Annotated in this window: 96 protein-coding genes and 1 pseudogene (1 of these 97 running past the window's edge); 50 read left to right on the top strand and 47 right to left on the bottom strand. The window is 71.5% G+C overall.

Annotation, left to right across the window (positions count from 1 at the left end; all coding sequences use genetic code 11):
* Together U8525_RS10670 and U8525_RS10665 are read left to right on the top strand one after the other, a co-directional pair.
* Positions 1-1,322: the 3' end of a hypothetical protein gene (locus tag U8525_RS10670; RefSeq protein WP_374264413.1), read on the top strand. 1,327 nt of this gene lie to the left of the window's left edge; the window shows 1,322 of its 2,649 coding nt (coding positions 1,328-2,649); its start codon lies beyond the left edge, outside the window; the stop codon is at positions 1,320-1,322.
* A complete protein-coding gene (locus tag U8525_RS10665; RefSeq protein ID WP_374264411.1) occupies positions 1,319-4,105 on the top strand; it encodes a hypothetical protein in 2,787 nt (928 codons plus the stop codon). Before U8525_RS10670 ends, U8525_RS10665 begins: the two co-directional genes overlap by 4 nt.
* A 3-nt stretch (positions 4,106-4,108) precedes the next feature.
* Here the strand turns inward: U8525_RS10665 and U8525_RS10660 are convergent, their stop codons facing one another.
* Complete coding sequence (locus U8525_RS10660) at positions 4,109-5,257, bottom strand: hypothetical protein (protein WP_374264409.1); 1,149 nt, start codon at positions 5,255-5,257, stop codon at positions 4,109-4,111.
* Between the two features lie 158 nt (positions 5,258-5,415).
* On the opposite strand from U8525_RS10660, the gene U8525_RS10655 reads away from it, so the two are divergent.
* On the top strand, positions 5,416-7,452 hold the full coding sequence (locus U8525_RS10655; RefSeq protein ID WP_374264407.1) for a membrane dipeptidase: 2,037 nt from the start codon (positions 5,416-5,418) through the stop codon (positions 7,450-7,452).
* A 92-nt stretch (positions 7,453-7,544) separates the two neighbouring features.
* Here the strand turns inward: U8525_RS10655 and U8525_RS10650 are convergent, their stop codons facing one another.
* From U8525_RS10650 to mxcK, 14 genes are all read right to left on the bottom strand, one after another.
* Positions 7,545-8,243, bottom strand: a complete 699-nt coding sequence (locus U8525_RS10650) for a carbonic anhydrase (protein ID WP_374264404.1) — start codon at positions 8,241-8,243, stop codon at positions 7,545-7,547.
* The gene (locus U8525_RS10645) at positions 8,240-9,811 is read right to left on the bottom strand and encodes a SulP family inorganic anion transporter (protein WP_374264402.1); all 1,572 of its coding nucleotides are present in this window, start codon (positions 9,809-9,811) and stop codon (positions 8,240-8,242) included. The genes U8525_RS10650 and U8525_RS10645 overlap by 4 nt, the downstream gene beginning before the upstream one ends.
* 183 nt (positions 9,812-9,994) lie before the next feature.
* Positions 9,995-11,347 (bottom strand): sigma-54-dependent transcriptional regulator, encoded by a 1,353-nt coding sequence (locus tag U8525_RS10640; RefSeq protein WP_374264400.1) that lies wholly within the window; start codon positions 11,345-11,347, stop codon positions 9,995-9,997.
* Complete coding sequence (locus tag U8525_RS10635; RefSeq protein ID WP_374264398.1) at positions 11,344-13,011, bottom strand: ATP-binding protein; 1,668 nt, start codon at positions 13,009-13,011, stop codon at positions 11,344-11,346. Before U8525_RS10635 ends, U8525_RS10640 begins: the two co-directional genes overlap by 4 nt.
* Before the next feature lie 118 nt (positions 13,012-13,129).
* A complete protein-coding gene (locus U8525_RS10630) occupies positions 13,130-14,437 on the bottom strand; it encodes a hypothetical protein (protein WP_374264396.1) in 1,308 nt (435 codons plus the stop codon).
* 53 nt (positions 14,438-14,490) lie between these two features.
* Positions 14,491-16,959: a TonB-dependent siderophore myxochelin receptor MxcH gene (gene mxcH, locus U8525_RS10625; protein WP_374264394.1), complete on the bottom strand. Its 2,469-nt coding sequence runs from the start codon at positions 16,957-16,959 to the stop codon at positions 14,491-14,493.
* A gap of 187 nt (positions 16,960-17,146) precedes the next feature.
* Positions 17,147-18,427, bottom strand: coding sequence for a 3-deoxy-7-phosphoheptulonate synthase class II (locus U8525_RS10620; protein ID WP_374264392.1), 1,281 nt, complete (start codon positions 18,425-18,427; stop codon positions 17,147-17,149).
* Entirely contained in the window at positions 18,424-22,815 is a 4,392-nt protein-coding gene (gene mxcG / locus U8525_RS10615) for a myxochelin non-ribosomal peptide synthetase MxcG (RefSeq protein WP_374264390.1), read from the bottom strand. Before mxcG ends, U8525_RS10620 begins: the two co-directional genes overlap by 4 nt.
* 45 nt (positions 22,816-22,860) lie before the next feature.
* Entirely contained in the window at positions 22,861-23,766 is a 906-nt protein-coding gene (locus U8525_RS10610) for an isochorismatase family protein (RefSeq protein WP_374264388.1), read from the bottom strand.
* 14 nt (positions 23,767-23,780) lie between these two features.
* The gene (locus tag U8525_RS10605; protein WP_374264386.1) at positions 23,781-25,415 is read right to left on the bottom strand and encodes a (2,3-dihydroxybenzoyl)adenylate synthase; all 1,635 of its coding nucleotides are present in this window, start codon (positions 25,413-25,415) and stop codon (positions 23,781-23,783) included.
* On the bottom strand, positions 25,412-26,641 hold the full coding sequence (gene dhbC / locus U8525_RS10600) for an isochorismate synthase DhbC (RefSeq protein WP_374264659.1): 1,230 nt from the start codon (positions 26,639-26,641) through the stop codon (positions 25,412-25,414). Before dhbC ends, U8525_RS10605 begins: the two co-directional genes overlap by 4 nt.
* Positions 26,642-26,785: 144 nt before the next feature.
* Positions 26,786-27,559, bottom strand: coding sequence for a 2,3-dihydro-2,3-dihydroxybenzoate dehydrogenase (locus tag U8525_RS10595; protein WP_374264384.1), 774 nt, complete (start codon positions 27,557-27,559; stop codon positions 26,786-26,788).
* A gap of 152 nt (positions 27,560-27,711) precedes the next feature.
* Positions 27,712-28,995: a myxochelin B biosynthesis transaminase MxcL gene (mxcL, locus tag U8525_RS10590; RefSeq protein WP_374264382.1), complete on the bottom strand. Its 1,284-nt coding sequence runs from the start codon at positions 28,993-28,995 to the stop codon at positions 27,712-27,714.
* A 29-nt stretch (positions 28,996-29,024) separates the two neighbouring features.
* A complete protein-coding gene (gene mxcK / locus U8525_RS10585; protein WP_374264380.1) occupies positions 29,025-30,251 on the bottom strand; it encodes a myxochelin export MFS transporter MxcK in 1,227 nt (408 codons plus the stop codon).
* Positions 30,252-30,539: 288 nt separating this feature from the next.
* On the opposite strand from mxcK, the gene dhaL reads away from it, so the two are divergent.
* Positions 30,540-32,237 carry a dihydroxyacetone kinase subunit DhaL gene (gene dhaL, locus U8525_RS10580; RefSeq protein WP_374264378.1) on the top strand — a complete coding sequence of 566 codons (1,698 nt, stop codon included), beginning with the start codon at positions 30,540-30,542 and terminating at the stop codon, positions 32,235-32,237.
* On the opposite strand, the gene U8525_RS10575 is transcribed toward dhaL, so the two are convergent.
* The 10 genes from U8525_RS10575 to U8525_RS10530 form a co-directional block, all read right to left on the bottom strand.
* Positions 32,200-32,460: a hypothetical protein gene (locus tag U8525_RS10575; RefSeq protein WP_374264376.1), complete on the bottom strand. Its 261-nt coding sequence runs from the start codon at positions 32,458-32,460 to the stop codon at positions 32,200-32,202. The two genes, dhaL and U8525_RS10575, sit on opposite strands and share 38 nt — an antisense overlap.
* Before the next feature lie 129 nt (positions 32,461-32,589).
* Positions 32,590-33,975, bottom strand: coding sequence for a multicopper oxidase family protein (locus U8525_RS10570; protein WP_374264374.1), 1,386 nt, complete (start codon positions 33,973-33,975; stop codon positions 32,590-32,592).
* A complete protein-coding gene (locus U8525_RS10565; protein ID WP_374264657.1) occupies positions 33,965-35,287 on the bottom strand; it encodes a TolC family protein in 1,323 nt (440 codons plus the stop codon). Before U8525_RS10565 ends, U8525_RS10570 begins: the two co-directional genes overlap by 11 nt.
* Positions 35,238-35,903: an RNA polymerase sigma factor gene (locus U8525_RS10560; protein WP_374264372.1), complete on the bottom strand. Its 666-nt coding sequence runs from the start codon at positions 35,901-35,903 to the stop codon at positions 35,238-35,240. The genes U8525_RS10565 and U8525_RS10560 overlap by 50 nt, the downstream gene beginning before the upstream one ends.
* Positions 35,900-39,028, bottom strand: a complete 3,129-nt coding sequence (locus tag U8525_RS10555) for an efflux RND transporter permease subunit (protein ID WP_374264370.1) — start codon at positions 39,026-39,028, stop codon at positions 35,900-35,902. The genes U8525_RS10560 and U8525_RS10555 overlap by 4 nt, the downstream gene beginning before the upstream one ends.
* On the bottom strand, positions 39,018-40,208 hold the full coding sequence (locus U8525_RS10550) for an efflux RND transporter periplasmic adaptor subunit (RefSeq protein WP_374264368.1): 1,191 nt from the start codon (positions 40,206-40,208) through the stop codon (positions 39,018-39,020). Before U8525_RS10550 ends, U8525_RS10555 begins: the two co-directional genes overlap by 11 nt.
* A complete protein-coding gene (locus U8525_RS10545; protein WP_374264366.1) occupies positions 40,205-41,434 on the bottom strand; it encodes a TolC family protein in 1,230 nt (409 codons plus the stop codon). Before U8525_RS10545 ends, U8525_RS10550 begins: the two co-directional genes overlap by 4 nt.
* A 105-nt stretch (positions 41,435-41,539) precedes the next feature.
* Positions 41,540-41,854 carry a hypothetical protein gene (locus tag U8525_RS10540; protein ID WP_374264364.1) on the bottom strand — a complete coding sequence of 105 codons (315 nt, stop codon included), beginning with the start codon at positions 41,852-41,854 and terminating at the stop codon, positions 41,540-41,542.
* A gap of 75 nt (positions 41,855-41,929) precedes the next feature.
* The gene (locus U8525_RS10535) at positions 41,930-42,805 is read right to left on the bottom strand and encodes an N-acetylmuramoyl-L-alanine amidase (RefSeq protein ID WP_374264362.1); all 876 of its coding nucleotides are present in this window, start codon (positions 42,803-42,805) and stop codon (positions 41,930-41,932) included.
* Between the two features lie 159 nt (positions 42,806-42,964).
* The gene (locus tag U8525_RS10530; RefSeq protein WP_374264360.1) at positions 42,965-44,068 is read right to left on the bottom strand and encodes an ornithine cyclodeaminase family protein; all 1,104 of its coding nucleotides are present in this window, start codon (positions 44,066-44,068) and stop codon (positions 42,965-42,967) included.
* Between the two features lie 214 nt (positions 44,069-44,282).
* Here U8525_RS10530 and U8525_RS10525 point away from each other — a divergent pair, with 214 nt between their 5' ends.
* From U8525_RS10525 to U8525_RS10515, 3 genes are all read left to right on the top strand, one after another.
* Entirely contained in the window at positions 44,283-45,554 is a 1,272-nt protein-coding gene (locus U8525_RS10525) for an ATP-binding protein (protein ID WP_374264358.1), read from the top strand.
* Between the two features lie 201 nt (positions 45,555-45,755).
* The gene (locus tag U8525_RS10520) at positions 45,756-46,940 is read left to right on the top strand and encodes an alpha/beta fold hydrolase (protein ID WP_374264356.1); all 1,185 of its coding nucleotides are present in this window, start codon (positions 45,756-45,758) and stop codon (positions 46,938-46,940) included.
* A 184-nt stretch (positions 46,941-47,124) separates the two neighbouring features.
* The gene (locus tag U8525_RS10515; RefSeq protein WP_374264354.1) at positions 47,125-48,657 is read left to right on the top strand and encodes a methyl-accepting chemotaxis protein; all 1,533 of its coding nucleotides are present in this window, start codon (positions 47,125-47,127) and stop codon (positions 48,655-48,657) included.
* On the opposite strand, the gene U8525_RS10510 is transcribed toward U8525_RS10515, so the two are convergent.
* Entirely contained in the window at positions 48,605-50,137 is a 1,533-nt protein-coding gene (locus tag U8525_RS10510) for an MFS transporter (RefSeq protein ID WP_374264352.1), read from the bottom strand. The genes U8525_RS10515 and U8525_RS10510 overlap by 53 nt on opposite strands.
* A gap of 178 nt (positions 50,138-50,315) precedes the next feature.
* On the opposite strand from U8525_RS10510, the gene U8525_RS10505 reads away from it, so the two are divergent.
* Genes U8525_RS10505 through U8525_RS10495 form a run of 3 tightly spaced genes read left to right on the top strand, consistent with a single transcriptional unit; the run spans position 50,316 to position 52,456 of the window.
* Positions 50,316-51,314, top strand: coding sequence for a polyprenyl synthetase family protein (locus U8525_RS10505; protein WP_374264350.1), 999 nt, complete (start codon positions 50,316-50,318; stop codon positions 51,312-51,314).
* Positions 51,311-51,907 carry a GbsR/MarR family transcriptional regulator gene (locus tag U8525_RS10500; protein ID WP_374264348.1) on the top strand — a complete coding sequence of 199 codons (597 nt, stop codon included), beginning with the start codon at positions 51,311-51,313 and terminating at the stop codon, positions 51,905-51,907. Before U8525_RS10505 ends, U8525_RS10500 begins: the two co-directional genes overlap by 4 nt.
* A 21-nt stretch (positions 51,908-51,928) precedes the next feature.
* Complete coding sequence (locus U8525_RS10495; protein WP_374264346.1) at positions 51,929-52,456, top strand: gamma-glutamylcyclotransferase; 528 nt, start codon at positions 51,929-51,931, stop codon at positions 52,454-52,456.
* 12 nt (positions 52,457-52,468) lie between these two features.
* Here U8525_RS10495 and U8525_RS10490 read toward each other — a convergent pair whose 3' ends face one another.
* Positions 52,469-53,833: a sorbosone dehydrogenase family protein gene (locus U8525_RS10490; protein WP_374264344.1), complete on the bottom strand. Its 1,365-nt coding sequence runs from the start codon at positions 53,831-53,833 to the stop codon at positions 52,469-52,471.
* Between the two features lie 422 nt (positions 53,834-54,255).
* Here U8525_RS10490 and U8525_RS10485 point away from each other — a divergent pair, with 422 nt between their 5' ends.
* From U8525_RS10485 to U8525_RS10475, 3 genes are all read left to right on the top strand, one after another.
* Complete coding sequence (locus U8525_RS10485; RefSeq protein WP_374264342.1) at positions 54,256-54,519, top strand: hypothetical protein; 264 nt, start codon at positions 54,256-54,258, stop codon at positions 54,517-54,519.
* Complete coding sequence (locus tag U8525_RS10480) at positions 54,516-55,304, top strand: heme oxygenase (biliverdin-producing) (protein WP_374264340.1); 789 nt, start codon at positions 54,516-54,518, stop codon at positions 55,302-55,304. Before U8525_RS10485 ends, U8525_RS10480 begins: the two co-directional genes overlap by 4 nt.
* Positions 55,305-55,409: 105 nt before the next feature.
* Positions 55,410-55,760, top strand: a complete 351-nt coding sequence (locus U8525_RS10475; protein WP_374264338.1) for a PilZ domain-containing protein — start codon at positions 55,410-55,412, stop codon at positions 55,758-55,760.
* Between the two features lie 16 nt (positions 55,761-55,776).
* On the opposite strand, the gene U8525_RS10470 is transcribed toward U8525_RS10475, so the two are convergent.
* Genes U8525_RS10470 through U8525_RS10450 form a run of 5 tightly spaced genes read right to left on the bottom strand, consistent with a single transcriptional unit; the run spans position 55,777 to position 63,975 of the window.
* Positions 55,777-56,727 carry an aldo/keto reductase gene (locus U8525_RS10470; RefSeq protein ID WP_374264336.1) on the bottom strand — a complete coding sequence of 317 codons (951 nt, stop codon included), beginning with the start codon at positions 56,725-56,727 and terminating at the stop codon, positions 55,777-55,779.
* 44 nt (positions 56,728-56,771) lie between these two features.
* Complete coding sequence (glgB, locus tag U8525_RS10465; RefSeq protein ID WP_374264334.1) at positions 56,772-58,976, bottom strand: 1,4-alpha-glucan branching protein GlgB; 2,205 nt, start codon at positions 58,974-58,976, stop codon at positions 56,772-56,774.
* Positions 58,973-60,307 carry a phosphotransferase gene (locus U8525_RS10460; protein WP_374264332.1) on the bottom strand — a complete coding sequence of 445 codons (1,335 nt, stop codon included), beginning with the start codon at positions 60,305-60,307 and terminating at the stop codon, positions 58,973-58,975. Before U8525_RS10460 ends, glgB begins: the two co-directional genes overlap by 4 nt.
* A 6-nt stretch (positions 60,308-60,313) precedes the next feature.
* Positions 60,314-61,963 (bottom strand): maltose alpha-D-glucosyltransferase, encoded by a 1,650-nt coding sequence (treS, locus tag U8525_RS10455; RefSeq protein WP_374264330.1) that lies wholly within the window; start codon positions 61,961-61,963, stop codon positions 60,314-60,316.
* 17 nt (positions 61,964-61,980) lie between these two features.
* Entirely contained in the window at positions 61,981-63,975 is a 1,995-nt protein-coding gene (locus U8525_RS10450; RefSeq protein ID WP_374264328.1) for an alpha-1,4-glucan--maltose-1-phosphate maltosyltransferase, read from the bottom strand.
* 210 nt (positions 63,976-64,185) lie between these two features.
* Here U8525_RS10450 and U8525_RS10445 point away from each other — a divergent pair, with 210 nt between their 5' ends.
* Together U8525_RS10445 and U8525_RS10440 are read left to right on the top strand one after the other, a co-directional pair.
* Positions 64,186-64,791 carry a sigma-70 family RNA polymerase sigma factor gene (locus U8525_RS10445; RefSeq protein ID WP_374264326.1) on the top strand — a complete coding sequence of 202 codons (606 nt, stop codon included), beginning with the start codon at positions 64,186-64,188 and terminating at the stop codon, positions 64,789-64,791.
* A gap of 128 nt (positions 64,792-64,919) precedes the next feature.
* On the top strand, positions 64,920-65,474 hold the full coding sequence (locus tag U8525_RS10440; protein WP_374264324.1) for a hypothetical protein: 555 nt from the start codon (positions 64,920-64,922) through the stop codon (positions 65,472-65,474).
* Between the two features lie 127 nt (positions 65,475-65,601).
* On the opposite strand, the gene U8525_RS10435 is transcribed toward U8525_RS10440, so the two are convergent.
* From U8525_RS10435 to U8525_RS10420, 4 genes are all read right to left on the bottom strand, one after another.
* Positions 65,602-67,152 (bottom strand): sensor histidine kinase, encoded by a 1,551-nt coding sequence (locus U8525_RS10435; RefSeq protein ID WP_374264322.1) that lies wholly within the window; start codon positions 67,150-67,152, stop codon positions 65,602-65,604.
* Positions 67,149-67,823 (bottom strand): response regulator transcription factor, encoded by a 675-nt coding sequence (locus U8525_RS10430; RefSeq protein WP_374264320.1) that lies wholly within the window; start codon positions 67,821-67,823, stop codon positions 67,149-67,151. Before U8525_RS10430 ends, U8525_RS10435 begins: the two co-directional genes overlap by 4 nt.
* A 65-nt stretch (positions 67,824-67,888) precedes the next feature.
* A complete protein-coding gene (locus U8525_RS10425; protein WP_374264318.1) occupies positions 67,889-68,803 on the bottom strand; it encodes a protocatechuate 3,4-dioxygenase in 915 nt (304 codons plus the stop codon).
* A gap of 226 nt (positions 68,804-69,029) precedes the next feature.
* On the bottom strand, positions 69,030-69,377 hold the full coding sequence (locus U8525_RS10420; protein WP_374264316.1) for a hypothetical protein: 348 nt from the start codon (positions 69,375-69,377) through the stop codon (positions 69,030-69,032).
* A 168-nt stretch (positions 69,378-69,545) separates the two neighbouring features.
* Between U8525_RS10420 and U8525_RS10415 the strand changes: the two genes are divergently transcribed.
* The 8 genes from U8525_RS10415 to U8525_RS10380 all read left to right on the top strand — a co-directional run bounded on the left by U8525_RS10415 (position 69,546) and on the right by U8525_RS10380 (position 78,955).
* On the top strand, positions 69,546-70,607 hold the full coding sequence (locus U8525_RS10415) for an alpha/beta fold hydrolase (protein WP_374264314.1): 1,062 nt from the start codon (positions 69,546-69,548) through the stop codon (positions 70,605-70,607).
* A gap of 14 nt (positions 70,608-70,621) precedes the next feature.
* Positions 70,622-71,563: an acetoacetate decarboxylase family protein gene (locus U8525_RS10410; protein WP_374264312.1), complete on the top strand. Its 942-nt coding sequence runs from the start codon at positions 70,622-70,624 to the stop codon at positions 71,561-71,563.
* Positions 71,564-71,744: 181 nt separating this feature from the next.
* Complete coding sequence (locus U8525_RS10405; protein ID WP_374264310.1) at positions 71,745-72,947, top strand: patatin-like phospholipase family protein; 1,203 nt, start codon at positions 71,745-71,747, stop codon at positions 72,945-72,947.
* Positions 72,944-73,588: a hypothetical protein gene (locus U8525_RS10400; RefSeq protein ID WP_374264655.1), complete on the top strand. Its 645-nt coding sequence runs from the start codon at positions 72,944-72,946 to the stop codon at positions 73,586-73,588. Before U8525_RS10405 ends, U8525_RS10400 begins: the two co-directional genes overlap by 4 nt.
* Positions 73,572-75,347, top strand: coding sequence for a GMC oxidoreductase (locus U8525_RS10395; protein WP_374264308.1), 1,776 nt, complete (start codon positions 73,572-73,574; stop codon positions 75,345-75,347). The genes U8525_RS10400 and U8525_RS10395 overlap by 17 nt, the downstream gene beginning before the upstream one ends.
* Complete coding sequence (locus U8525_RS10390; RefSeq protein WP_374264306.1) at positions 75,323-77,140, top strand: hypothetical protein; 1,818 nt, start codon at positions 75,323-75,325, stop codon at positions 77,138-77,140. Before U8525_RS10395 ends, U8525_RS10390 begins: the two co-directional genes overlap by 25 nt.
* A 34-nt stretch (positions 77,141-77,174) precedes the next feature.
* Positions 77,175-77,864: a hypothetical protein gene (locus U8525_RS10385; RefSeq protein ID WP_374264303.1), complete on the top strand. Its 690-nt coding sequence runs from the start codon at positions 77,175-77,177 to the stop codon at positions 77,862-77,864.
* A 125-nt stretch (positions 77,865-77,989) separates the two neighbouring features.
* A complete protein-coding gene (locus tag U8525_RS10380; RefSeq protein ID WP_374264301.1) occupies positions 77,990-78,955 on the top strand; it encodes a hypothetical protein in 966 nt (321 codons plus the stop codon).
* A gap of 16 nt (positions 78,956-78,971) precedes the next feature.
* Here the strand turns inward: U8525_RS10380 and U8525_RS10375 are convergent, their stop codons facing one another.
* The 3 genes from U8525_RS10375 to U8525_RS10365 form a co-directional block, all read right to left on the bottom strand.
* Positions 78,972-79,448, bottom strand: a complete 477-nt coding sequence (locus U8525_RS10375; protein WP_374264299.1) for a hypothetical protein — start codon at positions 79,446-79,448, stop codon at positions 78,972-78,974.
* Positions 79,449-79,586: 138 nt separating this feature from the next.
* Positions 79,587-80,981 carry a sigma 54-interacting transcriptional regulator gene (locus tag U8525_RS10370; RefSeq protein ID WP_374264297.1) on the bottom strand — a complete coding sequence of 465 codons (1,395 nt, stop codon included), beginning with the start codon at positions 80,979-80,981 and terminating at the stop codon, positions 79,587-79,589.
* A 103-nt stretch (positions 80,982-81,084) separates the two neighbouring features.
* Entirely contained in the window at positions 81,085-81,279 is a 195-nt protein-coding gene (locus tag U8525_RS10365) for a hypothetical protein (RefSeq protein ID WP_143904436.1), read from the bottom strand.
* 253 nt (positions 81,280-81,532) lie between these two features.
* Here U8525_RS10365 and U8525_RS10360 point away from each other — a divergent pair, with 253 nt between their 5' ends.
* Together U8525_RS10360 and U8525_RS10355 are read left to right on the top strand one after the other, a co-directional pair.
* On the top strand, positions 81,533-81,808 hold the full coding sequence (locus tag U8525_RS10360; protein WP_043321624.1) for a hypothetical protein: 276 nt from the start codon (positions 81,533-81,535) through the stop codon (positions 81,806-81,808).
* A gap of 57 nt (positions 81,809-81,865) precedes the next feature.
* Positions 81,866-82,591 (top strand): PHP-associated domain-containing protein, encoded by a 726-nt coding sequence (locus tag U8525_RS10355; RefSeq protein WP_374264293.1) that lies wholly within the window; start codon positions 81,866-81,868, stop codon positions 82,589-82,591.
* A 4-nt stretch (positions 82,592-82,595) separates the two neighbouring features.
* Here the strand turns inward: U8525_RS10355 and U8525_RS10350 are convergent, their stop codons facing one another.
* The 4 genes from U8525_RS10350 to U8525_RS10335 form a co-directional block, all read right to left on the bottom strand.
* Entirely contained in the window at positions 82,596-83,348 is a 753-nt protein-coding gene (locus U8525_RS10350; RefSeq protein ID WP_374264291.1) for a hypothetical protein, read from the bottom strand.
* A gap of 55 nt (positions 83,349-83,403) precedes the next feature.
* The gene (locus U8525_RS10345) at positions 83,404-83,607 is read right to left on the bottom strand and encodes a hypothetical protein (RefSeq protein WP_014397115.1); all 204 of its coding nucleotides are present in this window, start codon (positions 83,605-83,607) and stop codon (positions 83,404-83,406) included.
* Positions 83,608-83,673: 66 nt separating this feature from the next.
* Positions 83,674-83,994, bottom strand: a complete 321-nt coding sequence (locus tag U8525_RS10340; RefSeq protein ID WP_374264289.1) for an FmdB family zinc ribbon protein — start codon at positions 83,992-83,994, stop codon at positions 83,674-83,676.
* A gap of 25 nt (positions 83,995-84,019) precedes the next feature.
* Entirely contained in the window at positions 84,020-85,255 is a 1,236-nt protein-coding gene (locus U8525_RS10335; protein WP_374264287.1) for a hypothetical protein, read from the bottom strand.
* Between the two features lie 238 nt (positions 85,256-85,493).
* Here U8525_RS10335 and U8525_RS10330 point away from each other — a divergent pair, with 238 nt between their 5' ends.
* The 5 genes from U8525_RS10330 to U8525_RS10310 all read left to right on the top strand — a co-directional run bounded on the left by U8525_RS10330 (position 85,494) and on the right by U8525_RS10310 (position 89,845).
* The gene (locus tag U8525_RS10330) at positions 85,494-85,994 is read left to right on the top strand and encodes a Fur family transcriptional regulator (protein WP_374264285.1); all 501 of its coding nucleotides are present in this window, start codon (positions 85,494-85,496) and stop codon (positions 85,992-85,994) included.
* 4 nt (positions 85,995-85,998) lie between these two features.
* On the top strand, positions 85,999-86,526 hold the full coding sequence (locus U8525_RS10325; RefSeq protein WP_374264283.1) for a TlpA family protein disulfide reductase: 528 nt from the start codon (positions 85,999-86,001) through the stop codon (positions 86,524-86,526).
* 82 nt (positions 86,527-86,608) lie between these two features.
* Entirely contained in the window at positions 86,609-86,890 is a 282-nt protein-coding gene (locus U8525_RS10320) for a septum formation initiator family protein (protein WP_374264281.1), read from the top strand.
* On the top strand, positions 86,887-89,049 hold the full coding sequence (locus U8525_RS10315) for a diguanylate cyclase (protein WP_374264279.1): 2,163 nt from the start codon (positions 86,887-86,889) through the stop codon (positions 89,047-89,049). The genes U8525_RS10320 and U8525_RS10315 overlap by 4 nt, the downstream gene beginning before the upstream one ends.
* A gap of 13 nt (positions 89,050-89,062) precedes the next feature.
* Positions 89,063-89,845 carry a class I SAM-dependent methyltransferase gene (locus tag U8525_RS10310; protein WP_374264277.1) on the top strand — a complete coding sequence of 261 codons (783 nt, stop codon included), beginning with the start codon at positions 89,063-89,065 and terminating at the stop codon, positions 89,843-89,845.
* Position 89,846: 1 nt separating this feature from the next.
* Here U8525_RS10310 and U8525_RS10305 read toward each other — a convergent pair whose 3' ends face one another.
* Entirely contained in the window at positions 89,847-91,556 is a 1,710-nt protein-coding gene (locus U8525_RS10305) for an HAD-IG family 5'-nucleotidase (protein ID WP_374264275.1), read from the bottom strand.
* A gap of 390 nt (positions 91,557-91,946) precedes the next feature.
* On the opposite strand from U8525_RS10305, the gene U8525_RS10300 reads away from it, so the two are divergent.
* From U8525_RS10300 to U8525_RS10280, 5 genes are read left to right on the top strand one after another with little or no spacing between them, the layout of a single operon-like run.
* A complete protein-coding gene (locus U8525_RS10300; protein ID WP_374264273.1) occupies positions 91,947-94,280 on the top strand; it encodes a protein kinase in 2,334 nt (777 codons plus the stop codon).
* Positions 94,281-94,285: 5 nt separating this feature from the next.
* A complete protein-coding gene (locus U8525_RS10295; protein WP_374264271.1) occupies positions 94,286-94,945 on the top strand; it encodes a response regulator in 660 nt (219 codons plus the stop codon).
* Between the two features lie 27 nt (positions 94,946-94,972).
* Positions 94,973-96,313: a M16 family metallopeptidase gene (locus U8525_RS10290; RefSeq protein ID WP_374264269.1), complete on the top strand. Its 1,341-nt coding sequence runs from the start codon at positions 94,973-94,975 to the stop codon at positions 96,311-96,313.
* Positions 96,314-96,316: 3 nt separating this feature from the next.
* A complete protein-coding gene (locus tag U8525_RS10285; protein WP_374264267.1) occupies positions 96,317-97,807 on the top strand; it encodes a M16 family metallopeptidase in 1,491 nt (496 codons plus the stop codon).
* The gene (locus U8525_RS10280) at positions 97,804-98,505 is read left to right on the top strand and encodes an RluA family pseudouridine synthase (RefSeq protein ID WP_374264265.1); all 702 of its coding nucleotides are present in this window, start codon (positions 97,804-97,806) and stop codon (positions 98,503-98,505) included. The genes U8525_RS10285 and U8525_RS10280 overlap by 4 nt, the downstream gene beginning before the upstream one ends.
* A gap of 8 nt (positions 98,506-98,513) precedes the next feature.
* Here the strand turns inward: U8525_RS10280 and U8525_RS10275 are convergent, their stop codons facing one another.
* The 3 genes from U8525_RS10275 to U8525_RS10265 are packed head-to-tail and all read right to left on the bottom strand — an operon-like array spanning position 98,514 to position 101,399.
* Positions 98,514-99,356 (bottom strand): hypothetical protein, encoded by an 843-nt coding sequence (locus U8525_RS10275; RefSeq protein ID WP_374264263.1) that lies wholly within the window; start codon positions 99,354-99,356, stop codon positions 98,514-98,516.
* On the bottom strand, positions 99,353-100,792 hold the full coding sequence (locus U8525_RS10270; RefSeq protein WP_374264261.1) for a hypothetical protein: 1,440 nt from the start codon (positions 100,790-100,792) through the stop codon (positions 99,353-99,355). Before U8525_RS10270 ends, U8525_RS10275 begins: the two co-directional genes overlap by 4 nt.
* Before the next feature lie 46 nt (positions 100,793-100,838).
* Positions 100,839-101,399 carry a hypothetical protein gene (locus U8525_RS10265; protein ID WP_374264259.1) on the bottom strand — a complete coding sequence of 187 codons (561 nt, stop codon included), beginning with the start codon at positions 101,397-101,399 and terminating at the stop codon, positions 100,839-100,841.
* A gap of 236 nt (positions 101,400-101,635) precedes the next feature.
* Here U8525_RS10265 and U8525_RS10260 point away from each other — a divergent pair, with 236 nt between their 5' ends.
* From U8525_RS10260 to U8525_RS10190, 15 genes and pseudogenes are all read left to right on the top strand, one after another.
* The gene (locus U8525_RS10260; protein ID WP_374264257.1) at positions 101,636-102,451 is read left to right on the top strand and encodes an MlaE family ABC transporter permease; all 816 of its coding nucleotides are present in this window, start codon (positions 101,636-101,638) and stop codon (positions 102,449-102,451) included.
* 50 nt (positions 102,452-102,501) lie between these two features.
* Positions 102,502-103,239, top strand: coding sequence for an ABC transporter ATP-binding protein (locus U8525_RS10255; protein ID WP_374264653.1), 738 nt, complete (start codon positions 102,502-102,504; stop codon positions 103,237-103,239).
* Positions 103,240-103,357: 118 nt separating this feature from the next.
* The gene (locus U8525_RS10250) at positions 103,358-104,887 is read left to right on the top strand and encodes an MlaD family protein (protein WP_374264255.1); all 1,530 of its coding nucleotides are present in this window, start codon (positions 103,358-103,360) and stop codon (positions 104,885-104,887) included.
* A 124-nt stretch (positions 104,888-105,011) separates the two neighbouring features.
* The gene (locus U8525_RS10245; protein ID WP_374264253.1) at positions 105,012-105,941 is read left to right on the top strand and encodes a PfkB family carbohydrate kinase; all 930 of its coding nucleotides are present in this window, start codon (positions 105,012-105,014) and stop codon (positions 105,939-105,941) included.
* A gap of 158 nt (positions 105,942-106,099) precedes the next feature.
* Positions 106,100-106,438, top strand: a complete 339-nt coding sequence (locus U8525_RS10240) for a TIGR02266 family protein (protein WP_374264251.1) — start codon at positions 106,100-106,102, stop codon at positions 106,436-106,438.
* A 7-nt stretch (positions 106,439-106,445) separates the two neighbouring features.
* A complete protein-coding gene (locus tag U8525_RS10235; protein WP_014397091.1) occupies positions 106,446-107,177 on the top strand; it encodes a metallophosphoesterase in 732 nt (243 codons plus the stop codon).
* 101 nt (positions 107,178-107,278) lie between these two features.
* The gene (locus tag U8525_RS10230; RefSeq protein ID WP_374264249.1) at positions 107,279-107,953 is read left to right on the top strand and encodes a hypothetical protein; all 675 of its coding nucleotides are present in this window, start codon (positions 107,279-107,281) and stop codon (positions 107,951-107,953) included.
* A gap of 29 nt (positions 107,954-107,982) precedes the next feature.
* Positions 107,983-108,825, top strand: a complete 843-nt coding sequence (gene asd, locus U8525_RS10225; RefSeq protein ID WP_374264247.1) for an archaetidylserine decarboxylase — start codon at positions 107,983-107,985, stop codon at positions 108,823-108,825.
* A gap of 26 nt (positions 108,826-108,851) precedes the next feature.
* The gene (gene hisS, locus U8525_RS10220) at positions 108,852-110,108 is read left to right on the top strand and encodes a histidine--tRNA ligase (protein WP_374264651.1); all 1,257 of its coding nucleotides are present in this window, start codon (positions 108,852-108,854) and stop codon (positions 110,106-110,108) included.
* A 172-nt stretch (positions 110,109-110,280) separates the two neighbouring features.
* Positions 110,281-110,691, top strand: a complete 411-nt coding sequence (locus tag U8525_RS10215) for a S24/S26 family peptidase (RefSeq protein WP_374264245.1) — start codon at positions 110,281-110,283, stop codon at positions 110,689-110,691.
* Positions 110,688-111,002, top strand: coding sequence for a PqqD family protein (locus U8525_RS10210; RefSeq protein ID WP_374264243.1), 315 nt, complete (start codon positions 110,688-110,690; stop codon positions 111,000-111,002). Before U8525_RS10215 ends, U8525_RS10210 begins: the two co-directional genes overlap by 4 nt.
* Positions 110,999-111,589, top strand: a complete 591-nt coding sequence (locus U8525_RS10205) for a hypothetical protein (RefSeq protein WP_374264241.1) — start codon at positions 110,999-111,001, stop codon at positions 111,587-111,589. The genes U8525_RS10210 and U8525_RS10205 overlap by 4 nt, the downstream gene beginning before the upstream one ends.
* A 13-nt stretch (positions 111,590-111,602) precedes the next feature.
* Positions 111,603-114,632 carry a dehydrogenase gene (locus U8525_RS10200; protein WP_374264239.1) on the top strand — a complete coding sequence of 1,010 codons (3,030 nt, stop codon included), beginning with the start codon at positions 111,603-111,605 and terminating at the stop codon, positions 114,630-114,632.
* Between the two features lie 12 nt (positions 114,633-114,644).
* Positions 114,645-114,809, top strand: a complete 165-nt coding sequence (locus U8525_RS10195; RefSeq protein WP_374264237.1) for a hypothetical protein — start codon at positions 114,645-114,647, stop codon at positions 114,807-114,809.
* A gap of 35 nt (positions 114,810-114,844) precedes the next feature.
* Positions 114,845-115,343: pseudogene (locus U8525_RS10190) on the top strand (hypothetical protein); the annotation flags it as partial.

The following is a 115,343-nucleotide window of genomic DNA, read 5'->3' as shown; positions in this document are numbered from 1 at the left end:
CCGTCCGGCGCGAGGTCCTGTGCTCCTCGGTGGGCACGGGCCCGAGCGCCGCTCCGGAGCAGGGCGAGGCGGTGGTCCGCATCGCCACGGAGATGCTCCGCAACGCCATCGACGAGAGCGACCTGCCGGCCTGGGCCAGCGAGCAGCTCCACCACCGCATCCTCCGGCTGGATGACCAGGGCCGCGTCTGCCTGGATCTGACCGGCAAGCCCATCCGCCGCTCCAAGCGCACCAGCCTCCATGGCGTGTTGCAGGGGCCTCCGCGCGATCCCGGTGGGAACGGGACGGGCGCGCAGGCGCGGGTGCTGGGCTCGGAGGTGCACCTGCGCCGCTTCCACGAGGTGGTGCTGGTGCTGGAGGAGCTGGAAGCGCCGGGCCGCGAAGCCTCGCTGCCCTCGAACGTCGCCGGCTGGTTCATGATCCTCCATGACGTGCTCATGCTCTTCGAGCGGCCCCGCGTGCTGAGCGCGGACGTGACGGCGCTCGAGATGAGCCCGGAGATGCTCGCCACCGTGCACGAGCTCTGGGCTGGCCGTGCTCGCGGAGAGCCCTTCGTCCAGGCCGGGTTCTGGTGGACGCCTCCCGCGTGGAACACCTTCATCGAGTTCGCCGTCCTCATCGCGCAGTGGCGCGCGTTCCTCGTGCGCCTCTCCAAGGGGGGCCTCACCGTCGGTGACGGACAGGAGGCCGCGGCGCGCGCCCGCTTCATCCAGGCCGCGTGGGTGGAGAACATCTGCTCCGTCTCCGGAATGGCGCTGGGGCGGTGGGACTGGGGCGGTGAGCACCATGGCGTCGCGTCCGTGCTGCGGGCCCGCCGGCTGGACGCCGCGCTGGAGGCCTATGATCAGCAGGTGCGCGACACCGTGGCGGAGCTCGTCGCGCGGATCCGTGAGCACAGCGCCGGATATGATCGGCTCTGGACGGCGCAGGTCTGGCTTCGCGACGTGCTGCCCCTCCAGGTCCTGCCGGAGCTCGCGCTCACCTCCGATGCGCGGAGCCTGCTGCGCCAGCCGACCGGAGTCGGCAGCCCGTCTGGCGGTTGGGACACCCTGGTGAAGGCGTGGCGCGTCCAGGCGCCACGGCTGGCGGCGTCCCGGCAGCAGCGGGTGCGCGACGCGGTGAACCGCTCCTGCGCGGCGGAGGCGTTGCGCCAGGCGCTCGGCTCGGGCGGCGGGCGCGCGTCGGAGGCGTACTATGGCTGGCTCGACGCCATGGTGGACGCCTGGTTCGCCGTGGTGGACCACGACGGTGATCCGCTGGCGGGAGTGGTGCTGGGCATGGCGCCCCGCCTGGCTCCGCCGCCCCCGGACGAGCACCCGTGAGCCGCGGAGGCGCGAGCCCGCCGCAGGGCAACCTGGCCCCACGCCGCGTCCCGGAGGCCTATGTGCGCGCGGAGGTGGCCAGCTTTCCGCTGACGAGCATCGGGGCGTTCCGCTCGGCGGTGACGGAGCTGGTGCCGTCGCTGGCTGGTGCGGCCGGCGAGCCCACGCGGGCGCTCTGGCGCGAGTGCGAGAAGAGCCTGTCCGAGCACGCCAGCGGCTGGTCGTTGGATCGGCTCATCGCCGTGCGCGACGCGTTCTGGTTCCCCTCGCGAGGACACGCAAGCCTCCGACGGGCGCCGCGCCAGGGCGTGTCGATGTTCCACTACCTCCGGCACCTCGCGGACACCCACCTGGAGCGCCGGCCCGGTGTCACCGTCATCTTCCAGGGGACGGGCGCGGAGGCGGTGGAGGCGCTGACGCACTATCGCTGGCTCACCTTCGCGATGCCGGAGGACCTGCTGCTGGCGGCCGTGCCGGTGGAGCCGCCTCCCACGCGCGTGGACATCGAACCGCCGCTGCTGGTGCGCCACCTGCTGGACCGCGGCGTGGCGGAGGTCCATCACCACGTCGGCGCGGGCATGGACTTCCCGCTGCTGTGGGCCTCGCTCCTGTCGGCCGTGGGGGATCCGGGCCTGGAGCCCCGCGCGTTGATGGGGCCAGGGCTCCCCTTCGAGGATGCGGAGGTGATGCTGCGCTGGCTGCTGGCGACGGCCGTGACCCGCTGTGTCCTCGCGGAGGTCCTGCTGCGCGCACAGCCGCCTCCGCTGCTGGAGTTCGTGCGGGGCCTCTCGGAGTCCCAGGCGTGGCTGCCGCAGCGGCGCCGCGTGCTCGCGCGGACGCTGGGGGCGCTCTCGCGGGGACGGCGGGAGGTCCTTCCCGCGCTGGATGAGCTGCGCGGCCTCTACGAGGACCTCCATCCGCTGGCGGCCCGCAACGTGTCCGATCCACCCGAGACGCTCGACGAGGTGTGGCGGCGGTGTGACCCCATCGCGATGCGGCTGCGCCTGAGCGCTCCCAACGCGGGCGAGCGCTGGCTGGTGCGATCGGGCCTGAAGCACCTGGGAGCCCTGGAGCATGCGGGCACCCATGACGTGCACTTCGACCGCCTCTTCTGGCAGGTCCAGCGCGTGCGGTGCCTCACCTACCGCGCCTATGTGCAGCGACCGCTGACTGCGGGCCTCCAGTGGTTCATCCGCTTCTATGGCCGCCCCGGAGCGATGAAGCGCCCCCTGCGCGCCGTGCGCGCGGAGGTGTCCTACGCGGTGGCGGGCGGGAATCAGCCCATCGCCGCGCTAGAGGTCCGCACGAGCCTCGCGAACGATCCCATCCGCATCGCCGAGGAGCTGGCCTCCCTCACGCGCTCGTGGCGGGGCGTGCTGGGCCGCACGGGGGCGCGCGCCGTCGGCGGACGTCCACCGGAGTTCGGCGTGGTCCTGCACCTGGTCAAGGCCCGGGACCCGGGCCGTCACTGGACGCAGGGCCTGCCCCCCGCGCATGGCATGGGCACGTACGCGGAGCCGGTGCCCGAAGGACGCGTGCGGCTGGGCGGACGGTTCTCGGACTACTTCGCCGCGCAGTCGGTGCAGGTGGAGGCGCTGGTGGATCTGCTGCGGGCGGTGCCGCTGTCGCTCTGGCTGGTGCGCGGCCTGGACGTGGCGTCGGACGAGCTGAGCGTGCCTACGTGGGTGCTGGCGCCGCTCTACCGATACGTGCGGTGGGGGGCCGCGCGCGCCGCGACCAGGCGCGAGGCACGAGGGCCTCCGCCGCTCCGCCTGACGTCGCACGTGGGCGAGGACTACCGGCACCTCATGGAGGGGCTGCGCCGCATCTACGAGAGCGTGCACTACCTGCTGGACCGCACGGGAGGGCGGCTGGGCCACGCCACCGCGCTCGGCGTGGAGCCCGGCACGTGGGCCGAGTCCGTGGGCGCGGTGATGATGCCGGCCGAGGATCGGCTGTGGGACCTGGTCTTCGAGTGGCGGTTGTATAGCGACTACCGGCTGCCACCGGCGCTGGCCGCGGACGCGCCACCCGGGCGCCCGCAGCGCGTGGAGAACCAGCTGCGCGAGCTGTCCGAGGCTGTCTTCGGCGACTGTGTCGCGCCGCACGTGCTGGCCGAAGCGCACCACGTGCTGCACAACCTCTGGTGCCCGCCGCTGGCGCGCGAGGAGGGCGGCGTGGGGCTGGACGCCTTCAGCCGCACCTTCCACCGGCTGGACTGGAGCCGGGTGCTCAACGCCGAGCAGGTCCGGAGCCTGCTCATCGCGTACCGGGAGGACGAGCGCGTGTTCCAGCGCGGGCAGCAGTTGGTGGACATCCCGCTGGATGCGTCGGAGGTGGCCGCGCTCCGGTCGGCGCAGGACGCGATGCTCCGGCACGTGGGCGCGCGCGGGACCGTCGTGGAGGTGAACCCGTCCAGCAACCTGCTCATCGGCAACCTGCTGGACCTGCGCAACCATCCCATCCTGCGGCTCTATCCGCCGGTCGCGGAGGAAGGCGCACCGCCGCCCGTGCCCATCGCGGTGGGCGCGGACGACCCTGTCACGTTCTCCACCTTCCTCCTGCGCGAATACTCGCTGCTGCACGAAGCGGCACGCAGCGCGGGCTACTCCGAGCGGGTCGTGTACGAATGGCTGTCCACCATCCGCCAGACGAGCATGGACGCGCGCTTCACCACGCCCTGGCGCCCCGACGCCCTGCGCATGGCGGACGCGCTGCTGGACGCGCTGGCCCGCTTCGCCCGTCGCGCCGTGCCCCGCCACGAAGCCTCCGCGCCTGTCTGAGCGTCACCGCGTCGCCGACGTCGGCGCACGCGGCGGCGTCGCGCCGGAGGGACTGGACGGAGGCAACACCTTCTCCGACTGGCCCAGGAGCCGGCTCAGCACCTTGTCCATGATGGAGCCGAGGAGCTTGTCCGCGGACCAGCCCGCGACGACCGCCAGCGCCACCAGCGTGAAGAACACGGCCTGATCATCGCTCACGACGATGTGGAGGACGGCGGAGCTGGCGTCGACGCGGGTGGCCCCGGCCCGCGTGTCCACCGACAGCAGCATGCGCGACTGCTCCAGGAAGAGGAGCATCAGCGCCGCGAACGCCCCGATGATGGGCTTCACCATCAGGTGGTAGGCGAAGAAGCGGCCCGTCGCCCCCGTGGCGACGACGAAGCGCTCCTTCGACAGCATGTTGGAGAGGATGGCCCCCGAGGCCCCCGCGAAAGCGATCAGCAGCAGGCCCCTGGGCACCAGGTCCCTCGGCCAGGTCTGAAGCAGCTCCCGGGAGAGGAGCAAGAAGGAGGCGACGAAGACCGCCAGCAACAGCAGCGTGCTGAAGACCTGCAACGACACGTTGATGGAGAGCTGCCAGAACGTCTTGTCCACCTGCTGGTTGACGGTGTCGAGCGCCCCGCGAAGCACGCTGCGGCAGTAACGACCCTGCTCCGCGTCGAGGGGAGGGGGCGCGGCGGCGCTTCCGGGCCCGTCCACCCGGGCGAGCCCGCGGACGCACCGGGGCAGGGGACCGCTCGCCTTGTCCGCGCCGAGCCAGAGCTGGGCTCGCGCCCCGTCCGTCACCCGGCGCTCGAACTGCTGTTGGATCTCCAGCGCCCGGGGCGCCAGCAGGTGCGGAGGCATCACGAGCAGCAGCAGCCCGTCCACCTCGTGGATGAGCTCCCAGAAGGAGAAGGACCAGCGCCCCATGGGCTTGTCCAGGCACCACCGGGCGGCCTCCAGCTTCTCCTGGCATTGCTCCAGGATGGCCGTGTCCTCGGCGGTGAGGTCCGTGCGGATCCGGCACAGCGCGAGGAGCGAGGCGTCGCTCTCCACCCTGTTCCAGAGCAGCTGGGTGGCCGAGCCAAACCCCCGCCGCCGCCGCTGGAAGCCCACGCGCTTCAGCAGCTCCGGCAGCGGAGAGTCTGGGTGCGTGTCGGCGGCCGCCATGGGGCACACATGGCCACGGCGCGCGCTCGTGACAAGTCACCAGCCCGGTGCGGCGCGTCAATGTCATGCGTTACCGCGCATACGCGGTGAGATTTGATTAGCTGGAATCGTAGCTGGTACTCCCAGCGCGCCTCCCCCCAACCGGAAAGGTGCACCGCATGTCGCGTCGCTCCCGAAGCGTCTCAAGAGAGCTGTTCACACCCCTGCTCGCGGCCACGTCGCTCGCGCTGGCCTGCGGGCCCGTCACCGAGGAGCCGCCCGCGCCGGTCGAGGCGACGCCCGCGGAGGTGGCCCAGCCGCTCGCGGTGGGCGGCTTCGCGGAGATGCACCACCACATGTTCGCCGAGGAGGCGTTCGGCGGTGGGTGGTTCCACGGCAGCCACACCGGCACGCTGGCGAGCTGTGACGGGGGCATGCCGGAGAGCGACCACGCGCGCGTCCGCATGGACCTGCGCGACATGCTCAACCTCTGTCCCAACTCCGGCAGCGTGAACCTGGGCGGCGTCCCCCTCCTGTCGGACATCTTCGGCGTGGGCGGCGCGGTGGCGTCAGAGATCATTGGCCAGGTCGAAGGCACCGAAGGCGACACGGGCCTGCACCTGGGCCGCATGGAGACGCCCACCCAGTGGCCGCGCTGGGACACCATCGCGCATCAGCAGGCGTGGGAGGGCTGGCTCAACAAGGCCCGCCAGGGCGGCATGTCCCTGGTCATGGTGTCGCTCGTCAGCAACGAGTTCCTCTGCAAGGCGCTGCCGTACCAGAACCTCAAGCGCCCCTGCGACGAGATGATGGACGTGGACGTCCAGCTCCAGATGGCCCGCGACTTCGACGCGCGCACGGACTGGGCGGAGATCGCCCTGTCGCCCGCGGATGCGCGGCGGATCATCTCGCAGGGCAAGCTGGCCATGGTGCTCTCCATCGAGTCCAGCAAGCTCTTCGGCACCAAGGACTGGCGCGCGGAGCTCAACCGCGTCTACTCGCTGGGCGTGCGCTCGTTGCAGCCCGTGCACCAGCTGGACAACCGCTTTGGCGGCGCGGCCCCGCACAACGCCATCTTCCACGTCGCCCAGTTCCTGGAGAACTGCCACATCGACACGGACTGCGGCATCACCGGCAACGGCTTCACGCTCGGCTTCGACGTGGACGCCAACTGCAAGAACACCAAGGGCCTCACCGCGGACGGCAAGGCGCTGGTCCAGGAAATGATGAACAAGGGGATGCTCATCGACATGGCCCACATGTCCGAGAAGAGCATCCAGGACGCGTATGCCCTGTCCCAGGCCCGCACCTACTACCCGCTGTTCATCTCCCACGGCCACTTCCGCGAGGTGATGAACCCGGACCTCGCCGCCAACGAGAAGACGACCCCGTCGTGGGTGGTCCGCTACGTGCGCCAGACGGGCGGCATGTTCGGCCTGCGCACCGCGCACGACGAGACGCGCGACTACACCCGCACGCCGGTGGCCAACACCTGCCAGGGCTCCACGCGCTCGCTGGCGCAGGCATATGAGTTCGGCCGCCAGGGCCTCAAGGTCAACATGGGCTTCGGCGCGGACCTGAACGGCTTCATCCAGCAGACGCGCCCGCGCTTCGGTGACTTTGGCGCGTGCTCCGCGGGCTTCCACGCGGAGGCGGACGCGCAGGAGGAGCAGCAGCGCGTCTCCGGCCCGCCGCCGCTGGGCACCGACTTCGACGTGTACGGCCTGGCCCACGTGGGCCTGTTGCCGGACGTGGTGAGGGACCTGAAGCAGCTGGGCGTCAACACCACGGGCCTGGAGGGCTCCGCGGAGAAGTTCATCCAGATGTGGGAGCGCGCCAACAGCACCCGCGCCGGCATGGCGGACGCGGCCAACGACATCGACACGGGCGGCGTGGCGGCCTACGTCCCCAAGGCCACCCGCGAGGCGGCGTATCCGAAGATCTGCGGCAAGGCCTACGCCCCCAGCACCAAGCTGGTGTCGGAGTCGTGCCGCTTCGACGCGGAGTGCAAGTCCAACGCGTGCAGCGCGCTGGATGACTGCGGCAACGTCCCGGGCGTCTGCACCTGCACCGCGGACACGCACTGCGCCGCGAACCAGTTCTGCGGCTGGGGCACCAACGACGGCAAGTGCGTGAACAAGCGGGCCAAGGGCTCGCTGTGCTCCTCCGGCCGGGAGTGCCAGTCCGGCAAGTGCTCGTGGCTGATGTGCACGTAAGCCGCCCGCGGTGAAGCGGCCCCCGGCGTCCGAAGGACGGTCATCGCCGCCTTGGGACGCCGGGGGCTGGAGGCCTCCGGGGGAGCGCCGCCCTACTGGACGGCGCGGAGCGCGGGCTGCTCGTCGGGGCTCAGCGCCGTCAGGAGCCGCTCCCCCTCGGGCTCGTCGATGGGCACGAAGCGGCCGAGGTCGGACCGGTACGCGTGAACCTGGGCCGCCCCGATGTCGAACCACCAGCCGTGCAGCCGCAGCGTTCCCGCCGCGAGCCGCTCCCGCACGATGGGGTAGGTCTTCAGGTGCTCGAGCTGTTCGAGGACGTTCAGCTGGGAGAGGCGATCCACGTCGGGCAGCCCCACGCCCACCTGGGAGTCCCGCTTGAACGCCTTGAGCGAGGGCGCTCCGTGCGCGAGCCACTGCTCGAGGTTCGGGGCCCCGGTGACGGTGCCGCCGGCCAGGAGCGCCTTCATCGCGCCGCAGCTCGAGTGTCCGCAGACGACGACGTCCGCGATGGGCAGGAAGCCCAGGGAGAACTCGATCGCCGCCGCCTCCGAGCGGTCCGCCGTGCTCTGTCCGTCGCGCGTGGCAGGCGGAACCAGGTTGCCCACGTTGCGCACGGTGAAGAGGTCCCCGGGGTCCGTGGAGACGAGCAGGTTGGGCACCACGCGGCTGTCCGAGCAGCTGATGAAGAGACAGTCCGGGGTTTGCCCCTTCGCGAGCCTCTCGAAGGTCGCCCGGTACGAGGGCAGGGTGTGGCGCTGGAAGTCGAGCAGACCTCGGATGAGCTTCTTCACTGCGCACCTCCGGAAGCGAGAGTCGAGACGTGAACGGGGGATGAAGGGGCTGAAGCCGCGGCGGCCCCCGCGAGGTGGGCCGCGCGCGCGCTCCGCCGGGTCCAGATGTCTTCGAGCGGCTCCATGGTCACGGTGCCGCCCGTCTTGCGATGCGTGTCCGCCCAGCTCTCCAGCGCCTCGAAGCCGGAGTGGTCGAGCGTGTTCACCGCCACGTCCACCTCCACCGTGGAGCCCGAGGGAATCCTCGCGAGCGCCGTGGACAGCTTCGGCACCCCGACGAACGTCAGCGCGCCGCTGATGCAGACCTGGTGAACGCCGTTGGCGGCGCGGGTCTCCACGCGCACCTGGCCGAGCTGCCACAGGAGCCGGAGGATGGCCGCGCCGAGTCCGAGCCCGATGCCCGCGAGCAGGTTGATGCCCACGACGCCGGCCACGGTGATGAGATAGACCGGCAGCTCGCCCCGGTGCCGCAGCTCCCGGATGTGGGCGAGGTTCACGAGCTTCAGGCCCACGTGCACGAGCAGGCCCGCCAGCACCGTCAGCGGCACGTAGGCCGCGAGTCCCCCCAGCAGGGTCACGAAGGCCACGATCCACACCGCGTGAAGCACCGCCGACCAGCGCGTCTTCGCGCCGGCGTTGATGTTCGCCGCGCTGCGCACGATGACGCCGGTGATGGGCAGCCCCCCGAGCAGACCGGAGACGGTGTTCGCCACGCCCTGCGCGAGCAGCTCGCGATCGAGGTTCGCCCGCGGGCCCGTGTGGAGCTTGTCGGTCGCCACCGCGCTCAAGAGCGACTCGGCGCTCGCCACGAGGGCGAGGGACAGCACGGCCATGAAGAAGGCGCCCCACATGGAGCCTTCAGGAAGGGACGGCAGCTTGATGGACGACAGCGCATCCGCGGCCAGCTCCACCCGCGCCACCTTCGCGTTCAACACCGCCGCGACCACGGACCCGACCACGACCGCCACCAGCGGGCCGGGGACCTTCTTCAGCCGCCCGTTCGGCAGGAGGTTCCACGCGATGAGGATCCCCAGCGTGAGGAGCCCCAGCAGCGTGGCCGGGCCATGAAGGTCGAGGATCTGCCCGGGCAGCTCCCGCAGGTTGTTCCAGGCGTTGCTCTGCGGAGAGCCGCCAAGGACGATGTGGACCTGGCCCAGCACGATGAGAATGCCGATGCCCGCGAGCATCCCGTGGATCACGGCCGGGGAGATGGCCAGCGCCGAACGCGCCACCTTCAGCCCGCCGAGCGCCACCTGCACGAGCCCCGCCGCGGCCACCGCCGCGCACGTCACGGCGAAGCCCAGCTCCTGGATGAAGCCAAAGACCATCACCGCGAGGCCCGCCGCGGGGCCGCTCACGAGGAGCGGCACGCCGCCCATGAGGCCCACCACCAGGCCGCCCACGATGCCGGCAATGAGCCCCGCCATGATGGGCGCTCCGGACGCGAGCGCGATGCCCATACAGAGGGGCAGGGCCACCAGGAACACCACCAGCGAAGCTGGCAAATCGGAGGCGAGGACCTCCTTCAACGAGGGCCTCGCCTCCGCCGCTTTTCCAACCGAAGTCATTGCTTGCGCTCCCCTTGTTGGCTGCCGAGCCGCACCTGGGCTCGACGTGACAAGAGGGGCTCTACGCAAGCGTTGTGCCGGCCCGTTCCGGGCCCGCTCCGGCGGGCGCGTGGCGCATCAGGGCCGGGCGATGAAAGAAACTTGAATCCGGCGGCTCAGGCGATGAACGAAACTTGAATCCGTTCACTCCGAGGAGGCGTTCTCCCCCAGGCGGCGGAGGAAGGTCGGATAGGACAGGCCCAGGGCGCGGGCCGCCTCCACGCGCCTGCCTCCAAGCTGCTCGAGCACGTGCCGGACATAGAGCCGCTCCACTTCATCGAGCGGCCGGGGAGGCCCTGGCACGGAGAAGGCGCTGGGGTCGCTCCAGGCCGGCGTGCCGCCCCCCCTGGCGAGGGACTGGAGCTCGAGCGCGGGCCCGCCTTCGAGCACGAGCGCCCGCTCGAGCACGTTGCGCAGCTCCCGCACGTTGCCGGGGAACGGATAGCTCAGCAGGCGCTCCTCCGCGCCGGGAGAGAAGGGGACGGGGCGTCGGCCGAGCTCCGAGCAGAGCTCCAGCACGAGCGTCCGTGCGAGCGGCAGCACGTCCTCGCGGCGCTCGCGCAAGGGCGGCACGTCCACGCGGAACACGCTGAGCCGGAAGAGGAGGTCCTCGCGAAAGCGCCCGGCGGTGACCTCCGCTTCGAGGTCCTTGTTGGTGGCCGCGACGATCCGGGCGGTGCTCGTGAGCTCCGTCGTTCCACCGAGCCGCCGGAAGGCCCCTCTGTCGAGGAACGTGAGCAGCTTGGCCTGGAGCGCGAGCGGCAGCTCCCCCACCTCGTCGAGGAAGAGCAGCCCATCGCTCGCGAGCTCCACGAGCCCGCGCCTCGCCGTCTTCGCATCCGTGAAGGCGCCGCGCTCGTGTCCGAAGAGCTCGCTCTCCACCATCGTGTCCGGGAGCGCGGCGCAGTTGATCTGCACGAAGGCCCCCTGCTTCTGGCGCAGGGCGTGGAGGTGGCGGGCGAGCACCGCCTTCCCGGTGCCGGTCTCCCCGAGCAGCAGGACGGGGCTTCGCGGCGTGGTGGCGATCCGCTCCAGCATCTGGAGGGTTCGCTGCATCGCCGGCGAGCGGGACTCCGCCAGCCGATGCCTTCCTTCGAGGACGCTCTCGGCCTGGCGCAGCCGCTCCTGGAGCTGGAGGTCGCTCGCCGCGCGGCGTGCGCGGATCACCAGGTCGTCGATCTCGACCGGCTTGCTCAGGTAGTCGCGAGCCCCCGCCCGGATGGCCTCGACGGCGCTCTCGATGTCGCCGTGCGCGGTCACCATCAGCACGATGGTCGCCGGAAGCTGGGCGCGCAGCTCGGGCAGGAAGACGAGCCCATCTCCATCCGGCAGCCTCCGGTCCAGCACCACGAGGTCCGGCGCCTCGGCGGCGAGCGCGGCGCGGGTCTCATGCAGCGAGCGCGCGACCCGGACGCGAAAGCCCTCCTGGCTCAGCATGGAGGCCGCGAGCGAGGAGAAGGTCCTGTCGTCATCGACGAGCAGCAGGGAGGTGCTCATGAAGCCATTTTCTCGAGCGGAAGCCGGACCGTGAAGCGGCTGCCTCCGGGGACGCGGGTGTAGGAGACGCTCCCTCCATCATGCGCACGGATGGCCGTGCGCACCATCGGGAGCCCGAGCCCGATCCCCTTCGACCGGCCCACCGCGAAGGGCTCCCAGAGCCGCGGCTCGAAGGCCAGGGGCACTCCTCCCGCGTTGTCCTCCACGACGAAGACCACCTCCGCGCCCTCGCGGAGGAGCCGGACCTCGACGCGAGGCGTGGGCTGCTGGCCCGTATCCCGGGCCACGGCGCCGGCCTCGACGGCGTTGCGCACGAGGTTGTCGATCGCGGAGACCAGCAGCGTCGGGTCGCCCATCACGAAGAGCCCCTCCTGCAGCGAGGTCTCGATGGCGACATCCGCGGCCTCCGGCAGGAGCTTCACGGCTTGAAGCGCGTCCTGGACCAGCAGGTGCATCTCGCAGCTGCGCCGCAGCGTGGACTGGGGGGACGCGAAGGTCAGCAAGGAGCGGGCGAGGTGGCCGAGCCGGTCCGCCTGGGAGCGCAGCGCCTGGACGGGCAGGGTCGTCTCGCCTCCCTTCGCGCGGATCATGCTGAGCGCGGCCTGCATGCTGTTGAGCGCGTTCTTCACCTCGTGGGCGATGAGCGAGGACGCCGTGCCGAGCGCCGCCATCGTCTCCTGGTGCCGCAAGCGCTCTTCGGCCGCCATCAGCGAACGGTAGGAGCGACGCAGGAGCACCGTGAAGAGGAGGAGCACGCCGCCGAGCAGCGCGGTGTGGAGGCCGAACTGGCCGAGGTAGCGGCGCTTGAGCAGCTCGCGGTCTCGCGCCTCGTCCTCGAGCACGGCGAGCAGCATGCCGGTGCCGGGGACGAGCGCCGCCGCGCCGAGGAACCGCGTGCCTCCGAGCGTGACGGCCCCGGGAGCGTCCACCAGCGGGCGAAGGTGGGCGGCGAGGTCCGGCTGGCGCAGGAGGGGCGGGGGCTTCGCCGGGAGGAGGAGCCGGCCGCGCTCGCCGAGCAGGGCGACCATGGACTCGTTCGTCCCGCGGGGGATGGGGAGCAGCTCGTTCGCCGTCGCCAGCTCGCCCAAGAGGAGGCCCACGACCCGCTCGCCGCGCACGATGGGGACCGCGACCGCGACGAGCCCTCCGCCTTCGTCGTCCAGCAGTCCGACCGAGGCGACCCGCTGGTCCACCATCCGCCGGAACCACGCGCGCGAGGCGAGCGGCGTGCGCCCGAGCGGCATGTTCGCCGGGTCGCTCCAGATGCGCTCGCCGTCCGCCGACACCAGCGCGACGCCCCCCGAGAAGAGAGACGTGTGGCTGAAGGCGTTCTCGAGGAGCGCGACCTCGGGTCCCGCGGCGCCATTCTCGGGCCTGAGCGAAGGGTGCTCCGCGAGCCGTTGCAGCTCCGAGCGCAGCAGCCCGAGGTGCGCGCCGATGGCCTGGGCCTGGACGCCCACGCGGTCCGACAGGTGCGCGAGGAGCTGGCCCTCCGCCATCTTCACGTCCTCCTGGTAGACCAGGAAGGGGCTGACGAAGGCGGCGCCCCAGAGGAGCATCAGCCCGACCACGGCGGACCGGCCCGCCTTCCGCTGCGTGCGGAGCAGGTCGCCCGCTGGGGGCACCAGGGAGGTCAGGGGGGGCTGGGCCGGGGGAGACGACATGCGCCCATCATCAACGCATTTCGGCCCGCGCGGCAGCCGCTCGTGACGGCCGCGCGAAAAATCGCGCCCGGGAGGGGCGGGGTGTCGCTCCCCGCCCCTCGGACGCTCACGGCACGTGCTAGCGCAGCTGGAGGAACGAGAACGACAGGCCCTGGTGCGTCGCCACCAGGTTGCCGGACAGGTCCGTCAGCTCGCGGTAGTTCGTGGTGCCGCTGTTGTTGGTGAACTCGCTGAACACCACGCGGCCGTTCATCTCATACAGGAAGGAGCTGCCCGTGCTGGCCGGCAGCGTGTCCACCAGCGTCGCGTTGGTGCCGGCGGCCGGGTCGATCTTCCACCACTTCCAGGCCACCGCGCTCGCCAGGACGCGCGCGTTGGTGTCCACCTGGACCGGGAACACGGTCTCGTCCAGCACGCGCAGGTAGCCGGTGCCGTTGGGGCCCGCGAGCAGCGAGCCCGTGGCGCCGCCGTTCGTCAGCGCGCTCAGCTCCTTGAAGAAGGCCGGGTCGTAGGTGTTCGTCGCCGGGTCGAACTTCAGGAGGCAGGGGGTGGGCACGGTGGGGTTGGTGCCGGACACGCGCTTCTCCGCGGCGCCGTACGCCTCCGTCGCCAGGTACACCTGGCCGTCGCTGCCCACGATGCCGTCGCGCACGTAGCCGCAGCGGTCATCCGTCACCACCACCGCGCTGTCGTTCGTGGTGTCCACCACGACGATGCCCGCCTGCTTGGTGACGGCGGTGCCCGCGCGCCAGCCCACCGGCATCAGCACCTTGGTGCCCACGCGGATCGGGTTGGAGGCGAAGGTCGTCGAGCTCCCTTCGAGGGTCAGGGCCGGCAGCGAGATGCTGTTGATCAGCGTCATGTCCTTCGGGTTCCAGATGATGACCTGCGAGTTGCGGCCGTCGAAGTAGTAGGCCTTGGTCTCGGAGACGAACTGGAACTGGTTCTGGTACTCGCCGATGGTGGTGACGCCCTTGCCCGCGAAGCTGACCTCGCCGGCCTTCTCCAGCGTGTTGCTGGTCGTCAGGTTGTAGCGGGTGACGGTGGCGCCGGCGCTGCTGGAGACGAAGATGGCGCCCGACTTCGGGATGCCGGAGCCCAGCGCGCGGCCGTTGATCTGCGTGGCGTTGTCCGTGGACAGCGGCGTGCTCGGATCCAGGGTCTCCGTCAGGATGACGTAGCTCTGGGAGTTGCCCTCGACGCTGACCTGCGCGACGAACGCGTACATCGGCGGCGTCGTCGTGCCACCGTCGGTGTCGGTGCCCGCGTCGGTGTCGGTGCCCGCGTCGGTGCCCGCGTCGACGGACGTGCCCGAGTCCGGGGTGTTGTTGTTGTCGTCATCGTCGTCGCCGCAGGCCGCTGTGAAGGCCAGGGAGAGCGCCAGCAGCAGACGCGCGGAGGTGCGGAAGAAGGGTGAAGGCTTCAAGGACTTCCCTTTCAGTGGGGGTTGGCTGTGCTGCGAAAACGGAAGCGCGTTGCTCAGCGCTCCAGCGTGAACTTGGCGGCGATGATCCGCCCGGGGCGCTGGACCCCGTAGAAGTCGTACGTCTGGGCGTTGGTGACGTTCTGGAAGTCCAGCGTCCAGCTCAGCCGCGTCGCCATGTCGCGCACCACGTAGGTGAAGGCGAGCGCATGCGTGAGCTGTGACTCGACGCGCAGCTTCGACTCGTCGCTGCCCAGCGCCTCCCAGGACAGGAGGAAGTCGTCCACGAAGCGCGTGCGCCAGGTGACGAGCAGCTCGTCCTGGAACCGGAGCAGGCCGGAGACCCGGACCTGCGCGCTGCCGTTGGCCGTCAGGTAGGGACGGTTGGGGATGCGCTGGTCCTTGAAGTCGGCGTAGTTGCCCTCGCTGGAGGTGTTGCGCAGGTCCTGGTACGTGGCGTTGCCGTCCAGGCTCAGGTAGCGGCCCGGCGACGTCCAGCCCACCGAGCCCATGGCGCCCAGCGAGCGGGACCCGTAGACGTTCTGGTAGGTGAAGTAGCTCCCCTGCCCGATGAGGACGATGAGCTGATCCGTCAACCGGGCGAAGCCGCCCACGTTGGCGCGGAAGCTGCCGGCGCGCGTGGGCTCGGACGCATAGCCCAGCCCCAGGTTGAAGTTGTGGCTGGTCTCCGGCTGGAGCTCCAGGTTGTCCTCGATGAGGTTGCCGTCGCCGAAGATCTCATCCGGGCGCGGCAGCCGCGTGGCCCACTCGTAGGAGGCCTTGGCGCTGAGCTCGGAGGTGATGCGGAAGCGCAGGCCGTCGCCCACGCCCACCTCGTGCGCGGTGCGGCCCAGGTCCAGGAACTCCGCGCTGGCCAGCAGCTTCTGCGCCCGCACGTCCTGGAGGTAGTCCTTCACGAAGGCGATGTTCTGCAGCCGCCCGTCGAGCGCATCGACCTGGTACTCCAGGCCCGTCACCAGCGACGTCACGCCCCGGGGCGCGGAGAGCGGATCCGGCCGGTTGTTCGCCTGGAGCCGGCGGTCCTCGCCCGTCCGCGCCACATAGGTGGGCGACACCGCGAGCCGCAGCGTGTGCGCGCCGCCGGGCACGGGCGTCCAGGCGGCGTTGAGCCGCGCGAACGCGGTGTGCTGGTTGACGTAGCGCTCCGTGCCGCCTTCGGAGATCTCCCCCGGCTGGGGCAGGGTGATGAAGCAGCGGCCATACCAGTCGTAGCCGCACGTGCCGATGTCCAGGAACCGGTTGCGGCGGAACGTGTACCCGCCGACCGCGTCCAGGCTCACGCCCGGGTCGTAGTTCCGAGAGTAGCGCAGGGTGCCGCCCGCGGAGCCCTCGGCGGTGGTCACCTCGCCGTAGGGGGCCTCCATGTTGACGTCGTTCTGGATGTCGCGGCCGGCCGCGTTGATGAAGCCGCGCAGGAGCAGGCGCCGGGCCCAGGGCTTGTCCACGAAGCCCGCCTCGACGCTGGCCCCACCCGCGCGGTAGCCGTCGTGGAAGCGCCGGAGCTCCACGGGCGCGAGCTTGCCCAGTTCGTTGGGCACCTCCACGTTGACGGGGTAGTTGTTGCGCGCGTCGTCGTAGAAGCCGTGCGCGCGCACCACCAGGCCGCTGGGCTCGTGGTAGTGGCGGGCGCTCGCGGTGAAGCGGTGCGTGTCGAAGGAGGCCAGCTCATAGGAGCCCGCCACGGCCGAGCCGCGCACGTCCTGGTCGGTGACGAGCTCCACCGCGCCGCCCAGCACGTCCGCGCCGAAGCGGATGGGCACCACGCCCGTGTAGACCTCCATCTGCTGCACCAGGTTCACCGGCACGTTCGCCAGGCCCGGCCCGTAGCCCGCGAACTCCAGCGGGATGCCGTCGATGAAGAAGCGCACCTGATCATCCGACAGGCCCGCGATGGAGATGCGCGCGGTGCTGCCCAGGCCGCCCGTGCGGCGCACGTCCACGCCCTCCGTGCGAGCCAGCGCGGTGCCCAGGTCGGCGGACTCCATGCTGGCCTGCTCCAGCTCGATGACCTGGACGGCCTCCGCGGACTTGCGGCGGCGCTCGGCGCGCGTCTCTCCCACGCCGGTGACCTCGACGTCCTCCTGGTACTCGGTCGGGGCCTCGTCCTGCGACGCCGTGCCCCTTGGCGCGCTGGACAGGGCGGGAGGCGGCGTGGAGGCCACGGCCCTGGAGCGGCCGGGGAGCTGGAAGACGTAGGTGTACGTGACGCGCGCGGGGGCCACGACGCCGTTGCGCTTCGCGGGCGTGAAGCGGAACTGGAGCGCGGCGGTGCGCGCGGCCTCGTCGAAGCCGTGGCCCACCGGCTCCAGCACCTCCGCCTCGGTGACCTGGCCCTGCGTGTCCACGCGCAATCGCAGACGGACGTTCGCCTCCAGCTGCGCGCGCTCCGCTTCCTCCGGGTAGGGCGCCTCCACGGTGTGGAGCAGCTTCGGCAGCTCAATGACAGGCTCCACCGGCGCGGGAGCCTGCGCCGGTGCTTCCTCGGGAGCGGGGGGCGGGGCCACCGGTTCCTCCGGCTGCGCCGCTCCCGCGTGCGCGAGACCACTGAAACAGAGAGCGGACAGCAGGGCCGCGCCCGCCCGGGACCGCCACCTGCGTCGCGCCGTACTCACGATTATGAAAATGGTTCTCATTTTCAACGGCGCGACGTTTAGCCGCACGTAGTCTGAGCTGTCAAGGCTCCATGACAAATCAGGCAGCTCGGTCCTGGGGAGCCTTTACCGTGGTGTGCAACCCATCCGCGACGCGGAACGCGAGCTGGAGGGATTGATCCGCGTTGAGGCGCGGATCGCAGTGCGTGTGGTAGCGGTCGGAGAGGTCGTCCTCGGACACGTCCAGCGGGCCGCCCAGGCACTCGGTGACGTCCTGGCCGGTCATCTCCAGGTGGAGGCCACCGGGGTGGACGCCCTCGGCGGCGGCGACCTGGAGGAAGCCCATGACCTCCGCGAGGATCCGCTCCAGCGAGCGCGTCTTGTAGCCGTTGCTGGCCTTGTGCGTGTTGCCGTGCATCGGGTCGATGGACCAGACGACGGGGCTGCCGTGGCGCCGGGTGGCGGCCATCAGCCGGGGCAGGCGCGCGGCGACCTGATCCGAGCCGAAGCGCCCGATGAGCGTGAGCCTGCCCGGGATGCCCTGGGGGTTGAGCGTGTCGATGAGGCGCACCAGCTCATCCGGCTCCAGCGTGGGACCGCACTTGAGCCCGATGGGGTTCTGGATGCCGCGCATGAACTCCACGTGGCCGCCTTCCAGCTGGCGGGTGCGCTCGCCAATCCAGAGCATGTGCGCGGACGTGTCGTACCAGCCGCCCGTGGCCTCATCGAGCCGCGTCGCCGCCTGCTCGACGTTGAGGAGCAGGGCTTCGTGGCTGGTGAAGAAGTCCACGGGGCGCACGGCGCCCTCGGACTCCGGCCGGTGGCCCAGGAGCCGGGTCAGGTCCGTGTAGCCCTCGCGCGCGAAGGCCCGCACCAGCTGCATCGTCTCCGCGGACTGGTGATAGGCGCGCAGGAGGCGCCGCGGATCCGGCGTGCGGTCGCTGGCGCTGAACTCCATGCCGTTGATGATGTCGCCGCGGTAGCTGGGCAGGGTGACGCCGTTGACGGTCTCGGTGGCGTTGGAGCGCGGCTTGGCGAACTGGCCCGCGATGCGGCCCACCTTCACCACCGGGCAGCCGCCCGCGAACGTGAGCACGCCCGCCATCTGGAGCAGCAGCTGGAAGGTGCTGCGCACGTTCTCCGCGGAGAACTCCTTGAAGCTCTCCGCGCAGTCGCCGCCCTGGAGCAGGAAGGCCTTGCCCTCGGCCACCTGGCCCAGGGCTTCGCGCAGGCGGCGGGTCTCTTCGGCGTGCACCAGCGGCGGCAGGCGCGCCAGCTCCGCCTCCACGCGCGCGAGCGCGGCGAGGTCGGGGTAGTCGTCGGGGATGTAGCGGACCGGCTTCGCCCGCCAGGAGGAGGGGGACCAGGAAGAATTCGTCACGGGAGCGCCGTCACTTTCGCGGGCAGGATTCCCTGCGCGACGCAGGAGTCGAGGTAGCGGTAGAGGAGATGCCGGTCGGTGGGAGGACAGCGGACGTCGGTGCCCTCCAGCGCGGCCAGCAGCCGTTCACAGCGGATGGGGCCCAGGCCGAAGGCCGGGGTGGAGTCCCCGCTGCGCAAATCAAAGAACGCGAGCGTGGCGTCGTGGCCGCCGGAGCCCTTCGCCACGCGGTCGCGCCACTCAGGGACGGGACACAGGTCCAGCGGATAGCCGTAGTCGCGCACCCAGCCGAACAGCTCGGACAGGCGCACCTCCGCGGCCGGCGTCACGTTGAACACCGCCCCCGGATGCGAGTCGCGCGCGAGCTGGACGATGGCGCGGGCCACGAAGTCCACCGGCGTCCACACCTCGCCCACGTCCAGGAGGGGCAGGGCGCGGACCGGCAGTCCGGCGAGCACGATGCGCCACACCAGGTCCTGGGTGTTGACGAGCGCGGTGTCCGGCGCGCCCACCACGCGGCCCAGCCGGTACACCGTCGCGGGAAGGCCGCGCTCGGAGGCCTGTTGCACCAGCCGCTCCGCGATCCACTTGCTCTGCTGGTAGCCGTCGCGCAGGCCGGGGTGCGCGGGGACGAAGGCCTCGGGCACGTCCGGGGACAGGTTCGCCTGCGGCGCCACCGCCAGCGTGGACACGTAGTGGAAGGGCTTGGGGCGGACGGCGGCGGCCAGCTTCAACAGCTCGCGCGTGCCGCGCACGTTGACGCCCTGGAGGCTGCCGTACTCGCGCACCACGCTGACCACGGCGGCGTTGTGGATGACGGCGTCGCACTCCGCGGCGAGCCCCCGGAAGCGCGCGGCGTCCAGGCCCAGCAGGGGCTGGGACAGGTCCGCCGGGAGCGCGAGCACCCGCGCCTCCAGCCCCGCCGTGGGGAGCCGCTGGCCGTCCAGCGCCGAGCGCAGCCGCTCCATCGCCTGCGCCTCGTCCCTGGCGCGCACGGGGCAGATGACGCGCGCGTCCGTCCGGGTCAGCAGCTGGTGCAGCAGGTGCGCGCCGACGAAGCCGGTGGCGCCCGTGAGGAGGACCTGGCGGAAGCCCTGGCCCCGGCGCGGCAGCTCGCGCGCCCAGGCCTCGCCCGTGGTGGAGGGGACGATGTCCTCGCCCAGCTCGGCGTCCGCGAGCATCGCGGGCGTGAGGCCGCCGGCCTCCGCGCCGCCCGCGCCTCCGCCCTCGAGCGCCTGCGCGAGACCGGACACGGTGGGGTGCTTGAAGACGGTGGCCACGGGGACGTCGCGGCCCACGGCGATGCCCAGGCGGTTGGCCACCTGGATGCTCTGGAGGGACTGGCCGCCCAGCTCGAAGAAGTCGTCCTGGAGCGACGTGGCGGCGCGGCCCAGCACCTGCTCCCAGACCTCCAGCACGGTGCGCTCCATGGGCGTCGCGGAGGCGAGCAGCGCGGCGCTCTCGTCCGGAGGCAGCGCGCCCTGGAGGGCCTTGCGGTCGATCTTCCCGGTGCTGGTGCGGGGCAGCCGCTCGGCGAACGCGAAGGCGCCGGGCACCATGGGCGCGGGGAGCGCCGTGAGCAGGTGCTTGCGCAGCTCCGCGGGCGTGGGCGCGGGCGACGCCACCAGGTGCGCGCACAGCCGGCGCGACCCGCCCGGCAGCACCTGGCCGACGACCGCGGCCTCGCGGATGCCGGGGTACTTCAGCAACACGGTTTCGACTTCGCCCGGATCGATGCGGTGACCGCTGATCTTGAACTCGTCGTCCACGCGGCCGACGAACACCAGCTGGCCGTCGTCGCGCACGCGCACCTTGTCTCCGGTGCGATACGCGCGGGGCGCGCCCTCCACCGCGTCCAGGCGGGTGAAGCGGGCGGCGTCCAGCTCCGGACGGCCCAGGTACCCGCGAGCGAGCGCGCCGCCCATCAGGCACAGCTCGCCCTCCTTGCCGGGGGCGGCCAGCCGGCCCTGCGGCGTGACGACCGCCGCGACGACGCCAGGGAGCGGACGGCCGATGGGGACCTCGTCACCGGAGGGCAGGGCCTCCGGACCGGCGAGCTCGGCGACGGTGGCGACGACGGTGGCCTCGGTGGGGCCGTAGGTGTTGAGCAGGTGCACGCGGTCGCCCGCGACGTCCCTCCAGCGGGCGATGCGCTCCGGCAGCGCCGCCTCGCCGCCGATGATGACGGTGCGGAGCGCGTCCGGCAGCCGCGCGGCGCCGGTGGACAGGCTGTAGGCCAGCTCGTGCCAGAAGGCCGTCGGCAGGTCGAGCAGGGTGATGCCGGCCTCCGCGCACGCCTCCATCAGGCGCGGCACCGACTGGAGCATCTCGTCCGTGCGCAGCACCAGGCGCCCGCCCGCGCACAGCGTGACGAAGATCTCCTCCACGCTCGCGTCGAAGTGGAGCGGGGCGAACTGGAGCACCCGGTCCTCGGGACCGACGCGGTAGCGCTGCGTCGCGCCCGCGACGAAGTGGGCCAGGGCGCCGTGGGTGATCTGCACGCCGTTGGGCTGGCCGGTGGAGCCGGACGTGTAGATGACGTAGGCGAGCCGGGCCTCGGCGCTCGGCGCCGCATCACGTGCTTCCTGGGCAGAGGACGCGCCGGGGGCTGCGGGCGTCACGCGCGGGTCGGTGTCCTCCGCTGAGTCGCGCGCCGAGGTGTCGCGTGGGCCGAGCGGCTCCACGACGAGCACGCCGGGGGCGGTCGGATCCGCGTCGGGCGAGGGGCGCTCGGACACGACCATCACCGCGGGCCGCGCGTCCTGGAGGATGGACGCGTTGCGCGTGGCCGGGCCGGTCGGGTCGATGGGCAGGTAGCCCGCGCCCGCGAAGAGGATGCCCAGGCTGGACACGATGGCGTCGAGGCCGCGGGGCACCTTCACCGCCACCGCCGTGTCGGGCCGCACGCCCGCTTCGGTCAGGCGCGACGCCAGGGCCTGGGACGCCGTGACCAGCTCGCGGTACGTCATCCGCCAGCGGCCATGCTCCAGCGCGATCGCGTCCGGCCGCACGTCCGCCTGGGCCTTGATCAGGTCCAGCACCGGGCGCACCGGGGGCACCGGACCGCCCTCCAGCAGGGAGCCGGTCGCGCCCGACGCAGAGCGCCGCACCGGCTGCTCGGGCTGCGCGAGCAACGACTCCAGCAGCTGGAGGAATCCGCGCTGATGCTCCTCGAGGGCGGCCTCCGTGTAGCAGGTGGGGTTCGCGTCCAGGTCCACGCGCAGGGCCGTCCCGCCGGAGCGCGCGTGGAACCCGAACGACAGGTCCTCCACCGGACCCGCGGAGATGTTGTGCGCCGTGCCCGGCACGCCCGCGAAGTCCAGGGCGTAGTCGAACGGCATGATGTTGACGACGGGGCCGAACAGCTTGCGCTGGCCGCCGACGAGGCGTAGGTCGCGCCGGAGCTGCTCGTAGCGGTAGCGCAGGTGCGGACGCGCGGCCTTCATCTCCGCCGCCACGTCGCGGGCCAGCGCGTACAGCCCCGCGTCCGGCCGCACGGCGATGCGCAGCGGCACGATGTTCATGGCCATGCACGGCACGCGCAGCGACGCGGAGCCCAGCCGGCCCATCACCGGCAGGCCCAGCACGGCCTCCGGCGCGCCCGTGCGCTGGTGCAGGTAGATGGCCGTGACCGCCAGCACCAGGTCGGACCAGCTCACGCCCGCCTGCTTCGCGCCCGCCTGGAGCGCCGCCATCAGCTCCGGCCGCAGGTGCTCCGAGCGCCGCAGGAAGCGCGACGACATGGGCGCCGCCTCCGCGAGCAGCGGAGGCACCGGCGCGTCCTCGAAGCGGCGCACCCAGAAGTCGCGGTCCTTCTGAAGCTGTGGACCGCTCCGGTACGCGACGTCCTCATCCACCACGGGCCCCAGCCGGCTGAACCCCGCCGACGCGGCCTTGCCCGTGACCTCCGCCGTGTAGAGCTCCGCCACCCGCCGCGCGAGCAGCGAGAAGCCATACCCATCCATGGCGATGTGGTGGATGCGCTGGAACCAGAAGGCCTGCTCCGGCCCCACCGTGAGCAGCGCCTGGCCGAACAGCGGCCCTGTGGCCAGGTCCACCGTGCGGCCCAGGTCCTTCCACATCCACTCCTGCGCGGCGGCCCAGGGGTCGGACTCGCCGCTCAGGTCCACGCGCTGGAGCGTCCAGTCCGTCCCCGCGTCGATGCGCTGGGCCGGGCCGCCTTCTCCCGCGATGAAGCGGGAGTGCAGCGCATCCGCGTCCGCCACCGCCTCGCGGAGCGCCGACTCGAAGCGCGCCGGATCGATGGCGCCCCGAAACTCGATGCACTCCCCTGCGTTGTAGACGGGGCTCAACAGGTCGAGCTGTTGCCCCACCCAGATGCCGTGCTGGGCCGCGGTCAGCGGGCGATTGTCCTGGGATGGGAGCATGACGGGGAACTCCGAGGGGGAAGGGGGGCCGCCCCGAGGGGCGGGTTATGAGGCGCGAGCGCCGGGAGCCATCGCGACAGGCTGCTTCGCGGCGAGCAGCGCGTACCAGTCGGTGAGCGTGGGCTTCTCCGCGAGCTCCACGAAGGACACCTCCGTCCCGCCCTGACGCCAGCGCTCCACCAGGCTCATCAGGCGGATGGAGTCCATGCCGCGCTCCAGCAGGTTCTCATCCTCACCAATGGCCGACGCGGACTCCATCAACAGTTCGGCGACAGCCGCGCGGAGCTGCTCGCGGTCCACCGCGGGCGTGGCCGCCTGCACCGGCATGGCGTCGATGAGCTGTTGCGTGGTGGTGACGAACGCGACGAGCTGCGAGGCGTAGTCCAGCGCCATCCGGTGCTTCTCCAGCGAGAAGTCCGCCACCGCGTCCGCGATGAGGAAGGGACGGATCTCGCTCATGGAGCCGTCGCTGGCCGTCTGAAGGCAGCCGATGTGCGCGTAGATGCCGCAGATGATGAGCTGGTCGCGGCCCAGGTCCCGCATCAGGTCCATCAGGCGCGTGTTGCGGAACGCGCTGTAGCGCCATTTGGTGAGGACGGTGTCGCCCTCGGCCGGGGTGAGCGCTTCGATGATCTGCTGCTTCGGGCCGGCGCGGACGCCAGGGCCCCAGAACTCCAGCTGGAGGCCGCGCTGCTCTGGCGTCTGGTCGCCGGGCTGCGCGGAGTAGACGACGGGGATGCCCAGCTTCACCGCGTGCTCGCGCAGGCGCTGGATGTTGGCCACCAGCTCCGTCACCGGGGACTGCCCCTGCGTGAAGGCCTCCACGAAGTAGCGCTGCATGTCGTGGATGAGCAGGACGCAGCGCTTGGGCTCCGGCGTCCAGGCGAGCTTGTTCCGGGGCAGGTCCGCCGCGCCGGGCATGGAATAGGGGGCAATGGCAGGCAGTGCCATGGGGTGCTCCTGTCTCAGGGAGAAGGGGTGGAGAGGGACTGGCGCAGGCTGTCGCGCAGCGCCTTCTTGCTGACCTTGCCGACGCCCGTCTGGGGGAAGGACGCGACGAACTCGATGCGGTCGGGAATCTTGAAGGACGCGAGTCCCCGCTGGCGCAGGAACGCGTTGAGCGCGGAGGGAGCCGGGGCCTCCCCGCGAGGGATGACGACGGCGCAGGTGCGCTCGCCCAGGAACTTGTCCGGGATGGCCACCACCGCCGCGTCGCTGACGGCGGGGTGCGCGAGCAGGTGGTTCTCCACCTCCTCGGCCGCGACCTTGTCGCCGCCCCGGTTGATCTGATCCTTCGCGCGGCCCTCCACCACGAGGTAGCCCTCGGGTGTCAGGCGCACCAGGTCCCCCGTGCGGTAGAAGCCGTCCGTCGTGAAGGCCCTGGCGTTGTGCGCGTCCGCCTTGTAGTAGCCGCGGATGGTGTACGGCCCGCGCGTGAGCAGGTGCCCCGTCTCACCGGGCGCCACCGGCACGTCGTCGTCGTCCACCACGCGCAGCTCGTCCGCGTCCGACATGGGGCGGCCCTGCGTGGTGACGATGCGCGCCTCTGGATCGTCCAGCCGCGTGTAGTTCACCAGGCCCTCGGCCATGCCGAAGACCTGCTGGAGCCCGCAGCCCAGCGTGGGGCGCACGCGCGCGGCGGCCTCGTCGCTCAGCCGGGCGCCGCCCACCTGGAGGACCTTCAGGCTGGACAGGTCGTGCTTCTTCGCCAGCGACGAGTCCAGCCACACCATGGTCAGCGGCGGCACCAGCGCGGTGACGGTGACGCGCTCGCGCTCGATGAGCGGGAACGCCACGTCCGGGCTGGGGTTGAGCGCCATCACCGCCGTGCCGCCCGCGTAGAACGTGCCCAGCACGCCCGGAGAGGACATCGGGAAGTTGTGCGCCGCCGGCAGCGCGCACAGGTAGACCGTCTCCGGGGTGAACCGGCACACGTCCACGCTCGCGCGCAGGCTGTAGATGTAGTCGTCGTGCGTGCGCGGAATCAGCTTGGGCACGCCGGTGCTGCCGCCGGACAGCTGGAAGAACGCCACGTCCGACGGCGACGGGCCCTCCAGCGTCACGGGCTCCGCGGGCACGGAGGCGAGCGCGGTGTGGTGCCCCGCGTCGCCCAGCACCAGCACTTGCTTCAGCGTGGGCGTGGCGGCCTTCACCTGGTCCGCGAGCCCCCGGTAGTCGAACCCGCCGAAGCGGTCCGGGATGACGTACGCGACGGCTTCGGTGAACTCGCAGAAGTAGCCGATCTCCGACGCGCGGTGCGCCGGCAGCGCGAACACCGGCAGCGCGCCCAGGCGGAACAGCGCGAAGATGACCTCGTAGAACTCCGGCACGTTGGGCAGCTGCACCACCACGCGGTCGCGCGAGCGGATGCCCAGGCCGTGGAAGCCGGCGGCCATGCGGTCCACGCGCGTGTCCAGCTCCGCGTACGTCCAGCGGTGCGCGCCGCCCACCAGCGCCACGCGCGCCCCGAACTCCCGGGCGCGGTCGCGCAGCAGCTGGCCGAAGGTCTCCCCGCGCCAGTAGCCGGCCTCGCGGTAGCGCCGGGCGAAGTCCTCCGGCCAGGTGGGGCAGCCGGGCAGGTGTTCCCGCGCGGTGCTCACGGCTGCACCTCCAGGCCCAGGCCCATGGCCTGGAGCATGGTGCGGAGCTTGGCCTCGGTCTCCGCGAGCTCCGCCTCCGGCGTGGAGCCCACCACGATGCCCGCGCCCGCGAACAGGCGCAGGGTGCGCGCGTCCGCCTCCGCGCAGCGGATGGTCACGGCCCACTGGCCGTCGCCGTTCGCGTCGCACCAGCCCACGGTGCCCGTGTAGTAGCCGCGGTGGAACGGCTCGATGTTCCCGATGGCCTCGTGAGCCAGCGCCGTCGGGTGGCCGCACACCGCCGGGGTGGGGTGCATGGCCAGCGCCAGCGTCAGGGACGTGATGGACGGGTCCTTCAGCTCGCCGGTGATGCGGCTGGACAGGTGCCACATCGTCTGGGTGCTCACGAGCGACGGCAGCTTGGGCACGTCCAGCGTCTTGCAGAAGGGCCGCAGCGCCTCCGCCACCGCGTCGATGACGACCGCGTGCTCGTGCAGGTCCTTGGGGGACGCCATCAGCCGCGTGGCCCGGGCGTTGTCCTCCACCGGATCCTGGCTGCGCGCGGCGGAGCCCGCCAGCGGATTGGCCAGGACCTGCAAGCCCGAGCGCGCCACCAGCAGCTCCGGGCTCGCGCCGATGAGCGTGCGCCGCCCCGCGCCGGGGGCCGCGTCCGCGCGCTGCGGCAGGTCCACCGCGAAGGTGTACCCATGCGGGTTGCGCCGGGCCAGGTTGTGCAGGAGCTGCCGCAGGTCCACGGGCGCCGCCGTGTCCACGTGCAGCGAGCGCGACAGCACCACCTTGCGCAGCGGGCCCTCCTGCATGAGCTTCAGCGCCGCCGCGACGCCGTCCCTGTACGCGGAGGGCTCCGGCACGGGCCGCAGCGTGTACTGGCCGGACAGGGGCGAGCGGGCGGCGGGGGCGCCGTCGAACACCACCGGCCCCGCGCGCTGGAGGGTCATGGGCACCACGAGGTGCGCGGCCACCTTGCCGTCGAAGGGCACCGCGCCCACCGCCACCGGGATGTCGTGCGCCGCGTCCCGCGAGGCGTTGAGCACCGAGGCCACGCGCTCCGGCAGCCCGTCCAGCGAGCTCGCCCCGCCCGCGTCAGGCACCGTGGCGAACACGCCGCGCGCCAGCATCGTGCGCCGGGGGGACGCGAAGAAGAACGAGCCCGCGTCGTAGTCGCGCAGCAGCCGCGCCGCCAGCGCCTCCTGCTCCGGCTCCCGCGCCTCGGCCGGCGCGCCCATCACGCCGTCCACCGTCCGCGCGTCCGGTTGCCGTTCAACGATCTTGGTATCAGGAATCATTCTCAACTCGGGGCGATGGGGGGACGGAGAGAAAGCCGTCCCGGGAGGGAGGGTGAGGAGGGGAGGACGGACGCCGCGGGCGCGCTAGACGCCCAGCGTGGCGCCGCCGTCGATACACAAGTCGTGCATCGTGATGTGCCGGGCCTGGTCGGACGCGAGGAACACCACCGCGTCCGCGACGTCCTCCGGCGTGGCGATGCGGCGCAGCGGGATGCCGGTGCGGTAGCCGTCCAGCGAGCCCATGATGACGCGCTCGCGGCCGGACTCGTCCGTCCACATGCCCCGCTGCATGGCGGTGTCGGTGGAGCCGGGAGACACGATGTTGCAGCGGATGCCGTGCTGGGCCAGCTCCAATCCCAGACACTTGGTGAACATGGTGGAGGCGGCCTTGGAGGCCGCGTAGGCCGCCATCTCCATGCGCGGCACGCCGGCCGCGTTGGAGCCCACCGTCACGATGGCGCCGGAGCGGCGGGGCACCATGTGCTTCGCCACCGCGCGCGAGACATGGAACACGCCGTGGGTGTTGACCGCGAAGGTGGACATCCAGTCCGCGTCGCTCTGCGTGAGCACGGAGCCCATGCGCAGGATGCCCGCCACGTTGGCCAGCACCTGGATGGGGCCCAGCTTCGCCTCGATGTACGCGATGGCGTCCTCGATGCCGTCCTTGTCACGCACGTCCACCGGGAACGCCGTGGCCTTCGAGCCCTGCTGGCGCAGCTCCGCCACCAGCAGCTCCAAGCCCGCGGCGTTCTGGTCGAACACCGCGACGGGCATGGTGCGCGCCAGCTTGCGCGCCACCGCCGCGCCAATGCCTTGCGCCGCGCCCGTCACCACCGCGTGTCCTGTCGTCGATGACATCAGCCGCCTACCTGGATTGTATGAATGAAAATGAGAAACATTCTCATTTCGAGGCCGGGAAGTGCCATGGCCGCGAATTCCTGTCAAGGTGGCTGATGTATGAGCCGCCCGGTGTATGGTTTCACGGGCGGTGGTTGAGCGATTGTTTCAGCTCAGGCGGCGCTGGCCTTGGCGCGCGCGGCTGTTTCACGGAGCACCTCGCCCGCGGCGGCGATGGTGTGGTCGATCTGCTCCACGGTGTGCACCGCGCTGATGAAGTTCAGGTCCCGGCGGAGGATGACGCCCCGGCGGGCCATGCCGGCCTGGAAGGGGATCATCTTCTCGATGTGCTCGGGGATGACCTTGCTGAAGCGGAAGAAGGGCACGGCGTCGTAGCCCACCACCTCCAGGGTGGAGCCCGTCTCGCGCGCGTGGGCGTTGACGCCGTCGCGCAGGCGGCGGCCCAGGCTGGCGATGTGCTCGATGTAGTTGGAGCGGCGGTACTCGTTGATGACGGCCTCGCACACGGCCAGCGAGAGCATCTCGCCGCCGAAGGTGGTGGAGACCTGCAGCTCGCTCAGGCGGGAGAGGTACTTCTCCGGTCCCGCGATGGCGGACAGGGGCATGCCCGCGGCGATGCCCTTGGACAGGGTGACGAAGTCCGCCCGCACGTCGAAGAACTGCTGCGCGCCGCCCAGGGCCAGGCGGAAGCCGGTGACGACCTCGTCCAGGACGAACATCACGCCGTGCTTCGCGCAGGTCTCCTTCACCTGGAGGAGGAACTCGCGGGTGATGGTGCGGTTGTACGGGATGGCCAGGAGCACGCAGGCCAGCTGGGCGCCGTGCTTCTCGATGTGCTCGATGAGGGCGGGCTCGTCCGGGGGGGTGAAGAGCGGCAGGCGGGTGGTGAGCTTCGCCACCGTCGGGGGCACGCCCGGGGTGTCATACATGAAGTGGTCGTGCCAGCCGTTGTAGCCCACGGTGACGATGTGCTCGCGGCCGGTGAGGTGGCGCGACAGGCGCACGGCGGCGGAGGTGGCGTCCGCGCCCGTCTTGAAGAAGCGGGCCATCTCCGCGCCCGGGATCACCTCCACCAGCGCCTTCACGGAGGAGACCTCCACCGGCGTGGGCAGCGAGTGGATGATGCCCTCCGCCAGGTGCTTGCGGATGGTCTCCGCCACGGCCGGGTGGTTGTGGCCCAGCATGTTGGCGCCCAGCGCCTGGATGTAGTCGATGTACTCCTGGCCGTCCGCGTCCTCCACCAGGGCGCCGTTGCCCTTGGTGAGGAACACCGGGAAGGCGCCGGGGGCGAAGTGGTCCGGCTTCTTCATCATCGTCTGGGTGACGCCGGGGACCCACTTGCGGGCCTCGGCGAGCAGCTCGTTGGAGCGCTCCAGCTTGATTTCACCCACGATGGGGCGGGGCAGGGACGGGTGACGCGGTGAGGTCTGGGACATGGAAGGGTCCTGGTGAGGGTGAGGCGGGTTCAGGGGGTGGGTGTCGCGTCCAGCCGCACGGCGCGGCCCACGAAGGTCCACAACAGTCCGAGCGCGAGCGCGGAGATGGCCACGGCGAGCCAGCCCAGCTGCGCGAAGCCGATGAGCGAGCCCTCCGGCGCGGTGGTGAGCAGGAGCCCCCCCATCCAGGCGGCGAGCCCGGAGGCGCCGTCGCTGGCGGCCATGTTGACCGCGAGGTAGCGGCCCCGGAGGGACGGCGGCACCTGCGACGCGACCAGCGCCATGGTGGGGATGGCGCGGCCGGAGGTGAGCGTCATGAAGAACACGAAGACGACGGCCACCACCGGCAGCGGGGACGGCGGCAGGTGGGTGAAGAGGAGGTGCGGCACCATGGTGGCGACGAGCAGCAACGCCAGCGCGCGCGCGGGGCCCACGCGGTCCGCCATGCGGCCAATCCAGCGCGAGCTCACGAAGGTGGCCGCGCCGCCCGCCAGGTACACCCACGGCAGGTCCGTGAGGGAGAGGCCCACGTTGCCCACCATGAAGGCGCTCAGGTAGGGGATGAGCAGGAAGCTGGCGAACACCACCGTGAAGGTGAGGCCCCAGCCCAGCGCCAGCCGGGGCGTGAAGCCGGCGGTGGGGGACGAGGCGCCGGCGGCCTGGGCCAGGTGTCCGTCCACGCGAGGCAGGAAGCGCAGGAGCAGCAACCACACGAGGCCCGCGAGGCCCGCGAGGACGATGAACGGCGAGCGCCAACCTCCAAGGTTCGCGAGCCCCAGGCCCAGCGGCACGCCCGCCACCGCGGACAGCGCATAGGCGGTCATCACGGTGCCGATGGCCTGGCCCCGGCGCTCCGCGGGCACGGTGTCGCTGACGATGGCCATGACGACGGCGCCCATGAGCCCCGCGCAGCCTCCGGCGACGGTGCGGGCGATGAGCAGGCCGGTGGCCCCGGTGGCCGCACCGCACAGGAGCGTGGCGGCGATGAAGCCCGCGTAGAGCATGAGCAGCGTGCGCTTGCGCTCCAGGCGATCCAGCCAGAAGACCCCCAGGACCCCCATGGCCGCGGACGCGAGCGTGTACGCGGACACCAGCGCTCCGAACCGCGTCGCCGACAGCGCCAGCCGCTGCATCAGCAGGGGCCCCAGCGGCATCAGCATCATGAAGTCCACGACGTGGGTGAACTGCACCGCCGCGAGGAGCCACAGCAGCGTGCGCTCGTGCGGGGCAGGGGATGGAGCACTCAAGACAGTCACCTGAATCCAGATACACGACGGCTCAGGCCCGGTCCGGCAATGCCAGACAGGGCTTCGCCAGGGCCCGGCGTGCTTCACGCAGAGCCACCGTCGTTTGTTACAACTCGGCGAATGATAATGAGAATCAACATCATAAATCTTCCGGAGTCAATGGGAAAGCGGGTTCTGTGACGCAAACGTCTCCCGGCGGGCTTGCGGGGTTCGTCGCGCTTGACGGGTTGCAGGTGGGGCGGAAGGGTGGTCGCCGAGCGCAGTCCGTCCCCGTTGGGTTCCGTCAAGGAGTCGCTGGTGAAGAAGCTCGTCAATGCGCCGCGCGCGGTGGTCCAGGAGATGTTGGAGGGGCTGGTGGCGCTGGCGCCGGGCCAGGCGTTGCTGGAGGGGGAGACGGTGGTGGTGCGCTCGGACGTGCCGGCGGAGCTGGGGGCGCGGAAGGTGGCGGTGCTGTCGGGTGGCGGCAGCGGGCACGAGCCGGCGCATGCGGGCTACGTGGGGGCGGGGATGTTGCACGCGGCGGTGGCGGGGGATGTGTTCACGTCACCCAGCACGGACGCGGTGCTGGCGGCGATCCGCGCGGTGGCGGGGACGGCCGGGGCGCTGCTCATCGTGAAGAACTACACGGGGGATCGGCTCAACTTCGGGCTCGCGGCGGAGCTGGCTCGGGCGGAGGGGATCCCCACGGAAGTGGTGGTGGTGGCGGACGACGTGGCGCTGCGGGACACGGTGGAGCCCGAGCGGCGCCGGGGCATCGCGGGCGTGGTGCTGGTGCACAAGATCGCGGGGGCCGCCGCGGAGGCGGGCGCGTCGCTGGCGGAGGTGGCGCGCGAGGCCTCGGACGCGGCGGCGGCGCTGGGCAGCATGGGCGTGGCGCTGGGGCCGTGCACGGTGCCGGCGGCGGGCCGGCCGGGCTTCACGCTGGGGAAGGGGGAGATCGAGCTGGGGCTGGGCATCCACGGCGAGCAGGGCGTGTGCCGGGTGGAGCTTCAGCCCGCGGATGCGCTGGTGGACACGTTGTTGTCGGCCATCGTGGAGGACCGGAAGGTGGCCCGGGGCGACCGGGTGGCGCTGATGGTGAATGGGCTGGGAGGCACGCCGCCCATGGAGCTGGCCATCGTGACGCGCCGGGCGCTGGTGTTCCTGGCGGACCGGGGCGTGAAGGTGGAGCGCGCGTGGCAGGGCACGTTCCTGTCGGCGCTCGAGATGCCGGGGTGTTCGTTGACGGTGTTGAAGGTGGATGGCGCGCGGCTCGCGCGGTTGGACGCGTCCACGCAGGCGCCGGCGTGGCCGGGGCGCGGGCAGGTGGTGCCGCAGCGCCGGGTGGTGCCCGCGCGCGGCGCGCTGCCGACGGTGGAGGGGCATCCGAAGCCGCAGCCGGTGATGGCGCAGGTGCGCGCGGCGGCGATGGCGGTGGCGGACGCCTGGGATGCGGCGGAGGCTCGGCTGACGGAGCTGGACAGCAAGGCGGGGGATGGCGATCTGGGCTTGAGCCTGGCGCGTGGCGCTGCGGCGATCCGCGCGTTGCCAGAGCGGGCGTGGGCCACGCCGTCGGCTGCGTTGACGGAGATGGGGCAGGCGTTGCGCCGCAACATCGGTGGGAGCTCCGGGCCCTTCTATGCGACGGCGTTGTTGCGGGCCGCGCGCTCCCTGGCGAACAAGCCGGCGGACGCGCTGGCCTGGGCGAAGGCGTTCGAAGCGGGCGTGGAGGCGGTGTCGGAGCTGGGGGGCGCGAAGCCCGGAGACCGGACGATGGTGGATGCGCTGCACCCGGCGGCGACGGTGCTCGTGCGTGCCGTTCGTGACGGGAAGGCGCTGCGGGAGGCGTGGCGGGAGGCGACGCGCGCGGCGGAGCTGGGGGCGGAGGCGACTGCGAGCATGTCGCCGCGGCTGGGCCGGGCCAGCTACCTGGGCGAGCGCGCGAAGGGGGTTCCGGATGCGGGCGCGGTGGCTGTCGTCATCTGGATGAAGGCGCTGGATGGAGTCGGCGGCTGAGGCGGCTCAGGCTGAGTCGTCCAGCGCTACCGGCCCAGACGACATCGTCGGCGTCGCGCCGCACCAACCGCTCGCGCAGGGCCTCCGCGGTCTCGCGCGTCAGGCCGGGAATCTCTCCGTCCGCGCCGCTGCCCGCGGCCGTGTAGATCTGCAAGCGCGCCATGCGGAACAGCGTGAGCGCTCCGCGAGGAAGGCGTTCCAGCGTCGGCAGAGGGGCGTTCATGGGGCCTCCAGGGAAAGCCCGAATCTACCCCGTCCAATCCATTTCGCTGGATTTGGGTCGCGAAAATGAACCTCGCTTCATGTTGCTTCGGACGCGGGCGATGCGGCCCGTATCAGCAGACGCCGTTCGTCATGGGGCCTGTCGTCCAGGGGACGGCAGCTCCACGTCGATCCCATCCCGGCGCAGCTCGTCCTCCCGGGCGAGCTGTGCCAGCGTTCCCTGCGGTGGCGCGTACCAACCCGGATCGCCGTCTCCGTCCAGGTGCTCGCGCACCTTGAGGATCGTGAACATGCCCCCCATCGTGATCTCATCGTAGGGGCCCTTGCCGCCCACCATGGGGATGGAGTTCGCGGGCATGGGCATGTGGTGCATGCCCGCCATGTCCCCCATGCCCGTCTGCCCCATGGTCATGTAGCCGGGCAGGAGGGGGCGCACCTTCGCGTCCAGGCCCCCGGGCTTCACGCCGACCATGTTCGGCAGGTCGTGGCCCATCTGGTTCATCACGTGATGGGTCATGTGGCAGTGCATGGCCCAGTCACCGGGCTCGTCCGCCACGAACTCGATGGTGCGCGTGCTGCCCGTGGGCACCAGCACCGTCGTCTCCGGCCACTGCGCGCTCTCCGGGATGCGGCCTCCGTCCGTCTCCGTGATGCGGAACTGGAAGCCGTGCAGGTGGATGGGGTGGTGGTCCATCGCGCTCAGGTTGCCGAAGCGGATCCGCACCCGCTCGCCCTTGCGCACCACCAGCGGATCCGTGCCGGGGAACGCCTTCGCGTTCATCGTCAGGATGTTGAAGTCCGTCATCTCGTTGGGGTCCGGACGCCGCGTGCCCGGGTCGATGCGCCACTCGTGCAGCATGATGGCGAAGTCCCGGTCCACGCGCGGCCCCACCGGCTTGCGCGGATGGATGATGAACAGCCCCACCATGCCCAACGCCATCTGCGTCATCTCATCGTGGTGCGAGTGATACATGCACGTCCCCGACTGATGCACCGTGAACTCGTACCGGTACGTCTCCCCCGGCGCGATGGCCTTCTGGTTCAGCCCGCCCACGCCATCCATGCCGCTGGGAGTGAGGACGCCGTGCCAGTGCACCGTGGTGCCCGCGGGCAGCCGGTTCGTGACGTAGAAGCGCACGCGGTCGCCCTCCACCACCTCGATGGTGGGCCCGTGCACGTGGCCGTTGTAGCCCCAGCACAGGGCCTTGAGGCCCGGCGCGAACTCGTGCTCCACCTCCTCGGCCACCAGGTGGAAGACCTTCACGCCGCCCACGCTCCTCCACGGCAGCTTCGCGCCGTTGGGCACGACGACAGGGCGGTAGTTTCCAGCCGGTGGGTTCGACTGCCGGGCGACCTTGCCACCCGTGTTCGCGGTGGCTCCGGCCCCGGTGGATTGCGCCTGGGCGGCGCGGCTTTGCAGCAGGAGGGCGCCCGTCGCCAACGTGGCGCCCGTGCGGGTGAGGAGGCTTCGGCGCGTGAGCGCGGGGGAGGAACCCTGGTTGTCGTCAGTGGGCATCGTGGTGCTCGTGGGTGGGCTCGGGAGTGGGTTCAGACGCGGGCGCCGTGGCGGCGGTGGAGGGCAGTCGTCCTCCCACGAGGCGCTCCAGGTCGGCCCGCGCCATCCAGTAGTCGCGGACCGTCTCCAGGTAGGCCCTCCAGGCCTCCACCTGCTCGCGTCGCGCGAGGAGGAGCGCGGGAAGGCCGATCTGCATGGCGTTGTACTGGCGTTGGGACTCCTCGACGATGGTGGTGCGCAGCGGCAGCACGGCCTTCTGGTAGCGCTCCGCCATGCTCCGCAGCGTCACCAGCTTCGCCCTCGCGGCGCGCACCTCCGAGCGGGCGTTGACGGCCAGCTCCGTCAGCCGGTCCTCGCCCTGGCGATGCTGCGCCTCCAGCTTCGCGATGAGCGCCTGTCGCTGATCGAAGACGGGCAGCTCCAGCGACAGCGTGGGGCCCAGCAGGCGCGGCCCGTTCGCGTCGCGGTGCGTGTGCACCCCTACCTCCACGCGGCCGAAGAAGCGCGTGCTGCGCGCCAGCTCCAGCGCGTTCCACAGCAGCGAGACCTGCTTGCGGGCCGCGTCGAGGTCCAGCCGCTGCGAGATGGCGAGCGTCTCCAGCTTCTCCAGCGACACCTCGGACGCGGGCACCTCCGGCAGCTTCTGCGTCAGCGTCCACTGGACCCTCGCGCCGTACAGGCCCATCAGCCGGTTGAGGTGTTCTCGCGCCTCGACCAGCGCCAGCTCGTCCTGCGCCAGCTCCAGCCGCGCCTGCTCCAGCGAGGCCTGCTCGGTGGCCAGGGCCAGCACCGTGATGTTGCCCGCGGCCCGCTGCCGGTGGGACAGGTCCGCCGCCGCGTCCGCGGCCTGGAGCACCTCGCGGCGCAGCGCGACCAGCTGCTGCCGGGCCTGCACCTCCGTGAACGTCTGGCGGACCTCCGCCGCAGTGGCCAGCGCCTCGTGCGCGACGCGCAGCGTGTCCGCCAGGAACTGCTCCTTCGCCACGCGCTTGCGCAGGGGCAGCGTGAAGAGGTCCACGAAGCTCTGGACGATGGAGAACTCGTGCTCGGTGACGCCGTCCGACGCGAGCGGGAAGCCGATGCTCCCGTCGAAGGATGGGTTGGTGAGCAGCCCGGCCTGCACCATGTCCGCCTGGGACACGCCCAGCTCCTCGTAGGTCCCCTGGAGCGCGGGGTTGTTCAGCAGCGCCACCTCCACCGCGCGGTCCGACGTGAGGTCGCCGGCCAGCAGGGCATCCAGGTGCTGTTGCACCTGCGCGTCCTCAGGCGTCCCCTGGTTCCAGCGCGTCTTCAGGCCCGTCCGCTCCTCCACGAGCGCCGCGACTTCCAGGTGGCCGCGCTCCTTCTGGATGGAGGCGCAGCCTCCGAGCAGCAGAACGGCGAGGAGCCAGGGAGATTTCCAGTCCACACGAGACCTCGAAGAGGGGGCGCGCCCGCACGGCAGCCAGGACGCTCGCGCTTGTCGAGCAAGGCCCGGGCCATGGCGTCCGGTATCGCAACCTCATGAAATGACGGCGTCCGGCGGAGCACGCTCGCATGGGCACTTCAGGCGAGGTGTGACCGCCGACGTCACACTGTGATGCGCGGAGCGGCGTCCAGGCCCGGAGACGCGAGCCGCACACCGCCGCCTCCAGGCCGGCGGTGTCCTCGGTGGACAGCGGCTGCTCGGGCGCCAGCGCGTCCGGCGCCATGGCCTCACGCTGGCCGCGGCGGTAGCGGTCCACCAGGGCGTTGCGCAGGAGCCGATAGAGCCAGGCCACCGCGCGCTGCTCGTCGCGCAGGGAGTCGCCCTGCTCCATGCCCTTCACGAACGCGGCCTGTAGCACCTCGCGCGCCGCCTCCCGGCTCCCCACGCGCGGCGTGAGGAACGCGAGGAACGCGTGGCGGTGGCGCAGCAGTGAATCCAGCGCCCCCGGCGACAGGCTCATGCGGTGGGCCTCCGCGCGATCCTGCGCGCCTTGAGCCGCTCCTGGAATCCGTGGACCAGCGCGTAGAACGTGGGCAGGGCCAGCAGCGTGAAGAGGGTGGACGTGACCAGCCCCCCTACCATCACCACCGCCAGCGGGCGCTCGATCTCCGTTCCGTGCAGGGGCAGCACCAGCAGCGGCAGCAGCCCGAGGATCGCCGTGCCCGCGGTCATCAGCTTGGGCCTCACGCGGCCGAGGCTCGCCTCGCGCACGGCGTCCGGGAAGGGCTTGCCCCGGCCCATCAGGTCCTTCGTCTGCGCCACCAGCACCAGGCCGTTCTGCACCGCGATGCCGAACAGGCCGATGAGGCCCACCAGGCTGGACACGTTCCACGTCTCTCCCGCGAGGAGCAGCGCGAGGATGCCGCCCACGAACGCGTCCGGCAACGTGGCCAGGATGACCAGCGCCTCCGCCACGGAGTCCAGCGCGAGATACAGCAGGACGAACACCGCGAGCAGCGCCAGCGCGATGGCCACCGTCAACGCCTGCGCCGCGCGCTCCTGGCTCTCCACCTTGCCGCCCACGTCCACGAAGTAGCCCGTGGGCAGCTTCAGCTGCGTGGCCAGCACCTCCCGCACCTCCGCCGCCGTGCTGCCCAGGTCTCGGCCGGACACGCCGGCCTCCACCGCGATGCGTCGGCTGCCCGCCTCGCGGCGCACGCTGCCCGCGCCGGAGGTCTCCTCGATGGTGGCCAGCTGGCTCAGCGGGATGCGCGTGCCGTCGTGCCCATCCACCAGCAGGTTGCGGAGGGCGTTCACGTCGCCCCGGCGATGGTCCGCCAGCCGGAGCACCAGGTCGTAGCGGCGCTGGCCCCTCCAGATCTGCGCGAACTCCTCGCCCACGAGCCCCACGCGGATGGCCCGGATGACATCCCCGGGCGTCAGTCCCACGCGCGCCACCGCCGCGCGGTTCACCGCGATGCGCAGCTGTGGCAGGCCGCTGAGCTGCTCGACCCGCAGGTCCTCCACGCCGTCCACCTTTGCCATCAACGCGCGCGTGCGCTCCGCGAGCTCCGCCAGCGTGCTCAGGTCCGGCCCGAAGATGCGCACGGAGAGGTCCGCGGGGCTGCCGCCCAGCCCCTCGTCGATGCGCATCCCCAGCGGCGTGGTGAAGAGCACCGACACGCCGGGCACCTTCTCCACCGCCTCGCGCATCCGCGACTCCAGCGCCTCGCGGCTGCCCGTCGCGTCCTTCTTGAGGACCACCAGCACGTCGGACAGGGTGTGGGGCATCGGGTCCTCGGTGCGCTCGGCGCGGCCGGTGCGGCGCACCACGTCCTCCACCTCCGGAAACTCGCGCAGCACGTCCTCCACGCGGTGGTTGAGGCGGTCCACCTCGTCCAGCGACGCCTCCGGCGGCAGCACCGTCTGGAGCAGGAACGCGCCTTCGTCCAGCTTGGGCATGAAGTCGCTGCCCACCATGAAGGCCAGCCCCAGCGCGGGCACGGTGATGGCCAGCGCCACCACGCGCACGAGCCCCGCATGGCGCATGCACTTCTCCAGCAGCGGCGCGTACGCGGCCTTCACCTTGCGGATGAGCCACACGTCCTCCGGCGCGTCTTCACGGGGCGCGCGCAACAGGAGCCCCGACACCACCGGCACCAGCGTGAGCGCCAGCGCGAGCGACGCGGCCAGGCACGCCACCACCGCCGCCGCGAGCGGCTGGTACATGCGGCCCTCGATGCCCTTCATCGCGAACAGCGGGATGAACACCGCGACCACGATGAGCGTGGCGAAGGCGATGGGGCGGCCCACCTCCAGGGCCGCGGCCAGCGCCTCGTCGCGCACCGAGCGGCGGCCCTTGCCCTCGCGCAGGTCGTGGATGACGTTCTCCACGACGATGATGGCCGCGTCCACCAGCAGCCCCACCGCGATGGCCAGGCCTCCCAGCGTCATCGTGTTGAGCCCGATGCCCGCCGCCTTGAGCAGCAGCCCCGCCAGCGCCAGCGACAGGGGCAGGGTGAGCGTGACGATGAGCGCCGCGCGCCAGTCCCCGAGCAGCAGGAAGAGCACGCCCACCACCAGGATCGCGCCCAGCAGGATGGCCCGGCCCACGCCTCCCAGCGCGGAGCCCACCAGCTCCGACTGATCGTAGACGACGCGCAGCTGCACGCCCGGCGGCAGCGAGCGGCGCAGCTCGTCGATGGCCGCGCGCACCCCCGCGGCCACCCGCACGGTGTCCGCGCCGAACTGCTTGCTCACGCGGCAGCTCACCACCTCGCCCTGGAGCCGGTGCGCCAGGCCCCGGCGCAGCGCGGGGGCCTCGCGCACGTCCGCCACGTCTCCCAGCAGCACCGGCGTCCCGTCCCGCAGCGCGACCACGGTGTTGCTCAGGTCCTCGACCGTCTCCGCGCGGCCCACCGCGCGCACGGTCCACTCCATGGGGCCCTGCGTGACGAAGCCTCCGGACGTGTTGGTGCTGGCGCCCTCCAGGCCGTGTTGCACCTCGTCCAGGGTGATGCCGCGCGCCACCAGCTGATCCGGATCCAGCAGCACCTGGAACTGGCGCAGGTAGCCGCCCAGCCGCTCCACGCCCGAGACGCCGGGCACCGCGAGCAGCCGGTTCTTGATGTCGAAGTCCGCCAGGTCTCGCAGCGCCATCAGGTCCGCGCTGCCGGGCTCGGCTTCCAGCGTGAACTCGAAGACCTCGTTGAGCCGGCCGGTGAGGCTGGACACGAGCGGCGCGTCGGTGCCGGGCGGCAGCTCGCCCTCGGCCTGCGCCACGCGCTCCGCCACGTACTGCCGGCTGCGGAAGTAGTCCGCGTCCGGTTCGAACTCCACCGTCACCTGCGTGACGCCCAGCTGCGAGGTGGAGCGGATGCGGCGCACCTCCGGCAGGCCCGCCAGCGCCACCTCCATGGGGATGGCCACCGCCGTCTCCAACTCCTCGGCGCCCATGGCCGGGTTCTGCACGATGACGTTGAAGATGGGGGCGGACAGGTCCGGGAACACGTCCTGCCGCAGGTTTCGCAGCGCCATCGCGCCGAAGGCCGCCAGCGCCAGGACGACGAGCACCGTCAGCCCGGGCCGGGTGAAGGACGCGCGGAGGATGCGCCCCGGCAGCGTCTCGCGGGGATCAGTGCCCATGTTCGTCGCCTCCACCCCGGGACTTCTCCACCTCGGCCTTGAGCAGGAACGCGCCCTCCACCACCACCTCGTCGCCCACCTTCAGCCCCGACAGGACCTCCACCTGCGTGCCCAGGCTGCGGCCCCGGCCCACCTCGCGCTGTTCGAAGACGCCCGCCTCGGGCGTGGGTAGGAACACCACCCAGCCGTTCTCCAGCCGCTGGAGCGCCGACGCGGGCACCGCAGTGAGCGTGGCGCCCGGCTCCCCCAGCGGGATGGACGCGGACGCGGACATGCCCGGCCGCAGGAGCCCCTTGCCGTTGTCCAGCTCCAGCCGCACGGGGATGGTGCGGCTGCGCGCGTCCACCTGCTGCCCCACGTGGCCCACCTTCGCGGCGAACTCCTGGCCCGGGAACGCGGCGAGCGTGACGCGCGCCTCCGCCCCGGGATTCAGGCGCACGGCATCCCGCTCGAACGCGTGCACGACGAGCCAGAGCGACGACAGGTCGCCGATGCGGAAGAGCGGCTGGGACGGATCCGCCATCTGCCCCAGCCGGGCGGTGCGCTCCACGACGGTGCCGTCGATGGGCGCCTTGAGCACGAAGCCGGAGGTGCCGTCGCCTCCGGCCCCGCCCGCGCCCAGCGCCGTGAGCGCGGCCTTGGCGGCGGCGACGTCTGCCTCGGAGGCGGCGGCGTCCGCTTCAGCCGCCTGCGCGTCCTTGCGCGCGACGATGCGCTCATCCGCCAGCGTGCGCTTGCGATCCGCGGCCTGCCGCGCGGCGGCGGCGCGGGCCTGGGCGGCCTGGAGGTCCGCGCGGGCGCGGCCCAGCTCCGGACTCTGGAGCTCCGCCAGCCGCTGGCCCTGCTTCACCGCCTGGCCCGTCGTCACGGCGACGGAGGCCACGCGCGCGGAGACGGGCGTGGAGACCTCCGCGTATGCGTCCTCGCTGAAGGTCAGCTCCCCCAGCGCGGTGACGCTCTCTCCGCCCGGGCGGGCCTCCACCTTCGCGGTGGTGACGCGCAGATCCCGGAGCATCTCCTTCGGGACATGCACGTGGATGACGTCCCCGGACTCGACGTGGAGCTTCTCCTCGGTCGCCTCGTCGTGGCCGTGTTCGCGCGCGTCGTCGTGCTCCGCCTTCGAGGACTTGCAGGCGGTGAGGCCCACGAGGGCAACCATCAGCAGCAGGGTGGGCTTCATGGCAGGACTCCTGTCTCCACTTCGAGCTGTACGCGGGCGAGGGCCAGGCGCAGCAGGCCTTCGAGCCACGCGGCCCGCGCCTCCAGCGTGTCGCGGCGTACGAGGAGGAAGGCCGCGAGGTCCATCTCCCCGGCGTCGTACGAGCGCTGCGCGAGCGCTTCGTTGTCGTCCAGCAGCGGCAGCACCTGCTCCAGGGCCCCGAGCGCGTCCCGGCTCGCGCGGTAGCGATACTCCGCGGCCTGGACCTGGGCGGGCACGACGGTGCGCGCGGCGCGCAGCTCCGCCTCGGCGCGGCTTGCGTCCGCTTCTCCGACGAGGCGCGCTTCCTGGCCTCGGGCGAAGAGGGGCAGGGGCACGCTGAGCGTCCCCAGGAACACCGTCTCGTCCGCCTCCTTCTGGTAGCGCACGCCCACCGCCACGTCCGGCAGCACCTGGCGTCGGCCCAGCGTCGCGGCGGCCTTCGCCTGGACCTGCTCCTGCTCCAGCGCCACCAGGTCCGCGCGCGTCTCCGCGCCGTCCGGCGCCGCGCGAACGGGCGCCAGCGCGAGGGTGCGCAGATCATCCTCGTAGGGGACCTGGGGCCGCGCGCGGTAGCCCACGCGCGCCTCCAGCTCCTCCCGCAGCGCGAGGACCTCTCCTGTCGCGACCTGGACCTCCGCGCGGGCCCGGGCCTGCGCGACCTTCGCCACGTTGAGGTCCACCGCGGGCACGTCCCCGGCCGCGTAGCGTTTCTCCGTGGCTTGGACGGTGCGCGCCGCCGCTTCCTCCGCGGCGTTCACCAGCTTCTGCCGCTCCCGGGCCAGCAGCAGGCGCAGGTAGGCGGCGGCCACGTCGCCCAGCACCAGGCGCTCCGCGTCGCGCAGCCGGGCCTCCTCCATGGAAAGGCCGGCGCGCGCCGCCTCCCGCCGCAGGCCCTGCTTGCCGCCCAGCTCGAAGGGCTGCGCCAGCCCCACGGCGAGGTCGAGGCCATGGTCGCCCGTGGCGAGCCGGCGCGAGCCGACCTGGAAGTCCAACTGGGGGTTCTCGCGCAGGAGCGGCGCGGCGCTCGCCACGGGGCCCCGGGCGGCGCGCACGCGGGCCCGGGCCTCCACCAGCGCTGGGGCGTGCTCGCGCGCCAGGGCGAAGGCGTCCTGGAGGGTGAGGCGGGAAGGGTCCGCGCCACCAGGGCGCGGCCAGAGCAAGGCGGCGGCCAGCCCGAGGGCGGCCGTCGCGGAACGGATGGACACGTGGAATGACCTCTTCGGAAAGGCGGGCCACGCGCGCCAGCGCACCCGGGCATGGAGCCGGGCACACCGGTGGCGGGGCGCGTGCGGACGACGGGGGACGCGGCCTTACGCGAGAGGGACTATGGGGACGTGCAGGATGTCATCCGCGTCGGCGGACGACGGCTCGGTGGTTTCGAGCGTGATGCGGGGCTCCCGGAACGGGGAGTCCACGAGCCCCGGCAGCGGCGTGGCGACGGCCAGCGGCCGCACATGGCCACAGCACGCGCAGTCCACGCAGGTGGGAGCGCACTGGCCCTGCGCGTCGTCATCCGCGCAGCCCGTGAGGCACGTCTCCGCCTGCGCCGGCACGAACGCGTGCGCGAGCCCGCCCCCGACGGGAGCGAGCAGCACCAGGCAGAGGATGAGCCAGAGTCGAAGCACCGGGACGGCCTTCTAGCACGTCCCGGCTGAAGCTTGCACGTCGTGAGGCAGGGCGGGCGGCGCGAGGAGCGCTGCTCAGCCGCCAATGCCCTTGCGCAGCCGGGCCCAGTCGAAGTTGGACGCCGGGTCGTCCTTGCGGCCCTTGGGCACGGCCACGTCCTTGTGCCCGACGATGTTCTTCATGGGCACGTTGTACTCCTGCTTCAGGTAGCCCACGAGCTGCGTCAGCGCCTTGTACTGCGCCTCCGTGAAGGCCGTCTTGCCGCTGCCGTCGTTGACGATCTCGATGCCGATGGAGCGCGCGTTCACGTCCGTGGGCACGCCGTGCAGCTCCGACTTGCCCGCGTGCCACGCGCGCTTGGTGTCACCCACGAGCTGGTAGATCTTCCCGTCGCGGTCCAGCATGTAGTGCGCGGACACCTTGCTGGCCGGGTTGCGCATCCACGCCAGGTCTCCGGAGCCGTTGTTGGTGCCGGTGTGGTGCAGCACGATGGTGTCGATGTCCGCGCCGTTGCGCGAGTCGCTGTTGGGCGAGGGCGCGCTGATGACCGCGGGCTTGGTGAACTTCCCCGGCTGCGTGGGCGTCGTCGGCGTGGAGACCTTCGCCAGCGCCTTCTTCAGCGCCGCCGCCGTCTGCTCTCCGTAGTAGCCGGTGGTGGAGATCTTGTTGTCCGCCTGGAACTTCTTCACCGCCGTCTCGGTCTTCGGCCCGAAGGAGCCCGGCCCCGAGTTCATCTGCGCCTGCGTCATGTAGCCCAGCTTCACCAGCCCCTGCTGCAGCTGCTTCACCTTCGCCCCCGAGTCCCCCTTGCCCAGGCCCGCCGGCGGCGCCGTGAGGGCGGTGGACGCGGCCGCCACGCGCGTGGAGGCAGCGGTGGCGCGGGGGGCCGTGGCGGCGGTGCTCGCGGGCGCGGTGGCGGTGGCGCGGGTGGACGGGGCGCGGACGGTCATGATGTACAATTCCAGGAATAGTGGACAGTTGTTGCTCTCGCGATTGTCGAACCCCGGTTTGGAAAGTTGTGTGCCGGGAGCGAAACGAAATCGCCCCGAGGTCCGGCATGGGCGCCGGGCACAGGGGCGGGCCGCACCGCGTTTGTCGTCGGGCGGGCGTCAGGTGCCCGCGGCGCGGCGCGGCGCTTCCGTGCGTCCGACCGCTTCACCGCGCACCTGGGAGTACGGATCCAGCGGGTCGCCCCCCAGCGCCTCCAGCGCCACCAGGGTGCCCAGGCCCAGGCGCCACGCGTGGTCCAGGAGCAGGCGCGTCACCACGTGATCCTCCAGCGCGTGGCCGGTGGAGTCGAACACCGTGTTGCGCTCGCGCCAGCCCTGGAACTCCTCCGGCTGCTGCACCACGGTGGCCAGGTCCGGGCCGATCTGATCCGGGTGGAGCTGCTGGCACTCCCCCTCCAGGCGCGCCTGTGCGGGGAAGTCCGGCACGACGAGGCTGCGCCGCAGGAGCGCCAGGGGCAGCTCCGCCTTGCCCGGCTGATCCGCGCCCACCGCGTTGACGTGCGCGTGCGGCTGGAGCGCGTGGCCGGAGATGACGGGCCCGGCACCCGGGGACACGGTGGTCGCGGTGCAGAGGATGTCCGCGCGCATCTCCAGGTCCGGCAGCAGGGTGGGCCGCACATCAAGCCCCAGGAACGCCACGCGCCGCACGAACGAGCGCGCCGCGTCCGGATCGACGTCGTGCACCAGCACCTGCTCCAGCCGGAACACGCGGCTGAGCGCGTGCAGCTGCGAGACGGCCTGCGCCCCGCAGCCCACCAGCCCCAGCACCCGGCTGTCCGGGGACGCCAGGTAGCGGCTGGCCACCGCGGAGGCCGCGCCCGTGCGCAGCGCCGTGGCGAACACGCCGTCCATCACCGCCACCAGGTGCCCCGTCCTCACGTCATAGACGCTGTGCGACGCGACCAGCGTGGGCAGCCCCGCCTCCGCACGGTTGGTGGGCAGGGAGGCGGACACCCTCACGGTCAGGCTGTCTCCGCGCCGCAGCGAGGGCATCCAGCCGATGGTCCCGGAAGGCCGGGGCTCGCTGACCACCTGGAAGCCCTCCCGCTTGGGGACCTGCATGACGGACTCGTCGAACTCCCTCAGCGCCACGGTGAGGGCGTGGATGAGCTCGTCCATCAGCACGTGCAGGCCCACGCCCTCCACCAGTGCGAGCAGGTCGGAGGGGCCAAGCAGGAGGGTGCGAGGGTGCGAGAGCGTCATGCACGCGGAGTCTACGCCCCTGACAGGAATTGCAACGGGTCAGTTTTGATTACGGATTCCTGTCTCGCTGTGGCTTTTGAATGCAGGTGCAGGGAACAAGGTGGCGAGGAGACCGTGTTGCAACCGGGCGCCCGACATCCGGTGGATTCGTGCGGCCCCGGCCGCACGACCGCCCCACGAACCGCTCCACCTCAACGCCCGAGTGAACGCCGCCTTGAAGCCCTCCGTTCCCAGGACGCCCGGACTCACCACCGTCTCTGACCTGTCCCTCCGCCGCCTCGCCGAGGCGTCACCCGGTATTCCCCAGGCGCGCATCCTCCTAGTGGACGACACGCCGACGAACCTGCTCGCGCTGGAGGCCATCCTGGAGCCGCTCGGTCAGCAGGTGGTGTCGGTGCGCTCGGGCGACGAGGCGCTCAAGGCGCTGCTGCTGGACGAGTACGCCTGCGTGCTGATGGACGTGCAGATGCCGGGGCTGGACGGGCTGGAGACGGCGCGCCTGGTGCGCACCCGCGAGCGCACGAAACACCTGCCCATCCTCTTCATCACCGCGCTCAGCCGCGAGGCGGCCTACGTCACCCGGGGCTACGAATACGGCGCGGTGGACTACCTGCTCAAGCCGGTGGATCCGGACATCCTGCGCGCCAAGGTGTCCGTGTTCGTGGAGCTGTACCTGCGCGGAGAGAAGCTGCGGCAGCAGGCGCTGGAGCTGGCGGAGCGCCGGCGCGTGGAGGAGGAGCTCCAGCGCGCGACGGAGCTCGAGCAGCAGCTGGTGGGAATCGTGGGGCACGACATCCGCACGCCGCTCGCGGCCATCCTCACCACCGCCAACGCCCAGCTGTCGCGCGAGCCGCTTCCCGACGCCCAGCGCAAGGCCTTCGAGCGCGTGGTCCGGGGCGGCGAGCGCATCCAGCGCATCGTGGATCAGCTGCTGGACTTCACCCGCGCGCGCGTGGGCGGAGGCATCCCGGTGGTGCCCGGCGCGGGCGACCTCAACGAGCTGTGCCGCAAGCTGGTGGACGAGCTGCGCGCGGCGCGGCCGGAGCGCTCCATCGTGTGCGACTTCGCCCGGGACACCCTGCCGGGCGTGTGGGACCTGGACCGGCTGGCGCAGGTGGTGGCCAACCTCCTGGACAACGCGCTCAAGTACAGCCCGCGAGACACCCCCGTGCGCCTGCGCACCTTCGAGCAGGGCGCGGACGCCGTCCACCTGGAGGTCCAGAACGCCGGGCCGCCCATCCCCGCGCACGTCCTGCCCACGCTCTTCCAGCCCTTCCGCCGCGGCGAAGGCCCGGGCAAGCGCGAGAGCCTGGGCCTGGGGCTCTACATCGCGCGCAGCATCGTGGAGGCGCACGGCGGGACCCTCCGGGTGGAATCGACCCCGGACGTAGGTACGATCTTCTCGCTTTGCCTTCCGCGTCAGGCTTTGGTTGAAGCGCGCACGCACTCCCCGTGCGCGGATGTCGCCGCGCCCCTGACGGGCTGAAACAGCGTGACGGTCGCGTCACGGGCGAGGCATTGCAGTGCTGGCTGATAAGTCCATGGAAAAGCCATACAACAATCCATCCACATCAAAACCTCTCAATACATGAGGCGGAGTTGTGGAGGGTTTGCTACAATGCCAGACGTCCGGGAGGCAATCTGTCCGGACGCAAAGAGTGTCCGCTTTGGGGAGGGTGCGCGACAAATGAACGACAACTCGACGTGGATTCCCGTGGATGGAAGCGACCCGCTGCGTGCGTGGGTGCGACGCCCCGCCTCCGGGACGGGTCCGGGCCTGCTGCTGCTGATGGTGGAGGCGTTCGAGGGAAACGCCCACCTGAAGCTGATGGCGGAGCGCTTCAGTGAAGAGGGCTACGTGGTCGTGGTGCCGGACCTCGCTTCGAGGGGAGATCCGGAGGAGGTGGACCTGAAACCGGTGGTCGCGTGGATGCGCGCGCTCCCTGAGGTGGTGGGGCTCAGGGACAAGAAGCAGGTGGGCGCGCTGGGCTACGGGCTGGGCGGCACGCTGGCCGCGCAGCTGGCGGCGCACGCGCACGTGGACTGCGCGGTGACCTACTGCGCGCCGGGCATGGAGGACGTGCTCGCGCAGGCCGGGGAGAGCGCGGCCCCCATGGTGCTCCACTACGCGGAGTGGGACGGCTTCGTGCCCCCGTCCGCGGTGGCGCGCGTGAAGCAGCACGTCAACGCGGACGTGGAGCTGTACGTGTACCAGGGCGTGCGCCACGGCTTCTTCCGCGAGGGCTCGCCGGCCTGGCACCGGCCCTCGCAGATGACGGCGCACACGCGCACCATCGCGCTGCTCAAGCGGGTGATGGGGCCGCGCTACGACCTGGCCATGCTGTGGGACAAGCACACGGAGCTGGAGTTCGCCGTGCGCGACGCGGACGCGACCATGAAGACCATGGTGTCGCATCCGTATGTCAACAGCGTGCCGGTGATGACCGGGGGCGTGGGCGCGGAGTACCTGCACCGCTTCTACGCGAACCACTTCGTCCACGCGAACCCCAAGGACACGAAGATGACCCTGCTGTCGCGCACCGTGGGCGCCGACCGCGTGGTGGACGAGTTCATCTTCAGCTTCACCCACGACATCGAGATGGACTGGATGCTCCCGGGCATCCCGCCCACCGGGAAGTACGTGGAGGCGGCCTTCGTGGCGGTGGTGAACTTCCGCGGCGACAAGCTCTACCACGAGCACATCTACTGGGATCAGGCGTCCGTGCTCGTGCAGCTGGGCCTCCTCGACCGCAAGGGCCTGCCCGTCACCGGCGCCGAGGCCGCGCGCAAGCTGCTGGACGAGACGCTCCCGTCCAACACCCTGATGGAGAAGTGGGACGAGAGCGCGCCCTCCAACCGCAAGGCCGGCTGACGCCGGGATGACGGCCGCGCCCCGGGGTCGTGCCTACCCAGGGCGCGGTGTCTGACTTTCAATCGCTGGGACGCGCTGAGCCATTGCGCTGGCTCCTCTGGAATGTCCACAATGCGGCACCTCGCTGGATGGTCCAGGGGGGCTTCGTTTCCCAGACTTCCTCTGGATTTGGCGCCGCTCCCGGATGCGACTCTCTCTTTCCCAGAAGCTCACGCTCGCGCCGCTCTTGGTGGCGCTGTTCTTCGTCGTCCTCTTCTTCGGCTACCTCATCCCCCGGGTCAGCTCCGCCTTCGAGGCGCAGGGCCGGGACGTGGGGGGCGCGCTGCCCGCGGCGCTGGCGGCCACGCTGCCCGCGGCGATGCCGGGCGGCCAGACGGAGGCGCTCCAGGCGGTGCTGGAGCAGGCGGTGCGCCACCACCAGGTGGCCTACGTGGCCGTCTTCGACGGGACCGGGCAGCTGCGCGCGGTGGCGGGCGAGTACGCCGCCGCGATGCGGGAGCTGAGGGATCGGCTGAGCCGCGCGCAGGGTGAGGCGACGTTCTACGTGCGGGACGCGGACCTGCTGGACGTGAGCGCGCGCCTCGCGAACGGGGCGGGCACCGTGCACGTGGGCTTCAACCGCACGGCGGCGCGCGCGCAGGTCGAGGCCATCACCACCGGGGTGAGCGTGGTGATGCTGCTGGCGCTCGCGGTGTTCGTGGTGGTGGGCGTGGTGCTGGCGCGCCGGGTGGCGGCGCCGCTGGTGCAGCTGACGGAGGTGGCCCAGCGGATCGCGGAGCACGGCGACCTGCGCGAGTCGGTGCGCGTGGAGGGCACGGACGAGGTGGGGCAGCTGGCGAAGGCCTTCTCCATGATGGTGTCCAAGGTGAAGGACCTGCTCCAGCAACTGCAGGAGTCGTCGGACCTGCTGCGCGGGTCCGTGGACCACCTGAACGACTCCGCGGGCCGCCAGAACGAGATGGTCTCGCGCCACGCGGCCGCGCTCCAGGAGACGCAGGTGACGGCGCAGGAGATCCGCCAGACGTCGGTGGTGGCGTCGCGCGCGGCGGAGACGGTCATCGACGTGGCGGAGCGCGCGGAGGTGCTGGGCAAGACGGGCGAGGTCGCCATCACCGAGAGCATCGAGGGCATGGTGGCGCTGCGCGCGCAGGTGGAGCAGATCGCCGAGCGCATCATGGCCCTGGGCGAGCGCACCGAGCAGATCTCCGGCATCACGGAGACGGTGAAGGACCTGGCGGACCAGTCCCACCTGCTGGCGGTGAACGCGGCCATCGAGGCGGCGCGCTCCGGGGAGCACGGCAAGGGCTTCGCGGTGGTGGCGCGGGAGATCCGCGGCCTGGCGGACCAGTCCATCCGCGCGACGAACCAGGTGCGCAGCATCCTGGCGGACATCAGCACCGCCATCTTCGCCACGGTGGAGATCACGGCCGCGGGCACGCAGCGCATGGAGGCGGGCCTGGCCCAGGTGCGCACGTCCGGGGACACGCTGCGCCAGCTGTCCGCCATCGTGCGGGACAGCGTGGTGTCCGCCCGTCAGATCTCCCAGACGGTGAACCAGCAGGCCACCGGCATCGAGCAGATCTTCACCGCCGTGAACGAGCTCAACACGGTGATGGGCGACACGGTGAAGCGCATCTCCACCACCAGCGAGTCCGCCGTGTCGCTCAAGCTCCTGTCGGAGCGCGTGGCGGCGATGGTGCGCGACTACCGGCTGTAGCCGGGCGGGGGCGGGGCAGGAACCGCTCCACCACCTGGGCCACGGTGCGCGTGGTGGCGGCGCCGGGTTCGTTGACCCGGGCCGCGAGGAAGGCGGCCCCCAGCCGGGCCACCGACGACACGACGAAGAGGACGTGCAGGTTCACCCAGAGGTGGCCGCCCAGCATGAACTGCTGGGGCACTCGCGCCGCCAGCGCGCCGCCCAGGGCCGCCGCCGCGGCGTAGGCCAGCCCGCCCGCGGTGGCGAACGCCGCCAGGTAGAAGGGCCGCCCCTGGCGCGGCGCCACCGTGAGCGGCAGCGCGAAGATGGCCAGGCCGTGGCCGCTCCACAGCGCGCCCGCCAGCAGCACGTCGAACAGGAGCGGCCAGAGCGTCCCCGCCGTGGGCCACAGCCACAGCATGGGGATGGTGCTGATGCCCAGCGAGCAGAGCATCAGCACGGGCTGCGCGCCCAGCCGGTCGATGGCGCGGCCCCACAGGGGCGCCGTCAGGACGCGCACGCCCGCCACCGCCGCCGCGTGCAGGGCCATGATGACGAAGGTCATCTTGAGGTTCTGGAGGCTGTGCAGCGCGAAGAAGGGCGCGGACACGCCCACCGCCGCGTTCCACGCCACCTGGTACAGGAGCACCCGCCGGGCGCCGTCGTCCCGCCAGGGCAGGAGCGCCGCCTTGAGCTCCAGCCTGGGCGCGGCGCCCGGGGGCATGGGGTCATGCTGCGCGGCCATCATCAGCGTGGTGACGACGCCCATGACGCACGCGGCGAGCGCCAGCATGGGCAGCGCCAGTCCCACCCCGTCCAGCCCCTTCAGCCGGTCCATCAGCAGGCCCGCCGCGAGCGACGCGGCGGTGCCCATCAGCGTGGTGAGCGCGGTGCGCTTGCCGAAGAAGCGCCCGCGCACGGCGCCGGGGACGAGCTCCCCCATCCACGCCACCCACGCGTTGTTGCCCACCACGGCCAGCGCCGCGGACGCCCCCGCCACGGCGAGCAGCATGCGCTGCTGACCCTCCAGGGACAGGCCCAGCCACGGCAGCAGCGCCATGGGCAGCAGGGCGAGCCGGGACAGGCAGACCGCCGTCAGCGCCACCCGCCGGTGGCCGAAGCAGAGCGTGAGCCACGCCGCGGGGAACTGCACGAACTGCGCGCAGAACGGCAGCGCCGTCATCACGCCCACCAGGAAGGGCCCCAGCTTCAGCGCGATGGCCCAGGCGGTGAGCACCGTGGGGCCCGCGCACGCGGTGAACACCTCCGCGAACATCCCCTCCACCACGGACACCCGCAGGGACGCGCGGAGGCGCCGGTGCGGCGGCGGGCCCCGGGAGCCGTCCGGAGGCGGCGGGGCGCCCAACAGCGGCGCGGACGCGCCGGGCAGCGAGGCGCCAGGGCGGAAGAGAGGGATGCCCGTGGCGAGGGACGCGAAGCTCTGGACGAGGCGACGGCGGAGGGCGGCGGACACCGGCCTTCGTTTCCCATGGCCGCGCATTCCCTCTCAATCGGACCCCCAAGCACCTCCCGGCGCACGGCCGGGCACCAACCGGCCTGATTCGTCTCATTCCGCGTACTGTCCGTTCGTGCCCGCTGTCCGCCTGGAGGGCAGGAGGGAATCTTGTGCAGTTCACGCGGTCTTGAACTATATGAACGCGCCGAGGGAGACCGTGCACATGGATGTTGCTCACGAGCTGACGGAGTTTCTGGGGCAGGTGGAGCAGCGTCTGACCGACTTGCTCGCGGATGGCGACGTCGGGCCGGACGTGAAGGGCGATACGTTGATGGACGCGGCGCGCCACCTGTGCCTGGGCGCCGGGGGCAAGCGGGCCCGCCCCATGCTCGTCCGCCTGTTCGGCGCCGTGGTGGGCGTGCCGGCCGAGCGGCTGGTGGATGTGGGCGTGGCGTCGGAGATGATCCACTCGGCCAGCCTGCTGCACGACGACGTGGTGGACGCGGGCATGTTCCGCCGGGGCCGCCCGACGGTGAACGCGCGCTGGGGCAACATCGTGGCCGTGATGAGCGGTGACCTCATCCTGTCCACGGCGCTGTCGCGGCTGTCCCTGCTGGACGCCCGCCTGGTGCAGAGCGGCCTGGCCATCGTCACGGAGATGACGCGCGCGGCCATCGCGGAGGTGGAGGCGCGAGGCGACCTGAACCTGCCGCTCACCCGGCTGCGCTACATCGCCGAGGGCAAGACGGGCTCGCTGTTCGGCTGGTGCGGCAAGGCGGCGGCGACGCTGGCGGACCAGCCGGAGGCCGTGGCGCGCTTCGACGCGTTCGGCCGGCACCTGGGCGTGGCGTTCCAGATCGCCGACGACATCCGCGACATCCTGGGCACGGACGTGGGCAAGCCGCGGTACGCGGACGTGCACTCGCGCACGCCGTCCATGCCCATCCTGCTGGCGGTGTCCCGGGACGAGTCCCTGCGCCGCAAGCTCAAGGACGCGTGGGCGTTCTCCGTCGTCACCCCGGAGCGCACCCGGGAGATTGGCGCCGCCATCGAGGCCACCGGCGCGGTGGAGGCGTCCATGGAGCGGATGAACGCCGAGATCGAGGCGGCGCTCGACAAGCTGGGGCCCTTCGCCAGCGACGCCGCGGGCGCGGAGCTGATGAGCTGGGCGCACCGGCTGTCGGAGGGCATCGCGGAGCAGGTGAAGGGACGCGCTGCGTGAAGGGCTACCTGTGGACGGGGGGGGATCCCGGGAGCCAGAAGACACTCGCGCCGCCGGAGCATGGACGGCTGGCGCCGTGGGAAGCCATCGCCGTGGAGGCGGTGGGCAACGTCATCGAGTTCTGGGGCTTCAAGCGCAACCAGGGCCGCGTGTGGGGGCTGCTCTACCTGCGCGGCGAGCCGCTGACCGCCGGTGAGATCGAGCGCGAGCTGGACCTGTCCAAGGGCGGCGTGTCCATGCTGCTGCGCGACCTGGAGCACTGGGGCGTCATCCAGCGGGTGCGCGTGCCGCAGGACACGGTGTGGCGCTACGCGGCGGAGACGGACCTGGTGCGGATGGTGACGCACGTGGTGGAGGAGCGCGAGGCGGCCTTCGTCACCCGCATCCGCGCGGACCTGTCCGAGGCGCGCCGGCTGGCGGAGGGCGCCGGTGGCGTGCAGTCGGAGAAGCTGCGGCGGCTGGAGCGCATGGCCGTCCTGGCCGACCACGTGGAGCGCGCGCTGCGGCTGTTCATCAAGACGTCCCGCCTGGACGTGGGAGGGGTGCTGGGCGCGTTCCGCGACGGCGCCCTCTCACGCAAGGGCGAGCGGTAGGCACGACGAGGACCCACGCAAATGGATTCGCACTACGACCAGGTGATGAAGGCGCGCGAGCAGGCGGACGCGAGCACGCCCCGGCGCTACTTCGCGTACTCGACCATCCTGGACCGGGCCGCCTTCGACGAGTGGAAGCAGCAGCACAGCTACGGCTTCTTCGAGCTGCCGGAGGGCCAGCTCGCCGAGGCGCTGGACGTGGACCTCGTCTACGACTTCCCCTCGCGTTGGTGGGGCGGCCGGGTGGCGGGCCTGACGGACGCGCCGGGCGCGCGGGTGTACGGCCGGCTCTTCGAGATCCCCGGCAGGGACTGGCCCATCGTCCAGCACAAGGAGGGCTTCGTCACCCATATGTGCGTGGAGCGCACGGTGCGCGTGCGCGTGGCCGGCCAGGAGGTGGAGGCCACCGCGTTCGTGACCAACCCGCGCCGCGCGTCGTCGGACGGGCCGGTGAGCCCTCGCTTCGTGGAGGCGCTGGTGCGCGGCGCGAGGAGCGCCGGGCTGCCCGCGGAGTACGTGGAGAAGCTGGCGCGCGGCGAGGCGCGCTGACGCGCTCGCTGCTCAGGGCTGCGCGGCGGGCGCGATGCGGTAGAGCGCTCCCGCGTGGTCGTCGCTGACGATGAAGCCGCCGCCCGGGGCCAGGGCCACGTCCACCGGCCGGCCCCACACGCTCTGGTCCGGGTTGATGAAGCCGGTGACGGCGTCCACCTCGCCCGTGGGCTGGTGCGTGGCCAGGTCCCACGGGAAGACGGCGACCTTGTAGCCGGTCCGCTCCGTGCGGTTCCATGATCCGTGGTAGGCGACGAGCGCGCCGCGCTTCCAGGCCGGGTTCAGCTCCCCGTTGTCGAAGAACGTCAGGCCCAGGGGCGCCGAGTGCGCCTGGATGCCCTGGTCCGTCTTGTCCAACGCCGCGCAGTCCGCTCGTGAGCCGTCGCGGTTCATGTCGTAGTCGCGGTCCAGGGGCATGTGCTTCAGGCCGCTGGGGGAGTCCGGGTTGGAGTTGCAGAACGGCCAGCCATAGTGGCCACCCTCGCGCACGGAGGTGAGGGCCTCGGGCGGGTGGTTGTCCACGTACTCGGGAATCACCTTGCCGTACTTCCCGGTGCCGTCGTCGAACGGGTAGGGCGTGTTGTCGCGGTTGTTGACGGCCACCCACAGCGTGTCCGTGCCCGGCTCCCACGCGAGCCCCTCGGCGTTGCGCAGGCCCCGGGCGAACAGCTCGCGCGAGCCGCCGCTCCAGTCCCACCGGTAGATGGCGCCGCGCAGCGGGTCGCTGGTGGTGTCGCTCAGGCACACGTTGCACGTGGACGCGATGGCCACGTACACGCGGTGCTGTGAGTCCACGGCCAGGTTCTTGAGCTCGTGGCCGTAGGCGCCGTGCAGCTCCGGCAGGGACGCGTCCGGCAGCCCGGAGACGACCGTCTCCACCTCGCCGCGCGTCGTCTCGCCGGGCGTCCAGCGCGAGCGCGTGACGCGGTCCTTCTCCGACAGGAAGACCCACAGCTGCCCGTCGCGCTCGTGGAAGACGATGTCGTGGGGACGGCCCAGGCCGCCCGCCCACTGCGTCACCTCCGGCTCCTGGCCAGCGCGCGGGCGGACCTGCATCACCTTGTTCTGCCCGGGCACGGAGACGAGCAGGGTGCCCTCGGGCGAGAAGGCGATGAACCGCGCGCCCGGCACCCGCGCCCAGACCGACGCGGACATGCCTGCTGGGATGTTCAGGGAGCGCGGGACGTCGAACGGCTCGCTCCTCATGCCCTCGGGAACCTGGACCTGGGCTGCTTGGAGGCGCCAGGCCGTCGGCTGCTGGCTGCCCGCGTCGGCGATGCCCGCGTCGTGGATCGTGGGGGAGGGGGTGTTGGACTTGCAGCCGGGCTGCAGGCTCGCCAGCCCCAGGAACGTCGTCAGCACGAGGTGTCGCCGCATGGTCCGTTTTTCCTAACCGGAGTCCGCGACGGAAGGCGACCGGATTTCACCCTGCCTTTCGGGGATGTCCGGACCGGAACCCACCGAGCGCAACTGAACAGACCTTCAGCCAGTTTTTCAGTGCCCGGGCCGCGCCTGAATGCAGCCTGAACAAACCTTCAGCCAGTTTTCGCGGGAGGTGAACTGTCGTGCCTACATGAACAAAAGCGCAGGCCCGCGCCAACATATGAAACATGAAATCAATGAAACACATATTCATGAAATTAATTGAGTTGTCTGTCTTTTTTCTGGTGTTTGTGTCTGTCTTTGGAGTGTTGGCCAGCGGCTTCCGGATCAGAACCGCATGGACCGGGCTTGACGGCAGAAGGGCGTTGTGGCCTCATGAATTTGATTTCGATAATCAAAATCAACTGGAGGACGCGATGCTCGGTCAGGGATGCTGCAGGGCGGTGCTGGCGCGAGGCCCGTGCGCGGAGGTCACGCGGTGCAGCTGTGGGCACATCCACCTGGCCGTGGGGCCGGTGACGCTCCGCCTGGAGGAGGACGTGCTGCGCGCGCTGGGCCACACCCTGGTGGAGGCCATCCACCAGTTGGAGATGCCGCACGCGCCCACGCACGAGGCCGAGGTGCAGGAGCCGGCCCCCACCGTCGCCCACGCGGCGCCTGCCGGCGGGTGGAAGCAGTGAGCATCCGGGGGACGATCCGCTGGGGTGGCTTCGAGCGCTCCGCGAGGGACCGGCGCCTGCCCACCGCGCCCACGGCCCCCGCGAGTCTTCCGTCCACGCAGCGGCTGTCACTGCGGCTGGAGGAGGGGACGGGGATGGCGCGGCGCCAGGCGGAGCAGTCCACCTTCCTGGCGGCGCTCTTCCACGGCTCGTGGAACGGCGGCGTCTACGGCCAGTTCGTGCGGGCGCGCTACTACGTGAACCACCTGCGCCAGCTGCACACCGTCTACGAGGCGCTGGAGTCCGTGCTGCCGACGCTGAAGGACGGCCCCGTCACGCGCGTGCTGCGGCTGCCGGAGCTGCGGCGGGCCGCCGCGCTGCTCGCGGACCTGGACTGGTTCTGCGGCGACACGCGCACCAGGCCCTTCGCCTGCGCGGAGACGCGGCTGCACGCCGAGCGCATCCGCGAGGTGGCGGTGGAGGCCCCCCACCTGCTCATCGCCCATGCCTACGCGCGCTGTGTGCAGGACCTCTACACCGCGCCCCAGCGCTCGGAGCTCGTCGCGCGCGCGTTCGAGCTGGAGAACGGCCGCGGCACGGCCTTCTACAACGCGGTGTCCGCCGCGGAGCTGCGCTCCTTCCAGGCGCGCCTGGCCGCCCGCCTGGACGAGGTGTCGCTGACGGAAGGCGAGGCCCAGGAGCTGGTCCAGGAGGCGCGGCTGGCCTTCCGCATCCAGGCGCTCATCTGCGACGAGCTGGCTCGGGACGCGCCGGAGCTCCACGGCCTGGGCGACACCGCGGGGTAGGTGTCCCAGACCCCACGAGGAGGAGGTGAGCCGACCCCATGGGTCACCTCCTCGGCCGGGAGGGCGATATGTCGTTTCGTGACAGTCACGCTAGGATGACGGAACGTGACGCTCCAGATGACCTCTCCCATTGATCGCCGCGCCTTCCCGCGCATCCACGCGCCCCTCTACTCGCGCCCCGCGCGAATGAAGGTGGGCGACAAGAAGCAGGTGCTCGATGTCAGCCTCGGCGGCGCGCGCATCTACTCCGACGAGCCCCAGGACGTGGGCTCGCGCCTGGACCTGGAGCTGTTCCTCCCGGACGGCGGCTCGCTGGAATGTACCGCGCGCATCGTCTGGGTCATCAAGTTACCCAAGGACGCCGTGGCCCGCTTCGAGGTCGGCCTGTCCTTCATCGACGTGCCAGCGCCCGTGCTGGCACGGCTGAAGACCGTGCTCGTCGCGGATGAGGCCTGAGCCAGGCGGGCGCGGGCTACGCGGCGGACGCGCGGTCCAGCTCGCGCAGGTCGTCCGCGTCCAGCTCCAGGGAGAAGGCCCCGAGCAGCTCCTTCACCTGCGCCACGGACGTGGCGCTGGCGATGGGCGCCACCACCGTGGGCCGCGTGGCGAGCCACGCGAGCGCCACCTGAGAGGGCGTGGCCCCCCGGCGCTCCGCCACCTTCTTCAGCGCGGCGACGACGCCCCAGCCCTTCGCGTTGCCGTACTTCTTGAGCACGTTGCCCGCGCGCGGTGACGCCGGGGCGGGCAGGCCCTCCTGGTACTTGCCGGTGAGGAAGCCCGCGGCCAGCCCGAAGTAGGGCGCGACCGCCAGGTGCTCCTGCTCCGCTACCTGCTGGAGCGGGCCCTCGAACTTCGGGCGCTCCACCAGGTTGTACTCCGGCTGGAGCACCTGGTAGCGCGCGAGCCCGAGCTGCTTCTGCGTGTCCAGCGCCTGCTGCGCGCGCTCCGCGGTGTGGTTGCTCAGGCCCAGCGCCTTCACCTTGCCCGCCTTCACCAGCGCGTCGAAGGCGCGCAGCGTCTCCTCGAAGGGCGTGTTCGGGTCGTCGTAGTGCGCGTAGTACAGGTCGATGCGCTCCACGCCCAGGCGGCGCAGGGACGCGTCCACGCTCTTCTCGATGTGCGCTTTCGTCAGGCCCTTGCCCAGCGCCGTCTCCGCGCCGACCTTCGTGGCCACCACCAGGTGGTCCTTCGCCTTTCGCGAGGCGATCCACCTGCCCAGCACCGCCTCCGACTCACCGCCCACGTGGCCGGGGATCCACCGCGAATACACGTCCGCGGTGTCCACGAAGTCGCCGCCGCCCTCCACGAAGGCGTCGAGCACCGCGAACGAGGTGGCCTCGTCCGCCGTCCATCCAAAGACGTTCCCGCCCAGGCACAGGGGGAACACCTCCAGGCCCGTCGTTCCCAGCTTCCGCTTCGTCACGGCTCCTGCCGCCATTGCGTCCGTCCTTCCGGTGGGGCCGGGGGCTACCCCGGCGTGAACCACACCACCGACAGCGGGGGCAGGGTGAGCGTCGCGGAGGCGGGCTGTCCGTCCCAGCCCGTGGGCTCCGTCTGCACCTGGCCCCGGTTGCCCAGGCCGCTGCCTCCGTATTCCCCGGCGTCGGTGTTGAGCAGCTCCACATAACGGCCGTGGAGCGGGAAGCCCACGCGATAATCCTCGCGCGGCACCGGTGACAGGTTGGCCACGCACACCACGTGACGGCCGGGCATGTGCGAGCGGCGCACGAAGGCCAGCACGTTCGCCGCAGAGGCGTCCGGCTGGAGCCACTGGAAGCCCCGGGGCTCGCTGTCGCAGTCGTAGAGCGCGGGCAGGTCCCGGTAGATGCGGTTCAGGTCGCCCACCAGCCGCTGGATGCCCTTGTGGCCTGGATCCTGGAGCAGGTGCCAGTCCAGGCTCTTGTCGTGGTTCCACTCGGCCGGCTGGCCGAACTCGCCGCCCATGAAGAGCAGCTTCTTGCCCGGGTGGGCCCACATCCAGCCGAACAGCGCGCGCAGGTTGGCGCGCTTCTGCCACGCGTCTCCCGGCATGCGGCCGAAGAGGCTGCCCTTGCCGTGCACCACCTCGTCGTGGCTCAGCGGCAGCATGAAGTTCTCGCTGAACGCGTACAGCAGGCCGAAGGTGAGCTGGTTGTGGTGGTACTGCCGGTAGACGGCGTCCTTGGAGAAGTACGACAGCGTGTCGTGCATCCAGCCCATGTTCCACTTGAAGTGGAAGCCCAGGCCGCCCTCGCTGACGGGCTGGGACACCTTGGGCCACGCGGTGGACTCCTCCGCGATGACCACCACGCCCGGGTGCTTGCGGCGGATGGTGTCGTTGAGCTCGCGCAGGAACTGGATGGCCTCCTCGTTCTCGCGGCCGCCCCAGCGGTTGGGGATCCACTCGCCCTGCTTGCGGCTGTAGTCCAGGTAGAGCATGGAGGCCACGGCGTCCACGCGCAGCCCGTCGATGTGGTACTCCTCCAGCCAGAACAGCGCGTTGGCGATGAGGAAGTTGCGCACCTCGTTGCGGCCGAAGTTGAAGACGAGCGTGCCCCAGTCCGGCTGCGAGCCCTGGCGCGGGTCCGCGTGCTCGTAGAGGGCGGTGCCGTCGAACTGGCCCAGCGCGTGGCTGTCGCGCGGGAAGTGTCCCGGCACCCAGTCCACGATGACGCCCACGCCCTCCTGGTGCAGGTAGTCCACCAGGTAGCGGAAGTCGTCCGGGTGGCCGAAGCGCGACGTGGGCGCGTAGTAGCCGCCCACCTGGTAGCCCCAGGAGCCGCCGTAGGGGTGCTCCGCCACGGGCAGCAGCTCCACGTGCGTGAAGCCCAGGTCCTTCACGTAGCGGGACAGCTCCGGCGCCAGCTCGCGGTACGTCATGGGCCGGTCGCCGTCCTCCACCACGCGGCGCCAGCTGCCCAGGTGCACCTCGTAGACGCTCCACGGCTGCTGGGCCGCCTCCCCGCGCTGGTGGCGCGCCTCCAGCCACGCGTCGTCGCCCCAGTTGTAGCGGCGCAGGTCGTGCACCACCGACGCGGTGGCGGGCGGCGTCTCCGTGCGGAAGGCGAACGGGTCCGCCTTGAGCAGCGGGCCTCCGCCGTGGCCGGGGCGGATCTCGAACTTGTAGCGGGTGCCCTCGCCGACCTCCGGGACGAACAGCTCCCAGATGCCGGAGGACCCCATGCGCCGCATGGCGTGCAGGCGTCCGTCCCAGCCGTTGAAGTCCCCCACCACGGACACGCCCCGGGCGGTGGGCGCCCACACGGCGAAGGACGTGCCGTTCACGCCGTTGTGGTGGATGAGGTGCGCGCCCATGCGCTCCCAGAGCTTCTCGTGGCGGCCCTCGCCGGCGAAGTACAGGTCCAGCTCCCCGAGGGTGGGCAGGAAGCTGTACGGGTCGCGCAGCGTGAAGACCTTCTTGCCCGGGTACTCCACCTCCAGCAGGTAGCTGAAGGGCTCCGTGCGGCCGTTGATGCGCGCCTCGAAGACGCCGCCGAGGCGGTGCTGCATGGGCACCCTGCCTCCGAACTCCGGCAGCACGTGGATGGCCACGGCCTCCGGGCGGTAGGCGCGCACCACCACCGCGTCGCCGTCCGGGTGGACGCCCAGCACCGAGTGGGGCTCCGGATGGCGAAGCTCCACCACGCGTTGCAGCTCCGCGTCCACCTGTGCTCTGTCCACCGGCTTCCTCACTGGGCATCCTCCATCCGCAACAGGGCCTCGACGGGGATGCGCACCCAGTCCGGCCGGTTGGCGAGTTCGTAGCGCACTTCGTACAACAGCTTCTCCAGCTCGAAGGCGCGCAACATCACGTCGAAGGATTCATCGCTGTCGGGCAGGAAGGGCGCGCCGCGCGTCGCCTGGCGGTAGCCCTCCAGGAACGCGTCGCGGGTGGGGCCCACGCGCCCGCGCGGCTGGCCGCCCTCCAGCGCCACGGTGGCCTCCGCGTAGTCGAAGGAGCGGAGCATCCCCGCCACGTCGCGCAGCGCGCTGTACTTCTCCCGGCGCGCGGTGAACGAGCGGGACGGCTCGCCCTCGAAGTCGAAGAACAGCCACTGGCCCTCCGAGCGCAGCACCTGGCCCAGGTGCAGGTCGCCGTGGATGCGGATCTTCTGGCCGGACGGCGCCACCTGCGACAGGCGCTTCGCGTACGTGATGAGGCTGTCCCGCCGGACCTCCAGGTCCGCGTGCAGCCGCCCGGCGTCCGCCAGCGTCACGCCCAGCTCGCCCACGATGGACGCGCTCCAGCGCTGGAGGTCCTCCTGGAGCAGCGGCTCCGGGGAGAACGCCAGGTCGTCCGGCCCCGCGGAGGCGAAGGCCTTGTGCAAATCCCCCAGGCGCGCGCCCAGCTCGCGCATGTCCGCGAGGAAGCCGTCGCTCAGCGCCTTCTCCTGGCGCAGCCGCTCCAGCGCGTACTTCCAGCCGTCGACGGCGTTCGGCACGAAGCGGTGCGCCAGCGCGAGCGTCGCGCCCGCGGGGCCCTCCAGGTTCAGCGCGCCCAGCAGCTGCGGCGTCGCGCGGAAGTCCGTCTTCGTGGCGAGGAAGCGGCCCACCTCGTACTCGGGGTTCACGCCGGCCTCCAGCTTGCGGATGACCTTGACGATGACCCGCTCGCCCAGCACCAGCGAGGTGTTGCTCTGCTCCACGTTGAGCCGGCGCACGGAGAGCGGATCCGGCAGCGCCACGCCGCTGTCCGTGGAGGCGATCCATTCCCCCACCACGCGGCCAGAGCCCGAGGCCACCTGCTGTCCCTCGCGCGCGAGGTTGAAGACGGCGCGGACGCAGTCATCGTCCTCCAGCGCGCTGACGACGCCGTCCGGCGTCTGCCGCACCTGGAGCTGGTAGCGCTCCGGGTTTCCCAGCTCGTAGACGACCTCGATGATGGCCAGGGTGAACGAGCACGCGCCCAGCTTCATGGGCACGTGGTCCAGCACGCTGATGCTCTTGATGGGCCAGGCCTTGCCGGCGAACCAGCGCTGGGTCTTGAGGAAGTCGGGCAGCTTGGTCAGGTCCAGGGGGGTCACGCGGGGTCACTCCTTCGCCTGCAGCGGCTTGTCCAACCGGAACCACAGGAACATGTAGGGCCCCATCGACAGCTGATAGGGCAGGTCGCTGATGCGGGGGAACGGCGTCTCTCCAATCAACTCCACGGGGGTGCTGCCGCTGAACTCGCGCAGGTCCAGCACGCCCGGCTGCGCGAAGCGCGACAGGTTGCATACGACGAGCACCGTCTGGCCCTCCCACTCGCGCACGAAGGCCATCACCTTGCGGTTCTCCGTGGTGAGGAAGCGCAGGGTGCCCATGGCGAAGACGGGGTAGCGCTGGCGGATGCCGATCATCCGCTTCACCCACTGCAGCAGGCTGGACTTCTGCCGCTCCTGGGCCTCCACGTTGATGGACTGGTAGCCGTAGACGGGGTCCGCGATGACGGGCGCGAAGAGGCGCGCGTAGTCCGCGCGGCTGAAGCCCGCGTTGCGGTCGCCGGTCCACTGCATGGGCGTGCGCACGCCGTTGCGGTCGCCCAGGTAGATGTTGTCGCCCATGCCGATCTCGTCCCCGTAGTAGAGGACCGGCGTGCCGGGCAGGGTGAACAGCAGGCTGTGCATCAGCTCGATGCGGCGCCGGCCGTTGTCCATCAGCGGCGCCAGCCGGCGGCGGATGCCCAGGTTGATGCGCATGCGCGGGTCGGTGGCGTACTCCCGGTACATGTAGTCCCGGTCCTCGTCCGTCACCATCTCCAGCGTCAGCTCATCGTGGTTGCGCAGGAAGATGGCCCACTGGCAGTTGGCCGGGATGTCCGGCGTCTGCTGCATGATCTCCACGATGGGCGTGCGGTCCTCGCGGCGCACCGCCATGAAGAGGCGGGGCATCACCGGGAAGTGGAAGCCCATGTGGAACTCGTCGCCCTCGCCGAAGTACACGCGCACGTCGGCGGGCCACTGGTTGGCCTCCGCGAGCAGCACCTTGCCCTGGTACTCGGAGTCGATGGTCTTGCGCAGGCGCTTCAGGAACGCGTGCGTCTCCGGGAGGTTCTCGCAGTTGGTGCCCTCGCGCTCGAAGAGGTAGGGCACGGCGTCGCAGCGGAACCCGTCCACGCCCATGTTGAGCCAGAAGCGCATGACGTCCAGCATGGCCTCCTGCACCTCGGGGTTGTCGTAGTTCAGGTCCGGCTGGTGGCTGAAGAAGCGGTGCCAGAAGTACTGCTTGGCCACCGGGTCCCACGTCCAGTTGGAGCGCTCCGTGTCGGTGAAGATGATGCGCGCGCCCTTGTAGGAGTCGTCCGTGTCGCTCCAGACGTACCAGTTGCGCTTGGGGCTCTTGGGGTCGCGCCGGGCCTCCTGGAACCAGGGGTGCTGGTCGCTGGTGTGGTTGACCACCAGCTCGATGAGGATGCGCAGCCCGCGCTTGTGCGCCTCTTCCACCAGGCGCTGGAAGTCCGCGAGCGTGCCGTAGTCCGGGTGGATGCCGTAGTAGTCCGCGATGTCGTAGCCGTCGTCGCGCAGCGGGGAGGGGTAGTGCGGCAGCAGCCACAGGCAGTCCACGCCCAGGCCCTGGAGGTACGGCAGCTTCTCGATCAGGCCGGGGATGTCCCCGTGGCCGTCCCCGTTGGAGTCATGGAATGCGCGGATGTGCAGCTCGTAGATGAGCGCTTTTTTGTACCAAAGCGGATCCAGGTCCATACGCCTCTCGGAGGGAGTCACTCGAAGTAGTCGAAAGCGTGTTCGGTGCGACGGTAGCGGTACACGGCCCAGAGCGCCGCGGGCTGTTCGGGCGTCAGGCGCACCTGCACGTCCGGGCCCTGCCACAGCGAGCGCTGGTCGGCCAGCAGCTCATGCACCTGGTAGGTCTCCTCCGCGTTGACGCCCAGCCACGCCATGGGCACGCGGAGCAGCGCCTCCTGCGGCGCGTACGGATCCAGGCTCACCGCCACCAGCACCGTGCTGAGGCCGTCCGGCGAGCGCTTGCCGTAGAAGAGGACGCGGTCGTTGTCGGACTCGAAGAAGCGCAGGCCCTGGTACTGCTGGAGCGCGGGGTGCGCCTTGCGGACGGCGTTGAGCTTCGAGATCCACTCGGAGATGTTGCCCGGCCGGTCCCAGTCCCAGGCCACCAGCTGGTACTTCTCCGAGTCCAGGTACTCCTCCTTGCCCGGGATGGGCCGGCCCTCGCACAGCTCGAAGCCCGAGTACATGCCCCACACGGAGGACAGGGTGGCGGCCAGCGCCGCGCGCAGGCGGAAGGCGCCGGGGCCCGCGTTCTGGAGGTTCTCCGGGAGGATGTCCGGCGTGTTGGGCCACAGGTTGCCGCGGAAGTAGTCCGCCACGGGCGGGGTGGTGAGCTCCTCCAGGTACTCCCGCAGCTCCTGCTTGAAGAGGCGCCACGTGAAGTACGTGTACGACTGGGTGAAGCCCACCTTGCCCAGGGCCTTCATCACCTTCGGGCGCGTGAAGGCCTCCGACAGGAAGAGGACGTCCGGGTGCTGGTCCTGCACCTCGCGGATGAGCCAGTGCCAGAACTGGATGGGCTTGGTGTGCGGGTTGTCCACGCGGAAGGTCCGCACGCCCTGGTCCACCCAGTGCAGGACGACGGACTTGAGCTCCTTCCAGAGCGAGTCCCGCGCGGGGCCCATCCAGTCGAAGTTGACGATGTCCTCGTAGCGCTTGGGCGGGTTCTCCGCCGTCTTGATGGTGCCGTCCGGGCGGTGCTGGAACCACTCCGGATGCTCCTTCACGTAGGGGTGATCCGGCGAGCACTGGAAGGCCAGATCCAGCGCCACCTCGATGCCGTGCGCCTTCGCCGCGTCCACGAACGCGCGGAAGTCCTGCAACGTGCCCAGCTCCGGGTGCACGGCCTTGTGGCCGCCCTCGGCGGCGCCGATGGCCCACGGGCTGCCCACGTCGCCGGGCTCCGCGCGCAGGCTGTTGTTCCTGCCCTTGCGCGCGGTGCGGCCGATGGGGTGGATGGGCGGGAGGTAGACCGTGTCGAAGCCGAGCTTCTGGATGTACGGCAGCCAGGCCTGCGCGTCCTTGAAGGTGCCGTGCGTCTTGCCGTCGCGTCTGGCGGAGCGCGGGAAGAACTCGTACCAGGCGGCGTTGCGCGCCTTCTCCCGGTCCACGAACACCTCCAGCACCTGGTCGTACGCGCGAGCCAGCGTGCGGTCCGGATGCCGTGACGCGGCGTCCGCCAGCTCGGGGGACAGCGCGACCAGGAGGTGGTCCGGCGTGGGCGGCGTGCGCAGGCGGGCCCCGGCCTCGGCGAGCAGCCGGTGGTCCTCCGCGGACCTGCCCCGCGCGCGCGCGGCGGCGCCCTCCAGCAGCGCGGCGCCCTCCAGCAGCTCGCTCTTCACGTCGCGGCCGGCGTCCACCTTGCGCTTCAGCTCGTGGGCCCAGGTGCGGAAGAGATCTGGCCAGGCTTCAATCGTGTATTCGTAGCGGCCGTTGCGGGCGAGCGGGAAGGCGCCCTCCCACGCGTCGTTGTTCTTGAAGGCAAGGGGGGCCTCCGCCCACTCCGTCTTCTGGGCGGCGGGGGTGACCTGCCGCCAGCGGACGACGGCCACGAGGACGTCGTGACCTTCCTTGAAGATATCCGCCCGGACGGTGAGGCTCTCCCCGGCGACGCGCTTGATGGCGTAGCGGCCCGCGTCCAGCTCCGGCTGGACGTTCTCGATGAACACGCTTCCGAGTCGTTCGGTCATATCGGCTGGCGGCCCTTATAGGATTCCGAGTCAGTGGCTCCAGGCGGCAATGTGCCGGTGGTGTTGATTGAAGGTGACGACCGCCTGGGCGCGTTGGCCTGTCAACGTTAGGAACGGAGGGAGCGGCCGCCCACCCTGCGGGGCTGGGTGGACGGGCTCCGGTAGTTGAAGCTGGGATCCGCCCCTCCGGTTGCGGTATCCGGGACGAACATGGCGCCCAACGACTCCGCTGCTCAGCAAGCGAGTGACCTGTCGGCCGACCGCGACCTGCTGAGGCAGGTGGCGCTGGGCCGCGCGGCGGCCATGCGCGACGTCTACGCGCGCTGTTCCGCGCGGGCGTTCGCCATCGCGGCGCGGCTGTTGCCCGCGCGGGCGGATGCGGAGGAGGTGCTGCAGGAGGCCTTCCTGGAGGTCTGGCGCCGCGCGCGCGAGTTCGACCCGGAGCGGGGCGGGCTGGAGGCGTGGGTGGCGACCATCGCGCGGACGCGGGCCCTTGACCGACGGCGGTCGCTGGGCACGGTGTCGCGGATGGTGGAGGGGGTGGCCCAGCAGCCGCCGCCCGTGAGCGCGACGCCGCCGGCCCCGGACGCCTCGGCGACCGCGGCGCAGGACGAGGCGCGGGTGCGCGCGGCGATGGAGGCGCTGCCGCCGGAGCAGCGCGAGGTGGTGCTGCTCGCGTACTTCGACGGGCTGTCCCAGAGCGAGATTGCCCGGGAGACGGGCCAGCCGCTGGGCACGGTGAAGACGCGCGCGCGGCTGGCGTTGGAGAAGCTGGCGGCGCGGCTGGAGGCGCGCAGGGAGAGCGCCTCAGGCTGAGTGCTGGACAGCGGTCCTGTTCCGCGGGGACGGGCGGTGGGGCAGGCCGCGCCCGCGTCCTCCTTGCCGCCGCAGGGAGCGGCCCCACACCTTGCGACTGTTTGGCGAACCCGAGGGAGGGGGCGGACATGCGCAAGAGGCGGGAGACGGGGACGGCGTTGATGAACGCGCGGGAGATGCGGCTGGTGCTGGCCAGTGCGCCGCGCAACCTGATGGAGCTGTCCCGGCGCGAGCTGATGGGGATGGTGCGGCGCGCGCGCGGTCTGGTGGTCCAGTACGAGAAGCTGACGCACCGGCTGCGCCGTGAAGCCATGCGCGTCCCCATGGGGAGCCGCGTGGTGGGCGGGCGCATGGACACGCGGCGCAAGGCCGCGCTGTTCCGCGCGGCGCTGTCGCGCTTCGAGTCGCAGCTGCGCAGGATGGAGCGGACCCCGGCGCGCAAGGCGAGGCCCGTGATGCGCAAGCGCCCCGCGGCGAAGAAGGCCCTGCGGCCGATGGCCCGCGCGACGGCTCCCCGAAAGAAGGCGGTGACGGCGAAGAAGGCGATGCGGCCCGCGGGCTATGCGCGCCGGGGCCCGGTGAAGGCGCGAGCGCACAAGGCGCGGCGCATGCCGGCGATGAAGGCGCGGGCGCACCGGTCCCCCAAGGCGAGGACGCCGGCGCGTCGGGCCGCGACGCGGTAGGGGCCTGTTCAGGGGAGGGGAGCCGGGTCGCGTCCAGCTCGTGGCTCGGCGAGAGGAGGGGAGCTGGACTGTGTCCGCCCCGACGTGGGGCGGACACGGTGGGGCTCAAGGCGGAGTCCGCCGCGTGTCACCCCGGCGGAGACATCAGGGGGCCGCTGAAGGCGACCTCCAGGCCCCCGTACTCCGAGGGGGCCAGGGTCATCTCCCAGCCGTGCAGCTCCACCACGTTGTGCACGATGTGCAGGCCCAGGCCCTGGCCTTGCGGCTCCCGTGTCCTCGCCGCGTTGCCTCGGAAGCGGCGCTCCAGGATCCTCGAGCGCTCCTCCTCGGAGATGCCGGGGCCGTCGTCGATGACCCTCAGCTGGAAGGTCTGCTGGCGCGTCGTCTCCAGCACCACCGCCACGTGGCCGTCCTCGCGCCCGTAGCGGATGCCGTTGAGCACCACGTTGCTCACCGCCTGCTCCAGCAGCGTCTCGTCGCCCATCACCCAGGTCTGCGTCGCCGGCACGCCGCTCTCCAGGGAGATGCGCTGGGGCCTCGCGATGGGCTGGTGCCGGCCCAGCACCCGCGACACCAACGCGTTCAGGTCCACCGGCGCGTGCTGCACCTGTGGCGCTCCGGCCTCCAACCTCGCCGCCGCTCCCAGGTTGTGCACCAGCGAGGCCATGTAGTGCGCCTCGCTCATCGCGGACAGCATCAGGCCTGACTCCAGCGGCTCGCCCGCGCGCATCCGCTGCTGCATCGCGGCCAGGTGCCCCTGCAACACCGTGAGCGGCGTCATCACGTCGTGCGTCGTGTTCGCCAGGAAGTCCCGCAGCGTCTGCTCGCGCGCCTGCTGGTGCGCCATCTGCGCCTGGATCTCCGCTCGCGCCTGCTGGAAGGCCCTGGCCAGCTCCGCGATCTCGTCGCTGCCGCTCACGGTCACCGGCTGCTCGTAGCCGCTGCCCGACGAGGCGCGCACCTCCTCTGTCAGCCGGCGCAGGCGCTGCACCACGGGCCCCAGGGCCACCACCATCGCGGACAGGAGGATCAGCGTGGGCACGCCCCAGACGTACAGCGGCGGCAGCCCCACCTCCGGCGACTCCGCGGGCTCCACCCGGCGCACGAGCACGTACTCGCACGGCCCTCCATCCCAGGGCATGCGCAGCAGCAGGTCCTGCACCAGCGCGCCGTCCGCCTTCGAGTAGCGGCGCACGCCCACGCCGTCGTCCTGCGCGCCCTTGCGCAGCGCCTCGTCCACCTCGGGGGCCTGCGGGTTCCTCGAAACGAACCGCCCGTCGAAGGGATAGAGGCTGACGGGCGGCAGGCGCCGGCCCGAGGGGCCCCGGGCTCCCGGCCGGGGAGGAGGGCCCTCGTCCCCAGGCCTCGGGCCTCCAGCGCCAGGGCCGTTGCCCGGTGGCTCGTTCGGGCCGACCGTGCCCGAGGGCGGACCGCCGTGGCCGTCAGGCAGGCCCTCGCGCTCCCAGGGCGGACGCTGCGAGCGGGGGCGGACCATCCAGGTGTCGGGCGCGGCCTCGCACCGCTCGCGGCCGCCGGACTGCATCTGCGACAGCGTGGACTCGATGATGACCTCGTCCGTCGTCCGGCGGCGCACCGAGTGCTCCACCTGCACCAGCGCGAACACCGCGGGCACCGTCACCGCCACCGCCGTGAGCGCCAGCCGCAGCCGCAGCTTCACGCATCCTCCCCGGGCACCAGCCGGTAGCCCACGCCCCACACCGTCTCCACGCACTTCACCGGGCCCAGCTTGCGCCGCAGCCGCGACACGTGGACGTCCAGCGTGCGCTCCGTGCCCTCACGCTCCGGATCCAACACGTGCTCCACCAGCCACTGCCGCGTCACGGCCTCCTGCGGCCTGCGCGCCAGCGCCGCGAGCAACTCGAACTCCACCCGCGTGAGCTCCACCGGCCGCCCCTGCACCTGCACCGTGTGCGCCTGGAGGTCGATGCGCAGCGGCCCCACCTCCACCACCACCTGCTCCTTCTGGAGGGTGGGGCGGCGCAGGCGCGCGCGGACGCGCTCCACCAGCTCCTCCGGCCAGAAGGGCTTGGTCATGTAGTCGTCCGCGCCCAGCTTCAGCGCGCGGACCTTGTCCAGCGTGTCGTTGCGCGCGCTCAGGATGAGCACCGGGACCTCCGAGAAGGTCCTCAGCGCCTTGAGCATGTCCAGGCCATAGGTGCCCGGCAGCATCAGGTCCAGCACCACGAGGCTCACGTCCGGCAGCTCGCCGGACACGAGCAGGCGGCCCTCGCGCCACCACACGGGCTCGAAGCCCGCGCCGCGCAGGTGCCCGACGATCTGGGATCCGAGCTGGTCGTCATCCTCCACCAGCAGGATGCGGTCGCCCATGCGCCATGCCTCCCTTCGGGCACTCCACCCCGGACGCTGCCCGGGGTGGCCCGGCTCACCCTAGTTCAGGGCATGCCGCCGTCGAAGCCCGGCGGCGGCCCCATGCCGCCATCCCAACCCGGCGGGGGCCCCATGCCACCGTCGCCGCCCGGCGGGGGACCGCCCGGGCCACCGCCACCGCCGCTGCCGCCCGGCATGGCGCAGTTCGCGGTGCTCAGCGAGGAGCGGACGACCAGCGTCTTGGACGCCAGCATCGCGCCGTCCGCCATCCGCTGCGTGGCGAAGAGGTACTCACCCACCGCGTCCCCGGAGACCACCGTGTCGTTCTGGTTGGTCGTGTCGCGCGCGCCGCGCGTGTTGTAGAGCGGCTGGTTGTTGACGATGTCGTCGTTCGTCGCGTCGTCGAAGAACAGCTGCGACGTGACGAACTCCTGGCCGTTCACCCGCACCGTGAAGTGGATGTGGATGGTGCGGCTGCTGTACCAGCCGGGGAAGCACGTGTCGAAGTCCACGCGCCCGTTGGCGTCCGTGGTCTGCACGCCGCGGAACCACCGCGCCGCGCGCGCCGTCGCGTCTCCGGACGTGCAGAAGTCGCTCGCGTCCTCGCCGGAGTACAGGCCCTCCGGCCCCGCGTGCCAGATGTCCACCGTGGCGCCCTGGATGGGCGTGCAGGTCTCGTCCACGACGAGGAAGGCCAGGCGCACCGGCAGGCCGTCATGCCCCTCGCTGATGTCCTTGCGGTCCACCGTGGTCGCGTAGCAGGGGCCCAGCGTGGCCTCGCAGGTGAGGTTGCACACGGTGCCCAGGCCGGAGGCGAACGGATCCGGATACGTGGCGGCGGCCGTCATCGCCGCGGTGCCGCCCGTGGCCCAGGAGCCCGGGTCCACCACGCCGGAGTCGGCGCCCGTGCCCGCGTCGGTCTGGGTGTCGCCGCCCGGGGTGTCGTCGTCGCCACCGCAGGCGACGAGCAGCTTCGCCACGGGAACCGCGGCCAGGGACAAGCCAATGCCGCGCAGGACGTTCCGGCGCGTGATGACCTGGGGGAGAGGTCCTGAGGGGTTTCGCTCTTCATCCGGGGTTCCTCCGGGAGCTCGGGAGCCAGGGGTGGCGGGGGTGCCACCCGCGGGGCCGTCCGGGGCTGACCGGACGGCGAACCGGGTTATCTCGGGAGAACCTTAAGCAATCCTTGCGCGGAAGGGCCGCGACTCAGGAAAAGCGCACGCGGAAGGCGGCGAGCAGCGGACCCGCTGCCCGTCCGTCCGCCGGGGACCTCGGTCCACCCCCGGGGAGTGCGGCGCCCAGCTCCTCCAGCGCGGGCTTCATGGACTCGAAGGCGTGGAGCGCGTCCGCCGCGTTGTCGAAGAAGCGTGGATGCGACAGCCAGCCGGAGACGCCGCAGGTGACGACGTGGAAGGAGCGCGAGTCATCCGCTTCGTAGGTCAGCCGCAGGAGGTCGCGGAGGCCCTCGTCCCGCACGATGGTGCCGCCCTGGCCGCCCATGCCCCCGAGCGTCGCGCCGCCCTCGTAGTCCCTCCAGCCCGTGTCCGCGTCCATGCCCCACGCATAGCACCCCGAGGGCGGACGTGAGCGGAGTGACAGGGGGGCGCCGCGCCGTTGCCCGTGGGCCCTGTCGGCCGGGACGAGCGGTGCCCCGGGTGGGATTGCGTGGCGGTTGTCGCCCCCTCGGCACCGCCCAACGTTTGTCGCGTGGGGGACGCCGTCATGTCCGCGGAAACCATCCATGCGCCGCGCTACACCGAGGAGACCGTGCCCTTCCTCGCGGGGGACGGCCGGGCGCTGCACCTGGTGCACCTGCGCGGCGTCGAGGAGGCTGACAAGGGGCCGGTGGTGCTGGTGCACGGGGCCGGCGTGCGCGGGAACATCTTCCGCGCCCCGGTGCGCCAGACCGTGGTGGATGCGCTGATGGAAGACGGCTACGACGTGTGGCTGGAGAACTGGCGCGCCAGCATGGACGTGGAGCCGGCCGAGTGGACGTTGGACCAGGCCGCCGTCCTGGACCACCCGCCCGCCATCCGCACCGTGCGGGAGAAGACGGGCGCGGACAAGGTCAAGGCCCTTGTCCACTGCCAGGGCTCCACCAGCTTCACCATGGCCGCGGTGGCGGGGCTGCTGCCCGACGTGGACCTCATCCTCACCAACGCGGTGTCGCTGCACCCCGTGGTGCCCGCGGCCGCGAAGCTGAAGCTGCACCATGCCGCGCCGCTGGTCTCGCGCCTGACGCCCTTCCTGGATCCGCAGTGGGCCTACGGCGGCCCCACGCGCACGGCGCGGCTGCTGACGCGCGTGGTGGAGGCGACGCATCACGAGTGCGAGAACCTGGTCTGCCGCTGGACGAGCTTCACCTATGGCACGGGCTTCCCGGTGCTCTGGCGCCACGAGAACCTCAACGCCCAGACGCACGACTGGCTCCAGCACGAGTTCGGCCCGGTGCCCTTCAGCTTCTTCCGCCAGATGGACGCGTGCGTGCGCGCCGGTCACCTGGTGCCGGTGGAGGGCTTTCGCGCGCTGCCGGAGGACCTGGGCGTACGCGAGCCCCAGACGGACGCCCGCTTCGTCTTCTTCGCGGGCGAGGAGAACCGCTGCTTCCTCGCCCGGAGCCAGCGCCGCAGCTTCGAGCACCTGGAGCACTTCCACCCGGGCCGGCACGCGCTGCACGTCCTGCCGGGCTACGGCCACCTGGACGTGTTCATGGGCAAGCGCGCGGCGCAGGACGTGTTCCCCCTCATCCTCGAGGAGCTGGATCGCCCCCGAGACACCCCCTGACGAAAGGCCCGCCCATGTTCCTCCCCCGACGCATCCAGCAACAGTTCGGCCGCTACTCGCGGGTGGACGACATCCCGTACGCGCTGCCGGTGGACTCGAAGGGGGCCCCGGCGATGATGGCCGCCTTCACCGTGGACGCCCGCCGCGCGGCGAGCCTGCTGCCCGGCAACGAGCTGCACCCGCTGCGCGTGTCGCGCGACCGGAGCGTGCTGCTCGTGTCCGTCATCGACTACAAGCGGACGGACATCGGCGCGTACATCGAGTTCAGCGTCGCGCTCGCGTGCACGCACGGACCGCGGCCCGCGCCGCCGCTGGTGCCGCTGCTGCTCCAGAAGCGCTTCGGCGTGGGGCAGTACGTGGTGGACCTGCCGGTGAACACGGAGGTCTCCGTGAAGGGCGGCAAGGGCATCTGGGGCATGCCCAAGCACCTGGCCCGGCTGGACTTCCGCATGGAGGAAGGCTCCGTGAGCAGCCGCTACGAGGAGGGTGGCCAGCAGGCGGTGCGCGTGCGCATCGCGCGGCCGAAGCCCGCGTGGCTGCCGGTGCGGATGGCGGCGGTGAACTACTGCGCCTTCCGGGGCCTGCTGATGAAGTCCACCATCTACTTCCGCGGCCGGTTCGGCTTCCGCCTGGGGAAGCGGGCGTGGGGGACGCTGGAGCTTGGGGACCACCCGCGCGTGCAGGCGCTGCGCGACCTGGGCATCTCCCCGCGCCCGTTCTTCACCGGCTTCTTCCCTTCGTCCAACGGCGTGCTGGATGACCACTTCGAGGCGTGGTTCCTCACCCAGCCCACGCTGCCCACGGACACCTACCCGGAGGGGCTCCAGAGCGTGGTGGACCTGGGGCAGGACCAGACGCCCATGCCGCCGCCGGAGTCGGACGGGGCGCGGCTGCGGGTGCTCCAGCCGGTGGGGCCGCTGCCGGACGCCCCTCCGCGAGGGGAAGCACGGCCATGACGCGCGGAGGGGCCCAGCGTCTGGCGAGCGCGTGCCCGCCGTCGCCGTGGAGGGCGCGGTGGCTGCTCGGGGTGGGCTCCTTCGCGCACGGGGGGCCGCGCTCGGACGCGTCGGCGGGGGAGCGCTGGCGCTCCGGCCGGGCTGTCTCTGCGCGCCGCGAGGCCCACGGATGAGCCCGGCCGTGTCGCGATGGCTGGAGCATCAGGCCCTCTTCAACGGGCGTCCCTGGCGCTGGGCGCTCGCGGCCATCGGGTGGATCACGCTCGCGTCCGGCGCGGCGCAGCTGTTCATCCCGGGGCCGGAGCTGCGCCTGCTGCACGGGGATGCGTCCGCCGCGCCCGCGCACTTCTTCCGCATCGTGGGCATGTTCATGGTGCTGTTCGGCTGCATGCTCCTGCACGGGCTGCACGAGCCCCGCGCGAACCAGGCGGCCTTCCTGTGGTCCGGCCTCCAGAAGGTGGGGGGCTGCGTGATGGTGGCCATCGCCGTGGGCCAGGACCTGCTGTCGCCGCTGGCGCTGGGCGTGGCGGCGTTCGACGCGGTGTCCGCCGTGCTGGTGCTGGGGTTCTACGCGTCGCTGCGCCAGCGCGAGCAGATCATCACGGTCCTCAAGCCTCGGGCGGAGGAGGAGGCGCCTCCGGAGCCCACCGGCCCCTCCGTCAACGCGCTGCGCGTGGCGGAGGCGCTCCGGAGCGACGTGCGTTCGCCGGGGCCCCCGCGCGCCCCCGGGGAGGGCGCGGGGGCGCGGGCGTCCGCGGCGGAGGCGCCCCGGCGCTCCCTGGTGCTGGCGGGGGGCGGCATGCGCGTGGCGTGGCAGGCGGGAGTGCTGCGCGCGCTGACGGACGCGCGGCTGTCCTTCGCCCACGCGGATGGCACCTCCGGCGGCATCCTCACCCTGGCGATGTGGCTGTCCGGCCAGTCTCCCGCGGAGATGTGCGAGCGGTGGCGGACGCTGGACGTGAAGGACTTCGTGTCGCTGATGCCGCTGGACGACTACGCGCGGCCCTGGTCTCTCACCGCGCTGGGGGACGCGGAGGGCCTCAGCCAGCGCGTCTTCCCGCACCTGGGCGTGGAGGTGGACGCCATCCGCGCGAACCGTGAGCGTGCAGGCACCTTCAACGTCTGCGACTTCGCCCGGAAGACGAACGAGGCCGTCCCGCATACGGACGTGGATCGCGACCTGCTGGTGGCGGGCCGGGACACGCGCGGCCCATCACCGTGCACCTCATCAAGCCCGAGCACCCGCTGCCCCTGGACCCGGACCTCTACGCGGGCCACGTCACGGCGGCGACGCTCATCGACCAGGGCTACTCGGACGCCTGTCGCTACCTGGCGGTGGCGGACGACCAGGGCCTGCCCCTCACCCCGGAGATCACCCAGATGACCGAACCCGCTTCCGACCTGACCTTCCGCGAGACGATGGCCGGCCCGCTCGCGATGGGCGCGACCGACCCCGAGGCGGGCGCCCACGACGGGCGCTCCACGCCCTTCACCCTGCACTGCACCATCACCATCGACGACATGGAGGCGTTCATCCGCGACGCGAACCACGCGGCCCGGCTGGTGGCGCACGTGCAGTACAAGCCGCTGGGCCTGGACATCCCCGTGCGCGAGGGGAGCTTCAACCTCTTCCGCGCCACGGATGATCCGCGCGCGAAGATCATGACCTATGGCCTGCGCTTCCAGGCGCACGGTCAGGACTACTACCTGGACGGCACCAAGCTGCTGCGCGACGACCCGGGGCCGGACCTCTGGCACGACACCACGCGCCTCTACAGCTACCTGCACCAGGGCGTGGACTCGCGAGGCCCGGTGGTGGGCGCGGGGATCCTGGTGCTCGGCATGCGGGAGCTCCTCCGCCTGGTCGCCAGCATGCGCTCGTCGCGCGGAGGCGTGGAGGGGGCGGAGGTGGTGGCCCGGTTCGGCCGCCTGTTCCTGGGCGCGCTCTGGGATCTCTACGCCCCGGAGGCGCCTGTGCACGAGGGGGCGGGGGAAGGGGAGGCCGTGCATGACCCGGAGCGCTGACCACTTCGACGTCGTCATCGTGGGCTCGGGGTTTGGCGGCTCGGTGATGGCGTGGCGGCTGGCGGACGCGGGCCTGCGGGTGTGCGTGCTGGAGCGGGGCAGGGCGTATCCGCCGGGCTCCTTCGCGCGCAGCCCGCACGACATGCGCCGCAACTTCTGGGATCCGAGTCAGGGCATGCACGGCCTGTTCAACCTCTGGTCGTTCAAGGGGCTGGGCGGCGTGGTGTCGGCGGGACTGGGCGGCGGGTCGCTCATCTACGCCAACGTGCTCCTGCGCAAGGACGCGAAGACCTTCATCCACGAGGACGTGCGCAACGGCGGCTACGAGGACTGGCCCGTCACCCGCGCCGACCTGGAGGCGCACTACGACGCCGTGGAGCGGATGATGGCCGTGCAGCGCTACCCGCTGGAGCACGCGCCCTATGCGTCCACCGCGAAGACGCTGGCCATGAAGCTCGCGGCGGAGCGCCTGGGCCGCGCGGACGACTGGCAGCTGCCGCCGCTGGCCGTGACGTTCGGCAACCCCGGCGAGGCGCCCGTCCCGGGTGAGCCCATCCGCGAGGAGCACCCCAACCTCCACGGCCGCACGCGCACCACCTGTCACCTCTGCGGCGAGTGCGACATCGGGTGCAACACGGGCAGCAAGAACACCCTCGATTACACGTACCTGTCCGCGGCGAAGCGCGCGGGGGCGGAGCTGCGCACGCTCGCGGAGGTGACGGAGCTGTGGCCCGCGGAGGGCGGCGGCTACGTGGTGCGGTACCTGGACCACACGGACTCGCCGGAGGGCGTGCCGTGCGAAGGCCCCCAGTCGATGATGCCGCGCAGCACCGTGACGGCGGACCGGCTGGTGCTGGCGGCGGGCACGTTCGGCACCACGTTCCTGCTCTTGAAGAACCAGCGGAGCTTCCCCGGGCTGAGCCGACGGCTGGGCACGCGCTTCTGCGGCAACGGGGACCTGCTGGGCTTCATGCGCCAGTGCCACGATTCGAGCACCGGCCGGCGGCTGCCGCGCATCCTGGAAGGCGGGCACGGGCCGGTCATCACGAGCGCGCTGCACTTCCGGAGTCAGGAGGAGGGCGGCACGGGCCGGGGCTACTACATCGAGGACGCGGGCTACCCGGAGTTCGTCAACTGGCTCTACGAGGGCGCGCACCAGGTGCCGCTGGTGAGGCGCGGCCTCAAGCTGGCGTGGCGCCTCGTCCGCGGGTGGACGGGGCACACGCACGACTCCGACGTGAGCGAGGAGATCGCCGAGCTGCTCGGAGACTGCCTGGGCTCCGCGACGTCGTTGCCGCTCCTGGGCATGGGGCGCGACATCCCCGATGGCCACATGCGGCTGACGAAGGACGGGATGCTGGACGTCGACTGGCGGATGCGCAGCTCGCGCGAGTACTTCCACCAGGTGCGCCAGTCGATGGCGGACATCGCGCGGACGCTGGAGGGGCGGTTGATGCAGAACCCGCTCAGCTACTTGAGCCGGGTCATCACCGTGCACCCCCTGGGCGGCTGTCCCATGGGACGCGGGCCGGACGAGGGCGTGGTGGACTCGACGGGGGAAGCCTTTGGCCACCCGGGCCTGTACGTGGCCGATGGCTCGATGATGCCGGGCCCCACCGGCCCGAACCCGAGCCTCACCATCGCGGCGCTCGCGGACCGTTTCGCGGACGCGCTCATCGATTCGCACCGCAGGACCGAGCAGGGACGGGCATGGCGGGCAGCGGAGGAGGGGCCATGGCCGTCCGCGCCTCCGATGTGAGCCACGTCCCGGGCCGCCGCGTCGAACCCGCGGCACCGGAGACGCCCCCGGGGCGGAAGATGGTGTCCTGGTATGACCCGGCCGTGCTCGTGAAGTCGGGGGTGAAGGCGCTGCTGTCGGGGACGTTCGGGCAGCAGGCGGACCGGCGGCTCCTGGACGCGGTGGCCCGGCAGCAGCCGCTGGCGTTCGACTACTCGGTGGATGACGCGGGCCAGCCGCGCGACGAGCTGTGGCTGGACTACGTGGCGGACCTGGGGGACGGCTGGGACTCCACCTACGCGGTGGCGTCCGCGGTGATGGCGCCGGAGCTGGCGCTGACGGATGAAGCCGGCGAGACGCACGTCACTCGGGGCGGGGACGTGCTCGTGTTCGGTGGGGACGAGGTGTACCCGACCGCGAGCGTGGACGAGTACCAGGCGCGCACGGTGGTGCCCTACGAGGACGCGCTGAACCGGCGGCGCCAGCGGCCACACCTGTTCGCGGTGCCGGGCAACCACGACTGGTACGACGGGCTGGTGTCCTTCACGCGCCTGTTCTGCCAGGGGCGGCGCTCCCATGGCTGGCGCACGCGGCAGCGGCGCAGCTACTTCGCGCTGCGGCTGCCGCATGGCTGGTGGCTGCTGGGCACGGACATGCAGCTGGAGTCCGACCTGGACGCGCCGCAGGTGGAGTTCTTCCAGGAGGTGGCCGCGCGGATGCAACCCACGGATCGCGTCATCCTCTGCAACGCGGAGCCGGCGTGGGTGAAGCAGCAGGTGATGCCTCGCGCGGGCCGCGGCTTCCTGGACCACAACATCGACTTCCTGGAGCAGCAGGTGCTGGGGAAGAAGGTGAGCGTCTTCCTGGCGGGGGACCTGCACCACTACCGCCGGCACGAGAACGCGGACGGGCGGCAGAAGATCATCGCGGGTGGGGGCGGGGCGTTCCTGCATCCCACGCACCTGCCCAAGGTGGATCAGCGTCCGGGAGGCTTCGTGCAGAAGGCGAGCTACCCGCCCCAGCGGACGTCACAGTGGCTCGCCTGGCGCAACCTGCTGTTCACCGCGATCAACCCGTGGTTCGGCGTGTTCATGGGCGCCGTCTACGCGCTGCTGGGGTGGGGCGTTGCCGCGAACCTCAACGTGGGGGCGGAGGGGGCGCCTTCGTTCAGGGAGCTCATCAACGCGGCGTCTCCGAGCGCGGGCTCATTGGTGCTGGGGGCCGGGGTGGTGCTGGGCACGGTCGCGTTCGCGGACGGCCGGCGGGGACCGCTCTGGAGGCGGACCGCTGGCGTCGTGCATGGGCTGGCGCACCTGGTGGTGGCGCTGCTGCTCACGTGGGGTGTGTCCGCCATCGCAGCGCCGCTGGCGGCGGAGCTTCAGTGGAGTTTGCGGCGGGACCTGCTCAGTGGGCTGTTGCTGTTTGGCGGTGGCGCGCTGGTGGGGCCGCTGGTGGTGGGCGCGTACCTGCTGTTGTCGCTCAACGTGTTCTCCTGTCACCCCAATGAGGCGTTCTCGTCGCTGTCGATTCCGGACTGGAAGAACTTCCTCCGGCTCCACTTCGACGCGGAGGGCCAGCTCACGGTGTACCCGGTGGGTTTCCGGCGTGTGCCTCGGCGGTGGAAGCAGGGACGTTCGTCCGAGGACCCGGTCTGGGTGCCGGACCCGGCGGACACGCGGGCGACGCCGCCCCGCCTCATCGAGAACCCCATCGTCATCCGCCGGACGAAGGCACTTCCGATGCTGGAGGAGACTGGTCCGCCCGGACCCACGGAGATGATGGTGGACGAACACCCACTCGACGGAGGGGTTTGAGCGGCGCGGGCCAAAGTCCTACGCTGCGTCTCATATGAAGGCGATGCTCCTGTCCCTGCTCTTCCTCGGCGCCGCGCCGTCCGGCCCCGCGCCGTCGTCCCTGCCTCCCGAAGCGCTGGGCGCGCCCCCGCTCGTGGATACCTCTCCCACCGCGTGGTCGTGCACCATCGACACGCTGCGTGCCGGGAAGGAGTGCGTGTTCGAGGCGGAGGTTCCCCCCGCCAAGGGCACGAACACGGACGTGGAGTCCGCCAACATCAAGCTGCTGAAGGACGCGTCTCGCGCCCTCTGCTCGGAGGCCGTCAGCAATGCGCGCGACGGCACGCCGGACCCCAAGCTCGTCGCCGTCTGCGAGCGCAAGTACGCGGACGTCGTGGGCCGCTGCGGCATCGATGGCAACACGCCCGTGGTGGACGCCAAGGGCCGCTTCGCGCCCGCGGCACGCGCCTGCTACCGCGCGCTGTCCTCCGTGCTCCAGGACGTGCAGTTGATGGGCTCCGTGGCCTCCACCTGCTGTGAGTGCGCCGCGCGCAGCCAGTGCCCTGGCACCGGCGAGAGCTGCTACGCCGACGTGTCGCGGCAGCAGGCCGGGCCCACCATGCTCGCGTGCATGGACGACCGCTGCCACGACGCCTGCTCCATGATGCTGCCCCCGTCCGCGTCCATTCCGCGCCAGGCGCCGTCCCGCGCGAGCCAGCCGCACTCAGACTCCGCCGCGCTGTAGCGCCCGCGCCTCCAGGCCCGCGGCAGGGCCTTCGCGCTTCAAGTCCATCCGCCAGCTCGCGCACGCCGCCGCGCGAAAGGCCTTCGCCGTCCCGGCCCAGCCGCCCTTCAAAGGAGCCCCGCGCCATGACCCGTCTTCCGTTTCTGACTCTCCTGGGTGCGCTCGCCACCGGCTGCGGCGCCTCGCACTCCCACGTCGCGCTGGAGGACCGCGCCCTCACGGACGCGCCGCCCCCTGCGCCGCCGCCCCCCGCGTCCCGTCGCGCCGCCGCCTCCGAGGAGCCGCCTGCGTCGCCTCATGACGCCCGCGCGTTCCTGGCCCGCTACTCCACGCCCGCCGCCTGCGAAGCCGCCGCCCGCAAGCTCCAGGCGACCTCTCGCGACGACGCGTGGCTGGCCCTGAAGGTCTGCGCGGAGGCCCCCGGCTTCACCCAGCTGGGCGCCGTGCTGGGCAACGCCTGGGCGGAGGACCTGCGCGTGCGTCCGGACGCCGCCAACCTCATCGCTCGCGTGGTGGCCCAGCGCGGCGGCAGCGTGGACGGGGAGCTGCGCCTGCTCCACGCGCGCAAGGTGCCCATCTTCTCGCTCGCGTCCGCCATCGCCCAGCCGGACACCTACCGCGGCCGCTACGTGCTGCTGCGCGCGCAGGTGGCCGACCAGCGCTCGGACGGGGAGCGCCCCACGCTGTGGCTGGTGGAGCAGGGCCTCCAGTCCGTGGCCTCCCGCCGCGAGGTCGGCGTCGCCTACAACACCGACACCGTGTCGGAGACCTCCGGCAACCTGGGCGGACAGACGGCGCTCACCGGCGAGGGCCGCGTGGGCGGCTCCATCTACACCCGCGAGAGCACCACCCAGTCCGCCTCCGAGCGCACCTACGACAACCTCTCCGACGAGACCGGCCGCGAGGCCCTGGGCCGGCTGGCCGCGCCGGATCCCTTCCTGGAGACCCGCCGCGACTACGTCATCCTCGCGCGCTTCGACGGCCTGCGCGTCACCTCCGGCATGACCAACGACGACGAGGACGAGGGCCCGAAGATCCCCGTGCTCACCATCGTCAGCTACCACCTGCCGCAGGCGCTCGCCGTCTACTGACGGGCCGCTTCGCCCGTCAGCGCTTCACCGGCGCCGCAGCCGCCGTCGCGGTCGGATCTCGCGACGGCGTGCCGGAGTAGATCTCCACGTCGGCGGCCACCCACGTCCCCAGCCGCTCGCCGTAGGTCGTGTGGACCAGCGCGCCCGGGTGCAGCTCGCCGCGAGCCACGCGCTTGCCGTCGCGCAGGATGCGCGTGGACGGCGCCACCACGAACGGGCGCTCCACGCCGTCGTCGTCGCGCACCGTGAAGCCCCGCGTGCCCGCGATCGTCACCGTGCCGTAGAAGTCCGGCGCGGCCTCGACCACCGCCGCGCCCGCGCTCCCGCTGCCCCCGGTGCCCTCGTCCGTCGGCGCTCCCGCGGGGGACTGGAACACCGCGAGCCGCGGCACCATGCCCCCTTCCGCGACGGTCGCCCCGTCCCGGGACTGGCACGCGCTGACGCCCAGCACGAGCCCCCCGGCGAACAGCCACCTCCTCCATCCCTGGCCCATGGCACCCACCTCGCGAGCGTTGGTGCTCCCAAGATGGGGCGCAAACCCGGTCCGACAACCACCCCCAGCGGGGAGGTCCACCCCAGTGTCACCCGGCCAAAGACGTCCGTGACTCCGGGTGGGGGCAGGGGACCGCCGTCAGTCCGGACCGGACACCAGCCCGTGCTTGCGCAGGAGCTTGCGCAGGTAGACGCGGTCGATGCCCGCCTCGCGCGACGCCTTGGACACGTTCCCGCCGCACCGCTCCAGCAGCGTGCGCAGGTAGTCGCGCTCGAAGCCCTCGATGAGGCGCTCCTTCGCTTCCTTGAAGGGCAGCTCCAGCGCCAGGGACAGCGTGTCCTCCGGGTCCAGGTCCGGCGACAGGGCGGGGCGCGGGCGCGGCGTGTCCGGCAGCTCCGGCAGCGCGGACTCGCCCAGGCTCACCACCCGGTCCACCACGTTGCGCAGCTCGCGCACGTTGCCCGGCCACGGGTACTGGGCCAGCAGGGCGCGCGTCTGGTCCGACAGGGCGCTGGGCGGCTTGCCCATGCGCTCCAGCACGGTGTCGATGAGCAGCGGGATGTCCTCCGGCCGCTCGCGCAGGGGCGGCAGCGCCACGCGCAGCACCGCGAGCCGGTGGAACAGATCTCCCCGGAAGCGGCCCGCCTTCACTGCCCCCTCCAGGTCCTGGTGCGTGGCCGCCACCACCCGCACGTTCACCGAGCGATAGTCGTTGGCGCCCACCCGCTTCACCTGCCGGCGCTCCAGCGCGCGCAGCAGCCGGGGCTGCACCTCCAGGGGCAGCTCGCCCACCTCGTCCAGGAAGAGGGTGCCGCCGTGGGCGCGCTCGAAGGCGCCCGCCCGGTCCGCCTGCGCGCCGGTGAAGGCGCCCTTCACGTGGCCGAACAGCTCCGACTCCAGCAGCTGCGGCGCCACGCCCGCCAGGTCCACGATGACGAAGGGCCCCTTGGAGCGGCCGCCGTGCGTGTGCAGCCCCTCCGCGCACAGCTCCTTGCCGGTGCCCGTCTCGCCCTGGATGAGCACGTCGGACTCGCCCTGGGCCACGCGCTCCAGCAGGGTGAACACCTCGCGCATCCGGCGGCTCTGGCCCACCAGGTTGCCGAACCGTTCCCGGGTGGACAGGGGCAGGGCGCTCGCCCGCTCTCCCTCCGGGACGAGCTTCAGCTCCGTGGTGCCCAGCGTGAGCACCGCGCCGGGGCGCACCTCCAGGGTGGTGAAGCGCATGCCCTCGCAGAACGAGCCGTTGCGCGAGCCCACGTCCACCGCCTGGATGCTGTCCTCGCGCACGTCCAGGAGCAGGTGGCTGCGGGACACCGCCCGGTCCGCGATGACGACGTCGGAGCTGGGGTCCGCGCCCACCCGATAGCGCCCGGGCAACAGGGGATGGCTCTGGCCCGCGTCCGGACCGGACAGGATGAGCAGCCGCACCCGGACCCGCGCCGTGCGCATCGCCGGCAGGGCGTCCGTGCGCAGCTGCCGATCCTCCTCCCCGCTGTCGCTGTCGTCCCCGAAGCGCGCCACGGCGCGGACCATAACATACGGAAACGGAAAGGCCCGGCCTCCCCGCACGCGCCGGAAGGTGCGCGAGCGGAAGAGGTCGGGCCCGAGGCGACACGACCCAGGGAAGGCGCGGCGGTCAGGCCGGCGGCTTCGCGTGCTTGTAGAAGAGCACCAGGGTGTAGCAGTGGAACTCGTTGTCGGAGGACTGGCAGACGACCCGGTCCACGATCTCCAGGTCCGAGTTGCTCTTGATCCAACGGGTGACGTTCTCACCCAACTCTTCCCGCTCCTTGGCCTTCGTCGCGGAGAAGACCTTCACGCCCGTGAACATCGCCAGCCACTCCTTGTGCGGTGGTGAGAAAAGGCTTGACCGGGGGTTATCGCACGCGCCTTTTCAAGGTGTCAAAAATGCTGCGTCCCAAAAGTCGTGATCCGCGAGGGAGCGGGGGGCGGGGCGGGGTGGGGGTTTGCAGGCCTTGCGGCATGCATAGGTTCACCCAGTCGCACCCGGTTCGTGGATTGGGGCGGGGGGCCCGGGGCCATTTCCGGCTCCAGGGGCAAGGGCGGAAAGAGGGGGCAGGACCGTGGACATGAAGACGAAGAAGGACCTGGCGGTCGATTTCATCAACACCATCCGCACCATGGAGCCGAGTGCGCTCAACGCCCTCATCGTGAAGGAGGCGGGCGAGGAACTGGCGCAGTTCTTCCTGAACTACAGCGCCAACCTCATCTCCAAGGACCCGTCGCGGGTGCTGGAGAACACGTCCTCGCTGATGCTGATGGGCTACCTCATCCGCACCTACGAGGAGAAGAACAGCCAGGCCAAGCAGGGCAACTTCCAGTCCTACGCGTACGCCTGAGGGCCTGTGCGCGCGGGCTCGACAGGCCCCGGGAGGCCTGTTAGGCACGCGTCGCCCATGCTCATCGACCTACACGCCCATTCCCATCTGTCCAAGGGGTGCGAACTGGAGCCGCGCGCCGTGCTGGAGCGGGCGGCGATGTTCGGCCTGGACGCGGTGGCGTTCACCGAGACGAACACCCAGGACGGCTGCGACGAGCTCTTCGAGATCGGCGCGAAGTCGAAGGTGAAGGTCTTCGTGGGGCTGGAGCTCGTCACGGACCGGGGCCAGTACCTGTGCTTCTTCCCGAAGCCGGAGCTGGCGCCGGAGCCCGTGCAGATGTGGGGCAGCAACCGGGAGAAGCCCTGGAGCGCGGCCGAGTGCCTGCCCAAGGTGAAGGCGCTGGGCGCGGCCATCGTCGCGGCCCGCCCCTTCGACCGGGACGTGCCCAACCCCGCCATGGACTACGTGCGCTCGCTGTCCGGGGTGCTGTGCGCCGTGGAGGGCTACAACGCCAAGGTGAAGCAGACGGCCAACGACCTGGCCGTGGAGGCCGCGGACGCCCTCAAGCTGCCCTGCGTGGGCGGCAGCGACGCGCGCGGCTCCCTGGACGAGATGGGCCGCGGCGCCACCTTCTTCAAGCGCGACGTGCTCACCCAGGCGCAGCTGGTGGAGGAGCTCTTCAAGGGCGACTACTGGCCGGTGATGGCCGGCGAGCTGCCCCGCCTCACCCGGCCGGGCGAGGCCCAGGCCCAGCGCAAGGGCGGCGGCAAGAAGCAGCACCGCCGCGGCGGCCGGCGCTAGGCCCTCACGGCAGGGCGGACCTGCCCGCCTCCTCGGCGCGCACCAGCCTGCCGTCGGTGAGGAACGCCTTGCGGCGCTCGCCGGTGTAGCGCCACTCCTCGTTCTTCGCGGTCCCCTCCAGCGTGCGGTGCACGGACTCCGGCGGGCCCCACGCCATGCGCACCGCGTCCGCGGGCATGTCCGCCACCAGCGTCTTGGTGCGCACGGCCTCCTTCACCGCCGCGCTGAAGCCGTTGAGCTCCGCCGTCAGCGGGTGGGGCGACAGCGTCTTCTCCAGCTCCGTGCGGAACGCGTCCGGCCGGTCGAGGTTCGGCGGCAGCACCAGCACCACCTGCTCGCCCGGCGGCGCGCCCTCCACCATCACGTACACCCACGGCCAGGTGCGCGGCGAGTAGAGGACGCGCTCGGTGACGACCCACGCGGTGGGGAACTCCACCTTGGTGATCCGCACGCGCGAGCCGGCCGGGAGGGTGGCCTGGATGGGGCCGGGGTTGATGGGCTTGCCCTGGGTGTCGTCCACCAGCCGCACGTCCTCGGGCGGGTAGGGCGTGAGCAGCCGCTTGGACCCGTCCCCGAAGAAGGGCGTCAGGTAGGCGGAGACGCGCAGGTACTGCTCCGCGTCCGGGCCGGTGAGGGTCCGGTCCAGCGAGGCGCGGTCCTCGGGGGACATGCGGGTGGCGGACGCGCAGCCGACGGACACGGCGGCCAGCAGCGGCACCCAGAGGAGGGACGACAGCGAGCGGAAGGAATGCGGCATGGCACCTGGACGCACGCGGGATGGGACGCGCGCGACCTCAAGGTGCCTGCTTAGCCTAGCGGATGGCCTGCGTCAGCGCCGGCGTGTCGGACGCCGCGAGCTTGCCGTTGCGGCAGCCACGCTGCGGAGGGCACACGGGGCCGCGGCCATGGGGGTCCGCGACCAGGAGGAACCGCCCCTGGCCCCGCGCATCCGTCAGCTCCGGATGGCCGCACAGCGCGCAGTGGCGGGGGGGACGCTTCGAGGGAGGAAAGGGCACGCCCCCAGTCTGAAGCCTCCCCGCGCCCCCAGCGAATTTTCAGCCGGGGGCGGCGGGACGGCTTCGCTACGACTTGTCGCTGGACGCGGCGCTCGGCGCGGCCGCGGGGGCGCTGGCCGCCGCCGTGCTGCTGCTCGACGACGAGGAAGAAGACGAGGACGACGATGAGGAAGCGGAGGACGAACCGCCGCCGTCCTTCTTCGTGGAGCCGTACAGGTCGGAGTACCAGCCGCCCCCCTTCAGGTGGAAGCTGGAGCGGCTGACCAGTTTGCTCAGGGTGCCCTGGGCGCCGCACGCGGTGCAGGCGGGGGGCGTCGGGTCGGACATCTTCTGCAGGACGTCGATGGTCTTTCCACAGGCCGAGCAGCCGTACTCGTAGATGGGCATGGGGTGGGTACCTCGTGTCGGTGAGTCAGTGCGAAGGGGAGGAGGCCTGGGCGGACAGCTGCTTGCGCAGGCCCTCCGCCAGGTTCAAGCGCTCGAAGGCGCGGGTGATGAGCTCCGCGGGCGCGCCGTGCTTGCGGCCCACGACGTTGGCCAGCGAGTGGAGATCCGTGGCGTCCGGCAGGACGTCCTTCGCCAGCCGCTCCAGGTCCTTGCGGAGCGCGTCGGCGAAGCGCTTCTGGATGCCCAGGTCCACCAGGTACTTGTCCCGGCCGAGCAGGTCCAACCGGTGGGTGAGGTGGGAGGTGGCCAGCACCTCGTTGCGGAAGCGCTCGCGCAGCGCCTCCACCTCCTCCTCCATCTTGAGCGCGTGCGTGAGCCGCTGGAGCTCGCTGGGGGACAGGCCCAGCGCCCAGGCCACCCGGCCGGTGGCGCCGCGCTGGGACGCGACGGCGGTCCGGAGGTTCTCGCGCTCGCGGGCCTCCAGCGCCTCCATGATGCCGTGCTGGCGCAGCACGTTCTCCATGTCCACCTGGGTCAGCTCGCCGCGCGGGCCGTTGTAGCGGTGCTCCAGTGTGCGCAGGAGCGCGAAGCGGTGCTCCGTGGCCGCGATGGCGGCCTCCAGCGTCTCCTTGCCCTCCGAGCGCGTCAGCTCGAAGAACGACAGCCGCTGGGCCTCCACGCGGGTGAAGCGGCCGCGGGGGCGGGGCAGCTCGCGCTTGAGGAAGCGCGGGGGCTCCTCCTCCAGCGCCTGCGGGGCCGGGGCGGGCGCGGCGGTGTCGGCGCCCTCCACCTCGGAGGTGCGCTTCCTGGGGGCGATGCGCTCCTGGACGGCGGCGGCCTCCGCCTTGGCGCCCTTGCGGCGGCCCGCCTTGGGGTCCGCCTCCTCGGAGGGCGAGGAGGGGAGGGCGAACACGGGCGTGGCGGGAGCGGGCGCGGGCGGCGGGGTCTTCTCCTCGCGCACCTGGGCCAGCTCCTGGGCCACGTCGTAGTAGCCGCACTCCTGGCGCTGGGCCGCGAGCGCCGGCGTCACGCCGCGCAGGATGTCCACCACCGCGAAGGGCCCCAGCGGGGACGTCTCCGGTTCACCATCCGCGAGGGCCCGGACCCGGAAGTCCTCCTCCTCGGTGAGGAGCGCGAGCGCTTCGCGGACCTGCTGTGCGGGGGCCGGCGCCTTCGCGCGTCGGCAGAAGTCCGACACCGCCACCGCCACCGGGGTGGGTACGTCATCGGGCTGCCGTCTTCTCTGCCAGGGACTGATCATGGAAAGGTTCGGAAAATTGCTCGTTTACGAGGGCGGATGCCTCTATCTTCGCGGCCAGACAGGTGTCAATGAGCCAGTCCGGCCTCAATGTAAACAGCCCACGCGCGGCGCAAGCCGAAGACACCGGACTCCATGGTAGTCAGCGGGGGAGCGGGCGCCCGGTGCGGCCGGCCGGCGAAAAAGTCTTGCGGGAGCAGGCATCCCCACCCCAACACATGGGGTGCTTCAGAGATTGCAGATGACGACCCACCACCACAGCCACTCCCACTCACACGGCCCCTCGGACAAGGACAAGGACGAGGTCCTGGCGCACTACATGGCGCAGCACGGGCTGAAGAGCACGCGCCAGCGCAGCCTCATCATCGACACCTTCTTCGAGGTAGGGGGCCACCTCTCCGTGGAGGAGCTGTGGAACAAGGTGCGCGAGCAGGACACCAAGGTGTCCGTGGCGACCGTGTACCGGACCATGAAGCTGCTCAACGAGTGCGGGCTGGCGCACGCGCGCAACTTCGGAGACGGGCAGACGCGCTACGAGGCGGCGGCGGGGCGCGAGCACCACGACCACCTCATCTGCACGAGCTGCGGCACCATCGTGGAGTTCGAGAACGACCGCATCGAGACGCTCCAGGACGCGGTGGCGCGAAAGCACGGCTTCACGGTGACGTCGCACAAGATGGAGCTGTACGGCTTGTGTCGCGAGTGTCAGCTCCGCGGGGGCCCTCCGGAGACAGAGGCCTGAGCGCGTGAGCCCGGTGCGGCGACGCGCGCTGGCGTGCGCGGTGGCGCTGGCCCTGACGGGGGCGGTGTCCGGCTGTCGCCACGGCGGTCCGGTGGACGCCGGGCCCGCCTTCTATCGAGCGCTGTGGCTGCCGTCGGTGGGGCCCGCGCGCTACGACCCCCGGCAGCTTCCGGGCAAGGTGGTGCTGGTGTCCTTCACGGCCACCTGGTGCTTCCCGTGCCTGGCGGATCAGCCCACGCTCACGCAGCTCCAGCAGAAGTACGGCCCCCAGGGCCTCCAGGTCGTCGCGGTGGGGATGGACATCGACGAGGGCCGGGTGCTGGGGCCGTTCGCGGACCACTACGCCTTTCCCTACCCGGTGCTGCTGTCCGACGAGCGGATGCGCGCGGGGCAGAGCGCCTTCGGCCGCATCCGGGCGCTGCCCAGCACGGTGCTCCTGGACCGGCACGGCCGCGCGGTGGCCGCGTGGCAGGGGATCGAAGGCCAGGCGGACGTGGCGAAGGCCATTGAAAAGCTGCTGAAGCAGGACTGACTCCGACCCGGCGCTGGAGTGCTACAGGGCTGGAGCGGAATTCTTGCGGGCAGGGGGGCCGCTGGTACCTTCGCCGGCGCTCATGACGTCCCGGCGAAAGCTCCTGATGGTGGCGGCGGTGGTGGCGGTGGCCCTGAGCCTCGCTTCGGTGGCGGACGCCAAGGGCTTCCGGCGGTACCTGCGCCTGCGGCAGGACGTGGAGGCGCTCGGCGAGCGCAACCGCGCGCTGGCCGCGCAGAACGACGCGCTCCGCAAGGAGATCGCGGCGCTGCGCAAGGATCCTGCGACGTTGGAGCAGGCGGTGCGTGAGGAGCTCGGCTACGTGAAGCCGGGCGAGATCGTCTTCCACCTGGAGTCGCCATGACCTCGCTGCCCGCGGTGCCCTCTCCGGCGAAGCTCGTGCGTGCGTTCTTCCGCGCCATCCCCGCGGCGGTGGCGCTGGCCACCTTCGTGCACCTGGCGCAAGGCGGCTTCCGGGGCCTGCACACGCTGGGGTGGACGGAGGCGGCCCTGGTGGTGGGGCTGCTCGTCGGCATCGGCATGGCGGCGTGGCGCCGGGCGATGCGCTCGTCGGTGGGCGCGGTCATCGACCTGCGCGACGACCTGGAGCTGGGCGGCGGGCTCATCTCCGCGGCCTTCATCGTGGTGGCGATCGGCGGCGGGGAGCTGTTCCCCATCGTCTACCTGCTGATGGCGTTCCTGGTGGCGTTCCTGCCGCGCAACGCGGGCATGACGCTGCTGGGCATCGCGCTGGTGTACGACGGGCTGGTGACGCTGGGCGGGCCGGTGGTGAACGTCACCGGGTTCCTGACGCACACGCTGTTCCTGGCGCTGTTCGCGGGGCTGTACCACCTGGTGCTGTCCGCGCGGATGGCGGTGGCGAAGCGGGCGGAGTCGGACGCGGTGCAGAAGCGCATCCGCGAGGTGGAGGAGCGCGCGCGCACCTTCCGGCTGGTGTCCTCCGGGACGCAGGACAGCTTCAGCGGGATGAACTCCGACGAGAAGTGGCTGGTCGCGTCGGTGAAGGAGATCGAGGGCGCGGTGCACGCGGCGCTGGAGATCGCGGAGACGGGCCTGCGCACGGACACCTGCGCGGCGTTCCTGCTCACGTCGGACGACCGGAGCCTGAAGCTGTACGACTGCCGGTCGGCCTCGGAGCGGGTGCAGCGCGAGAAGTTCAACGCGGGCGAGGGCATCATCGGCGGGGTGCTGAAGCGCCGCGCGCCGGTGCGGATGAACTCGCCGCAGGGGCTGAAGGGCGTCACGTACTACGAGAGCGGCGGTCCCACGGTGCAGGCGCTGCTGGCGGTGCCCATCCTGGAGGGCAGCGGCCTGGTGCGCGGCGTGCTGGTGGCGGACAAGCTGAAGAACGAGCCGTTCACGGACCAGGACGAGAAGATGCTGACCACCCTCGCGGGAGAGGTGCTGCGCTCCATCGAGGTGGAGCGGGTGATGAGCTACATCCGCAAGACGCGCGACGAGAAGGACCGGTTCTTCCGGGCCATCGAGGAGCTGAACCGCGCGGGCAGCCCGGACCAGGTGTTCGTGGCGGTGCTGGAGGCGACGCGGCAGCTCGCGGGGCTGGACTTCTGCGCGGTGACGCTGGTGTCGGAGCACGAGGGCAAGCGGGTGCACCGCGTGGCGCGGATGACGGGCGTCACGGCGCAGGGCAAGGCGCTGGAGGGGCGCACGTTCCAGGACAACAACGGCCTGGTGGCGAACGTGGTGCGCTACGGGGCGCCGCTGCCGGGGCGGGACATCAAGGCGATGGACCGTCAGGTCATCTTCGATGAAGAGACGCAGGTGCGCGGCCTGGGCGCGCTGAAGATCTTCCCGCTGGTGGCGGGGGACCGCATCCTGGGCACGCTGGTGGCGGGCTCGCGCAAGAAGACGGCGTTCGAGCAGGACGTGCTACGGATGATCGAGGTCATCGCCATCCAGGCGGCGCAGGCGGTGCTGCGCGCGCAGCTCTACGAGCAGATGGAGCGGATGGCGACGACGGACGGCCTCACGGGCCTGCTCAACCACCGCACGTTCCAGTCGCGCGCGGACGAGATCCTGGCGCAGGCGCGGCGGTACAACCGCAAGTGCTCCATCATGTTGACGGACGTGGACCACTTCAAGAGCGTCAACGACACCTACGGCCACCCGACGGGCGACCAGGTGCTCAAGGGCGTGGCGCGCATCATCAAGACGCTGGCGCGGGACACGGACGTGGTCGCGCGCTACGGCGGCGAGGAGTTCGTGATGGTGATGCCGGAGACGGACGCGCAGGGCGCGAAGATCATCGCGGAGCGCATCCGCGAGGCGGTGATGGCGGAGGTCTTCCAGACGGAGATGGGCCCGCTGCGCATCACGATGTCGCTGGGCATCGCGACGTTCCCCGACAACGCGATGGAGAAGCAGCAGCTGATCGACCTGGCGGACCAGTGCCTGTACCACTCGAAGCGCAACGGCCGGAACCAGTCCGTGACGGTGGCGCAGATGCAGGGTGGCCGGAAGCTCCAGGCGGTCGCGGAGTAGGGCGGCGGTCTCGATGCCGTCCGTCCCCCTCGCCGTCACCACCAGCACGAAGACGGATGCCGCCACGGTGCGCGAGGCGCGGGCCGTGGCGCAGCGGTGGAGCCTGCCGTTCCTGCCGCGCCGCTCCGGTGAGGGCATCGCGCCCTGGCTGGGCACCCGGGTCGATGCGCTGCTCGTCGTGGGCGGCGACGGCGTGACGCTGTGGGAGCCGCAGGGCTCGTTCGGCTTCCACGCGGGCATGGCGCACCTGCGGCGCATGCGCCTTCGCCAGGGGCAGCGCGACGACGCGCTCCTCAAGGTCGCCGAGCTCGTCCCGGGCGATGCCATGCTCGACTGCACCCTGGGGCTCGCGCAGGACGCGCTGGTGGCGTCGCTCGCCGTGGGGCCCACGGGCCGCGTCGTCGGTCTGGAGAAGAGCCTGCCCCTGTGCATCGTCGCCGCGGAGGGCCTCCAGCGCTACGACCGGGGCGAGGACTCCTGCGCCATCGAAGTGCGCCACGCGGACGCGCACGCGTACCTGAGGACGCTGCCCCCGCAGTCCTTCGACGTCGTCTTCTTCGACCCGATGTTCGCCAAGCCCAAGAAGGCCCAGCCCGCCTTCGACGTCCTGCGCCGGTTCGCGGAGCACGCTCCCCTCACGCCCGAAGCCGTGGAGGAGGGGAGGCGCGTCGCCCGCCGGTGGGTCGTCGTGAAGGGCGCCCGCCACACCGACGACCTGAGGAAGCTGGGCATCCAGCCGGAGCCCACCTCGCGCTTCAGCGACGTCATCTGGGGCCGGCTGCCCGCGCGGCCCTGAGCTACTCCTTCTCCGAGCCCTTCGGCGGACCTTCGCTCCCCATCGGGGACATCTTGCTCGACAGCGCGCCGGCCTGCTCGTGCGCCATCAGGTCGCGCGGCGAGCGGTAGTACTGCATGGGCGAGTGGTGCAGGAAGTTCGACACGCGGCTCGTGTAGAGGCACGCGTACTGCTCCACCTGGTAGCCGAAGCGGCTGTTCTCGTTGCCCTCCTTGAACAGCAGGCCCCAGTACGGGTTGAAGCCCTCCTCGACGTCGCGCTCCAGCGTGGCCGCGATGCCGTTGGCCTCCTTCAGCGAGCGGCGCAGCTTCTCCAGCTCCCCCTTCGTCCTCTTGCGCTGCTCCTCCACCTCGTGGCGCGCGGGCTCCGACAGCTCCTCGCGCTCCAGCCGGCGCTCCAGGGCATTCAGCACCGTCTTGCGGTGGTTCACCTCGTCGTCCAGCCGCGCGCGCGTCAGCTCCACCTCCGACAGCGTGGTGATCTCCTCGCGCCGCGCGTCCGTGTACGTGATCTCGTCCTCGATCTCCTGGACGATCATGCACGTGCGCCACAGCGACGACTTCTTGGACTTCAGGATGTCGCCGAAGATGTGGTCGCCCACGTAGAGGATGTGCTCGCCCCGGTGGCCGGTGAACTCCTCGAACTGCGCCAGGTTGCCGCCGGAATACACCGTGCCGCGCTCCAGCGACTTCGCCTCGCCCACCACCTTGCCGGCCTCCGTGGACGCGTCCAGCTCCAGGAACGGCCGGCTCTCCGTGAAGAACGCCGGCTTGGCCGCCGACGTCACCACGAAGTCGAAGTAGTTCTTCCAGCTAGGGTACTCCGGGAGCTGCCCGTCCAGCAGGTAGCGCATCACCGCGTTCGTGTAGTCCCACGCGGAGTTCGTCAGCAGGAACAGCCGCTTCCCGCCCGAGCGCAGCTTGTGCAACGCCGGCCCCAGCTCCGGATCCAGGAACACGTAGCGCGCCAGGTCCTTGCGCACCTCGCGCTTGAGCGAGTTGTCCCGGTGCACCGTGTCGATGGCTTCCCGGATGTCGTCGTAGAGCTTGCCGTAGTTCACGGTGTGCCCCAGCGACTCCATCAGCTCGATGATGCCCGAATACAGGCACGTCTCCGGAAGCGCGAAGAGCGTGTCGTTCCACGCGAACTGCGGGTTGCGCAGCCGCACCCGCTTGTTGCGGTACAGCTCCTTCCACGCGTCGCGCTTCAGCGGCCGGAGGCCGTGGTACGCGCGCCCCACGTGACCGAAGCGGTCCATCTTCAGGACGTTGCCGTTCACCCGGTCCACCGCCAGCCCGCGCATCACGAAGTGGTGGTCGTAGAGCAGGCCCCCGATGAACGGCGGGTAGCCGTACTCGCTGATCAGCTTCGCGATCGTCATGTCGAACGACAGCTGCTCCAGCCGGCGCATGTGGTAGATGGCCAGCGTGTAGTCCATGTCGAACCCGATGAGCTCGATGTGGTCCATGCGCAGGTTGCGGTTGACGAACACCTCCCGCGCATGCGGCACGTGGTCCGCCGGTTCTCGCGGGGTGGTGAGCAGCCGGCCGAGCACGTCGTCGGTGAGCAGCTCCCGGGCCCGATGGGCCGCGTCCTCGGCGTGCTCGCGGCGGATGGAGGAACGGAAGCTCCCGTGCAGCGGATCCACGGAGGGTCCGCCCGGGATGGGCTGGGCAGGGGAGAGTAGGGGCGACACGGGACCGCAAGACATAACACGCGCCGCTCACCCTTCGCCCGTGTCCTTGCGGGCTTCGCGAGGGGCTGGCACGCTCTGTCCAACGATGCGCACCCCACGTCCATCCCCGGCCTCCGCCGAGGACCTCCACGCGCGCCTGTCCGCTCGCATCACCGCGCTGGAAGACCGTGTGCGCCGTCTGGAGGCCCGGCTCGCCCTGGAGGCCCGCAAGCCACCCCCTGTCCGCACCCGCACCGCTGGCTCCTCCGCCACCGTCCGCTCCACCCGGCCCCGGCCACGCTGCCCCGGCTGCACCCTGGAGCTGCCTCGCGGACGGCGCGGTGAGTCGTGCGTGTGGTGCGGCTTCATGTTCGCCGCCGTGTCCCGCCGCCGCGCTGGCGGGCCCAAGGCGCCCCGGAAGGCTCGATGAGCGGGACGTACCGGCTCACAGGCCGCACGGAGGCGGGGGACCTGGCGGAGCTGTACGAGGCCCTGCTGCTGCCCACCATCCCCGTCGCGGTGAAGCTCTTCCTGCCGCGCACCTCGGACCCCGCCTATGCTCGCGCGCTGGCGGAGACGGTGCGGATGCTCCAGCCCGTGCGCCACCCGGGGCTCCTCCACGTCGTGGACGTGGGCTTCGTGCGCCAGCGGCTCGCCGTGGTGCGCGAGGACGTGGAGGGCTTCACGCTGGGCGTCGCGCTCCAGCGCCTCAACACCAAGGAAGTCCTCCTGCCGCCCGCGGTGGCGCTCTCCATCGTCATCCAGCTCCTGGAGACCGTGCAGCTCGCGCACGACGCGGGCGCCGTCCACGGGGCCATCACCCCGGGCAACGTGCTCCTGGCCCGCGACGGCTTCCCGGCCATCTGCGACTTCGGCGCGCTGCAGGCGCTCCTGGCCGTGCCCCAGCTCAAGCGCACGTTCGCGCACCGGGGCCGCAGCGCGTACCGCGCGCCGGAGGTGACCAAGGGAGAGGCGCCCACGGAGGCGTCGGACGTGTACTCGCTGGGGGCCATCGCCTACGAGCTGCTCACGCTGCGCGAGGCGGTGGTGCCCGGCAGCGGCGTGAGCACCCGCCGCGAGACGCTGCCTCCGCCCAGCCGGTTGGATCGGCGGATCAACTCGCGGCTGGATCCGGCGATCATGCGCGCGGTGGAGCCCTCGCCCCAGCGGCGCTTCCGCTCGTGCGGCGAGTTCGCCCAGGCCCTGCGCAACTTCCTCTCCGCGAGCGGCGGACTGCCCGGCGCGGAGGAGGTGGCCCGCTTCGTCGCGGAGCTGTTCCCCAACGAGGTGAGCCTCGCCGCCCCCGGGCCCGTGCCGTTCCCGGAGCCCTTCGCGCTGGAGCCCATCTCCGGGGCGGAGATGGAGGACCTGCACGCCGAGGAGCTCGAGGCCTCCATCGTCCAGCGCGCGCCATACAGCCGCGCGCCCACGGAGGAGGAGGCGTCCGCCGAGACGCAGGAGGCCTCCGCGCCCGCCTTCGAGGAGTTCCGCCCGGAGGACTACGCGCCGGACGCGCCCGGGGACGACGAGCTCGGTCCCGAGGACGAGGCGCGGAGCACGGAGCTGTCGCCCGCGGGGCCCCTGGAGCAGGGCTGGGACGCGCCGCCCGGCGTGCTCGCGCAGAAGTCCCGCAAGCCGGAGGGCGGCGCCGCCCCGCGCGCCGGACGGAATCCCCGCGTGAAGGTCATCGAGGACTTCTCCGGACCGCCGCTCGGGGACGACGAACCGCCCGTGCCCACCGGCCGCCGCGCGGCCATGCGCCCCGCGCCAGCCCTCGGGGACGATGAACCGCCCGTGCCCACCGGCCGCCGCGCGGCCATGCGCCCCGCGCCGCCCCTGGGCGGAGATGAGCCGGTCCCGCCCTCCGGTCGTCGTGCCGCCCTGCGTCCCGGCCAGCCCGGGCCGCTGGAAGAAGAACCCCCGTCCGGGGCGAAGCGCCCACCCCTGCGGCCCGCGCGCGGTGCTGGCGGCAGGGGGCCCGGCCAGGAGACCGCCGTGCTCCCCTCTGCGGGAGCCCCCGCTTCCGCCGACGCGAGCGTGCCCCGCCAGGAGCGCCGGGGCCGCGCCGAGCCCACCGAGGCACTCCCCGCCGAGCCCCGCTCGGAGCGCCGCGCGGCTCCTCCGAAGGCGGAGGGCCGCGTGCGCCACGACATGGCGATCCCCGCGCCGTCGGACCGCCACCTGCCGGTGAACCAGCGCTTCGACACGGTGGAGACGCCGCGCATGGGCGCGGTGGATCCCGCGACCCGCCGCAAGCGCCTGCTCTTCATCGCGGGCGGCATCGCCCTGGTGGGCCTGTTCATGTTCGCGGTCGCCGCGTGGCGGCTGGGCCTGGGGCCCGTCCATGAACCCGGGGTGCCCCGCTACGATCCGAACGCGCCCGCGCCGAACGGCACCTCCGCGAACCCCTCCGCGCTCAAGCCCATCGCGCCCCCTCCGCCCGCGCCTCCGCCCACCCCCGGCGCGCGGGACATCGAGGACGGGGACGCCGAGGAGGAGACCGCCGAGCCGGGCCTGCCGCCCCGGAACCAGCGCGCGTTCCTCACGCTGCGCACCAACCTCCCCGCGACCGTCTACATCGACGGGGCGAAGGTGCGGCGCACGACGCCGCTGGTGAAACACCCGGTCCGCGTGGGCACGCGCGACATCCGCGTGGTGGCCATCGCCACCGGCGAGCAGAAGGACTTCCAGCTCCGCTTCTCGCGGGGCCAGCACCAGAAGCTGGACGAGCAGTTCCAGCCTCCCCCCACCAGGCGGTGAGTTTCGTGGAGCGCACGCGCATCTTCGTCGTCGAGGACCAGCCCCAGCTCCTCCGCAACCTGGTCAAGGTGCTGGGCACCTTCCCGGAGCTGGAGGTGGTGGGCACCTCCCAGGATGGGGAGGAGGCCGTGGACGTCATCGTCCGCGAGCGCCCGCAGCTGGTCCTCCTGGACCTGGAGCTGCCGGGGCTCAACGGCATCCAGGTGACCCAGAAGGTCAAGCGCCGCGCCCCCGAGGTGGAGATCCTCATCCTCACGTCCTTCGAGGAGGAGCAGAAGGTCTACGAGGCCATCCAGGCGGGGGCGTCCGGCTACCTGGTGAAGCGGGTGGGGCCGGAGAAGATCCGCTCCGGCATCCAGGAGGTCATGGACGGGGGCACCGTGCTGGAGCCCATCATCGCCCGGCGCTTCTGGAACTACTTCCAGTCCATCCAGGCCCGGCCGGCCCGGAAACCCGCCGAGCTGCCCTGGGGGCTGACGGCCGTGGAGCTGGACGTCCTGCGCTACGTGGCCAAGGGCCTGTCCAACGCGGAGGTGGGGCGGGTCATGACGCTGGAGCGGCGCACGGTGCGCACGCACCTGTCGCATATCTACCGGAAGATGGGCGTCAACTCCCACGTGGACGCGGTGGTGATGGCCCTGCGCGAAGGTGTCGTGGATCTCTAGCCGCGCCGTGGTTACGGTGTGGCACCTATGTCCAAGGCATCCCCGCGGTCCACCGCCGTGCGCGCGGTGGACCCCACGCTCGCAGCGCTCTTCGACGTTCACGAGGCGACCCTGCCCAACGGGCTCAGGGTCCGCCTGCTGGCGAACCACCAGGCCCCGGTGGTCAGCCTCTACACCTTCTTCCAGGTGGGCAGCCGCAACGAGCGGCCCGGCATCACCGGCATCAGCCACCTGTTCGAGCACATGATGTTCAACGGGGCGAAGAAGTACGGCCCCAAGATGTTCGACAAGACGCTGGAGTCCAACGGCGGCCGCTCCAACGCGTACACGTCCAACGACATGACCGTGTACTACGACGACTTCAGCGCGGACGCGCTGGAGACGGTGCTCGACCTGGAGTCGGACCGGATGCGCTCCCTGCGCATCTCCGACCAGACCCTGGCCAGCGAGCGCCAAGTCGTGATGGAGGAGCGCCGCGTCCGCGTGGACAACGAGATCCCCGGCATGATGGACGAGGAGCTGGGCACGCTCGTCTACAAGGCGCACGCGTATCGCTGGCCCGTCATCGGGTGGATGGCCGACATCGAGAACATCACCCGCGAGGACTGCCAGCAGTACTTCCGCACGTACTACGCGCCCAACAACGCGGTGCTCTACATCGTCGGGGACATCGACCCGAAGAAGACGCTCGCGCTGGTGCGCAAGTACTACGGGAACATCCCGCGCGGCCCCACGCCCGCGCCGGTGCTCAACGCGGAGCCGGAGCAGAAGGGCGAGCGCCGCGCCGTGGTGCGCCACCCCGCGCAGTCGCCGTCGGTGATGATCGGCTTCCGGGGCCCGGCCGCCAGCGACGAGGACACGCTGGTGCTGGACGTGGTCCAGTACATCCTCACCAAGGGCGAGGGCAGCCGGCTGGTGAAGTCCCTGGTGTATGACCGGAAGGCCGCCGTGTCGGTGATGCTGGACTGGAGCTGGCGCATCGACCCGGGGACCATCCTGTTCTACCTGGAGCTCAAGCCGGACTCGGAGCCCGCGAAGGTGGAGGCGCTGCTGTACGCGGAGCTGGAGAAGCTGGCGCGCGAGGGCGTCACCGACAAGGAGCTGCAGAAGGCGAAGAACAACCTGCGCGCGGACCACCTGCGCGAGCTGTCCACCAACAGCGGCCGGGGCCACGCCCTGGGCCACTACGAGGCGCTGCTCGGCGACTGGCGCGAGGGCCTGTCCCTGCCGACCTTCTACGCCTCCGTCACGGCGGAGCAGGTGAAGGCCGTGGCCGCGAAGTACTTCGCCCCCGAGCGCCGCTCGGTGGTCACCCTCCACCCCGAAGCCGGCGCCGCGGAGACCGGCGACGAAACGGCGGAAGCGTAACCCATGGCCTCCCGAAAGATCGCCTCCGTGAAGAGCACCGTCCGCAAGGCCGCCAAGGCCGTGCGCAAGCAGGCCACCGTCGCGCGCAAGCAGGTCGCGCGGGCGAAGAAGGCCGTGCCGGCGCGCGTGAAGAAGCTGTCGTCCGCGCCGAAACCCGGGGCCGTCGCCACCGGCGAGCTGAAGCTGCCCGCGCTGCATGAGAGCACCACGTCCACGGGCCTGAAGGTCATCGCGGCCGAGCGCGGGCCGCTGCCGCTGGTGTCCGTGCGGCTGGTGATGCGCGCGGGCGCCGTGTTCGACCCGGCGGGCAAGGACGGCCTGGCGGACTTCACCGCGCGCCTGCTGCGCCGGGGCACGAAGCGCATGGACGCGGATGGCATCAGTGAAGCCATCGAGTTCGTGGGCGCCAGCCTCTACGCGGGCGTCAACGAGGACGTGCTGTCCGTCTACCTCACCACGCCCGCGGAGCACTTCTCCGAGATGCTCGACGTGCTGGGCCAGGTGGTGCGCGAGCCCACGTTCCCGGAGCAGGAGGTCGTGGACGCCCGGGAGCGCGCGCTGGCGCAGTTCGCCAACGACCTGGATGACCCCTCGGCCATCGCGGACCGCGCCTTCACGCGCGCCGTGTGGGGGGACCATCCGTACGGGCGCGACGTGGGCGGCAACAAGCGCACCGTGTCCACCTTCACCCGCGACGACGTGGTCCGCTTCCACGCCGAGTGCATGGGCCCCCGGGTGTCCCTGCTCACGGTGGTGGGCGCCATCGCGCCGGAGACGGTGGCCGCGGAGGCGGAGCGCGCCTTCGCCGGCTGGACGGGCGGCCCGGATGTCCAGCCGATGCTGCCGCGCAAGCAGGAGCCGCTGGCGAAGGCCGGCACGGTGCTGCTGGTGGACAAGCCGGACCAGACGCAGTCCCAGGTGCGCCTGGGCGGCCCGGGCTTCTGGCTGGGCCACGAGGACTACTTCCCGGCCACGGCGATGAACATCGCGCTGGGCGGTGGCTTCACGTCGCGGCTGATGAACGAGATCCGCGTCAACCGCGGCCTCACCTACGGCGTCAGCTCCTACTTCGACACGATGAGCGCGGGCGGCATCTTCGCGCTGTCCACGTTCACCAAGACGGCGTCCACGCGGGAGATCATCGACGTGGCGCTGAAGGAGATCCACGGCGTGCGCGACGGGGGCCTCAAGCCCCGCGAGCTGAAGGACGCGCAGAGCTACCTGGCCGGCCTGTATCCGATGCGCACGGAGACCAACGAGTCCGTGGCCTCGGTCATCGCGGACATGCGCATGCACGCCCTGGGGGACGACTGGGTGGAGAAGTTCCGCGACCGGCTGCGCGCGGTGACGCCGAAGGACGTGGCCGCCGTGGCGAAGAAGTACGCGTTCGCGGACCCGCCCGTCATCGTGGTGCTGGGCAAGGCGTCGGAGGTGAAGCCCCTGCTGGAAGGGCTGGGCCCCATCACCGTCGTGCCGGCGTCGGACTACGAATGAGCGGTGACGTTCCCCGCGTCCTCTTCGAGGGCGCGGGCGTGATGGTGGTGGACAAGCCGGCCGGGGTGCTCGTCATCCCCGGCCGCGAGGGCGGCCCGTCCCTGCGCGACACGCTGGAGGCCGCGCTGGGCCGCAAGGTCTACGTGGTGCACCGGCTGGACCGGGACACGTCCGGCGCGCTGGTGTTCGCGCTGGACGCGGCCGTGCACCGCGCGCTGTCCCAGGCCTTCGAGACGGGCAAGGTGCGCAAGCGCTACCGCGCCCTGGTGGAGGGCCGGCTGGAGGCGCCCCAACTGGTGGATGCGCCGCTGGTGGCCGCCCGCAAGGGGCGCATGCGCGTGGCGAGGCCGGACGAGCCGGACGCGAAGCCCTCGCGCACGCGGGTGCGCCCGGTGGAGACCTTCGCGCGCGCGTCGCTGGTGGAGGCGGAGCCGCTGACGGGCCGCACGCATCAGATCCGCGTGCACCTGCTGTCCCTGGGCCACCCGCTGCTCGTGGACCACCAGTACGGCCGCGAGGCACCGCTCGCGGAAGGGGACCTCGGAGGGCAGGGGACGCGAGAGGTGCTGTCCCGGACGCCGCTGCACGCCGCTCGCGTGGAGTGGCCCGCGCTGCCCGGGCTGCCCGCGCGAGGGGTGGACGCGCCGCTGCCCGCGGACATGCAGCGCGCGCTGGAGCTGCTGCGCGCGGCGGGGTGAGCCCCGCGCTACTTGTACGGCTCCAGGCGGAACGTGTTGGACTCGCCGGTCGCGCCGAAGCTGTCCATGGCGGACAGGCTCACGTTCCCCGCGGGCGCGTCCATGACGATGGTCGCGTTGCACACGCCGCTGGCGCACGGGCCGATCTTGGTGGGCGTCACAGTGCCGCGCGACGCGTACAGCTCCACCGAGCCCTGGAAGTGCCCGGCCCGGGGGCCCTGCGCCCGCACCGTGATGGCGAAGGCCGTCCGGCTCATGCGCGTGCCCTCGATGGTGTCGAAGCTGAAGGCCGTGATGTCGCCCTCGCGCATCGGCGTGTCCGGCCCGGGGCCCGCGTCCACCACCACGCCGCCGTCCGAGGTGTCGACCCCGCCGTCGAAGTCCGACTCGAGGGGCCCCGCGTCGGTCAGGATGAGCACGCCCCCGTCCTCGGTGACGGGGGGCTCGACGACCTCCTGCCCCGGAGGCCGCAGGGTGAGGGCCCCTTCGGCCACGGCCTCGCGCCCGTCGTCGAGTTGCAGCAGCACCGCGTGCGGGCCCACGCCCAGGCCCCGGGGCACCGTCGCGATGGCGACGCCCGCCGGGTCGAAGCGCGTCACCTTCGCTTCCTTATCATCCACCCAGACGCGGCCCGGCCCCATGCGCGCGTCCACCTTCTCCGCGCCGTAGTCCACGGCCACGCTGTAGCGCGCGTCGAAGCGCACCGTGATGTCCTTGTCCTTCGCGTTCACCGGCAGCGTCGCGGGCTCCACGCCGATGATGCTGGGCGGCGGCAGCGCCCCAGGGTCGCCCGTGCAGGCCCACGCCAGCACCGTCATCCCCGCGACGCCCACCCGGCCCGCGCGCATCACGGAGCGAACCTCAGCCCCGCGGACACGGCCACGCCGCCCATCTGGGCGCGCAGCAGGGGCGTCTCCACGGGCGCCAGCGCCGCGCGCACCTCGGTGAAGAGGCTCCAGCGACCAAAGCCATACGCCCCCTGCGCGGCCAGGAATCCCATGGCGCGCACTCTGCGCTCATCCACGACGTCAGGAAAGCCGGCCCCGGTCTCGACCGGCGCCGTTGTCAGGCGATGGCTCAATGCCAGCACGCCGCCGCCTGCACGGCCGTCCAGCTCGAAGGAGCCCCATTGGAAAAGGGTGACCCGCGCGGACAAAAGGAGGGGAATGCCCCACACGCGCGAGCGCACGTCCACGGTGTCCTGACGTCCCTCCAGGCTCGCGTGACGCAGGCCCACCTCCGCCTCCGCCGCCACGCGCCAGCGCCACACCGGCAGCGGCTGGGACACGCCCAGCCCCAGCAGCGGCCCGCCATTGGCGCCGCTCGCGAACGCCGCGCCGCCCAGGAGGAACAGCGACGTCCGTCCCGCCATCGCGCGCGCGGGCTCGGCCGGGGGTTGCGGGGCAGGGGAGGCTGGCGCGGTGACCGTCTCCGGATCCGGGGGCTTCGCGGGGGCGGGCTTCACCGCGACGTGGAGCCGCGCCGCGTCCTCGCTGGGCGCCTCACGCCACCCCACGGCGACGGACACGCCCGTCGCGTGCTCCTCCGGCTGGATCACGTAGCGCGCGGTCTCCGGCGCGGACGGTCTCCGCTCGGCGGCGGGCGCCACCGGCTTCACGGTGGCGCCCGCGGCTTCCACGGTCAGCTCCGAGGCGGAGATCCGCTCCTCGTCACCGGCGATGATCAGCCAGCCACCGCCCTCCACGGGCAGCGGATCCGGCGTGAGCACGGCGACGAGCGGGCGCGTCGCGGGCACCTCCAGCGGCGCGCGGCGATCCGTGGTGAGCGCCCCGCGGGTCGCGAGCACGCGCGCCTCCGTCGTGTCCGGCGGCACCTCCACGGGCACCTGCGCCCGGCCGTGCCCATCCGCCTTCACCGGACCGAAGCGCCCGTCGCCCACCGCGACCACCACGTCCGCGCCCGGCGCCGTGGACACCTCCAGCGTGGTGCGCCCGAACAGCGGCAGCCGCACGGTGGTGACCTCCGGCGCGCGGCCATCCTCCACCCAGAACGCGAGCACCGCCCACAGCGGGTAGCGCACCGGCGGGGGCGTCCAGAGGAAGACGCGCTCGGCGCCGCCCTCCAGCCGCGCTTGCGCCCAGGTGCCGGAGGAGGCCGCCGCGCGCACGGCGCCGGTGCCCCTGGGCACCCGCACCCGCACCTCCACGGCCACGTCCTGCCCGAGCACCACGCGCCCGGGCGTCGCCTCCACCTCCGGCGGTTCCGCCCTCGCCACGGCGGCACCCAGCAGCAGGAGGCAGAGAGCGAGGTGGAGCGGCGGACGCATACGGGACACCCAGGTGTGTCAGTTGACCGCCGCTCCAGCCTCCGGGTCAATCCCCGGAAGGCAGGGAAGTCTCAGCGACCGCGTCCGCGGACGGCTCGGCCATGGGCTTGTCCGCGGGTCCGGAGTGCTTGTTCGTCGGCGGACTGAAGACGGGCTTCTCCACCGGGGGACCGCCCCGGCCGTGCACCAGCGTCTTGGTGTCCGAGCGGAAGGTGAGATCCACCTTGTCGCCGCGCACCGCCGTCACCAGGCCGACGCCGAACGTCGGGTGGTGGAGCACCTGGTCGACCTTGTAGGTGTCCTTCGGGCTGTACTTGGGCGCGCTCGCGATGTCCTTGCCCGCGAGCTGCTCGTCGAAGGAGATGACCACCTTCTCCGCGCGGGGCGTGCCGCTGGACGTGGCCGCGCGGGGCGCGCGGGTCGTGGAGGCCTTCGTGGGGCGGTCCGTGACGCCCGCGACGCCTCGGAACGCGTGGTCCCCGCCGCAGGTGTTGCAGCGGACGCGCACGATCTTGGGACCGACCATCGCGAGGATGGTGTGCGCCAGATTCATCTTGCAGCGGGTGCACTGGGCATCCACCTCGCCGCCGACCTTCGGAGTAGCCATGCTGTCGTGTCGCTCTGGCCCGGCAACTCCCCCGCAGGGGCGCGCCGGGCGTGGAAGTAAAGAGGGTCGCGGAACATAACGGCCGACCCCAGGCGGAGGAAGTCCCATCGCATCGCACCCTCACGCCGCGTGGGCGCCCCCCGGCCAGCCAACCGATGGAGGTGGGGGTGGGATGGGGCCGCGCTCAGTTCCCTTGTGCCGCCGTCCGGAGCACGTAGAGTCGCCCGCCTGAGCGCATGACGACCGAGACCCCCAGCAAACCCAACCGGTTCACCGCCGCCTTCGTCCAGTCGGTGGAGGGACTGGGCAAGGGCCTCATCGACGTCGTCAGCAGCCTGGGCGGCGTGGTCGCCCTGGGGCTGGACGTCTTCCGCTGGAGCGTGCGGCGCCCGTTCCGGCTGCACAACCTCTTCACCCAGCTGGACTTCGTGGGCGTGGGCTCCATCTTCATCGTGGGGCTCACCGGCACCTTCACCGGCATGGTGTTCGCCCTCCAGACCTCCACCGCGTTCGCCCTGTTCGACGCGGAGAGCCTGGTGGGCCCCACCGTCGCGCTGACGCTCACCCGCGAGCTGGCCTCCGTGTTCGCCGCGCTGATGGTCACCATGCGCGCGGGCTCCGCCATGTGCACGGAGCTGGGCACCATGCGCGTCACCGAGCAGGTGGACGCGCTGGAGACCATGGCCGTCAACCCGGTGCAGTACCTGCTGGTGCCCCGGGTGCTCGCGGGCCTGTTCATGGTCCCCGCGCTCACCATGCTCTTCAACACCACGGGCATGGCGGGCGCCTACGTCGTCGCCGTCTTCGGCCTGGGCATCTCCCCCGGCACCTTCCTGTCACGCACGCAGCAGTGGCTGGCCCCGGCCGACGTCTACGAGGGCCTCCTCAAGGGCGCCATCTTCGGCCTCACCGTGGCCCTCATCTGTTGTTACAAGGGCTACAACGCGTCCGGCGGCGCCAAGGGCGTGGGCCAGGCCACCACGGAGGCCATGGTGTCCAGCGCGCTGTCCATCTTCATCCTCGACTTCATCGTCGGCATGTTGATGCACTGATGGGCCCGCCGACCCCGACATCGCCCGCGGCCCCCGGCTCCGAGCGGGCGATGATCGACATCGTCGACCTGCACAAGACGTTCTCGGGGAACAAGGTCCTCACCGGCATCAACCTCACCGTGCCCGCGGGCAGCACCTGCGTCATCCTGGGCGGCTCCGGCTCCGGCAAGACGGTGCTGATGAAGCACATGATCGGCCTGCTCAAGCCGGACAGCGGCCAGGTCATCGTCGACGGGCAGGACATCGTCCCCATGAGCGTGGAGGCCCTCCAGCAGGTGCGCCGCAGCTTCGGCATGGTGTTCCAGGCCGCCGCGCTCTTCGACTCCATGACGGTGTTCGAGAACGTCGCCTTCCCGCTGCGCCAGCACACCCGGCTGTCCGAGGACGAGATCCGCGCCCAGGTGCGCAAGCGCCTGGACCTCATGGGGCTCAAGCGCTCGGTGGAGGACCGCTTCCCCGCGGACCTGTCCGGCGGCATGCGCAAGCGCGTGGGCCTGGCGCGCGCCGTGGTGCTCGACCCCAAGGTCGTCCTCTACGACGAGCCCACCACCGGCCTGGACCCCATCACCACGGACTCCGTGGACGACATGATCCTCACCGCGCAGAAGGAGCTGGGCGTCACCAGCGTGGTCATCAGCCACGACATCGCGTCCGCCTTCAACGTGGCCAACCAGATCGCCTTCCTGTCCAAGGGCCTCATCGTGGAGCACGGCCCGCCGGAGCAACTGCGCGAGTCCCAGCACCCGGCCGTCCAGGTCTTCCTCCAGACCTGGTTCGGCAAGAACTGAGCCCCCCGTGTGGGGAAGCCGGCCCCCCAGGATTTCAGCCCTGCATGAAAAGCTGGCACCCGTCATGCAAATCGTTAGAGTCGCGCGCGGCCGGTGGTAGCGCTCGGAGTCACATCAGGTGAAGAAGCTCGTCACGCCCTTCCGTGTTGGCCTGCTGGTCCTCGCCGCCGGGGCATTCCTCATCACGTTCGTGCTGTTCGCCAAGAAGGGCGGGCTGAGCGACCGTGACTCCACCCAGGTGTGGGCCTACTTCCGGGACGCGTCCGGCCTGGCGGTGCGCGGCCGGGTGCAGATCGCCGGCATCCCCGTGGGGGAGATCAGCGACATCAGCCTGGAGGGCACGCGCGCGAAGGTCTGGCTGAAGATCCGCAAGGGCGTGGATCTGCGCCAGGACGCCGCGGTGACCAAGCGCTCGGAGTCGCTCCTGGGCGACTACCTGCTGGACCTGAACCCCGGCACGGAGCAGGCGCCGGAGCTGGAGAACGGCGGGCAGATCCGCCGCGTCATCGACACGCAGGGCGTGGAGGCCGTCTTCGAGTCCCTGTCGCAGATCACCTCCGACATCCAGCAGGTGACGGGCGCGCTGCGCGAGGTGCTGGGCGGCGAGAAGGGCGCGGGCAGCCTGGAGCGCATCGTGGAGAACCTGGTCCGCCTGTCGGACTCGGTAGACGCCACGGTGCGCCGCAACACGGATCGCCTGGACACCATCATGGCGAACGTGGAGGGCGTGTCCGCGGACGTGCGCGCCATCACCCAGGGCAACGGCGCGGAGGTGACGCGCATCGTCACCAACGTGGAGATGATCACCCAGGACGTTCGCCAGGTGCTGGGCACCGTGAAGAACATCGTGGGCAGCGGGGAAGGGGAGTTCAAGGAGAGCGTCTCCAGCCTCAAGCAGACCCTGGGCCGGCTGGACAGCACGCTCGCCAACCTGGAGGAGATCACCCGCAAGGTGAAGGACGGCGAGGGCGCCGCGGGCGCGCTGCTCACCGACGAGCAGCTGGGCCAGCGCCTCAGCGAGGCCGTCACCGACGTGAGCGAGTTCGCCACCCGCCTGAGCACCCTCCAGACGGAGGTGGGCCTGTTCAGCAGCTACCTGGTGTCGCAGGGCGCGTCGAAGAACGGCCTGACGCTGCGGCTCATCCCCAAGCCGGACAAGTACTACCTGCTGGAGATCATCGACGACCCCCGCGGCTCCGTCAGCACGCAGGTGGTGCAGACGAACCCACCGTCCGAGGGCGACCCGGTCATCCAGACGCAGAAGGTCACCAAGGAGTCCTTCAAGGTCAGCCTCCAGTTCGCCAAGCGCTACTACTTCACCACCCTGCGCGTGGGCCTCATCGAGTCCACCGGCGGCGTGGGCGCGGACCTGCACCTCTTCGACGACGCGCTCACCCTGAAGATGGACGCGTTCAACTTCACGGCGGACGAGCTGCGCTACCCGCGCCTGCGCGCCACGCTGCGCGCCCAGGCGTTCGACCACCTGTTCGTCATGGCGGGCATGGACGACATCCTCAACGCCCAGCAGCGCGACACGGCCACCCGGCGCCTCATCGCCGGCCGCGACTTCTTCTTCGGCGCGGGCCTGTTCTTCACCGACGACGACCTGAAGTCGCTCATCACCACCACCGGCATCCCGACCTTCTAGACCGTTGTCCCCTTGACGTTGCCGGGAAGGTGTCGTACCCGGCACGGGCACGGGGTTTCCCCTGGAATGCGCCGTGCCCTGACGCCCGCCGTTGGCGCCGGGTCACCCCCAGGAAGAAGCCTCCATGTCTCTTCTCGTCGTCGGTTCAATCGCGCTGGACTCGCTGGAAACGCCCTTCGGCAAGAAGGAGGACGTGCTGGGTGGCTCGGCCACCTACTTCTCCACGTCCGCGTCCTTCTTCAGCCCCGTGCAGCTGGTGGCGGTGGTGGGCGAGGACTTCCCGGAGGCGCACCTGCAGTTCCTGCGCGGGCGGGGCATCGACCTGGAGGGGCTCACCCGCGAGGCCGGCCGCACCTTCCGCTGGAAGGGCAAGTACGGCTGGGAGCTCAACGAGGCGCAGACGCTGGACACCCAGCTCAACGTCTTCGAGTCCTTCTCGCCGAACCTGCCGGCCGCCTACCGCGAGACGCCCTACGTCTTCCTGGGCAACATCCACCCGGAGCTCCAGTCGCGCGTGCTGGATCAGGTGAAGTCGCCCCGGCTGGTGGCCGCGGACACGATGAACTTCTGGATCCAGGGCAGCCGCCCCGCGCTGCTCAAGACGCTCCAGCGCGTGAACCTGCTCTTCATCAACGACGCGGAGGCGCGCCAGCTGTCCGGCGAGCACAACGTGGTGAAGGCCGCCCGCGCCATCCTCGCCATGGGGCCCACGCGCGTGGTCATCAAGCGCGGCGAGCACGGCGCGCTCCTCTTCGACCAGGACCACATCTTCGCCTGTCCGGCCTTCCCCCTGTCGGAGGTCTTCGACCCCACCGGCGCGGGTGACACCTTCGCCGGCGGCTTCATGGGCACCCTGGCCAGCTCCGGCGCCGGCAAGGTGGATCAGCAGGTGCTGCGCAAGGCCATGGTCATGGGCAGCGTGATGGCCTCCTTCACCGTGGAGAAGTTCAGCCTGGAGCGCCTGCGCGAGGTGCAGCGCCCGGAGATCCACGCCCGCTTCGCCGAGTTCAAGAAGCTCACCCACTTCGACGACCTGGGCCCGCTGGGCGGGTAGGGGAGCGTCGCCGGGGCGGAGGGCCCGGTGTGGAACTTGACGGGCCTTGCCCACCCTCCCTAGGCTCGGTCGGACGCAGTGGATGAATAAATCCGGTGCGGACGTCCTTTTTCAGCGCCGACGTGGCCGGGAAGGTGCCACGCCGGGAGGTCCCCGGGTTGAGCGAGAACCGAAAGCACGCGCGGGTCGGCACCCTCCTGCGCTGCTGGTGCGAGGGTGAGAACGTGACCCTGTATGCACGCATCGCCAACCTGAGCGAGGGCGGCCTCTTCGTGAGGACGAGCACCCCGCTGGCGGCGGGGACGCGGACGCAGGTGCGGCTCACCCAGCAGGCGACGGACACGCAGTTGCAGGCCCAAGCCACGGTCGTCTGGCTGCGGCAGGACGAGCAGCCCTCCGGCCACCCTCCTGGCATGGGCCTGAGATTCGAAGCGTTGGACGCGGACGCGTTGACGAGTCTGCGGCGCATCATCTCCCAGCAGCAGACCCACCCATAGGGTTCCCATGCGCATCGCCGTCATCTCCGACATCCACTCCAACATCGAGGCCCTCACGGAGGTGCTGAGGGTGGCGGAGCACCAGAAGGTGGACCGCTTCGTGTCGCTGGGGGACATCGTCGGGTACGGGGCGTCCCCCAACCCGTGCTGCGAGCTGGTGCGCTCGGTGGCGGAGATCACGCTCCTGGGCAACCACGACGCGGCGGTGGCGGGGCGGATGGACTACTCGTACTACTACGACGCCGCCCGGCACGCGCTCGACTGGAGCGCCAACGTCATCTCCGACGAGAACCTGGCCTGGCTGCGCAGCCTCCCGTACACGTACCGCATCGGGGAGGTGGGCTTCTGCCACGGGTCTCCCATCGACCCGAAGGCCTACGAGTACATCTTCGCGCTGGAGCAGGCGCGGGAGCTGACGCCGTACGTGGCGGAGCTGCCGGAGGTGACGTTCATCGGCCACAGCCACCTGTGCCGCGCGTTCGCCATCGGCAACGGCGAGGTGAACGACGTGGTGGCCCAGAAGTTCGTGCTGCGCAAGGGCTACAAGTACATCGTGTCCGTGGGGAGCGTGGGCCAGCCGCGCGACTACGACAACCGGGCCTGCTTCGTCATCTGCGACACGGACGCGCGCACGGTGGAGTACCTGCGCGTGGAGTACGACATCGAGACCTCCGCGCAGAAGATCTTCGACGCGGACCTGGCGCTCAACTTCGGCAAGCGGCTGTTCCTAGGCGTGTAGGCGGGAAGGCGCGGCCCGTGCGGAAAAGGGGCGCGGCCGGACGGAAGGTGGCATAAACCGGGGCCGTGCGTCCCCAGGTCCTCCGTCCGAAGCGGCCCTTCATGGGCCTTGGTCTCGCAGCCTTCCTCGTCGTCGCCGGGTGCAGCCGTTCGCCCGCGCCGCCCTCGCCTGAGTTCGAGCAGGCCAGCCGCCGGTGGACGGTGCTGTACGCCCAGAAGCTGGACGAGGCGTACCTGGACCCCTCCATCGGAGAGATCGAGGCGCAGCTCCAGCGCGTGCCCGCGGACAGCGTGGACTCGGCCGCGTCCCAGTCCCTGCTCCAGCGCATCCAGGAGGGCCGCGCGCGGATGCAGGCGGAGCAGGAGGAGCAGCGCCGCGCCGTGGCCCAGGCCCGGACGCTGCCCAACGTGGACCCCTCGCAGACGAACATCCCCCGCCCGCCGGAGCCCCCGGCGGAGGAGCCGGCGGACGCCGGACCCGGGGACGCCGGGGTGATCGCCGGGCCCCAGATGGGCACCCCGGCCGCCGAGCTGGTGGCGGGCTTCGAGGGGTGCTTCACCCGCGCCACGCCGGTCACGGTGGAGGGGCGGGGGATGCGGGATGCCTGGCAGCTGAGCGACCGGGCCTCCTGCCAGCTGGGCTACCCCAGCCACCGGGACACCGTCCTGGTGATTGAAGACGGCCGTGTGCTGGCGCTGTTACCCAAGAGCGCCATGCGGACCGTGCGCCGTTATCAGGACGGCGGCACGGTGCCCGCGGACGATGGCGGGCGTTGAACCCTCTCTTTCAGAGCTGACGACCTTCGATGAACGAACAGACCTTCATGAAGTTGATGCGCGTGCTGCCCAAGTCGGCGGTGTCCTCCGCGGTGGGCCTGGCCACGCGCCTGCCCGCGCCCGCGCCGGTGCACCACTGGGCCATGCGCGCCTTCGCCAGGGCGTACAACGTGGACATGGAGGAGGCGGAGCATTCCTTCGAGAAGTACCCGACCTTCGCCCAGTTCTTCACCCGTGGGCTGAAGCCGGGCCTGCGGCCCATCGACGCGGGCGAGCAGGTCGTCGTGTCGCCGGTGGACGGCCGCGTGTCCCAGGTGGGCTACGCGGACAACGGCCGCTGCCTGCAGGCGAAGGGCATCGAGTACACGGTGGATGAGCTGCTGGGGGACTCGCAGGCGGCGAAGCCGTTCCACGGCGGCGCCTGGACGACGCTGTACCTGTCCCCGCGCGACTACCACCGCATCCACGCGCCGCTGGGCGGCACCATCACCGGGTACGCGTACATCCCGGGTGAGTTCTGGCCGGTGAACCCCGCGTCGGTGAAGAACAAGCAGTCGCTGTTCTGCGTGAACGAGCGGCTCGTGACGTACCTGGACACCGTGGCCGGCAAGGTGGCGGTGGTGAAGGTGGGCGCCACCTGCGTGTCGCGCATCAAGGCGTCCTACGAGGACATCACCACGCACCAGGGGCAGCCGGGCAAGGTGCACACCTACGGCACGGCCATACCGGTGGAGAAGGGCGGCGAGCTGGGCCGCTTCGAGATGGGCTCCACCGTCATCCTCTGCTTCGAGCCCGGCCGCGTACGCTGGGACGACAGCCTCCAGCCGGAAGCGGTGGTGCGCATGGGCACGCGCATCGGAGTCATCACGTGAGCCAGAAGATCAACGGCGTGAAGGGGATGAACGACCTCCTGCCGGGCGAAATCGAGGTCTGGCAGTTCGTCGAGTCGACCGCGCGCACGCTGTTCGGCCGCTTCGGCTACGGCGAGGTGCGCACGCCGATGGTGGAGGACACCGCCCTCTTCGTGCGCAGCGTGGGCGAGGAGACCGACATCGTCGGCAAGGAGATGTACACCTTCGAGGACAAGGGCGGCCGCAGCCTGTCCCTGCGTCCGGAGGGCACCGCGCCCGCGGCGCGCGCGTACATCGAGCACTCGGTGAACAACCAGGAGCCGGTGACGCGCTGGTTCTACATGGGGCCCATGTTCCGCTACGAGCGGATGAAGACGGGCCGCTACCGCCAGTTCTCCCAGATTGGCGCGGAGGCCTACGGCGCGAAGGAGCCCGCGCAGGACGCGGAGCTGATGGACGTGGTGGTGCAGTTCCTGGAGGCCCTGGGCCTCACGGACGTCACCCTGAACATCAACTCGCTGGGCGACGACAACTGCCGGCCCGCGTACCACGCGAAGCTGGTGGAGTACCTGAAGGCGCACCGGGAAGAGCTGTGCGCGGACTGCCAGCAGCGGCTGGAGCGCAACCCGCTGCGCGTCCTGGACTGCAAGAACGAGAAGTGCCAGGCGGTGGCCGCGGCCGGGCCCAACGTGCTCGAGTTCCTCTGCGAGCCGTGCCGCGCGCACTTCGATGACCTGCAGCGCAAGCTGGGCGTGCTGGGCATCCGCTACGTGGTGAACCACCGGCTGGTGCGCGGCCTGGACTACTACACGCGCACCGTCTTCGAGTTCATCGCCGCGCACCCCGCGCTCGGCACCGCCAGCACGGTGGGCGGCGGCGGGCGCTACGACAAGATGATGAAGGGCCTGGGCGGGCCGGACGTGCCCGCGGTGGGCTACGCCATGGGCCTGGACCGGCTGGTGCTCCTGCTCAAGGAGAGCGGCAGGTCGTTCACCCAGCGACCGGACCTGTTCATCGCCGTGGCGGACGAGGGCTCGCAGGATGAGGGCCTCAAGCTGGCCAGCCGCCTGCGCCGCGAGGGCCTGAAGGTGGACTTCGACACGCGCGGCGGCAGCCTCAAGAGCCAGATGAAGCGCGCGGACAAGTCCGGCGCCCGCTTCACGCTGGTGCTGGGCGAGCAGGAGCGCACCACCGGTCAGGCGAAGCTCAAGCCCATGGCGGGCGGCGAGCCCGTCCCGGTGGCCCTGGACACCGTCGCCGCCACCGTGCGCGCCCAGCCGGAAGCCCCGGCGCCCGCGCCCTGATCCCACGCGCCCCTCCCGCATGACGCGCCAGGCCGGAGGGGCGCAGGGCGGTTGGTCTTCCCTGAAAATCCCGGAGTGGAGGAGTTGGGCGTCGTAAGTCCTGGGAATCGCTGGGGGATCGAGAGCCGGGGGATTCGCGACGCTTGAGACTTTGGAGTACCTTTTGTCTCCAATGTCGAGCGCCTCCCAGTCCGTGTCCGTGATCGATGGCCTCCGCTGGATCCCCGTGGCCGGGGACAGCATGTGGCCGTCGTTGCGTGCGGGTGACGTGGCGGAGGTGGAGCCGTTGGTGGAGCCGCCGCGTCCGGGTGAGGTGGTGCTGGCGCGCTTCGACTCCTCGCTGGTGCTGCACCGGGTGCGCTGGTGTGACGGGCAGGTCTGCTCGCTGCGCGGGGACAACGGCGGCGCTGAAGACCCGCCGCTGCCGCTGGTGCGGATCCTGGGGCGCGCGCGGCGTGTGCGCCGGGGTGGCGCGCTGCTGGAGATGGACCGCTGGGACGTGGGGCCTCGGCGGCTGGGCCGCTGGCGCGCGACGCTGAAGCGCCGGGTGGCCGCGTGGCTGGGGAGGACGGGCCGCGCATGAGCTTTCCGGCGGACAGCGTGCCCAGGCGGCGAGAGGGGACCTCGGGGGAGGGCTTTGGCGCGGACTTCCTGGTGCTGGACGCGGAGGGGCGCACGCTGCGCGGGCTCAACCCGACGGCGGCGCGCATCTGGGCGCTGTGTGACGGACGGCGCTCGGCCCGGGCGGTGGCGGAGCAGGTGGCTTCCGAGTTCTCGACCGACGTGGGTCCGGTGCTGACCGACACGCTGCGGTTCCTGGAGGAGCTCCAGCGCAAGGGGCTGTTGGACGAAGTGCGCGCGCCGGCCGGTGCCGCGCCTCTGGAGGAGTCATGATGCGGGCGCTCGTGGCCGTGCTGGCGGGGGCGATGGTGCTGTCGGCGTGCTCGGAAGGGGTGTCTCCCCAGCCGCCGCCGTCCGTGAAGCCGGGGCAGGGGACGGGGTCCGGCGCCCCCGTGGATCCGACGGACGTGCTGGCCGGAGGAGGGACCGTGACCCGGCCGCCACCGCCAGCACCCGGCGTGGAAGAGCCTCCGCCCGAGGAGCCGCCTCCGGAAGAGCCTCCGCCCGAGGAGCCGCCTCCGGTGCCGCTGCCGCCTCCGGCCGCGAGCGCGGTGGTGGTGGGCGCGGGCTCGGAGCCCACGCTGCTGTCCGAGGTGCAGCAGGTGGACGTGGACTTCGTGGTGAGCGGCGTGCGGAACAAGGGCCTGGTGGACGTGGAGTTCATCGCGCCGGGTGGGCGCCCGTACGAGAAGCGGAGCGCGACGGTGGCGGCGCGGCCGGAGGAGACGCGCACGCTGCGCTACTCGCTGCCGGTCGCGGGCACGGCCGTGGCCATGTCGCGCATGACGGGCACCTGGCAGGTGCGCTTCTTCCTGGACGGGGCGCAGCTGGCCGCCACGTCCTTCACCCTGGAGCAGTGACGTGAGGCCCGCCATGAATGTCCGCATCCTCGCGCTCCTTGCCACGCTGCTGCCCGCGGTGGCCCTCTCCCAGACCTGGACCGTGCGCCCCATCCCCGCGGCCGACGAGGCCGTCGCGCGCGTGGTGATGGACGACGTGTCCGAGCTCGTCATGGAGGTCACGAACACGACCGCGGCCACGACCGACACCCGCCTGTCGGAGGTGTCCTTCGTCCTCCCGACGGGCTACCAGCTGCTGGGCGGCCAGCCGGCGGAGGAGAACCCGAACTGGAAGATCGAGTACCTCGACTCCACCGTGCGGCGCATCACCTTCCAGTCCACGTTGGGCTGCGTGGATGACGGGCGCGGCCTCGCGCGCAATCAGTCCGCGCGCTTCGTGCTGAGCGTGGTGGGCCCGTCGAACCGCGCCACCGACAACGCCACCGAGCGCCTGGTGTCAGGCACGTATGCCCGCGACCAGTGCGACGGGACGAACTACACCTACAACATCGGCTCCATGACGCCGTGGACCCGCGGCATCCTGGCCGCGAACGTGACGCTGTCGCCCCGGGTGCTGGCGGTCAACGGCGCGACGGTGGCGCGCGTGGTGGTGGAGAACCGCGGCACGGGCTCGGCGGCCGACGTGACCGTGGACGACCCCTCGTCCACCAGCAGCGTGCCCCTCACCACCGAGGACAAGGACCCGAGCAAGACGCTGGCGGTCCAGGCCGCGGGCATCTTCGAGGTCGCGCTGCGACCGACCGCCGCTGGCGCCGTGGCCGCGCGCGTACGGGCGCACACGAGCGACTCGAACGCGCCGCTGGCGGAGTCGCCCGTGGCGGACGTGGGCGACCTGGTGGCGTCGGCGGACATGGACATCGTGGACGCGTTCCCGGGCGACCCGGTGACGCTGCGCCTCACGGTGGCCAACACCTCCACCACGAATACGTACACCCAGGTGCGCCCGCGCGCGCCGGTGTTGCTGGGCAGGGCGACCGCGTCGCTCCTGGCCGGGCCCTCGCCGGAGAGCGTGGCGCAGCTGGCGCCGGGGGCCTCGGCGCAGTTCACCTGGCGCTATCAGGTGTCAGGCGCGCCCGGCGCCCGCTACCAGTTCCAGGCGCAGGTGGACGGGACGCTCAATGGCTCGGCGGTGGAGGGGGACCTCGTCACGGCGCGCAAGGGCCGCATCGTGGAGCACCGCGTGCGGCTGAGCCAGGAGCGGGTGTCCACGGCGGCCACGGGCGTGACGGTGGCGTACACGGTGCAGAACCGGGGCACGCTGCCCATCTATGAAGTGAAGCTGCTCAAGCCCGCGGTGAACTACTTCGCCGTGGCGGCGTCGGGCCCGCAGGCGTTCGGTGACTGGAGCGTCTCCACGGACGCGGCCGGCTACACCTGGGAGTCGGAGTCCGGAATCCCCGTGGGCGGCGAGGCCACCTTCCGCATCACCTATTCGGGCTTCACGGCCGTCACCGCGGACACGGCGTTCCGCCACCGGCTGGAGCTGAACCAGGGCTACAACGATCCGCGCATTCGCGTGGAGGGGACGATGACGCTGCTGCAGGAGACCGCGTCCCCGGACGTGGGGCGCCTCACCGGCGTGGCCCGCGACGGCAGCGTGACGCTCACCTGGGACAACCCCTTCAACCACGGCAGCACGCTGGTTCTCCGCGCCGAGGGCACGACGCCGCCCGACACCGTGCCCACCAGCGGCGTGCGCTACGCCGTGGGGGACGCGCTGGGCAACGCGACGGTGGCCTATGTGGACGAGTTCAGCTCCGCGTCGTCCATGACGGACACGGCGGTCACGAACGGCACGACCTATGTCTACCGCGTGTTCAACGCGGACGACGAGCTGCGGTACGGGCCGGGCAACCAGCCCACGTCGCAGGGCCTGCTCGTCACTCCGCGGGCGCGCGTGACCGGCAACCCGCTGTGGTGCTACTCGGTGGGACTGGAGACGACGCTGCAGCCCGTCACCGAGCTGGGCGTGGGCATCTTCACCTCGTTCAACGACTCCGTGGTGGCCACGCTCACGAACACCGCCAACCCCGCCGAGGACGGCGCGGAGCGCTTCCGGCCGGTGAAGCTGTCGGGAAAGATTGGCACCCGCTTCCCGGTGGTGCCGCTGCTGGGCCGGCCGGGGCAGCAGTGGATCGTCGTGGGCGACATGGCCGGGGTGCCGGCGGTGATCAACTCGGCCACGGGTGAGTTCCTCTGGAGGAACACCACGCTGGGGCTGGGGATCATCAACTCGTTCCCCGTGACGCAGCTGCTCGACTACGCGAACCCGGAGTACCGGACGACGTTCTCGAACGTGGACCTGGCCATCTTCGCCACGCGCAACACGTCCACGCCGAACCAGGTGGTCGCGCTGAACGCGGCCACGGGCGCGCTCATCTGGCGCTACCAGCCCGGGGACCTGGGCATGGTGAGCGGCGGCATGCTGGTGGACTACACGACGAACCGGCTCTACGTGCCGACCAAGTCGGGCGTGAGCACGGACACGCTGCGCGTGCTCAACAGCCTCACGGGCGCGGAGGTGGCGCGGCTGGCGCTGGGCGATCTGGAGTTCGGCGTGGTCCGCAACGCCACGAGCAACCAGATCCTGGTCACCGCCAACGACGGCCGCGTGCACGGCGTGAATCCGGCCACCTACGCCATCGCGTGGACCGTCCAGGTGGAGGGCGCCTCGCAGCGGACCTTCACCCACTTCGCGCGGCCCCAGGGCCAGGGCTTCGTGGTGAGCCGGACGAACGACACCGTGGAGCGCTACGAGGTCGAGGACGAGACCCACGCTCCGAAGCTGAAGTGGACGACGGGCATCGAGAAGCCGTCCGGCACCTTCACCTTCAACGTGAACGGCGTGCCGCGCGTCTATGTGGGCAGCGCGGATGGGAAGGTCCACCAGTTGGAGCTGGAGAACGACGGGTTGGACACCGGGCAGGTGACCGTGGGACCCGCGGGGCAGGTCATCGGCGTGCCGACCATCGATCACACCGTGGGCCGGTTGCATGTCGGTACCGAGGATGGTCGAATCTGCGCCTTCCCGGTGCCCTTCTAGGTGGGCCTTCACGTGAGCCAGCGCTCTTCACAGCCTCCCGCGGGTCCCTCCGTGCCGAAGCCGCCGGCCGCGCCCGCCGTGTACGTGCCTCCCTCCATCCTGTGGGAGCAGCCCTTCGTCGCGTTGGCGCAGCTGTCCATGTGCAGCATCCCCGGCGAATCGGAGTGCATGCCGTGACTGGCGGGGACCCCCTGGCGGGTCCCCGTGACGCCGTGCTCCGGATCACCCTGGCCGGATGGACGGTGTCGCTCGACGTGGAGGACGCGGCGCTCGCCGGCCCGCTCCGACGCGTGTTCGGCGCGCACCTCGCCTCCGACGCCGTGGCTTCCGAGGCCCGGCTGGTGATGCGGAGCCCTCCCGGCCCGCGCGCGCCGCCCGCCGTGCAGGAGCTGCCCCGGCTGGAGCCCGGTGACTCGGGGGCGCTGCGCATCGAGGGCGCCGGGTATTCCGCCGTGCTCTCCCCGGACCGGAGCCGGGCGGACGTCGTCGGAGCCGGGCGGTTGCCGGTGGAGAACGTGGTCAAGGTGATGCTCGCGTCCGCGCTGGCGAAGCGCGGCGGGCTGCTCGTCCACGGGGTGGGGCTGGCGCGCGAGGGGCGGGCCGCGCTGTTCGTGGGGCACTCCGGCGCGGGCAAGAGCACCCTGGGCGGGCTCTGGCGCGAGGCGGGTGGGGCGGTGCTCGCGGATGAGCTGGTGGCGGTGTGGCCCGTGG

This window comes from Corallococcus sp. RDP092CA, from assembly GCF_041903675.1.
Taxonomy (GTDB): domain Bacteria; phylum Myxococcota; class Myxococcia; order Myxococcales; family Myxococcaceae; genus Corallococcus.
The sequence above is the reverse complement of the archived record's forward strand: the minus strand, read 5'-3'. Positions and strand labels throughout refer to the sequence as shown.

Excerpts from the sequence above, each read along its gene's own strand:
- U8525_RS10350 (WP_374264291.1), bottom strand. The coding sequence starts at position 83,348 with ATGCCGCATTCCTTCCGCTCGCTGTCGTCCCTCCTCTGGGTGCCGCTG.
- U8525_RS10595 (WP_374264384.1), bottom strand. The coding sequence starts at position 27,559 with ATGTCATCGACGACAGGACACGCGGTGGTGACGGGCGCGGCGCAAGGC.
- U8525_RS10230 (WP_374264249.1), top strand. The coding sequence starts at position 107,279 with ATGGGCCTTGGTCTCGCAGCCTTCCTCGTCGTCGCCGGGTGCAGCCGT.
- U8525_RS10365 (WP_143904436.1), bottom strand. The coding sequence starts at position 81,279 with ATGTTCACGGGCGTGAAGGTCTTCTCCGCGACGAAGGCCAAGGAGCGG.
- U8525_RS10495 (WP_374264346.1), top strand. The coding sequence starts at position 51,929 with ATGGATTCGCACTACGACCAGGTGATGAAGGCGCGCGAGCAGGCGGAC.
- U8525_RS10265 (WP_374264259.1), bottom strand. The coding sequence starts at position 101,399 with ATGGCTACTCCGAAGGTCGGCGGCGAGGTGGATGCCCAGTGCACCCGC.
- U8525_RS10445 (WP_374264326.1), top strand. The coding sequence starts at position 64,186 with ATGGCGCCCAACGACTCCGCTGCTCAGCAAGCGAGTGACCTGTCGGCC.
- U8525_RS10375 (WP_374264299.1), bottom strand. The coding sequence starts at position 79,448 with ATGGGCCAGGGATGGAGGAGGTGGCTGTTCGCCGGGGGGCTCGTGCTG.
- U8525_RS10510 (WP_374264352.1), bottom strand. The coding sequence starts at position 50,137 with ATGCGCGGCCATGGGAAACGAAGGCCGGTGTCCGCCGCCCTCCGCCGT.
- U8525_RS10575 (WP_374264376.1), bottom strand. The coding sequence starts at position 32,460 with ATGAACGCCCCTCTGCCGACGCTGGAACGCCTTCCTCGCGGAGCGCTC.
- U8525_RS10210 (WP_374264243.1), top strand. The coding sequence starts at position 110,688 with ATGAGCTTTCCGGCGGACAGCGTGCCCAGGCGGCGAGAGGGGACCTCG.
- U8525_RS10640 (WP_374264400.1), bottom strand. The coding sequence starts at position 11,347 with ATGAGCACCTCCCTGCTGCTCGTCGATGACGACAGGACCTTCTCCTCG.
- U8525_RS10555 (WP_374264370.1), bottom strand. The coding sequence starts at position 39,028 with ATGGGCACTGATCCCCGCGAGACGCTGCCGGGGCGCATCCTCCGCGCG.
- U8525_RS10200 (WP_374264239.1), top strand. The coding sequence starts at position 111,603 with ATGAATGTCCGCATCCTCGCGCTCCTTGCCACGCTGCTGCCCGCGGTG.
- U8525_RS10260 (WP_374264257.1), top strand. The coding sequence starts at position 101,636 with ATGACGACCGAGACCCCCAGCAAACCCAACCGGTTCACCGCCGCCTTC.
- asd (WP_374264247.1), top strand. The coding sequence starts at position 107,983 with ATGAACGAACAGACCTTCATGAAGTTGATGCGCGTGCTGCCCAAGTCG.
- U8525_RS10285 (WP_374264267.1), top strand. The coding sequence starts at position 96,317 with ATGGCCTCCCGAAAGATCGCCTCCGTGAAGAGCACCGTCCGCAAGGCC.
- U8525_RS10235 (WP_014397091.1), top strand. The coding sequence starts at position 106,446 with ATGCGCATCGCCGTCATCTCCGACATCCACTCCAACATCGAGGCCCTC.
- U8525_RS10635 (WP_374264398.1), bottom strand. The coding sequence starts at position 13,011 with ATGTCGTCTCCCCCGGCCCAGCCCCCCCTGACCTCCCTGGTGCCCCCA.
- treS (WP_374264330.1), bottom strand. The coding sequence starts at position 61,963 with ATGGACCTGGATCCGCTTTGGTACAAAAAAGCGCTCATCTACGAGCTG.
- U8525_RS10205 (WP_374264241.1), top strand. The coding sequence starts at position 110,999 with ATGATGCGGGCGCTCGTGGCCGTGCTGGCGGGGGCGATGGTGCTGTCG.
- U8525_RS10280 (WP_374264265.1), top strand. The coding sequence starts at position 97,804 with ATGAGCGGTGACGTTCCCCGCGTCCTCTTCGAGGGCGCGGGCGTGATG.
- U8525_RS10645 (WP_374264402.1), bottom strand. The coding sequence starts at position 9,811 with ATGACTTCGGTTGGAAAAGCGGCGGAGGCGAGGCCCTCGTTGAAGGAG.
- U8525_RS10370 (WP_374264297.1), bottom strand. The coding sequence starts at position 80,981 with ATGGTCCGCGCCGTGGCGCGCTTCGGGGACGACAGCGACAGCGGGGAG.
- U8525_RS10440 (WP_374264324.1), top strand. The coding sequence starts at position 64,920 with ATGCGCAAGAGGCGGGAGACGGGGACGGCGTTGATGAACGCGCGGGAG.
- U8525_RS10305 (WP_374264275.1), bottom strand. The coding sequence starts at position 91,556 with ATGTCTTGCGGTCCCGTGTCGCCCCTACTCTCCCCTGCCCAGCCCATC.
- U8525_RS10410 (WP_374264312.1), top strand. The coding sequence starts at position 70,622 with ATGTTCCTCCCCCGACGCATCCAGCAACAGTTCGGCCGCTACTCGCGG.
- U8525_RS10520 (WP_374264356.1), top strand. The coding sequence starts at position 45,756 with ATGAACGACAACTCGACGTGGATTCCCGTGGATGGAAGCGACCCGCTG.
- U8525_RS10570 (WP_374264374.1), bottom strand. The coding sequence starts at position 33,975 with ATGCCCACTGACGACAACCAGGGTTCCTCCCCCGCGCTCACGCGCCGA.
- U8525_RS10655 (WP_374264407.1), top strand. The coding sequence starts at position 5,416 with ATGTCGCGTCGCTCCCGAAGCGTCTCAAGAGAGCTGTTCACACCCCTG.
- U8525_RS10335 (WP_374264287.1), bottom strand. The coding sequence starts at position 85,255 with ATGATCAGTCCCTGGCAGAGAAGACGGCAGCCCGATGACGTACCCACC.
- U8525_RS10660 (WP_374264409.1), bottom strand. The coding sequence starts at position 5,257 with ATGGCGGCCGCCGACACGCACCCAGACTCTCCGCTGCCGGAGCTGCTG.
- U8525_RS10270 (WP_374264261.1), bottom strand. The coding sequence starts at position 100,792 with ATGCGTCCGCCGCTCCACCTCGCTCTCTGCCTCCTGCTGCTGGGTGCC.
- U8525_RS10560 (WP_374264372.1), bottom strand. The coding sequence starts at position 35,903 with ATGAGCCTGTCGCCGGGGGCGCTGGATTCACTGCTGCGCCACCGCCAC.
- U8525_RS10380 (WP_374264301.1), top strand. The coding sequence starts at position 77,990 with ATGACCCGTCTTCCGTTTCTGACTCTCCTGGGTGCGCTCGCCACCGGC.
- mxcL (WP_374264382.1), bottom strand. The coding sequence starts at position 28,995 with ATGTCCCAGACCTCACCGCGTCACCCGTCCCTGCCCCGCCCCATCGTG.
- U8525_RS10215 (WP_374264245.1), top strand. The coding sequence starts at position 110,281 with ATGTCGAGCGCCTCCCAGTCCGTGTCCGTGATCGATGGCCTCCGCTGG.
- U8525_RS10535 (WP_374264362.1), bottom strand. The coding sequence starts at position 42,805 with ATGACCGTCCGCGCCCCGTCCACCCGCGCCACCGCCACCGCGCCCGCG.
- U8525_RS10355 (WP_374264293.1), top strand. The coding sequence starts at position 81,866 with ATGCTCATCGACCTACACGCCCATTCCCATCTGTCCAAGGGGTGCGAA.
- U8525_RS10420 (WP_374264316.1), bottom strand. The coding sequence starts at position 69,377 with ATGGACGCGGACACGGGCTGGAGGGACTACGAGGGCGGCGCGACGCTC.
- U8525_RS10320 (WP_374264281.1), top strand. The coding sequence starts at position 86,609 with ATGACGTCCCGGCGAAAGCTCCTGATGGTGGCGGCGGTGGTGGCGGTG.
- U8525_RS10490 (WP_374264344.1), bottom strand. The coding sequence starts at position 53,833 with ATGCGGCGACACCTCGTGCTGACGACGTTCCTGGGGCTGGCGAGCCTG.
- U8525_RS10610 (WP_374264388.1), bottom strand. The coding sequence starts at position 23,766 with ATGGCACTGCCTGCCATTGCCCCCTATTCCATGCCCGGCGCGGCGGAC.
- U8525_RS10255 (WP_374264653.1), top strand. The coding sequence starts at position 102,502 with ATGATCGACATCGTCGACCTGCACAAGACGTTCTCGGGGAACAAGGTC.
- U8525_RS10450 (WP_374264328.1), bottom strand. The coding sequence starts at position 63,975 with ATGACCGAACGACTCGGAAGCGTGTTCATCGAGAACGTCCAGCCGGAG.
- U8525_RS10505 (WP_374264350.1), top strand. The coding sequence starts at position 50,316 with ATGGATGTTGCTCACGAGCTGACGGAGTTTCTGGGGCAGGTGGAGCAG.
- U8525_RS10390 (WP_374264306.1), top strand. The coding sequence starts at position 75,323 with ATGGCCGTCCGCGCCTCCGATGTGAGCCACGTCCCGGGCCGCCGCGTC.
- mxcG (WP_374264390.1), bottom strand. The coding sequence starts at position 22,815 with ATGCTCCCATCCCAGGACAATCGCCCGCTGACCGCGGCCCAGCACGGC.
- U8525_RS10530 (WP_374264360.1), bottom strand. The coding sequence starts at position 44,068 with ATGACGCTCTCGCACCCTCGCACCCTCCTGCTTGGCCCCTCCGACCTG.
- U8525_RS10385 (WP_374264303.1), top strand. The coding sequence starts at position 77,175 with ATGAAGGCGATGCTCCTGTCCCTGCTCTTCCTCGGCGCCGCGCCGTCC.
- hisS (WP_374264651.1), top strand. The coding sequence starts at position 108,852 with ATGAACGACCTCCTGCCGGGCGAAATCGAGGTCTGGCAGTTCGTCGAG.
- U8525_RS10430 (WP_374264320.1), bottom strand. The coding sequence starts at position 67,823 with ATGGGCGACCGCATCCTGCTGGTGGAGGATGACGACCAGCTCGGATCC.
- U8525_RS10310 (WP_374264277.1), top strand. The coding sequence starts at position 89,063 with ATGCCGTCCGTCCCCCTCGCCGTCACCACCAGCACGAAGACGGATGCC.
- U8525_RS10395 (WP_374264308.1), top strand. The coding sequence starts at position 73,572 with ATGACCCGGAGCGCTGACCACTTCGACGTCGTCATCGTGGGCTCGGGG.
- U8525_RS10300 (WP_374264273.1), top strand. The coding sequence starts at position 91,947 with ATGAGCGGGACGTACCGGCTCACAGGCCGCACGGAGGCGGGGGACCTG.
- U8525_RS10340 (WP_374264289.1), bottom strand. The coding sequence starts at position 83,994 with ATGCCCATCTACGAGTACGGCTGCTCGGCCTGTGGAAAGACCATCGAC.
- U8525_RS10515 (WP_374264354.1), top strand. The coding sequence starts at position 47,125 with ATGCGACTCTCTCTTTCCCAGAAGCTCACGCTCGCGCCGCTCTTGGTG.
- U8525_RS10485 (WP_374264342.1), top strand. The coding sequence starts at position 54,256 with ATGCTCGGTCAGGGATGCTGCAGGGCGGTGCTGGCGCGAGGCCCGTGC.
- U8525_RS10415 (WP_374264314.1), top strand. The coding sequence starts at position 69,546 with ATGTCCGCGGAAACCATCCATGCGCCGCGCTACACCGAGGAGACCGTG.
- U8525_RS10315 (WP_374264279.1), top strand. The coding sequence starts at position 86,887 with ATGACCTCGCTGCCCGCGGTGCCCTCTCCGGCGAAGCTCGTGCGTGCG.
- U8525_RS10400 (WP_374264655.1), top strand. The coding sequence starts at position 72,944 with ATGACCGAACCCGCTTCCGACCTGACCTTCCGCGAGACGATGGCCGGC.
- U8525_RS10330 (WP_374264285.1), top strand. The coding sequence starts at position 85,494 with ATGACGACCCACCACCACAGCCACTCCCACTCACACGGCCCCTCGGAC.
- U8525_RS10290 (WP_374264269.1), top strand. The coding sequence starts at position 94,973 with ATGTCCAAGGCATCCCCGCGGTCCACCGCCGTGCGCGCGGTGGACCCC.
- U8525_RS10550 (WP_374264368.1), bottom strand. The coding sequence starts at position 40,208 with ATGAAGCCCACCCTGCTGCTGATGGTTGCCCTCGTGGGCCTCACCGCC.
- dhbC (WP_374264659.1), bottom strand. The coding sequence starts at position 26,641 with ATGGGCGCGCCGGCCGAGGCGCGGGAGCCGGAGCAGGAGGCGCTGGCG.
- U8525_RS10245 (WP_374264253.1), top strand. The coding sequence starts at position 105,012 with ATGTCTCTTCTCGTCGTCGGTTCAATCGCGCTGGACTCGCTGGAAACG.